Source organism: Pseudomonas sp. LB3P81 (assembly GCF_054897965.1).
In genome coordinates this window covers 1-108,944 of record NZ_JBUBVG010000001.1, presented here as the reverse complement: position 1 = coordinate 108,944, position 108,944 = coordinate 1, and the positions used below count along the sequence as shown (strand labels likewise).

General features: G+C 58.0%; 117 protein-coding genes, 2 tRNA genes and 7 pseudogenes (1 of these 126 running past the window's edge). 55 read left to right on the top strand and 71 right to left on the bottom strand.

Annotation, left to right across the window (positions count from 1 at the left end):
• Positions 1–323 carry the end of a DUF1036 domain-containing protein gene (locus tag ACYZTL_RS00630; protein WP_461950116.1) on the top strand. 988 nt of this gene lie to the left of the window's left edge, so the window shows 323 of its 1,311 coding nt (coding positions 989–1,311); its start codon lies off the left edge, out of view; its stop codon occupies positions 321–323.
• Positions 324–926: 603 nt separating this feature from the next.
• Here ACYZTL_RS00630 and ACYZTL_RS00625 read toward each other — a convergent pair.
• Positions 927–1,943 carry a DNA translocase FtsK gene (locus ACYZTL_RS00625; RefSeq protein ID WP_461950115.1) on the bottom strand — a complete coding sequence of 339 codons (1,017 nt, stop codon included), beginning with the start codon at positions 1,941–1,943 and terminating at the stop codon, positions 927–929.
• A gap of 498 nt (positions 1,944–2,441) precedes the next feature.
• Positions 2,442–3,878, bottom strand: a complete 1,437-nt coding sequence (locus tag ACYZTL_RS00620) for a hypothetical protein (RefSeq protein WP_461950114.1) — start codon at positions 3,876–3,878, stop codon at positions 2,442–2,444.
• A 469-nt stretch (positions 3,879–4,347) separates the two neighbouring features.
• Here ACYZTL_RS00620 and ACYZTL_RS00615 point away from each other — a divergent pair, with 469 nt between their 5' ends.
• Entirely contained in the window at positions 4,348–5,388 is a 1,041-nt protein-coding gene (locus ACYZTL_RS00615) for a DUF4238 domain-containing protein (RefSeq protein WP_461950113.1), read from the top strand.
• A gap of 289 nt (positions 5,389–5,677) precedes the next feature.
• On the opposite strand, the gene ACYZTL_RS00610 is transcribed toward ACYZTL_RS00615, so the two are convergent.
• The 10 genes from ACYZTL_RS00610 to ACYZTL_RS00565 all read right to left on the bottom strand — a co-directional run bounded on the left by ACYZTL_RS00610 (position 5,678) and on the right by ACYZTL_RS00565 (position 13,364).
• A complete protein-coding gene (locus ACYZTL_RS00610; RefSeq protein WP_461950112.1) occupies positions 5,678–6,610 on the bottom strand; it encodes an FRG domain-containing protein in 933 nt (310 codons plus the stop codon).
• A gap of 68 nt (positions 6,611–6,678) precedes the next feature.
• Positions 6,679–7,017 carry a DUF2971 domain-containing protein gene (locus ACYZTL_RS00605; protein WP_461950111.1) on the bottom strand — a complete coding sequence of 113 codons (339 nt, stop codon included), beginning with the start codon at positions 7,015–7,017 and terminating at the stop codon, positions 6,679–6,681.
• Between the two features lie 6 nt (positions 7,018–7,023).
• Positions 7,024–7,488 carry a hypothetical protein gene (locus ACYZTL_RS00600; RefSeq protein WP_461950110.1) on the bottom strand — a complete coding sequence of 155 codons (465 nt, stop codon included), beginning with the start codon at positions 7,486–7,488 and terminating at the stop codon, positions 7,024–7,026.
• Positions 7,489–7,520: 32 nt separating this feature from the next.
• Complete coding sequence (locus ACYZTL_RS00595) at positions 7,521–7,718, bottom strand: hypothetical protein (protein WP_461950109.1); 198 nt, start codon at positions 7,716–7,718, stop codon at positions 7,521–7,523.
• Positions 7,719–7,939: 221 nt separating this feature from the next.
• Positions 7,940–8,026: transfer RNA gene (locus ACYZTL_RS00590), tRNA-Leu, on the bottom strand.
• A gap of 194 nt (positions 8,027–8,220) precedes the next feature.
• Positions 8,221–8,294: transfer RNA gene (locus ACYZTL_RS00585), tRNA-Cys, on the bottom strand.
• A gap of 418 nt (positions 8,295–8,712) precedes the next feature.
• On the bottom strand, positions 8,713–10,059 hold the full coding sequence (locus tag ACYZTL_RS00580; protein WP_461950108.1) for a glutamine synthetase family protein: 1,347 nt from the start codon (positions 10,057–10,059) through the stop codon (positions 8,713–8,715).
• A gap of 23 nt (positions 10,060–10,082) precedes the next feature.
• Positions 10,083–10,637 (bottom strand): helix-turn-helix domain-containing protein, encoded by a 555-nt coding sequence (locus tag ACYZTL_RS00575; RefSeq protein WP_461950107.1) that lies wholly within the window; start codon positions 10,635–10,637, stop codon positions 10,083–10,085.
• Between the two features lie 26 nt (positions 10,638–10,663).
• Positions 10,664–11,953: an NAD(P)/FAD-dependent oxidoreductase gene (locus ACYZTL_RS00570; protein WP_461950106.1), complete on the bottom strand. Its 1,290-nt coding sequence runs from the start codon at positions 11,951–11,953 to the stop codon at positions 10,664–10,666.
• Positions 11,954–12,161: 208 nt separating this feature from the next.
• Positions 12,162–13,364 carry an NAD(P)/FAD-dependent oxidoreductase gene (locus ACYZTL_RS00565; protein WP_461950105.1) on the bottom strand — a complete coding sequence of 401 codons (1,203 nt, stop codon included), beginning with the start codon at positions 13,362–13,364 and terminating at the stop codon, positions 12,162–12,164.
• A 266-nt stretch (positions 13,365–13,630) separates the two neighbouring features.
• Here ACYZTL_RS00565 and ACYZTL_RS00560 point away from each other — a divergent pair, with 266 nt between their 5' ends.
• Positions 13,631–14,197 carry an RrF2 family transcriptional regulator gene (locus tag ACYZTL_RS00560; RefSeq protein WP_461950104.1) on the top strand — a complete coding sequence of 189 codons (567 nt, stop codon included), beginning with the start codon at positions 13,631–13,633 and terminating at the stop codon, positions 14,195–14,197.
• A 3-nt stretch (positions 14,198–14,200) separates the two neighbouring features.
• Here the strand turns inward: ACYZTL_RS00560 and ACYZTL_RS00555 are convergent, their stop codons facing one another.
• Both ACYZTL_RS00555 and ACYZTL_RS00550 read right to left on the bottom strand, forming a co-directional pair.
• Positions 14,201–14,536 (bottom strand): hypothetical protein, encoded by a 336-nt coding sequence (locus tag ACYZTL_RS00555; RefSeq protein WP_461950103.1) that lies wholly within the window; start codon positions 14,534–14,536, stop codon positions 14,201–14,203.
• Between the two features lie 70 nt (positions 14,537–14,606).
• Positions 14,607–14,825, bottom strand: coding sequence for a hypothetical protein (locus tag ACYZTL_RS00550; protein ID WP_461950102.1), 219 nt, complete (start codon positions 14,823–14,825; stop codon positions 14,607–14,609).
• A 162-nt stretch (positions 14,826–14,987) separates the two neighbouring features.
• Between ACYZTL_RS00550 and ACYZTL_RS00545 the strand changes: the two genes are divergently transcribed.
• Positions 14,988–15,227, top strand: a complete 240-nt coding sequence (locus tag ACYZTL_RS00545; protein ID WP_461950101.1) for a hypothetical protein — start codon at positions 14,988–14,990, stop codon at positions 15,225–15,227.
• 13 nt (positions 15,228–15,240) lie between these two features.
• Entirely contained in the window at positions 15,241–15,603 is a 363-nt protein-coding gene (gene osmE, locus ACYZTL_RS00540) for an osmotically-inducible lipoprotein OsmE (RefSeq protein WP_461950100.1), read from the top strand.
• 48 nt (positions 15,604–15,651) lie between these two features.
• Here the strand turns inward: osmE and ACYZTL_RS00535 are convergent, their stop codons facing one another.
• Complete coding sequence (locus ACYZTL_RS00535) at positions 15,652–15,855, bottom strand: DUF2188 domain-containing protein (protein WP_461950099.1); 204 nt, start codon at positions 15,853–15,855, stop codon at positions 15,652–15,654.
• A 208-nt stretch (positions 15,856–16,063) separates the two neighbouring features.
• Between ACYZTL_RS00535 and ACYZTL_RS00530 the strand changes: the two genes are divergently transcribed.
• Positions 16,064–16,426 carry an NUDIX hydrolase gene (locus ACYZTL_RS00530; protein ID WP_461950098.1) on the top strand — a complete coding sequence of 121 codons (363 nt, stop codon included), beginning with the start codon at positions 16,064–16,066 and terminating at the stop codon, positions 16,424–16,426.
• Positions 16,427–16,432: 6 nt separating this feature from the next.
• Here the strand turns inward: ACYZTL_RS00530 and ACYZTL_RS00525 are convergent, their stop codons facing one another.
• The 5 genes from ACYZTL_RS00525 to benA all read right to left on the bottom strand — a co-directional run bounded on the left by ACYZTL_RS00525 (position 16,433) and on the right by benA (position 20,952).
• Positions 16,433–17,131 carry an alpha/beta hydrolase gene (locus tag ACYZTL_RS00525; protein WP_461950097.1) on the bottom strand — a complete coding sequence of 233 codons (699 nt, stop codon included), beginning with the start codon at positions 17,129–17,131 and terminating at the stop codon, positions 16,433–16,435.
• 39 nt (positions 17,132–17,170) lie between these two features.
• Positions 17,171–17,944 (bottom strand): 1,6-dihydroxycyclohexa-2,4-diene-1-carboxylate dehydrogenase, encoded by a 774-nt coding sequence (locus ACYZTL_RS00520; protein WP_461950096.1) that lies wholly within the window; start codon positions 17,942–17,944, stop codon positions 17,171–17,173.
• A 134-nt stretch (positions 17,945–18,078) separates the two neighbouring features.
• Positions 18,079–19,092 carry a benzoate 1,2-dioxygenase electron transfer component BenC gene (gene benC / locus ACYZTL_RS00515; protein WP_461950095.1) on the bottom strand — a complete coding sequence of 338 codons (1,014 nt, stop codon included), beginning with the start codon at positions 19,090–19,092 and terminating at the stop codon, positions 18,079–18,081.
• Positions 19,093–19,102: 10 nt separating this feature from the next.
• Complete coding sequence (benB, locus tag ACYZTL_RS00510) at positions 19,103–19,591, bottom strand: benzoate 1,2-dioxygenase small subunit (protein ID WP_461950094.1); 489 nt, start codon at positions 19,589–19,591, stop codon at positions 19,103–19,105.
• The gene (gene benA, locus ACYZTL_RS00505; RefSeq protein ID WP_461950093.1) at positions 19,588–20,952 is read right to left on the bottom strand and encodes a benzoate 1,2-dioxygenase large subunit; all 1,365 of its coding nucleotides are present in this window, start codon (positions 20,950–20,952) and stop codon (positions 19,588–19,590) included. The genes benB and benA overlap by 4 nt, the downstream gene beginning before the upstream one ends.
• Before the next feature lie 194 nt (positions 20,953–21,146).
• Here benA and ACYZTL_RS00500 point away from each other — a divergent pair, with 194 nt between their 5' ends.
• The 4 genes from ACYZTL_RS00500 to ACYZTL_RS00485 all read left to right on the top strand — a co-directional run bounded on the left by ACYZTL_RS00500 (position 21,147) and on the right by ACYZTL_RS00485 (position 23,999).
• The gene (locus ACYZTL_RS00500) at positions 21,147–21,632 is read left to right on the top strand and encodes an Hcp family type VI secretion system effector (RefSeq protein ID WP_461950092.1); all 486 of its coding nucleotides are present in this window, start codon (positions 21,147–21,149) and stop codon (positions 21,630–21,632) included.
• Positions 21,629–23,101 carry a hypothetical protein gene (locus ACYZTL_RS00495; protein WP_461950091.1) on the top strand — a complete coding sequence of 491 codons (1,473 nt, stop codon included), beginning with the start codon at positions 21,629–21,631 and terminating at the stop codon, positions 23,099–23,101. Before ACYZTL_RS00500 ends, ACYZTL_RS00495 begins: the two co-directional genes overlap by 4 nt.
• Complete coding sequence (locus ACYZTL_RS00490) at positions 23,098–23,484, top strand: hypothetical protein (protein ID WP_461950090.1); 387 nt, start codon at positions 23,098–23,100, stop codon at positions 23,482–23,484. The genes ACYZTL_RS00495 and ACYZTL_RS00490 overlap by 4 nt, the downstream gene beginning before the upstream one ends.
• Positions 23,485–23,612: 128 nt before the next feature.
• Complete coding sequence (locus tag ACYZTL_RS00485; RefSeq protein WP_461950089.1) at positions 23,613–23,999, top strand: hypothetical protein; 387 nt, start codon at positions 23,613–23,615, stop codon at positions 23,997–23,999.
• A 34-nt stretch (positions 24,000–24,033) separates the two neighbouring features.
• Here ACYZTL_RS00485 and ACYZTL_RS00480 read toward each other — a convergent pair whose 3' ends face one another.
• The 4 genes from ACYZTL_RS00480 to ACYZTL_RS00465 form a co-directional block, all read right to left on the bottom strand.
• The gene (locus ACYZTL_RS00480) at positions 24,034–24,993 is read right to left on the bottom strand and encodes an AraC family transcriptional regulator (protein ID WP_461950088.1); all 960 of its coding nucleotides are present in this window, start codon (positions 24,991–24,993) and stop codon (positions 24,034–24,036) included.
• A gap of 134 nt (positions 24,994–25,127) precedes the next feature.
• Positions 25,128–26,057 (bottom strand): catechol 1,2-dioxygenase, encoded by a 930-nt coding sequence (catA, locus tag ACYZTL_RS00475; RefSeq protein WP_461950087.1) that lies wholly within the window; start codon positions 26,055–26,057, stop codon positions 25,128–25,130.
• A 51-nt stretch (positions 26,058–26,108) separates the two neighbouring features.
• Positions 26,109–26,399 (bottom strand): muconolactone Delta-isomerase, encoded by a 291-nt coding sequence (gene catC / locus ACYZTL_RS00470; RefSeq protein ID WP_461950086.1) that lies wholly within the window; start codon positions 26,397–26,399, stop codon positions 26,109–26,111.
• A 10-nt stretch (positions 26,400–26,409) separates the two neighbouring features.
• Entirely contained in the window at positions 26,410–27,558 is a 1,149-nt protein-coding gene (locus ACYZTL_RS00465; RefSeq protein ID WP_461950085.1) for a muconate cycloisomerase family protein, read from the bottom strand.
• 127 nt (positions 27,559–27,685) lie between these two features.
• Between ACYZTL_RS00465 and ACYZTL_RS00460 the strand changes: the two genes are divergently transcribed.
• Positions 27,686–28,570: a LysR family transcriptional regulator gene (locus ACYZTL_RS00460; protein WP_414879059.1), complete on the top strand. Its 885-nt coding sequence runs from the start codon at positions 27,686–27,688 to the stop codon at positions 28,568–28,570.
• A gap of 187 nt (positions 28,571–28,757) precedes the next feature.
• Here the strand turns inward: ACYZTL_RS00460 and ACYZTL_RS00455 are convergent, their stop codons facing one another.
• Both ACYZTL_RS00455 and ACYZTL_RS00450 read right to left on the bottom strand, forming a co-directional pair.
• Positions 28,758–29,657: a polysaccharide deacetylase family protein gene (locus ACYZTL_RS00455; RefSeq protein ID WP_461950084.1), complete on the bottom strand. Its 900-nt coding sequence runs from the start codon at positions 29,655–29,657 to the stop codon at positions 28,758–28,760.
• A gap of 100 nt (positions 29,658–29,757) precedes the next feature.
• Positions 29,758–30,317: pseudogene (locus ACYZTL_RS00450) on the bottom strand (type 2 periplasmic-binding domain-containing protein).
• A gap of 296 nt (positions 30,318–30,613) precedes the next feature.
• On the opposite strand from ACYZTL_RS00450, the gene ACYZTL_RS00445 reads away from it, so the two are divergent.
• From ACYZTL_RS00445 to ACYZTL_RS00420, 6 genes are all read left to right on the top strand, one after another.
• Complete coding sequence (locus ACYZTL_RS00445; RefSeq protein WP_461950083.1) at positions 30,614–31,600, top strand: aliphatic sulfonate ABC transporter substrate-binding protein; 987 nt, start codon at positions 30,614–30,616, stop codon at positions 31,598–31,600.
• 136 nt (positions 31,601–31,736) lie between these two features.
• A complete protein-coding gene (locus ACYZTL_RS00440) occupies positions 31,737–32,579 on the top strand; it encodes an ABC transporter permease (protein WP_461950082.1) in 843 nt (280 codons plus the stop codon).
• Between the two features lie 3 nt (positions 32,580–32,582).
• Positions 32,583–33,296: an ABC transporter ATP-binding protein gene (locus tag ACYZTL_RS00435; protein ID WP_461950081.1), complete on the top strand. Its 714-nt coding sequence runs from the start codon at positions 32,583–32,585 to the stop codon at positions 33,294–33,296.
• Positions 33,297–33,336: 40 nt separating this feature from the next.
• Entirely contained in the window at positions 33,337–34,017 is a 681-nt protein-coding gene (locus ACYZTL_RS00430; protein WP_461950080.1) for an SOS response-associated peptidase, read from the top strand.
• Positions 34,018–34,291: 274 nt separating this feature from the next.
• Positions 34,292–34,564, top strand: a complete 273-nt coding sequence (locus ACYZTL_RS00425; protein ID WP_461950079.1) for a hypothetical protein — start codon at positions 34,292–34,294, stop codon at positions 34,562–34,564.
• Between the two features lie 192 nt (positions 34,565–34,756).
• Positions 34,757–34,984 carry a DUF6555 family protein gene (locus ACYZTL_RS00420; protein WP_461950078.1) on the top strand — a complete coding sequence of 76 codons (228 nt, stop codon included), beginning with the start codon at positions 34,757–34,759 and terminating at the stop codon, positions 34,982–34,984.
• 93 nt (positions 34,985–35,077) lie between these two features.
• Here the strand turns inward: ACYZTL_RS00420 and ACYZTL_RS00415 are convergent, their stop codons facing one another.
• From ACYZTL_RS00415 to ACYZTL_RS00405, 3 genes are all read right to left on the bottom strand, one after another.
• Entirely contained in the window at positions 35,078–35,239 is a 162-nt protein-coding gene (locus tag ACYZTL_RS00415) for a hypothetical protein (RefSeq protein WP_461950077.1), read from the bottom strand.
• Positions 35,240–35,304: 65 nt separating this feature from the next.
• Positions 35,305–35,616: an AzlD domain-containing protein gene (locus ACYZTL_RS00410; RefSeq protein WP_178129422.1), complete on the bottom strand. Its 312-nt coding sequence runs from the start codon at positions 35,614–35,616 to the stop codon at positions 35,305–35,307.
• Positions 35,616–36,314 (bottom strand): AzlC family ABC transporter permease, encoded by a 699-nt coding sequence (locus ACYZTL_RS00405; protein WP_084321536.1) that lies wholly within the window; start codon positions 36,312–36,314, stop codon positions 35,616–35,618. Before ACYZTL_RS00405 ends, ACYZTL_RS00410 begins: the two co-directional genes overlap by 1 nt.
• Positions 36,315–36,510: 196 nt before the next feature.
• On the opposite strand from ACYZTL_RS00405, the gene ACYZTL_RS00400 reads away from it, so the two are divergent.
• Both ACYZTL_RS00400 and ACYZTL_RS00395 read left to right on the top strand, forming a co-directional pair.
• Positions 36,511–36,885: a DUF2784 domain-containing protein gene (locus ACYZTL_RS00400; protein ID WP_461950076.1), complete on the top strand. Its 375-nt coding sequence runs from the start codon at positions 36,511–36,513 to the stop codon at positions 36,883–36,885.
• Positions 36,886–36,907: 22 nt separating this feature from the next.
• Positions 36,908–37,825, top strand: a complete 918-nt coding sequence (locus ACYZTL_RS00395) for a LysR family transcriptional regulator (protein ID WP_461950075.1) — start codon at positions 36,908–36,910, stop codon at positions 37,823–37,825.
• A gap of 10 nt (positions 37,826–37,835) precedes the next feature.
• Here the strand turns inward: ACYZTL_RS00395 and ACYZTL_RS00390 are convergent, their stop codons facing one another.
• On the bottom strand, positions 37,836–39,413 hold the full coding sequence (locus ACYZTL_RS00390) for a sensor domain-containing diguanylate cyclase (RefSeq protein ID WP_461950074.1): 1,578 nt from the start codon (positions 39,411–39,413) through the stop codon (positions 37,836–37,838).
• 78 nt (positions 39,414–39,491) lie between these two features.
• Positions 39,492–40,019: a DUF3087 domain-containing protein gene (locus tag ACYZTL_RS00385; protein WP_461950073.1), complete on the bottom strand. Its 528-nt coding sequence runs from the start codon at positions 40,017–40,019 to the stop codon at positions 39,492–39,494.
• Between the two features lie 212 nt (positions 40,020–40,231).
• Between ACYZTL_RS00385 and ppnN the strand changes: the two genes are divergently transcribed.
• Positions 40,232–41,605 (top strand): nucleotide 5'-monophosphate nucleosidase PpnN, encoded by a 1,374-nt coding sequence (ppnN, locus tag ACYZTL_RS00380; protein WP_461950072.1) that lies wholly within the window; start codon positions 40,232–40,234, stop codon positions 41,603–41,605.
• Positions 41,606–41,718: 113 nt separating this feature from the next.
• Here ppnN and ACYZTL_RS00375 read toward each other — a convergent pair.
• Positions 41,719–41,820, bottom strand: a pseudogene (locus ACYZTL_RS00375) (DUF2790 domain-containing protein); the annotation flags it as partial.
• Between the two features lie 119 nt (positions 41,821–41,939).
• Between ACYZTL_RS00375 and ACYZTL_RS00370 the strand changes: the two are divergent.
• The 3 genes from ACYZTL_RS00370 to ACYZTL_RS00360 all read left to right on the top strand — a co-directional run bounded on the left by ACYZTL_RS00370 (position 41,940) and on the right by ACYZTL_RS00360 (position 44,077).
• Positions 41,940–42,680 (top strand): response regulator, encoded by a 741-nt coding sequence (locus tag ACYZTL_RS00370; protein ID WP_461950071.1) that lies wholly within the window; start codon positions 41,940–41,942, stop codon positions 42,678–42,680.
• Positions 42,681–42,868: 188 nt separating this feature from the next.
• Positions 42,869–43,171 carry a phage infection protein gene (locus tag ACYZTL_RS00365; RefSeq protein WP_461950070.1) on the top strand — a complete coding sequence of 101 codons (303 nt, stop codon included), beginning with the start codon at positions 42,869–42,871 and terminating at the stop codon, positions 43,169–43,171.
• 171 nt (positions 43,172–43,342) lie between these two features.
• A complete protein-coding gene (locus tag ACYZTL_RS00360) occupies positions 43,343–44,077 on the top strand; it encodes a substrate-binding periplasmic protein (RefSeq protein ID WP_461950069.1) in 735 nt (244 codons plus the stop codon).
• Positions 44,078–44,458: 381 nt separating this feature from the next.
• Here ACYZTL_RS00360 and ACYZTL_RS00355 read toward each other — a convergent pair whose 3' ends face one another.
• From ACYZTL_RS00355 to ACYZTL_RS00325, 7 genes and pseudogenes are all read right to left on the bottom strand, one after another.
• A complete protein-coding gene (locus ACYZTL_RS00355; protein WP_461950068.1) occupies positions 44,459–45,895 on the bottom strand; it encodes an FAD/NAD(P)-binding protein in 1,437 nt (478 codons plus the stop codon).
• 14 nt (positions 45,896–45,909) lie between these two features.
• Positions 45,910–46,273, bottom strand: a pseudogene (locus ACYZTL_RS00350) (ATP-binding cassette domain-containing protein); the annotation flags it as partial.
• Positions 46,274–46,296: 23 nt separating this feature from the next.
• Positions 46,297–47,202, bottom strand: coding sequence for an AMP-binding protein (locus tag ACYZTL_RS00345; protein WP_461950067.1), 906 nt, complete (start codon positions 47,200–47,202; stop codon positions 46,297–46,299).
• 166 nt (positions 47,203–47,368) lie between these two features.
• A complete protein-coding gene (locus ACYZTL_RS00340; protein WP_461950066.1) occupies positions 47,369–48,772 on the bottom strand; it encodes an LLM class flavin-dependent oxidoreductase in 1,404 nt (467 codons plus the stop codon).
• Complete coding sequence (locus ACYZTL_RS00335) at positions 48,772–49,209, bottom strand: acyl-CoA dehydrogenase (protein WP_461950065.1); 438 nt, start codon at positions 49,207–49,209, stop codon at positions 48,772–48,774. The genes ACYZTL_RS00340 and ACYZTL_RS00335 overlap by 1 nt, the downstream gene beginning before the upstream one ends.
• Before the next feature lie 10 nt (positions 49,210–49,219).
• Complete coding sequence (locus tag ACYZTL_RS00330; RefSeq protein ID WP_461950064.1) at positions 49,220–50,422, bottom strand: SfnB family sulfur acquisition oxidoreductase; 1,203 nt, start codon at positions 50,420–50,422, stop codon at positions 49,220–49,222.
• A 156-nt stretch (positions 50,423–50,578) separates the two neighbouring features.
• Entirely contained in the window at positions 50,579–51,142 is a 564-nt protein-coding gene (locus ACYZTL_RS00325) for a helix-turn-helix domain-containing protein (RefSeq protein ID WP_461950063.1), read from the bottom strand.
• Between ACYZTL_RS00325 and ACYZTL_RS00320 the strand changes: the two genes are divergently transcribed.
• The 7 genes from ACYZTL_RS00320 to ACYZTL_RS00290 all read left to right on the top strand — a co-directional run bounded on the left by ACYZTL_RS00320 (position 51,137) and on the right by ACYZTL_RS00290 (position 58,470).
• On the top strand, positions 51,137–52,162 hold the full coding sequence (locus ACYZTL_RS00320) for a DMT family transporter (RefSeq protein WP_461950062.1): 1,026 nt from the start codon (positions 51,137–51,139) through the stop codon (positions 52,160–52,162). The two genes, ACYZTL_RS00325 and ACYZTL_RS00320, sit on opposite strands and share 6 nt — an antisense overlap.
• 244 nt (positions 52,163–52,406) lie before the next feature.
• A complete protein-coding gene (locus ACYZTL_RS00315) occupies positions 52,407–55,325 on the top strand; it encodes a monovalent cation/H+ antiporter subunit A (RefSeq protein ID WP_461950061.1) in 2,919 nt (972 codons plus the stop codon).
• Positions 55,325–55,669, top strand: coding sequence for a Na+/H+ antiporter subunit C (locus tag ACYZTL_RS00310; RefSeq protein ID WP_461950060.1), 345 nt, complete (start codon positions 55,325–55,327; stop codon positions 55,667–55,669). The genes ACYZTL_RS00315 and ACYZTL_RS00310 overlap by 1 nt, the downstream gene beginning before the upstream one ends.
• A complete protein-coding gene (locus ACYZTL_RS00305) occupies positions 55,666–57,351 on the top strand; it encodes a monovalent cation/H+ antiporter subunit D (protein ID WP_461950059.1) in 1,686 nt (561 codons plus the stop codon). Before ACYZTL_RS00310 ends, ACYZTL_RS00305 begins: the two co-directional genes overlap by 4 nt.
• Positions 57,348–57,836, top strand: coding sequence for a Na+/H+ antiporter subunit E (locus tag ACYZTL_RS00300; RefSeq protein ID WP_461950058.1), 489 nt, complete (start codon positions 57,348–57,350; stop codon positions 57,834–57,836). Before ACYZTL_RS00305 ends, ACYZTL_RS00300 begins: the two co-directional genes overlap by 4 nt.
• The gene (locus ACYZTL_RS00295; protein ID WP_461950057.1) at positions 57,833–58,111 is read left to right on the top strand and encodes a K+/H+ antiporter subunit F; all 279 of its coding nucleotides are present in this window, start codon (positions 57,833–57,835) and stop codon (positions 58,109–58,111) included. The genes ACYZTL_RS00300 and ACYZTL_RS00295 overlap by 4 nt, the downstream gene beginning before the upstream one ends.
• Positions 58,108–58,470: a Na+/H+ antiporter subunit G gene (locus ACYZTL_RS00290; RefSeq protein ID WP_461950056.1), complete on the top strand. Its 363-nt coding sequence runs from the start codon at positions 58,108–58,110 to the stop codon at positions 58,468–58,470. Before ACYZTL_RS00295 ends, ACYZTL_RS00290 begins: the two co-directional genes overlap by 4 nt.
• A gap of 67 nt (positions 58,471–58,537) precedes the next feature.
• Here ACYZTL_RS00290 and ACYZTL_RS00285 read toward each other — a convergent pair whose 3' ends face one another.
• The 3 genes from ACYZTL_RS00285 to ACYZTL_RS00275 form a co-directional block, all read right to left on the bottom strand.
• Positions 58,538–58,975, bottom strand: coding sequence for a DUF3995 domain-containing protein (locus tag ACYZTL_RS00285; protein ID WP_461950055.1), 438 nt, complete (start codon positions 58,973–58,975; stop codon positions 58,538–58,540).
• Positions 58,976–59,151: 176 nt separating this feature from the next.
• Entirely contained in the window at positions 59,152–60,162 is a 1,011-nt protein-coding gene (locus ACYZTL_RS00280; RefSeq protein WP_461950054.1) for an ABC transporter substrate-binding protein, read from the bottom strand.
• A 151-nt stretch (positions 60,163–60,313) separates the two neighbouring features.
• Positions 60,314–60,784, bottom strand: coding sequence for a hypothetical protein (locus ACYZTL_RS00275; protein WP_007907879.1), 471 nt, complete (start codon positions 60,782–60,784; stop codon positions 60,314–60,316).
• Between the two features lie 412 nt (positions 60,785–61,196).
• On the opposite strand from ACYZTL_RS00275, the gene ACYZTL_RS00270 reads away from it, so the two are divergent.
• The gene (locus tag ACYZTL_RS00270; RefSeq protein WP_461954385.1) at positions 61,197–61,433 is read left to right on the top strand and encodes a hypothetical protein; all 237 of its coding nucleotides are present in this window, start codon (positions 61,197–61,199) and stop codon (positions 61,431–61,433) included.
• Between the two features lie 159 nt (positions 61,434–61,592).
• Entirely contained in the window at positions 61,593–61,823 is a 231-nt protein-coding gene (locus ACYZTL_RS00265; RefSeq protein WP_461950053.1) for a hypothetical protein, read from the top strand.
• A 337-nt stretch (positions 61,824–62,160) separates the two neighbouring features.
• Here the strand turns inward: ACYZTL_RS00265 and ACYZTL_RS00260 are convergent, their stop codons facing one another.
• The gene (locus tag ACYZTL_RS00260; RefSeq protein WP_461954226.1) at positions 62,161–63,384 is read right to left on the bottom strand and encodes a methyl-accepting chemotaxis protein; all 1,224 of its coding nucleotides are present in this window, start codon (positions 63,382–63,384) and stop codon (positions 62,161–62,163) included.
• Positions 63,385–64,013: 629 nt separating this feature from the next.
• A complete protein-coding gene (locus ACYZTL_RS00255; RefSeq protein WP_007907888.1) occupies positions 64,014–64,418 on the bottom strand; it encodes a TraR/DksA family transcriptional regulator in 405 nt (134 codons plus the stop codon).
• A 404-nt stretch (positions 64,419–64,822) separates the two neighbouring features.
• Here ACYZTL_RS00255 and ACYZTL_RS00250 point away from each other — a divergent pair, with 404 nt between their 5' ends.
• Positions 64,823–65,434, top strand: coding sequence for a glutathione S-transferase (locus tag ACYZTL_RS00250; protein WP_461950052.1), 612 nt, complete (start codon positions 64,823–64,825; stop codon positions 65,432–65,434).
• A gap of 294 nt (positions 65,435–65,728) precedes the next feature.
• On the opposite strand, the gene ACYZTL_RS00245 is transcribed toward ACYZTL_RS00250, so the two are convergent.
• On the bottom strand, positions 65,729–66,661 hold the full coding sequence (locus ACYZTL_RS00245) for a hypothetical protein (RefSeq protein ID WP_461950051.1): 933 nt from the start codon (positions 66,659–66,661) through the stop codon (positions 65,729–65,731).
• A gap of 351 nt (positions 66,662–67,012) precedes the next feature.
• Here ACYZTL_RS00245 and ACYZTL_RS00240 point away from each other — a divergent pair, with 351 nt between their 5' ends.
• The 5 genes from ACYZTL_RS00240 (at position 67,013) to ACYZTL_RS00220 (ending at position 72,217) form a co-directional block, all read left to right on the top strand.
• The gene (locus ACYZTL_RS00240; protein WP_461950050.1) at positions 67,013–67,696 is read left to right on the top strand and encodes a response regulator transcription factor; all 684 of its coding nucleotides are present in this window, start codon (positions 67,013–67,015) and stop codon (positions 67,694–67,696) included.
• Positions 67,674–69,068, top strand: coding sequence for a sensor histidine kinase (locus tag ACYZTL_RS00235; RefSeq protein WP_461950049.1), 1,395 nt, complete (start codon positions 67,674–67,676; stop codon positions 69,066–69,068). The genes ACYZTL_RS00240 and ACYZTL_RS00235 overlap by 23 nt, the downstream gene beginning before the upstream one ends.
• A 321-nt stretch (positions 69,069–69,389) precedes the next feature.
• Complete coding sequence (locus ACYZTL_RS00230; protein WP_461950048.1) at positions 69,390–70,307, top strand: IS110 family transposase; 918 nt, start codon at positions 69,390–69,392, stop codon at positions 70,305–70,307.
• 404 nt (positions 70,308–70,711) lie between these two features.
• Positions 70,712–71,059, top strand: a complete 348-nt coding sequence (locus ACYZTL_RS00225) for a DUF6124 family protein (RefSeq protein ID WP_461950047.1) — start codon at positions 70,712–70,714, stop codon at positions 71,057–71,059.
• Between the two features lie 237 nt (positions 71,060–71,296).
• Positions 71,297–72,217, top strand: coding sequence for a LysR substrate-binding domain-containing protein (locus ACYZTL_RS00220; protein ID WP_461950046.1), 921 nt, complete (start codon positions 71,297–71,299; stop codon positions 72,215–72,217).
• On the opposite strand, the gene ACYZTL_RS00215 is transcribed toward ACYZTL_RS00220, so the two are convergent.
• Positions 72,138–72,731 carry a DinB family protein gene (locus tag ACYZTL_RS00215; protein WP_461950045.1) on the bottom strand — a complete coding sequence of 198 codons (594 nt, stop codon included), beginning with the start codon at positions 72,729–72,731 and terminating at the stop codon, positions 72,138–72,140. The genes ACYZTL_RS00220 and ACYZTL_RS00215 overlap by 80 nt on opposite strands.
• An 18-nt stretch (positions 72,732–72,749) precedes the next feature.
• On the opposite strand from ACYZTL_RS00215, the gene ACYZTL_RS00210 reads away from it, so the two are divergent.
• Both ACYZTL_RS00210 and ACYZTL_RS00205 read left to right on the top strand, forming a co-directional pair.
• Positions 72,750–72,923: a hypothetical protein gene (locus tag ACYZTL_RS00210; RefSeq protein ID WP_461950044.1), complete on the top strand. Its 174-nt coding sequence runs from the start codon at positions 72,750–72,752 to the stop codon at positions 72,921–72,923.
• 73 nt (positions 72,924–72,996) lie between these two features.
• Positions 72,997–73,314 (top strand): DUF2388 domain-containing protein, encoded by a 318-nt coding sequence (locus ACYZTL_RS00205; RefSeq protein WP_461950043.1) that lies wholly within the window; start codon positions 72,997–72,999, stop codon positions 73,312–73,314.
• 69 nt (positions 73,315–73,383) lie between these two features.
• Here the strand turns inward: ACYZTL_RS00205 and ACYZTL_RS00200 are convergent, their stop codons facing one another.
• Both ACYZTL_RS00200 and ACYZTL_RS00195 read right to left on the bottom strand, forming a co-directional pair.
• Positions 73,384–74,313: a pyridoxal-phosphate dependent enzyme gene (locus ACYZTL_RS00200; protein ID WP_461950042.1), complete on the bottom strand. Its 930-nt coding sequence runs from the start codon at positions 74,311–74,313 to the stop codon at positions 73,384–73,386.
• 102 nt (positions 74,314–74,415) lie between these two features.
• Entirely contained in the window at positions 74,416–75,207 is a 792-nt protein-coding gene (locus tag ACYZTL_RS00195) for an SDR family NAD(P)-dependent oxidoreductase (RefSeq protein ID WP_461950041.1), read from the bottom strand.
• 124 nt (positions 75,208–75,331) lie between these two features.
• Here ACYZTL_RS00195 and ACYZTL_RS00190 point away from each other — a divergent pair, with 124 nt between their 5' ends.
• Together ACYZTL_RS00190 and ACYZTL_RS00185 are read left to right on the top strand one after the other, a co-directional pair.
• The gene (locus tag ACYZTL_RS00190; RefSeq protein WP_461950040.1) at positions 75,332–76,270 is read left to right on the top strand and encodes a GlxA family transcriptional regulator; all 939 of its coding nucleotides are present in this window, start codon (positions 75,332–75,334) and stop codon (positions 76,268–76,270) included.
• Positions 76,271–76,400: 130 nt separating this feature from the next.
• A complete protein-coding gene (locus ACYZTL_RS00185) occupies positions 76,401–77,060 on the top strand; it encodes a methyltransferase family protein (protein ID WP_461950039.1) in 660 nt (219 codons plus the stop codon).
• A 134-nt stretch (positions 77,061–77,194) separates the two neighbouring features.
• On the opposite strand, the gene ACYZTL_RS00180 is transcribed toward ACYZTL_RS00185, so the two are convergent.
• The 5 genes from ACYZTL_RS00180 to ACYZTL_RS00160 form a co-directional block, all read right to left on the bottom strand.
• Entirely contained in the window at positions 77,195–77,863 is a 669-nt protein-coding gene (locus ACYZTL_RS00180; protein ID WP_461950038.1) for an HAD-IA family hydrolase, read from the bottom strand.
• A 136-nt stretch (positions 77,864–77,999) separates the two neighbouring features.
• Positions 78,000–78,407: a response regulator gene (locus tag ACYZTL_RS00175; protein ID WP_461950037.1), complete on the bottom strand. Its 408-nt coding sequence runs from the start codon at positions 78,405–78,407 to the stop codon at positions 78,000–78,002.
• A gap of 292 nt (positions 78,408–78,699) precedes the next feature.
• Positions 78,700–78,990, bottom strand: coding sequence for a pentapeptide MXKDX repeat protein (locus tag ACYZTL_RS00170; protein ID WP_461950036.1), 291 nt, complete (start codon positions 78,988–78,990; stop codon positions 78,700–78,702).
• Between the two features lie 52 nt (positions 78,991–79,042).
• Positions 79,043–79,822, bottom strand: a complete 780-nt coding sequence (locus tag ACYZTL_RS00165) for a molybdopterin-dependent oxidoreductase (protein ID WP_461950035.1) — start codon at positions 79,820–79,822, stop codon at positions 79,043–79,045.
• On the bottom strand, positions 79,819–80,427 hold the full coding sequence (locus ACYZTL_RS00160) for a cytochrome b/b6 domain-containing protein (protein ID WP_461950034.1): 609 nt from the start codon (positions 80,425–80,427) through the stop codon (positions 79,819–79,821). The genes ACYZTL_RS00165 and ACYZTL_RS00160 overlap by 4 nt, the downstream gene beginning before the upstream one ends.
• Positions 80,428–80,702: 275 nt before the next feature.
• On the opposite strand from ACYZTL_RS00160, the gene ACYZTL_RS00155 reads away from it, so the two are divergent.
• The gene (locus ACYZTL_RS00155) at positions 80,703–81,644 is read left to right on the top strand and encodes a class I SAM-dependent methyltransferase (protein ID WP_461950033.1); all 942 of its coding nucleotides are present in this window, start codon (positions 80,703–80,705) and stop codon (positions 81,642–81,644) included.
• 107 nt (positions 81,645–81,751) lie between these two features.
• On the opposite strand, the gene ACYZTL_RS00150 is transcribed toward ACYZTL_RS00155, so the two are convergent.
• From ACYZTL_RS00150 to ACYZTL_RS00140, 3 genes and pseudogenes are all read right to left on the bottom strand, one after another.
• Positions 81,752–82,342 carry a flavodoxin family protein gene (locus ACYZTL_RS00150; protein ID WP_461954225.1) on the bottom strand — a complete coding sequence of 197 codons (591 nt, stop codon included), beginning with the start codon at positions 82,340–82,342 and terminating at the stop codon, positions 81,752–81,754.
• Positions 82,343–82,491: 149 nt separating this feature from the next.
• Positions 82,492–82,596: pseudogene (locus tag ACYZTL_RS00145) on the bottom strand (helix-turn-helix transcriptional regulator); the annotation flags it as partial.
• A gap of 585 nt (positions 82,597–83,181) precedes the next feature.
• The gene (locus tag ACYZTL_RS00140; protein ID WP_461950032.1) at positions 83,182–83,799 is read right to left on the bottom strand and encodes a TetR/AcrR family transcriptional regulator; all 618 of its coding nucleotides are present in this window, start codon (positions 83,797–83,799) and stop codon (positions 83,182–83,184) included.
• Positions 83,800–83,964: 165 nt separating this feature from the next.
• On the opposite strand from ACYZTL_RS00140, the gene ACYZTL_RS00135 reads away from it, so the two are divergent.
• Positions 83,965–84,405 carry a hotdog fold domain-containing protein gene (locus ACYZTL_RS00135; RefSeq protein WP_461950031.1) on the top strand — a complete coding sequence of 147 codons (441 nt, stop codon included), beginning with the start codon at positions 83,965–83,967 and terminating at the stop codon, positions 84,403–84,405.
• Positions 84,406–84,453: 48 nt separating this feature from the next.
• Here the strand turns inward: ACYZTL_RS00135 and ACYZTL_RS00130 are convergent, their stop codons facing one another.
• The 5 genes from ACYZTL_RS00130 to ACYZTL_RS00110 all read right to left on the bottom strand — a co-directional run bounded on the left by ACYZTL_RS00130 (position 84,454) and on the right by ACYZTL_RS00110 (position 87,711).
• The gene (locus ACYZTL_RS00130) at positions 84,454–85,146 is read right to left on the bottom strand and encodes a GNAT family N-acetyltransferase (RefSeq protein ID WP_461950030.1); all 693 of its coding nucleotides are present in this window, start codon (positions 85,144–85,146) and stop codon (positions 84,454–84,456) included.
• 296 nt (positions 85,147–85,442) lie between these two features.
• On the bottom strand, positions 85,443–86,012 hold the full coding sequence (locus ACYZTL_RS00125; RefSeq protein WP_461950029.1) for a YceI family protein: 570 nt from the start codon (positions 86,010–86,012) through the stop codon (positions 85,443–85,445).
• 114 nt (positions 86,013–86,126) lie between these two features.
• Complete coding sequence (locus tag ACYZTL_RS00120; RefSeq protein ID WP_461950028.1) at positions 86,127–86,588, bottom strand: MarR family winged helix-turn-helix transcriptional regulator; 462 nt, start codon at positions 86,586–86,588, stop codon at positions 86,127–86,129.
• Between the two features lie 148 nt (positions 86,589–86,736).
• Positions 86,737–87,189, bottom strand: a complete 453-nt coding sequence (locus tag ACYZTL_RS00115; protein WP_461950027.1) for an Ohr family peroxiredoxin — start codon at positions 87,187–87,189, stop codon at positions 86,737–86,739.
• 69 nt (positions 87,190–87,258) lie between these two features.
• Positions 87,259–87,711: an Ohr family peroxiredoxin gene (locus tag ACYZTL_RS00110; RefSeq protein ID WP_461950026.1), complete on the bottom strand. Its 453-nt coding sequence runs from the start codon at positions 87,709–87,711 to the stop codon at positions 87,259–87,261.
• 390 nt (positions 87,712–88,101) lie between these two features.
• Between ACYZTL_RS00110 and ACYZTL_RS00105 the strand changes: the two genes are divergently transcribed.
• Genes ACYZTL_RS00105 through phnE form a run of 4 tightly spaced genes read left to right on the top strand, consistent with a single transcriptional unit; the run spans position 88,102 to position 91,332 of the window.
• Positions 88,102–88,953 carry a putative selenate ABC transporter substrate-binding protein gene (locus tag ACYZTL_RS00105; protein ID WP_461950025.1) on the top strand — a complete coding sequence of 284 codons (852 nt, stop codon included), beginning with the start codon at positions 88,102–88,104 and terminating at the stop codon, positions 88,951–88,953.
• Positions 88,950–89,747 (top strand): phosphonate ABC transporter ATP-binding protein, encoded by a 798-nt coding sequence (locus tag ACYZTL_RS00100; protein WP_461950024.1) that lies wholly within the window; start codon positions 88,950–88,952, stop codon positions 89,745–89,747. Before ACYZTL_RS00105 ends, ACYZTL_RS00100 begins: the two co-directional genes overlap by 4 nt.
• A complete protein-coding gene (locus ACYZTL_RS00095) occupies positions 89,741–90,568 on the top strand; it encodes a PhnE/PtxC family ABC transporter permease (RefSeq protein ID WP_461950023.1) in 828 nt (275 codons plus the stop codon). Before ACYZTL_RS00100 ends, ACYZTL_RS00095 begins: the two co-directional genes overlap by 7 nt.
• Entirely contained in the window at positions 90,565–91,332 is a 768-nt protein-coding gene (gene phnE / locus ACYZTL_RS00090; RefSeq protein ID WP_461950022.1) for a phosphonate ABC transporter, permease protein PhnE, read from the top strand. The genes ACYZTL_RS00095 and phnE overlap by 4 nt, the downstream gene beginning before the upstream one ends.
• A gap of 29 nt (positions 91,333–91,361) precedes the next feature.
• On the opposite strand, the gene ACYZTL_RS00085 is transcribed toward phnE, so the two are convergent.
• From ACYZTL_RS00085 to ACYZTL_RS00075, 3 genes are all read right to left on the bottom strand, one after another.
• Positions 91,362–92,057: a phosphoribosyltransferase gene (locus tag ACYZTL_RS00085; protein WP_461950021.1), complete on the bottom strand. Its 696-nt coding sequence runs from the start codon at positions 92,055–92,057 to the stop codon at positions 91,362–91,364.
• 576 nt (positions 92,058–92,633) lie between these two features.
• Entirely contained in the window at positions 92,634–93,281 is a 648-nt protein-coding gene (locus ACYZTL_RS00080; protein WP_461950020.1) for a hypothetical protein, read from the bottom strand.
• A gap of 547 nt (positions 93,282–93,828) precedes the next feature.
• The gene (locus tag ACYZTL_RS00075) at positions 93,829–95,187 is read right to left on the bottom strand and encodes an MATE family efflux transporter (protein ID WP_461950019.1); all 1,359 of its coding nucleotides are present in this window, start codon (positions 95,185–95,187) and stop codon (positions 93,829–93,831) included.
• A gap of 298 nt (positions 95,188–95,485) precedes the next feature.
• Here ACYZTL_RS00075 and ACYZTL_RS00070 point away from each other — a divergent pair, with 298 nt between their 5' ends.
• A complete protein-coding gene (locus ACYZTL_RS00070; protein WP_461950018.1) occupies positions 95,486–95,758 on the top strand; it encodes a hypothetical protein in 273 nt (90 codons plus the stop codon).
• Positions 95,759–96,107: 349 nt separating this feature from the next.
• Here ACYZTL_RS00070 and ACYZTL_RS00065 read toward each other — a convergent pair whose 3' ends face one another.
• A complete protein-coding gene (locus ACYZTL_RS00065) occupies positions 96,108–97,727 on the bottom strand; it encodes a methyl-accepting chemotaxis protein (protein WP_461950017.1) in 1,620 nt (539 codons plus the stop codon).
• 532 nt (positions 97,728–98,259) lie between these two features.
• Here ACYZTL_RS00065 and ACYZTL_RS00060 point away from each other — a divergent pair.
• The 3 genes from ACYZTL_RS00060 to ACYZTL_RS00050 all read left to right on the top strand — a co-directional run bounded on the left by ACYZTL_RS00060 (position 98,260) and on the right by ACYZTL_RS00050 (position 100,514).
• Entirely contained in the window at positions 98,260–98,523 is a 264-nt protein-coding gene (locus ACYZTL_RS00060) for a hypothetical protein (RefSeq protein ID WP_461954224.1), read from the top strand.
• 153 nt (positions 98,524–98,676) lie between these two features.
• A complete protein-coding gene (locus tag ACYZTL_RS00055; RefSeq protein WP_461954223.1) occupies positions 98,677–99,420 on the top strand; it encodes a nuclease-related domain-containing protein in 744 nt (247 codons plus the stop codon).
• A 254-nt stretch (positions 99,421–99,674) separates the two neighbouring features.
• Positions 99,675–100,514 (top strand): alpha/beta fold hydrolase, encoded by an 840-nt coding sequence (locus ACYZTL_RS00050; protein WP_461950016.1) that lies wholly within the window; start codon positions 99,675–99,677, stop codon positions 100,512–100,514.
• Positions 100,515–101,048: 534 nt separating this feature from the next.
• On the opposite strand, the gene ACYZTL_RS00045 is transcribed toward ACYZTL_RS00050, so the two are convergent.
• Positions 101,049–102,080, bottom strand: a complete 1,032-nt coding sequence (locus tag ACYZTL_RS00045; RefSeq protein ID WP_461950015.1) for an IS110 family RNA-guided transposase — start codon at positions 102,078–102,080, stop codon at positions 101,049–101,051.
• A gap of 504 nt (positions 102,081–102,584) precedes the next feature.
• Entirely contained in the window at positions 102,585–103,043 is a 459-nt protein-coding gene (locus tag ACYZTL_RS00040) for a hemerythrin domain-containing protein (protein ID WP_461950014.1), read from the bottom strand.
• Between the two features lie 322 nt (positions 103,044–103,365).
• On the opposite strand from ACYZTL_RS00040, the pseudogene ACYZTL_RS00035 reads away from it, so the two are divergent.
• Both ACYZTL_RS00035 and ACYZTL_RS00030 read left to right on the top strand, forming a co-directional pair.
• Positions 103,366–103,539: pseudogene (locus ACYZTL_RS00035) on the top strand (methyl-accepting chemotaxis protein); the annotation flags it as partial.
• A gap of 248 nt (positions 103,540–103,787) precedes the next feature.
• Positions 103,788–104,116, top strand: a pseudogene (locus tag ACYZTL_RS00030) (DHCW motif cupin fold protein).
• Between the two features lie 598 nt (positions 104,117–104,714).
• Here ACYZTL_RS00030 and ACYZTL_RS00025 read toward each other — a convergent pair.
• Positions 104,715–104,945: a hypothetical protein gene (locus ACYZTL_RS00025; protein ID WP_032828974.1), complete on the bottom strand. Its 231-nt coding sequence runs from the start codon at positions 104,943–104,945 to the stop codon at positions 104,715–104,717.
• Between the two features lie 175 nt (positions 104,946–105,120).
• Here ACYZTL_RS00025 and ACYZTL_RS00020 point away from each other — a divergent pair, with 175 nt between their 5' ends.
• On the top strand, positions 105,121–106,782 hold the full coding sequence (locus ACYZTL_RS00020) for a SulP family inorganic anion transporter (protein ID WP_461950013.1): 1,662 nt from the start codon (positions 105,121–105,123) through the stop codon (positions 106,780–106,782).
• 21 nt (positions 106,783–106,803) lie between these two features.
• Here ACYZTL_RS00020 and ACYZTL_RS00015 read toward each other — a convergent pair whose 3' ends face one another.
• The 3 genes and pseudogenes from ACYZTL_RS00015 to ACYZTL_RS00005 all read right to left on the bottom strand — a co-directional run bounded on the left by ACYZTL_RS00015 (position 106,804) and on the right by ACYZTL_RS00005 (position 108,488).
• Positions 106,804–106,992 carry a ribbon-helix-helix protein, CopG family gene (locus ACYZTL_RS00015; RefSeq protein ID WP_095077032.1) on the bottom strand — a complete coding sequence of 63 codons (189 nt, stop codon included), beginning with the start codon at positions 106,990–106,992 and terminating at the stop codon, positions 106,804–106,806.
• 420 nt (positions 106,993–107,412) lie between these two features.
• A pseudogene (locus tag ACYZTL_RS00010) lies at positions 107,413–107,710 on the bottom strand (hypothetical protein); the annotation flags it as partial.
• A gap of 109 nt (positions 107,711–107,819) precedes the next feature.
• Positions 107,820–108,488: a polysaccharide lyase family 7 protein gene (locus tag ACYZTL_RS00005; RefSeq protein ID WP_461950012.1), complete on the bottom strand. Its 669-nt coding sequence runs from the start codon at positions 108,486–108,488 to the stop codon at positions 107,820–107,822.
• Positions 108,489–108,944 lie beyond the last annotated feature (456 nt).

Here is a 108,944-nt window from a genome sequence, read left to right as displayed (position 1 = left end):
CGATGCAAACCGGCGGTCAACCCTATGCATTCGCTGGCTGCGTGGGCACTCAATTGACACTAAACGAACTGGATAAGTGCATGACCCAAGGGATTGGAGGTGATGGCTGTTTTGGAGACAACAACACCGTAGTCAAACTGGTAAGCAATGCCTTCAAAGACATCAGCGAAGGTCCTGGACCTAGCAATGATCTACTTGGGAAAGACGGCTGGGTAGGTCGCAAAGCGCATGATATAGACCACGACATCCATCACGGCCCAGGTAATACTAACGACATTGTCGGCTGTGACGGTTTTGTCGTTGGAATGTTTGGGGGCTGCTAGTCGCTTATTCGCGCCAATACTGGGGCAACAAACCCCGGGGGCAGCAGTTAGTCTGTTAGCCAAAGGGATTGGAGCCTTGGTCGAAGTTACCTCAGTCGGAATCAAAATTTAGGAGGATGGTACATGACTCCATCCTGCGCTTGTAGCTACTTAGCCCTCTGAGATCTGCTTTTTCAACCCGTAACTGGAAAATAAACCTCAATGGCTTTTAAAAAAAATTTCGCGGATACAACAGGAGCGTCGTTTATGACTAGGTCTTATGCCCGGCTCGTCCACCAGCACAATCCCGGCAATTGCGGCAGGGTCGGCTGAGTGCCCGCAGTTGACCGACTTCTGCCTGTCGCCACCGTCAGCTTTGGGTCCAGGCTGTGTGAAAACGTAGCAGTGCCTTTAGGGCTTCCAGAAACAGGGCGAAAATCACGCCTGTACGCAAAATCTAGCTCTGCCCAATCAGCCAAACATTTACGGATTTCACATAGAAACGCTCTGTTCAATTCGTCGATGACGTTTTCACACAGCCTGGGTCGACTACTGCCGCTGGCATCAGACGACAGTCGACCCAAAACAGCCGTGCGCGAGGTCTAGCAAAAGAGTGGCGATGCATTATTTACAAGGCAACAAGGCACATGTGCATATACCGTGTTCCGCTGGCGGATCAAAAGCAATCCCGGCCTTGTGAAGACGCACGTATATACAGTCAACACCTATGCGCCAACCCTCTGGCATCAACTCTTTGAGCCCCAAGCCGCCGTTTATCCTGCTGGCATCCAGAAATTTACTTTCATCCAGCGTGATATGTACGATAGCCAGGCTATTCCTCAGTACGCGTGCCACGCCTTCAATCGGCCAACCTGCTTTGAACAGCCCAACACCCGTGTGCAATAAAAATTTTCGTGGCACTACATGCTCCCCCCTGCCCGGGCCGCTCTTTCCATACCCTTTAGGAACGAAGTCATCCGAAATGAAATACATAAATATATTTGTATTCGGCGGAGCCTCTTCAGTTAATACCCGTCGAATGTATCTAGCGAGGCGAAGATAAGATCGTTCCATTTTTTCTTCGGTATCCGTGACCTTTTGATATCTCCATTCTTGCGCAGCACACAACGTCGCAAGCTCGGCCTTGATATCCCCGTACGCCAAAGCAGGGGGAAAGTTTTCTAGCAGCCACCCAGCAAGCGCGCCAGCGGCACAAAACAGCGACGCATGGGGTGCACCATCAAGTACCTTGAATACAACGTTGCGCTGTTTTACTGCCTCTCCTCCGACGGGCGAGAGAAGTTTAATGGCGCGAGTATCGCCATATCCGTCTTCCTCGTGAGTCTCCCAAAGAAAAAGTGCCAACTCAAAAACCTTGCGAGCATATTTGTCACGCCCTGACATCGGCGGCGCAGACTCGGTTTTCCTTATATACGTCGGGGTAAGGGTGCGAAAACCATGGACATGCAGGGTGCTGACCACTCCGTTTATCTCGAGTGCGTTCATCAATGAACGGGCAACACTGTAGCCAAGCTTGAGTCTGCGCTGTAACAACGAGATGGAAGCCCATTGCTCGGCGATGAGGACGTCCTCGGCCGCAGCCATGAGTTCACGTGAGTGATCAGTTGGGGACGCATTCATCTGTGACGCTCCTGGCGTTTAATTTCTTTTGGAGACAAACCTACCGTCTCTGCATGAGCTGCATTAACAGCCTCCGCGCCCTCCTAGCATTTCGATTTTTGAAAATAAATTTGTCCGGTTGCTTGCATTGATTTTAGCGAATGGCTTCTGGCGGAAAACAAAGAATTTGCCTGGCATGCCTCGATAGACGAGGTAACGGTCAGCCGCATTGACCCGCTCGCCACCTGAGTGAGGCGATTTACTCTCTTCCATCCCAAGCCTATGAATGGCTCGAAAACAATTGATGACCGGCTGCATTGGGTCGTTTTCTGCCTCTCGCGACCGGCAGAGAACCGGCCAGAAGGAGCCCGTGAGATGCCTAAGTAATCGAGGGCGACTCACACCCACGTTCCAGGGCCAACGCCGAGTCCGCCCGATGCCGCAGCTTTCTCGGCAAAAGCTGCGCAATCGTTGGCTCTCTCAACGCGACTGAAGCCAATTACCCTTTGAAAGAAATAATCAGCCTATAGGTGGCGCTATATATCCGACTTTGATTGATTCAAGCTTGTCATAGATGATTTCCCTTGAGTGCTCATCGTACCGAGCCTGATAAAAACTAAAATCACATCGCTGAAATAAGCCACATAAGCATTCTATTTTCTTTATTATTTTCAGCTTGCTTTCTGTTGGAGTATTTATTCCGAAGATAATGCCTTCTAGCGAGTCGAAGTTGTAGCGTAGTTTCCTATTGGTATCGCTTTCTAAATCATTAATTGATGAGCTCAGTATTAGGCGAGATTCCTTTTCTCTGTCCCACGCTCTAAGCTTCACAGTTGCAGCATGATAAAAATTTTTCCAATAATCCTTTCGCCAGTTTTCTTGATCGTTGAACATCCCTTCGCAGCACGCGCTGTGCTCGTTATTCTCTCCCGTGAACCATGTTTTCGAAAGAACTGGCATAGGCAGATGCCCCAAAGACCTGAAAAAATCAAGGTCAACGAAGGACTTTTCGTATGATACTTCATGGAAGGCGAAGTTGACTGTTCCCCAAGTAATACCGTTTAAGTCCTGTCCGTTAGGTGCGGTCAAATCCATCGAGATACGACTATTGGTTTTTTTTGTTCTAAATTTTAAGCAAACGTCCTTATGGTACCCACCGTAGCTACCCCAGATAGACGAGTCTGAGCATGCGGACATGAAACATGCAGTGAACCAACTGGGGTACATCAACTTTTCAATATCTCTACAAAAAGTCTCTGGGTATTCAAATAGCAGGAAGAACCAGTATTCACGGCCTTTTCCTTCTGTCCGAAACCTAGTCAATAGCTGTCGCTCGCTGTTGGCCTGGTAAGTCTTCAGAAAACTTAATTCTTGTTCTTTTGTTAGTTTTTCGTTGGTGGTAATGGATAATGAGCTATTCTTAATGTAGCTGAGCACCTCATTTCGATTGGCTGGAAAATAACTTAAAGGTTCAGATAAGATTCCGTGCTCATGAAAAGACTCAAGCACGATATCTATAAAATAAAAATGTAACGTCTGGATATAAGCAAGCAACTCCCAGCGCCTAACTTTTCGATCTAGCGATATCGCTGATATGTACTCGCTTATAATTGGTTCCGAAATTAGTTTTTCGAAAATATCATCGTTTAACTTGTTCATTGCTTCGGTGGCAGAAACACATGTAGCAAAGACACCTGCTTTTTTGATGGGGATTTCTTCCTTTTCAGCGCATACAAAATCAAGGCTGCTGTCAATCAAGCATCTGAGATAATGCTTTATTAAATTTCTCCAGACTATCTTATCTCCTTTGAAAAATATGTCCTTATATCCCTCAAGCGGATCATTAAGCTGTTCTGGAGATGCGAAAAAGATGTACTGGTCGTCTAGTTCGCCCGGGGTACCATTCTCCCCCAATAGCCTCTTTACCGGTCTAAACCTATACATGAAGTCTGTCATCAAAGTCCTTTAGATAAGTATCCCACAGTACGTAGGGTAGGCCTTGGCTTTCTTCGCAGGAACTATAGCTGATGGAGATTGGTGTTTGGCATTTCATTGGTGGATCCATGGATTGTATTTACACCAAACGACACCACCAGGATTGTGCGTACGCGCACCCATTGATCTATTCAATCCCGTTCAAGACAAAACCGGTCACAGCCATCCCCGTCAGTATTGCGTCCAATAGCTGTGGTAATGGGCCGGATCAAGTGGCATCCCCAAATCCACAAGAGCAACATTGGCGCACCGCCCAAGCTCGACAGTGTTTTCTGAGTTCACCATCACATCGCCCCGTATAGCCGGATACCCCCTCGCAGCCGGGCTCATGAAGGCAATCACCAGCTTGCACAACTTGTTCAAAAGCCATTGCACGTTCCATTTTTGGCTTATCCTACTGTTCTCACTAAGCAGAACGGCTGTTCCCCCCATGGACAAGTTCGAAAAGCTCACATCCAAACAGCACCTTGAGGGGCCGAAACAGCAGCATTACGTGCCAAAATTTTATTTGAAGGGGTTTACCTCAAACCAGGTGCTTTGCGTTTTCGATCGGGTCAAGGGGGAGATCAGGCACCGACAGTCTCCGCAGGCTGTAGCAACCGTTCGACACCTTTATACCTTTGAGGACAAACAAGATCGCAAGCGGTTTGATCTGGAGGTGCTTTTTGGTCTCGTAGAAGATGCTGCTGCTCCAATCTTGAATTCGCTCGCACAGGGAGCCCGCATAAGTCAGGAGGAGCGAGAGTCTTTTGCGCTCTTTCTTGGTCTCGCTGCTGTACGGACGCCTGCCGCCATTGCTGAGGCGAAAGCTGCATACGCTGGAATGGTAAAGCTTCAGGCAGGGCAGATTTTCATCGATGAGAATAGGGTCTTAGAGCTTCTCAAAAAAATGAATGGTTCTAATGTGGATGAAACGTTGCTGCGGGATCAAGCCAGGGACGTCGCAGAGATGACTCGAAGCGATTCGTTTGACGTCGAAGTGGATCAGCAGTTTGCCCTTCACCGTTCATTGAACGTCTGGCATATCGTGGCTGAAGAACTGTTCAAGCGAGACTGGAGGATCCTACATGTTCCGAGTGGCGAACACAGTTTCTTGACGTCGGACTCCCCGATTGTTGTGCAGTCTAGGTCCTCGTCACTCCGACAGGAGCCGATTGGTTACGGTTCGCCACATGCACAGATTCTGTTCCCCCTTACCTCGAAGTGTGCGCTTGTCACGTGTGGGTCATTGGGGCGCACAGGCCGAAGCACTATAACGGTTGAAAATCTGCATCGGTTCAATCGAACGATCGCCCAGGATTGTCATAGATACGTTATGGGAAGTGACGCGGATCTAGTGCAAAGAATAACCGCGGAATTAGGGCTAGCCAAAACAAAATGGGAGCCTAAATCGAGCGTCGAGGTTGGATATCGGATGGAAGCGGACGGAAAATTATCTGTCGTAGGCTTGCTTAAGCGTAAGGGGTGTTAGGTAGCCATCTTATGCGGTGAATGACGGCGCCATTGCTTAGCATCGAAAGTGTCCGGGGTTGCTTCTGGCGTGGGCTGGAAATGCGTCGGTAGGACACCACCACGTAAGCCGCTCCTGCCTCATCCATCGCTGGTCAGTGCGAATGCAAATGGGTGGTCAGTTGGAATGCAATTGGCTGGTCAACGGGAATGCAAATAGGTGGTCAAGTCGGTGCAATTACCCATTTGAGCGCAGTCCACTCTATTTGTAACCGGATGGGGTGTTCTTTTGACTTGTTCAGTGGGTAAATCTACGGCCCCTCGGGTGGTCCGTTGAATTCACTAAAAGCCCAATCTTCAACATTTCTTCGCGCGCCTTCCATACCAGGAAACAATACGGGAGCGCTTACCCCATAATTTGCGCAAATCCTCAACAGCCGTGGGCACTCTGAAAACGGCATTGTGGTTTTCACAAACGCAGGTTGGCCAAGACCACTTAGAGCTTCCGCAAGCTCCGTTTCCTCTTCAAGACCAGCCTGTACTGCCTCATAGTGGGATATTCCGCGATGAATCGTGAATACACCCGACTGAGCGGCTAAATTTGCTGTGGTGCCACCGGGAAGCGACACCAATGCTACTTTGGTCCATTCTTTCCTCTTCAGAGTGTTGAGCGACCAAACGGCGATTTCATCGGGCGGTTCTTTAAGCTTTAGGGCAGATGATGCCGCGAAATATGCGGCGACGAACGACCTTCTAGTCCAGTCTAAGAGACGTGTAGGAACCCCATAATGCTGAGCTACAGCGAGAGGTTCGTCGAATGCTGGATCGGGCCAACCCGTTTCCATTTTTTGGGAAACAATTTGTGAGAGCCTCAGTTGAAGCTCCCGATCGTATCCAGGGACTCTTAAGCCGGATATATCGCAAGCTTTAAGAAACCTTTCAAGTACCAATGCTTCGAAATGTGCCTGTTCTTTCGCTGTAGGGCTGCGAGTTCCAAAAAGGCTGCGAGTGGTTAATTGTCCAGTGGATCTGAACGCTGATGGCTCTAGTCGCCACTCGGCGTTTGCTTGGCCACGGTGAATGTACTGATCATTGAGCAGCTCATCCTCACCTGGTGTAAGTGCGGCAATGAATTGTCGTGCGTCAGCGCATGGGATGTCCAAAATTCGATTTGTTGTCATGATGTCGGGGCCTTTATATAGAAAACTACTTCTGCTTGACAATGTGCAGTAACTGGCACTCAAGGTATCTCGTGGACTGAGTCAAAGAGACTCAGTCCACGAGATACCCTCGGCATGCAAGTGCCCGCTATTCAACAGTCATTCAGCTCTAGGGAGGTCGTTCCTGGCAGAAAAACTGCTTCTCGAAATTTGACCTCGTGGCCGAATTTTTTCACAACTATTTCGCGATATCTTTCACGGGTTTCAGGCGGACATTTGGCTCCAAAAACCACCTCAGCTATAGGCGCTGGCAGATCATACTCTCCTGATTTTGGACTGATGTATCGCCACTCTTTCTCGTATGCCCAAGCTGATGTCTTAGTACAGATTGCCCGTTGAATCTGTTCATCTTGAAATGAAATGGTCGATTCCGGTGGTCCGTCATCGTAAAAAACTACAGTTGAGGAAAAACCTCTTTCGAAGGCCGGCACGTCGTCTCAGCTGCAGTAGTCCGCGTTGATGAAGTCGCGCAGCCAATGGTGCTCGAATATCTCGCAGTAGTCGCGCTTGCCGTCGCTGGACCAGTTCGTGTGCTTGTCGAGGATCTCCATCAGCCGGTTCGCGTACTCGTAGCGATCCTTGTAGGTCGAGGCGGCCAGCAGGTCGGCGGCCCAGTAGACGATCCAGTTGAAGTCCGTGTCGGTGGTCGGGTGCCAGGTGCCGCTCTGGCCCGCGCCGGACACCTTGATGCCGTGATAGAACTCCCACAGCGCCTGGCCCACCAAGCGGCCGGCGGCATACGGGTTGCCAGTGTTGTTGACGCACAGGAAGCCGCCGACCGTCATTCGGTTCGCGTCGCTGGTGTGCACGCGCCCAGCGTTCGAGTTCGAGAAGTACAGCAGGTCGGTGCTCGACGGGCTGTAGCCGACCCCGTAGTAGCGATGCCAGAAAGCCTGCGGCACCGCCGTGCTGAGCGCCCCCTCGTGGATGAACTTCAGCTGGTTCGCGCAGTCACAGTCGAGGTCGGAGCCGACGTCGTAGTAGCGCCACAGAAAAAAGTGGTTAGCTCGTGGTGCAGGTTGCTCGGGTTGTCGAAGCAGCCGCCGCCGGCACTCAGGCCGGCCAGCATTACCAGGGCGAGCATCAGCGCCAGGGCGCGATTGCCGGCGGGTATCCATTCGATCAGGCGCATAGCACCGCCTTGGCCTTGGACCAAAGCTCGCGGGGCTCGGCACGGCCATTGCCGCCGCCGTTGATCACGGTGCTGATGCCGTCGAACAGCCCCAGGTCGGCCAAAGTGGCCCCCCTGGTGCTTATTTCTCCGCGTGCCCGTCTAACAGACACCGTATAGACACGAAGACCCGCACCCAACAAAAAGGGCTTACCACGAAATCGGTAAGCCCTTGATATGTATGGTGCCCGAAGCCGGAATCGAACCGGCACGCCCTTACGAGCGGGGGATTTTAAGTCCCATGCGTCTACCAGTTTCGCCATTCGGGCGGTAGCGCGGTAAGCAATCTGAAGGCTGACAAATGTGGATCTGTCAGCTCTGACGCCTGTGCAACAGAGGACGAAATATATACATCCCGTCCCGGTGAAGCAAGTTCGCAAATGCCCATTTCAAGACTAAATCTTGCAGGGCAACGCAAATAAAAAAGCTCCGTAAATCATAGATCTACGGAGCTTGTTTAAAGTGGAGGCCGAGGTCGGAATCGAACCGGCGTAGGTGGATTTGCAATCCACTGCATAACCATTTTGCTACTCGGCCTCAAACATCTGATGTCATGTAGCACAACATCAAACGCGTACAAACTTGGAGTAGATACTAGATCTAACTCCTTGAAAACGTTGAGCTTTTTCAGCGGTCAGCGCTTTCGATGGCGTGAATTATGTACTGATTTCCCGAGGCTGGCAACCCCTTGATTTCAAAAAAAATTATGTCCGATGGTTTGAACGTTTACAGGAGGTTGCTCGCCGCTACTCAACGGCCAGGCAAAAAAAATCCCGGGCAGCTGATGGACGCCCGGGATTTAAAAATGCATAAACCGTGGTGGTGAACGCGGGGCGAATATTACGGAATATTTCACCGTGTAACAAGATATTTTGACTCACTATCCGGTTACTAAACTTTCTAACCCCTTAAATATCCACACTTTTTTTAAGGTTGCGTTGCGATAAGCGGCCACCTACAAGTACCAGCGATATTCACGGGCACTGATGTCCTGCAGAAATGCCAAATGGTCCTGACGCTTGTTTTCGCAATATACATTCACGAACTCTGCGCCCAATCCCTCACGTAGTTGCGCATGGCTTTGCATTGAACGTACGGCCTCCAACATCTCCAGCGGGAAATCGATGCCACTGCCACGATCTTCGTTGAGCGGTGCGATCGGCTCACGCCCCGCTTCCAGTCCTTGCTCCAGCCCCACCAGAATCGCCGCCAATACCAAGTAAGGGTTGGCGTCGGCGCCGGCGAGGCGATGTTCGATCCGTAGATTTTTAGCGTCTGACTCAGGCACCCGCAGGCAGGCATCCCGATCTTCGAAGCCCCAGCTGGCGCGTGTCGCGACATTCACGGTGCCGCTCAAGCGACGCATCGCGTTGTGGTTCGGGGCAAAGATCGGCATGCAGTGCGGCAACAGTTCAAGGCAACCGGCCACCGCATGGCGCAACGGTTGTTGTCCGTTGGCCGCCAGCAGGTTGTTGCCCGCCTCGTCATACAGGCTCACATGAACATGCATGCCGCTGCCGGGGTGTTGCAAGTAAGGTTTGGACATGAAACTGGCGCGGTAATTGTGCTTCATGGCCACGCCACGGGTGCTGCGGCAAAACAAGGCGGCCCAGTCGGCGGCCCGCAGCCCGTCATCGAGGTGACCGAAGTTGATCTCGAACTGACCCGGGCCCAGTTCGGCGGTGATCACCGTGGTGTCGATGCCTTGCGCCCGCGCGGTCTCGACCATTTCATCGAGCACCGGCGCAAACCGCGACAGCCGCTCGATGTGCATGTTCGGCTGATCGTCCGCGTCGTCGGTCAGCGGGTCGCGCGCGAACTGCGGCAAGCCGTCGCGCAACTGGCGGTCGAACAGATAGAACTCCAGCTCGAAGGCCACCACCGGGAAAATCCCTTTGCGGCCGAGCCGCTCCAGCACCTGCGCCAGCACTTCGCGTGGTTCGAAGACGATCGGTTTTTCAGTGCCGCTGGAGGTGATCAGCATCTGCCCCAAGGGCTGCTTTTCCCAGTCGACGATTTTCAGTGTGCCTGGCACCAGACGGCGCGGCGCATCCGGGTCGCCGTCGTTGAAACAGTAGTCGCCAATGTTGAACAGCCCGCCCTGCGTACCCAGCAACACACAATTCTGCGGCAGCTTGAGCGCGCTGCCGGCGGCGACTTTTTCGAGCATCTCGATCGGATAGCGCTTGCCGTAGAAATGCCCGGGGATGTCCAGGGAAATCAGGTCCACATAACGCACATCCGGGAAGCGCTGACGAAACGCGCGAACTTCAGCGACCAGATCAGAGCAGACAGCATCCATCATGTTGTTCCTTGTTGTTTTTATCAGGTGTAAACCCAGAGCACCCGGGTGAGCTGATCGGAGAGATTGCCGTAGCGGCAATGGGTATGGCTGGCGAGCTGAAAGCTGTCCCCGGCACCCAGGGTGACCGGTTGATCGTCATCCAGCCAAAGTGTCAGTTGCCCTTCGAGCACGTAACCGCCCTGCTCCGAGCTGTCGTTCATGTGCCGGTCACCGCTGCTGGCGCCGGGCTCAAGCTGGCTTTCGAGCATCGAGAACGACGCGCGCATTTTTGGCGAGACCAGGATGTCGGTGATGCCGTCGGCGTAATACAGCGTGCGGCGCTCGTCCGGCCGGGTCACCCACGGCAAGGCCATGGGTTTGGGCAGGCTGTAGAAATAGGTGGTCGGTACGCCGAAGGTTTCGCTGATGGCGGTCAGGTCCGCCACTGTCGGCCGTGACAGTCCACGCTCGACTTGCGAGAGAAAACCGACGGAGCGACCGATTTTGTCCGCCAGTTCCTTGAGCGTGTATTTTTTGTGTTTGCGCAGGTCCTGAATCAGGATCGCCAGCGCCGAGATTTCTTCTTGCCTGTCCATCTGAAAGCTTCCAGAAAATGTGCGATTCAAAGGCTGTCGCGCAAGCGATACCAGGCCTTGCCGATGGCTTCCAGCGGCGCCGCCATGTATTTGCCACCGGGGAAACTGCCGTTGACCAGGCCCTGATACAAGGCCAGTTCATCCGGCTGACCCAGTATCGCGTCGGACACGGCGCGGGCACCGGCCAGGGTCGGCAGCACGCCGTGGCCGGAGTAACCCTGAAGCCAGTAGAGATCACCGCGGCGACCGATATCAGGCGTGCGCTTGAGCGTGAGATCGATATGCCCGCCCCAGGCGAATTCCAGCTCTACATCCTTGAGTTGTGGAAACACCCGTTGCAGAAAGGGTCGGGTCGCGGCGGCGATGTCCTTCGGCATGCCACCCAGGTACGTGCAACCGCCACCAAACAGCAACCGGTTATCCGGCGTACGACGGAAATAATCGAGCACGAATTGATTGTCGGTGACGCAGACATTGCTCGGCAGCAGCGCCGTGGCGAGCTCTTCCGAGAGCGGCGCTGTGGCTACCTGATAAGTGCCAACCGGCAAGACACAGCTCGATAGCTTCGGATCCAGTCGATCCAGATAAGCGTTGCACGCCAGCACCAGCACATCGGCCCGAATACGACCGCGCTCAGTGGCCACCACGTACCGGCCACCCTCTTCGCGATAGCTCAGCGCCTTGCTTTGTTCGTGAATACGACCACCGGCGCGCTCAATGGCGGCGGCCAGACCGAGCGCCAGTTTCAGCGGATTCAGGTGCGCGCCTTCCGGATCAAACAGCCCGGCCTGATAGCGTTCACTGGCGATCCATTGCGGCAACTGCTCACGCGGGATGAATTGCAAACCGTCGTGGCCCCACTTGTGGCTGGCCTCGTCTTGCCATTCGGTCAGCAGACTTACTCGACGCTGTAGCACTGACGTCCAGAGATGGCCGGCCCGGTAGTCACAATCGAAATCATGGCGTTCGGGCAATGCCCGCAGTTCCTGTGCAGCCCAGCGCATGCCGTCCCACAACCGCCGTGCGCGCTCGTAACCCAGCGCAGCCTCCAGCGGTGGCATGTCGCACGACCAACCGAGAATGGCCTGACCACCATTGCGCCCCGACGCCGCCCAGGCAACCCGACTGGCTTCCAGCAAGGTCACGCGCTTACCGGCCAGGGCCAGCCGCAACGCCGTGTGCAAGCCACTGAAACCGGCGCCGATGATCACTACTTCGCTGTCGCGCTCACCCTCCAACGCCGCACGCTCCACCAGACGATCTGCGCAAGTGTGGGCGTAGTAACTGGCGACGTGCCGGGTGGATTGCTGGAACATGCAGGCCTCATGAATTTTTTTTATTTATATTTCATGAAAAAATACACATGTTATTTCATAGACGCAAGAACCTGTAGAAGCGAGCTTGCTCGCGATGGTGTGTCAGTCAACCCTATGTGGCTGACACTCCATCGCGAGCAATCGAGCGTCGACCGGCTGCTCCTACAGGGGATTTAGGTGATTTCCAGTTCGCGGAAGGCTCAGCGACTCAGGCGACAGGAATCATCGGATCAGCCGCAGCCAACGCAGCGGCGCGGTCAGCAGCCGGCGGGTAGATCCACACCGTGTTGATCTGCGTCTTCAGGTTCTTGCCTTCCTGTTTGACCAGTTTGACCTGGCGGTCCCAACCCTCGGTGTACACCGCACCCCAGCTGCCCAGATCCAGGCAGGTCACATATTTAGGCTGGCTGTACGGTGTCGGATCAACGCCGAGAATGTGCGCTGCAACGTTATTGCCGGCGTGACGCCCCAAGGAAATAGCGTGCTGGCAGGTCATCAACGCGTAGTTGCCGATGTCGTCGGAAGCGGCATAAGCAACGTCGCCAGTGGCGTAGATATCGTCCTGACCGATGACTTTCAGGTGGCTGTCCACGTGCAGGCGACCAAGGTGATCGCGTTCCGCCGGGATCTGCTCGGTCAGCGAACTGGCGCGCACACCGGTGGTCCAGACCACGGTATTGGCATCGATGCGCTGGCCGTCGCTCAAGGTGACACCGTTGGCATCGACGGAAAGCACCGACGCCTTCAAGTGCCATCTCACGCCGGTTTCAACGCTGGCCTCTTCGATCGACCTGGCGATTTCAGCGCCCATCGACCCGCCAATTTTCTCGCCGCGATCGACGATGATCACCTCGACGTCAGCCCGATCACCCAGGATGGCACGCAGACGTGCGGTCATCTCGGTCGCCGTTTCAATCCCGGTGAAGCCGCCGCCCGCCACGACGACGGTGTTGCGGGCTTTACTTTCCGGCAGGTTGACCAGGGATTTCAGGTGATTTTCCAGGCGCACGGCCTCTTCAATCTGGTCAACGTCGAACGCATGTTCAGCCACGCCTGCGGTGGCCGGAGTGGCGAGACGGCTGCCGGTGGCCAGAACGAGTTTGTCGTAGCTGCACAGGTGTTTGGCACCCGACGCATCAATGTAGCCAACGCGTTTTTGCACAACGTCGATGGTTTCTGCAGCGCCTTTGATGAACTTCACGCCGACGGCATCAAACAGCTCACCAATCGGTGCAGCCAGCTGGTGCGCATTCGGTTCATAGAAGCGCGGACGCACGCGCAGCTCGGCCTGCGGAGCCAAAACAGTCACTTCAACGTCGTTGTGACCATGAATGTCGAACAGACGCGTAGCGCTCAAAGCTGTCCACATACCACCGAAACCTGCGCCGATTACCAGGATGTGCTGTTTCATTTTTAACTCCGAGAGAAGGCCGATCAATGAATTCGTCGAAGGTCATGCGCTTGTCAGTGCCGACCGAACAACTGCGACTGTATTGATCCTAGTTAACCGAAGCAATCGGCTTTTCTGATGGTTTCTATCGAAAACTTTGATCCACTGCATAGCGCTACCCCATCTATGCGACAAGGCAGTGCAGGAGGAGATGAGCGACGCCGGCGTTCGTTGCCTGGCTAACGCTCTGCTGATAATATTTACGACAACATTAGTCGGAGATCCAAATGTCTCTTTATAGCGCGGGCGTCGAGTACGGCATTCACTGCCTGCTTTTTCTGGTAGGCAATTGCGGCGACACCCGTGAGGCGAGCGTGCGCGAACTGGCGGAGCTGCAAGGCGTGCCGCAGGACTATCTGGCGAAAATTTTCACCAAACTGGCCAAGGCAAAACTGGTGGTGGCCACTGAAGGCGTACGTGGCGGTTTCAAGCTGGCGCGGCCCTCCGACGAAATCAGCGTGCTCGATATCGTCAATGCCATCGACGGCCAGAAGCTGATTTTCGACTGTCGCGATATTCGCGGGCGCTGTGCTCTGTTCGAAGGCGAAGCACCTGCCTGGGCGATGTCAGGTCACTGCTCGGTGCATGCCGTCATGATGACTGCGCAGAAACGCATGGAGGACGCCCTCGCCCAGCAGACCATTCTTGATCTCGCCAGGAGAGTGGGACGAAAGGCGCCGGCTGAGTTCGGTGCGCAGGTGGACAACTGGATCAACGATCGTCGGGAAAAGAAAAGCAGCGCAAGCGTGGACAGTGACGATCAGGTCATCCCGGTGACCGAGGTCACCGGCTGATTCTCACAGACAGTCGCGTACAGCCTGGCGCAGTGCACCGGACTTGGCCCAAGGCGGGCCCTGATAAAGCGAGACCCGGCTGCCATCCCTGGATTTCACGATATCGACTATTTCGTCAGCCGTGATGATGCTGGGTGCCGTGATCCGGTAGCCATTGGAAATCCCCGTTTGTGCCGAGGCGGGAATTTCCTTCTGCCACGCCGGTAGCACACAGGCCGCATATTCTTTCGGCGCCTTTTCGCTGTATTTGCTGACATTCGGCTCACCCGGCACCAAAGAAGCGGGCAGTGAACACCCTGCCAGTAACGTCACCACGACCCCTGCCATCCACGTCCGCATGACGCATCCTTATACTGAAAAAAGGAAATGTAGCGCGTCGTTCAGCAGACATCCATTGATCGAACAGCACTCATTGTGCGGCGTTTTCATCTTTGGGGTCCGGATAGGATCTTGCGTTCAAATAGGTCATCCACCGTTCATACGCTTCGTGCTGCCACCGGCTCACCCGCTCCCATTCCGGGCCGCTCAGTTGATGCGCAGAGATCAGCTGCATCATTTCTGTGGTCGCCGCGTCCAGATCGACGATCAGCTCATGTGCGTGAAATCGAAAGTCATCGGTCGTCGTCATTTGAAGTTGCCTCGCCCTAGCAATAGTTGACCACTTTCAGTACGACACCAGATCTGTCCGTTCCCGTTCAACTTCCCGACCAAAGGCTGCACCGACGAACAAAACGCCCTGATCCATGAATCGGGGCTAAAATTTTGTAGCAGAGATGTTCAGGAGGTCGTCATGTGGCTTAACGAATCTGAAAACGAACTTCGGCGCGACCTGCAAAGCGTTGCGTCGGATCTGAGATGGTCGGCGGTAGAGCTTCTGCGTCTGGCAGATCAGCTACGCCAGGCTGGCAATGATGTGGACGCACAGGCCGTCATGAGGCTGTGCGATTTGTTCCAGGGTGATGAACAACGGCTGGCGGGTTATGCCGAAGAAGTGAAGGCCAAGGCTATCAGTCGAAACAAGGCTCACTGACGGGAGCGTTGTCATGAAAAAGGCTCTATGCGCGCTGGCTCTCGCGTTGGCGGCGTCGGGCGGCTGTAGCACTGAATCACGCGTCTATCGTGACCAGCCGCTGGTAGCCAAGGTCGAAACCGGCATGAGCAAGGAGCAGGTCCAGCAGATTGGCGGACAGCCTCAATCAATCAGCGACCGCACGGTCGTGCCCGGCACATGCTTTGACTACAAACTGGTGCAAGCCGGCCACCAGCAGTCGTACAACGTCAGTTTCGATGGCAAGGGCAAGGTCGATCACAAAAGCTTCATGACCTGCGCGGAATGGAGCAATGCGCAGCAAAAGGCCAGGGAGCCCTCTAGCACTGGCGGGACGGGCGGCGGCGGCGGTTATTAATCCGTCAGCAAGATAGAAAAGCCCCGGTAATCCGGGGCTTGATGCTGACTATTTATCGGCTTTGCGGCTATCGGCCGGCCTTTTCGCCCGCGCCTTGTAACCGGGAAGAGACGCCGCAAAGGCCAGTGCCTCTTCCCTGCTGGCAAAGGCTCCCAACCGGTCGCCTTGAGTGCATACCCGCCAGGGGCCGTTGTTCACGCTGAGTACGTCATAACCGTTCATGTGCATCTTGTTCAGCATCGGAACGCTCATAAGCAACCTCCATTTCGGTACTGATATTCAGAACTGACCTGCCTACCTTACACCCACGCTTCACAGAGATGCCGACCAGACGTCGCGACAGAGTTTCGGCATCCGGTTGCACTTTCAGCCCCTGCGACACCTCCAACCATCCAGAGGCCCGCGATACCGGGCCGACCTGAATATTGCTGTTTTATGACAACAAGCAACCAGGTAACACATGAAAGTGCGAGCAACCGTCATTTGTGAGCAGGACCGGTACATTCTCCTGGTGCGCAAGCCAAGGTGTCGCTGGACGCTGCCCGGCGGAAAGGTCGAGCGCGGTGAAACCGTCGCCGCCGCCGCAATGCGCGAACTTTGGGAAGAGACCGGCTTGGGGGCCAATGACTTGCTGTACCTGATGGAGCTGGACTCGGGCGGCACCCGGCACCACGTTTACGAGGCATCGGTGCTGAACTCGAATGAGGCGCGACCGCAAAATGAAATCTTCGATTGCATGTGGTTTCCCCTGGACGCGGTGCACAATCTGAACACAAGCGACGCCACGCTAAGAATCGTCAAAGCGTTTCAGCGTCGCCTGTAAAGGTGCCTAGGCCTTGGACAATGCCGTGGCAGCCCTGTCGATAAACGCTGCCACCTCGGTCGGCATCGAGGCAAGGGACGCATGACTGGCGTTCAACGTCAGGATCTCTCTGGCGTTCAACCGCGCCGCCATCCATTGCTGATTCTGTGGCGCGATCATCCGGTCATCGGACGAGACCTGATACCACGACGGTTTGTTCTTCCACGCCACGGTGTTGATCGTGTCGCCAAACGTGCCAGCCAGTGGTGCTTTTTGGGTGATACCCATGACCAGTCCTTCGGTCGCGGGCAGGTCCTGACAAAAACTTTCGTGGTAGAGATCCGCCTTGACCCACAAGTAGCCGTCGCTGTCGGGGGCCAGGTTCGCCGCCGCGGCAGGTAGATGCCGCTGTGTGATGCCACCTGGACTTTCGCCGGCATCCGGCGCAAACGCGGCGATGTACACCAACCCCACGACATTCGGTTGATCGCCGGCCTCGGTGATCACCGCGCCGCCATAGGAATGACCCACCAGCAATACCGGCCCCGCCACTTGCGCGACCATTTTGCGCGTGCGCTCGGCATCATCGGCCAATGACGTCAGCGGCATCTCCACCGCCCGAATGTTTGTATAGCCCTTGCTCAGCAGTTTGACGATAACCTTGTTCCAGTGGGCGGCACCGCCCCAAAAGCCATGAACCAGTACGATCGTGGGTTTGTCGCTCATCACGATGACTCCGTTTGATGTGGTTGTTAGCGAGCCGTGTCAGCCCTGGTCACCACCACCCACCGGCATGATCATGCCGGTGATGTAGGACGCTTCGTCGCTGGCCAGAAACAGAATAGCGGCTGCCTGTTCATCCAGTGTGCCGTAGCGTTTCATCAGACTGCTGTCGAGCGTCTGGTCGACAATCTGCTGATACCACACCTTTTCCTCAGCGCTTTGTTCGGCGCTGTTGCGCGGGATCACCCGCGGCGGCGCTTCGGTGCCACCGGGTGCCGTTGCATTGACCCGAACGCCACGTCCGGCGGTTTCGAACGCCAGGCAAGCGGTCAGCGCATTCACCCCGCCCTTCGCCGCACCGTACGGCACGCGGTTGATGCTGCGGGTGGCGATGGACGACACGTTGACGATGGCGCCACTGCCCTGCTCCAGCATGAACGGCAGCGCGGCGTGGCAGCACCACAGTGTAGGAAACAGCGAGCGACGAACTTCGGCCTCGATCTGCTGCGCTTCGTAGTGTTCGAAAGGTTTGGCCCAGATCGTCCCGCCGACATTATTGATGAGGATGTCGAGACGCCCGAAACGCTCGACGGCGGTTTGCATCACGCGACTGCATTCGCCGTATTGCTCGAGATCGGCGGTCAGCGCGAGCACCTGGCTGTTCTGGCCCAATTGCTGTTGCACTTCGAACACCCGCTCGGAGCGATCGACCAGAATCAACCGCGCCCCTTCCGCCGCCATGCGTTCGGCGACGCGTCGGCCGATGCCTTGGGCAGCGCCGGTGATCAGCGCGACTTTTTCGTGAAATCTGTTCATAGCCACCTCGTGTTCACGCCAACGAACCCTGTAGGAGCTGCCGCAGGCTGCGATCTTTTGATCTTGATTGAAAAAAACAAAAGCAAAAGATCGCAGCCTGCGGCAGCTCCTACAGGGTTCATCGTAAAAAAGGGTTATGCCGCGCTGGCGGCAAACTTCTCGTAGTAGAAATTCACCGGTGCAATGCCTTGTTCGCGAATGTACCGGCTGACCGCCTCGACCATCGGCGGCGGGCCGCACAGGTAGACATCGACATCGCCATCGTTCAAGTGCTGTGGCTCGATGTGCTGGGTCACGTAGCCCTTGAGCGGGTGCTGACTGTCGGGACTGGCCACGCAGGCGCTGAAGCTGAAATTCGGGATGCGCGCGGCGAAGGCTTCGAGTCGATCGAGTTCCACCAGATCGAAATCGTTGGTCACGCCGTAGATCAGATGCAGTGGATGCTCACTGCCCTGCTCGGCGATTTTTTCCAGCATCGCGGTGAACGGCGCCAACCCCGTGCCGCCGGCCAGCAGCAACAGCGGGCGACGAATGTCGCGCAGATAAAAACTGCCCAACGGCCCGGCCAGTCTCATGCTGTCGCCGGCCTTGGCCATGCCGGTGAGGAAGCTGCTCATCAAGCCGCCAGGCACGTTGCGGATCAGGAAACTGACCTCGCCGTCACGCTGCAACGAGCTGAACGAATAGGCGCGGGTCTGCTCGCTGCCGGGAATCCCGAGGTTCACGTATTGCCCCGGCAGGAACGCCAGTTTGCTCAGTGATTCACCCTTGATCGACAGCGCGATGGTGCTGTCGGACAACTGGCGTACGGCGCTGATGGTCGCCTCAAAACTGGCCTGTTGCGTACGGCAAACCTCTGAAGAAGTCGGCACACGCACCACACAATCGCTCTGAGCGCGCATCTGGCAGGTCAGGACAAACCCCTGCTCGGCTTCATCGGCAGTCAGGGCGTCTTCGATGTATTCCTCACCCAGGTCGTAACGGCCGGCCTCGGCGAAACACTTGCAAGTGCCGCAGGCGCCGTCGCGGCAATCCAGCGGAATGTTGATGCCCTGGCGGTACGCGGCGTCGGCCACGGTTTCGCCAACGTTGGCGTCGATGAACCGGGTGACGCCGTCTTCGAAATTGAATGCGATGGAATGAGTCATGACGGCCGCCTCACAGGTGGTAAACATCGATGACCTGGCGAACGTAATCGTTCTTCAGGATCACTTTCTTGGCCTTGATCAGCGGGTTTTCACCGCGCACATCAAGGGTGTAGAAACTGCTGCCGAAATAGCTGTCGACGGTCTTGTAGCGAAAGCTCAGGGTGTGCCAGTTGAAGCGCACCTTGCAGAGGCCGTCGACCTGATCCAGCAGCTCAATGTTGCTGATGTTGTGGGAGGTGCGGGTGTCCGGCACGGTGGCGCTGGAACGCTCGGTCTTGATGCGGAAGATGCGGTCTTCCAGACCGGTGCGGTTGCCGTACCAGATCAGCGAGATTTCCCGCTGCGGGTCCTCGGTCAATTCGTCGTTGTCGTCCCAGGACGGCATCCAGAACGTCGCGTCCGGGGCGTACAACTCCAGCCATTCGTCCCATTGCCGGTCATCGAGGTAACGCGCTTCGCGGTAGAGAAAGTCGCGCACAACGTCATAGGTGATGGTCATTGCACGGCCTCCACAGCAATCAAACCGGACTGTTCGGCAGCCAGCGCCTTGAGCATCGTTTGCTGCCAATACTTGTGCTGCAGCACGAACAGGCCTTCGTCTTCAGTGCGCACACCGCTGAGCAGTGGATGCAGGTCGATTTCTTTCGCCGCTTCGTCAGCGCCTTCGATCCAGTGCTCGGCGCCACGGGACATGTCGTTCCACGCGGTCACGCTGCCCTGATAGCTGGTCTGGCACGAGCGAAACTCCTCCAGATCGTCCGGCGTGGCCATGCCGCTGACGTTGAAAAAGTCTTCGTACTGACGAATGCGGCTCGAACGGGCGTGGTCGCTTTCGCCTTTGGGGGCGATGCAGTAAATGGTGATTTCCGTGCGGTTGACCGAGATCGGCCGGGCGATGCGGATCTGCGAGCTGAATTGATCCATCAGGTACACGTTCGGGTACAGGCACAGGTTGCGCGAGTTCTCGATCATCCAGTCGGCGCGGGCCTTGCCGAAGTCCTTGGCCAGCTCATCGCGACGCTCGTATAGCGGACGGTCTTCCGGGTTGGCCCAACGAGTCCAGAGCAGCATGTGGCCCTTGTCGAAGGAATAGAAACCGCCGCCCTGCTTGGCCCAACTGCCGGCGCTCATGGTCGGATTGCTGTCGCCGGCCTCGCGCTGTTTGCGCTGGTTCTGGGTGGCGGCATAGTTCCAGTGCACCGAGCTGACGTGATAACCGTCGGCGCCGTTTTCGGCGGTGAGTTTCCAGTTGCCTTCGTAGATGTAACTGGACGAACCGCGCAGCACTTCCAGGCCATCGGCGGACTGGTCGACGATCATGTCGATGATCTTCGCCGACTCGCCCAAGTGCTCAACCAGTGGCACGACGTCGGCCTTGAGGCTGCCGAACAGGAAGCCGCGATAGGATTCGAAACGCGCGACTTTGGTCAGGTCGTGGGAGCCTTCGCAATTGAAGCTCGCCGGGTAACCCGCCGCTGCCGGGTCTTTGACCTTCAGCAGCTTGCCGGAGTTGTTGAACGTCCAGCCGTGGAATGGGCAGGTGTAGGAGCTCTTGTTGCCGGACTTGTGTCGGCAGAGCATCGCGCCACGGTGACTGCAGGCGTTGATGAAAGCGTTGAGCTCACCGTCCTTGTTGCGCGCGATGAAGATCGACTGGCGCCCCATGGTGGTGGTGTAGAAATCGTTTTTCTCGGGGATCTGGCTTTCGTGCGCCAGGTACAGCCAGTTGCCTTCGAAGATGTGTTCCATCTCGAGATCGAACAGCCGCGGGTCGGTGAACATCTCGCGCTTGCAGCGGTAGATGCCCTGTTCTTTGTCATCTTCCAACAGGGAGTGAAGGTATTCGGGTCGCAGGGACATGGCCGCCGCCTCCATTGTTTTTATTCAGGCAGGGCCAATGCTAGGACGGGGCAATAGGGCGGACTATCCGCTGGGTGCAGACCTTTGTCCGTTTAGTGCAGAACTCGCTTCTGTGCGTCATTTTCGGAATCGGACTACATAACTGCTTACAAGTTTTGCATAGACTGCGCGCCTGACTACAAGGAGTGGTTTCTATGGCTAATCACGGTTACATGACCATAAACGGTAAAGCCCAAGGATTGATTTCAGCGGGCTGTTCAACTCAGGACTCTATAGGCAACAAGTACCAGGCGGCGCATACGGATGAAATCATGGTGCTGTCTTATAGCCACAACATCACCACTATCGGGAACATCAACAGGTCGACACACAGCCCGATCATCATCACGAAAGCCGTCGACAAATCATCACCGCTACTCGCTCAAGCGCTTTCAAACAGAGAAGAAATAAACTGCACGATCAGTTTCTACCGCGTGTCGGCCTTTGGCATGCAGGAAAAGTTTTATACCGTTTCGATCAGTGGCGGGGTCATTGCCGACCTGACGCTTGAAATGCCTCATGCCATTTTGCAAAACGACGTTGAGCCCCAAGAGCACGTGGCTATTCGTTACCGCGACATTGCCTGGACCCACCACCTCGCAAAAACCGCCGGTTACAGTTCGTGGGGTGAAGAGGGATGAATCCGGATCGTCATGAGCTCTGGGACGTTAACAGCGCTGCGAGCAAACTGGTGGGACAAGCCCGCACCCTTGGCACTCGTCATCTTGCACACGGTATGGCGCGGGAACAGTTCAATCGGGAAGTCGCCTATTATGCGAAGCGCATTGCCGATGACGTTGCACAAGGTCAAAAAACGCCGGTGCAAGGCGTACACGCCCTTCTGCAAGAACAACGCGACCTGCTCATCCAATCGCAGGCCTTGACGCGAAAAGCTCAGGGCGCGATCACTGAACGGGTTAAAAGAATCCCGACCTCAACGCTAACACAGCCTTCATTAAAACCTGACCCGGAACGCTTACTGCGCTTTGTCCACGCGCAAAACCTCAAGTCGACTACTGCGAATTCGCCCGACGCATTGAAGGCAGCCTCGTCGCCGCATCCAGTTCCGGACTTGAAGTTTTTTCCTCAAGAGCGATGGCCAGCGGAAGTCCCACAAGAAGAACCCGGTTTCTACGTCGTTCCCAGAAGTACGACGGCTGACAAACTGGAAGCCCAGCTTTTCACTTCAGCCTCCCCCGCCGTCATCGCCAAATTCAAGGCTCTGAATCCGAATCTGGATCAGGTAAAAGCCGGGACGATGATTGTTCTAAGTGATCCGAACAATCACCTCTGTACTTACGAAGACGCGTTGTTGATGCAAGCGGCAGGTAATGTAAATAGAGCCTTGGAGCCTCTCAGTTCGGAAGAAGCCGATTTCATGGCTCGTCACTATGACGAAATTGCGTTCCTGATTTCCAAGGGGTCACTCGGCGCAAGCGCCGGGCTGGCCATGTTTTCGAAGAACCTGGATGACGTGGATATCATTCTGCGTGACATCGAAAGTTTGCATACACGGACCTTTCAAGCCAATGGTCACCTGAAGTCCCCCGAGTTTTACGCCGAACGCAAACAACTGCTGACTCAGTTGGATGCCCAGCTCACCAAATTTACAAAAAAGAGCATCGGCTTTCCGGATCACCCCAATCTGAAAAGCGTATTGGGGATATCGACTAAAAGCCTTGTTCATCGCTGGAGAAAAGCAGGGGCTATTGGGCAGATTCCTGGTTATGCCACGCACATCGATGCTGTTTCCAAAGCGGCGAAGTACGTCAAATATGGTGGTTGGGTTGGTACAGCAGTGGGTGGTGGAGCGTCAGTAATCAAGGTTCAGGGTGTTTGTGCAGAAGGGAATGTGGAGGCCTGTGAGAAGGTGAAATTTACAGAAACTGGAAGTTTTGCGGGCGGGGTCGCGGGCGGCGCTCTTGCTGGTTTGTATTTGAGTGGCCCTACCGCTGGTGTTATTTGTGCAGCTCTCGGGGTACCTACTGGCGGTGCAGGAACATTTGCATGCGGCCTTGTACTAATCGGAGTTAGCTCCTTGGCCGCCGGGGAAATTGGAGGAAAGACCGGCGAATTCATAGGAGATCAGATTTACGAGGTCATCAAATGAGCCTGAGTTCTGGTGACACAATATTTCTTGTCATTGGTTTGATCGACTTTGTTGGCGCATTTATATCAATCGGCATATCACTTCACCTAGCCTACACAAAAATGGATGTGATGCTAAACCACCTGCAAAATTGCCCTGCGGTTATGATTCGAGCACCGTTAAGAAACGCTGGGGCTTGGGGAAATATGTTGTTACTGGGGGCCATAATGGGGGTAATGACTACACCTCAGATTTATTTACGCGATGGCGGTGCCAACGCAGAGGACCTGAAGAACTTTCCTGCGAGCCTCAAACGAAAACTAATTATTTTGCAGTGGACCGGCTGGGGACTTTTACTCGTAATGCTTGGGCTTTTCGCGGTTATCAAACTCGAACTTGTCTAAACAACACCTAGCTCCTTAGCGTACTTTCAATGCGGATCGACGGGTAAACCAGTTGCGGGCCGACCCGTTGAATCTAGCTTTAAATTAATTTACGCATTAAACATCGAAGACATTTACGAGATTATTAAGTGAGCCTTAATACAGCTGAAAAAATATACTTGGTTATAGGCTTAATCAACTTCGGAGGAGGATTTATATTTGTCGGAACATCACTTTTTCTCGCCTACACCAAAATGGATTTTATGTTGAACCATCTGAAGAACTGCCGTGCAGTTACTAGTAGTGCATTCTTGAGAAACGGTGGCCCTTGGGGGAATTTATCTTTGATGGGAGAAATAATGTGCGTATTCGCTACGCCTCGGCTCGCTCTACGTTACGGAGGCGCCAGTACAGATGATATGAAGAACTTCCCTGCGGGCCTGAGAAGAATTTTGATCACCTTGTATTGGCTCGGCTGGACATTTTTTATCGTGATGTGCGCCCTCGTCGGAGTCGCTGAACTCGGACTGATATGAAATTTCCTGTCTCGGAAATACCTTTTCAGACGAATTAATCCCGCCGCTTCAACGTATCCGAAGGCAACTCCCCAAACTGCTTGCGATAATTCTCCGAAAACCGCCCCAAATGCAGAAACCCATAATCCATCGCCACTTCCGTGACGTTACGCACGTTGCAGGTCGGATCGCTCAGGCAGGCATGGATACGTTCAAGGCGTTTCTGCCGAATGTAGTTTTTCGGCGTGGTGCCGGCGTTGCGTTCAAACAAGCCATACAACGAACGCAGGCTCATCCGCGCCTGACGCGCCAGTTCTTCGCTGTCGATGTCCTGCTTGATGTGACGTGCGATGTAGTCGGCAATCACTTCGAACGTAGCGGTCTGTGATCCAAGGCTGATGCGGCTGACATTGGTCTGCATCAGGCTGAGCATCTTGCTGACGATGATCTGTGCGTAGTGTTCCTGCACCTTGGGAATCTGCTCGGTGGCCTCGGCTTCCTGGCAAATCATCGCCAGCAGACCGACAAAACCTTCCAGCTCATTGAGCTGATAACGGTTCTCCAGGAACCGCACGCCCTGCACCGGATACCGCCAGCGTTGCTCGTTGCAGACCGATTCCAGCAACGACGTCGGGATTTTGAGGATGAATTTTTCGCAATCGTCAGAGTACGTCAGGTCCACCGGATCGGCGGGGTTGATCAGCAGCAACTCACCGGGCGCGAAGTAATGCTCCTGACCGTGGCCGCGCCACAGGCAATTGCCGCGCAGCAACACTTGCAGGTGATAGATGCTTTCCAGCGCGCCGGAGGTGACGCGGACACTGCCGCCGTAGCTGATGCGGCACAGGTCGAGGCTGGCGAACTTGCGGTGATTGAGGCTGGCCAGCGGTCGTCCGACGTGTGGCATCAGGATGCAGTGATTGCCGACATGCTGATTGACGTAGCCCGACACCGCGTATGGGTCGGCATGGTCGAATACGGAGCTGCGCTGACTTAACAGTTGCGCTTGCATCATCGGGTCACTCACGTTGTTCTTATGGGGTGCGTCGGGTGATTCTAAGGCAGTGCTTGCAACGGTGTGTCAGTGGACTGACATGTGGAATGTGCCGGCCTCTTCGCGAGCAGGCACGCTCCCACAGGGTTGCGCGATCAGTCCTCGAGTGCGCGAACCCGCTCGTGACGCTGCTGCTCTTCAGGCTGGGCGGACGACTGCAAGGTGAAATCGAATTCGATTTCGGCAAATCGACCGCTGACGCCGTACGCCGCTGCGCGTTGTTGATCCTCGCTGAAAGTAATTTTCGCGATCAACTCGTCACGGGTGGCGTAGGCGAAATCGTCGTGCAGGTATTGATCGCCATCTAGGTTGATCTGGGTGGTCAGGTGACGATGATCCGGTGCCGAGATGAAGAAGTGCACGTGCGCCGGGCGCTGGCCGTGACGCCCCAATTGATCGAGCAGTTGCTGGGTCGGACCGTCCGGTGGGCAACCGTAGCCTGACGGCACGATGCTGCGGAAACGGTAACGGCCTTCAGCGTCGGTGACGATGCGGCGACGCAGGTTGAACTCCGATTGCGTGGTATCGAAGTAGGAATAAGTGCCACCGGTGTTGGCATGCCATACATCCACCACGGCGCCGGCCAACGGTTCGCCGGCGGTATTGAACACGCGGCCCTGCATGAACAGCGTCACACCCGGATCGACGCCGTCATCCAGACGCGCTTCGCCTTGGGACAACGGTGCACCGGCCACGTACAGCGGCCCTTCGATGGTCCGCGGCGTGCCGCCAGCCTTGCCGGCCTGCTCGTCTTCGGCGTCCATCAGCAGGTCCAGGTAATGTTCCAGACCGAGCCCGGCCACCACCAGGCCCGCTTCCTGGCGTGCACCCAGCACGTTGAGGTAGTTGACGGCTTTCCAGAATTCTTCCGGGGTCACGGCGAAGTCTTCGATGATGTTCACCGAGTCGCACAGGATGCGGTAGACCAGGGCTTTGGTCCGTGGATCGCCGGCGTCATTGTGCAGGCCGCTGGCCTCTTCAAGAAATTTCTGGGCGCTGGCAGTGTGGGAAATCTTGACGTTCATGGTGGTTCCTCATCTTGTAATTATTAGCTTGGCGAACTGAACAGGCTGGGTTCAGCGGTCATCCTCGCGGATGGAAGAAGGATGCCGGCACATCGCGGTGACCTCGATCGCCATGTACGGGTACAGCGGCAATTGCATCAGCAGGTCGTGCAGCTCTTGAACGCTGTCGACATCGAACATGCTGTAATTGGCATACAGCCCGGCGATGCGCCACAGGTGACGCCACTTGCCTTGTTCTTGCAGGCGCTGAGCGAGGGCCTTTTCGTCAGCCTTCAATTTGGCGGCTGCTTCAGGATTCATGTCGACCGGCAGGTTCACGGTCATTTTTACGTGGAACAACATAATGCTCTCCTCAGGCTAGATGAATGGCAGTAGAGGTGTTGTCGCGACGGAAGAACGCCAGTCGCTCTTCATCGAGGGTCAGGCCCAGGCCCGGAGTTTTCGGCACGTGCAACTCGAAATCGCGATAGACCAGCGGCTCGCTGAGGATGTCTTCGGTCAACAGCAGCGGGCCGAACAGTTCGGTGTCCCACGCCAGTTTGTTCAGCGTGACAAACGCATGGGCCGACGCCAGGGTGCCGATGCCGCCTTCGAGCATGGTGCCGCCGTACAGCCCAATGCCGGCCGCTTCGGCAATCGCGGCGGTTCGCAGCACGGCACGCGGGCCGCCGTTCTTGGCGATCTTCAGGGCGAACACCGAAGCCGCGCCTTCACGGGCCAGATTGAACGCGTCTTCCACACACTCGATGGATTCATCGGCCATGATCGGCGCCGGGCTCATCGCGTTGAGGCGCGCCATGCCGGCGCGGTTGTGGCGAGAGATAGGCTGTTCGATCAGGTCGATGCCGTGGGTGCCGAGGATCCGGCAGGCGCGCAACGCGACCGCTTCGTCCCAGGCCTGATTGACATCGACTCGCACGCTGGCGCGATCGCCCAGGGCTTTCTTGATCGCGATGACGTGGGCCAGGTCGCGGTTGACTTCGCCGGCACCGATTTTCAGTTTGAAGATGCGATGGCGACGCAGGTCGAGCATTTTTTCCGCTTCGGCGATGTCCTTGTCGGTGTCGCCACTGGCCAGGGTCCAGGCCACCGGCAGTGCATCGCGAACCCGTCCGCCCAGCAGTTCGCTGACCGGCAGGCCGAGGCGTTTGCCCTGGGCGTCGAGCAATGCGGTTTCGATACCTGACTTGGCGAAGGTGTTGCCACGGATGCTGCGTTCCAGGCGCAACATCGCCGCGTTCACGTTGGCGCTGTCCTGACCGAGCAACAGCGGCGCGAAGTGTCGGTCGATGTTGGTCTTGATGCTGTCCGGGCTTTCGTTGCCGTAAGCCAGGCCACCGATGGTGGTGGATTCGCCAATGCCTTCAATGCCATCGGCGCAACGCACGCGAATGATCACCAGGGTCTGGTTCTGCATGGTGTGCATCGCCAGCTTGTGCGGGCGGATGGTCGGCAGATCGACGATGATCGTCTCGATCGATTCAATGGCAGTTGCAAGCATGTCGATACCCGTCAGGTTCTTAAAGTTCTGGAACCGATTCTGGTACGGCTTTTTTCGGGAAGCCAATATAGAATTGGTCTGGCTTGATACCTTAAAGGTATGCAACCGATGTAATAGCGGAGGCCCCATGGAACTGCGTCACCTGCGGTATTTTCAGGTGTTGGCTCAAACCCTCAACTTCACCCGCGCCGCTGAATTGCTGCATATCGCACAGCCGCCGCTGAGCCGGCAGATTCAGCAACTGGAAGACGAACTCGGGGTGTTGTTGCTGGAACGCGGGAGGCCGCTGAAGCTGACCGACGCCGGGCGGTTTTTCCATGAGCACTCCACCGCCCTGCTCGAGCAACTGGGCAAGGTCTGCGACAACACGCGACGGATCGGTCTGGGGGAAAAGACCTGGCTGGGGATTGGTTTTGCGCCGTCGACGCTCTATGGCGTGCTGCCGGAATTGATCCGTCGTTTGCGCAGCGGCGAACCGCTGGAGCTTGAACTCGGGCTCTCGGAAATGACCACGCTGCAACAAGTGCAGGCGCTCAAGGCCGGACGCATCGATATCGGTTTCGGGCGGATCCGCATCGACGACCCGGCCATTATCCAGACGGTGCTGACCGAAGACCGGCTGGTTGCCGCCCTCCCCGCCGGCCACCCGTTACTGGCCGGGCCGATCAGCCTCCGCGACCTGGCGAAGGAGCCCTTCGTGCTGTACCCCGGCAACCCGCGCCCCAGTTATGCCGACCATGTGATCGCGTTATTTGAATCCTATGGCGTGAGCATCCACGTGGCGCAATGGACCAACGAACTGCAAACCGCCATCGGCCTGGTGGGTGCAGGAATCGGCGTCACCCTGGTGCCGGCCTCGGTGCAATTGCTGCACCGCGACGACATCGGCTTCACACCGCTGCTGGAAGACAACGCGACCTCGCCGATCATCCTCAGCCGGCGCGTGGGCGATGTGTCGCCGGGGTTGAATCATTGTTTGCGGATGATTGATGAATTGCTGCCGCGGGATTAAAGCGATTGGGCGAGCAATGGGCAAACTGTGGCGAGGGAGTTCGCTCCCGCTGGGCTGCGAAGCGGCCCCAAAATGACTGCAATTGCAGTGATTCAGAGGTACCGCTGACAGTTGATAGGCTGCTGCGCATCCCAGCGGGAGCAAGCTCCCTCGCCACAGGTTCTGTGTGATCCCGCGCCGGCGAACATCAGTGCGCATCACCCTCCCAAATCCAGTTCCAGATCCCCGGCAATTTCACCGGTTGTGAACTGTCACGAACAGTGCGCGCCATGGCCGCCCGTTGCAGCGCCGCCTGATCGTCATAAAACGGCTTCTGCGCCGTTTTCAAGCCGGTCGCCTGTGCGCTATCAAGCAGGATTTGCAGGTACTCGCGGGCATGCCGGGCGGTGTAGCGATTGAGGTCGTGGAAGGTCACCACCACCGGGATCACCCCGTCCACGGTTGGCAGCTCACCCAGCGCGATGCGCTCGCGCACTTCCGACAGCTGCCGCAGCATGTTGGCCCGCCGCCGGGGACTGGCGTTGAAGCCCCAGATCTTGCCGTCGTTGGCGCTCAGGTCGGTCAGCAACACGTGCAAGCCATGCCGTTGATAGGCCGCGAAGACTCGTTTGTCATAGTTCCAGAATGGCGGACGCACCAGGGTCGGCGGCGCTCCGGTGATCGCGGCAATGTCGGCACTGCCTTTGGTCAGTGACTGCTCCAGTTCTTCCGGGCTCAGGGACCGGTGATTGGTGTGCCAGTGAGTGGCCGTGTGGAAACCCAGTATCTGCCCGTCGGCATGTTCGCGGCGCATGACCTCGCGGCCGATGTCGCTGTCGCCCGCCCGTGGCGCCCCGGTCTGCACGAAGAACACCGCCTTGAGGTTCGGTTGCACCGGGTTCGTGGCCAGGCTGTCGAGAATCGTCATCGTCGGATTCCAGAAACTCGACGCGCTGGGACCATCATCGAAAGTCAGCAGAAAACGGATCGGCGGTTGCGTGCGCAGACGCTGTTCGGTCTGTGGCGTCATTTCGATGGGAGCAGCGATGCAACCCACCAGCCCGACGGCAATGGCGAGTGCGCAGAGAACCTTGAACAGCTGTTTCATGTTGTGCCCTGGGCCAGACCGTTGAGCCCGCACAAGTGTGCGGGCGCGGGTTGGATCAGGGTACACAGTGTTTGGTTCCGGTGCTGCCGTGCCTCGTCGGTTACTGGGCCAATGCCTGCTGGAACGAGCTGTCGATGATCGGCGCGGTCGCCAGTGCCGAGGGCAGCGCCTTGACCTTGAACAGGAAGTCCGCCGTGCCCTGCAAATCCTTGGCCGCTTGCGCGTCTACCGGGCCGACGGTCATGTGCGCCTGACGCAACCAGTGGCGCGAAACGTTCTGGTCGAGATTGGCCTTCTTCGCCCACAGATCGGCGTACTCGTCGGTGTGGTTGTCGACCCAGGCCCGAGCCTTTTTCAGGCGCACCAGAAAGTCGGCGATGGCCTCGCGTTTGCTGGAAACAGGAAACCCGAATCACCGAGAAAGCCCAGGTCCAGCGCGCCGGTGTTCAACGCTTCGGCCAGCGGCGCGGCCGCCTGGAAGTGCTTCCAGTCGACGGTATACGACGCCCCTTCCAGCACACCGGACGCCTCCACCGAGGCGCGAACGTTGTAGTAGTTCTGATCACCGACGTGCAGGACGACGGGTTCGGCGGCGTAGGCCATTGGCGCGGCAAACAACGCGCTGGTCAGCAGACTGCGCACAAATCGGGACAGGTTCATCGAGGGCTCCTTGAGAGTGAACGCCATAGACCATAGCGCTCTTGCAAAGGGCTTTTTAAATTCTATTTATGCATAAGCTCATGACCGTCAGCCCACACTGTTTGCTCGGCAACAGTGACCCGACAGACTGTTTTCCTTGCAACACCTCTCGACGTCCCGTCCCGCGCCAAAGCCTTGAAAAAGCGGGATGTGCGCAACATGGCACAGAGCCTGCAATATTCCTTTTATGCAGGACGCATTCATAAAAAAATGAATTTTAGAAATAAGAAACTCAACGCCTTGCCGGAGCTGACCCCATGAAGTCCACCTTCCGTTTTCCCCAAGTCAGGAATCTGCTCAGCGCCTGCGCCCTGGCCTTGAGCCTGCAACCCACCGCGCAGGCCGCTGAAACGCCGCCGGCCGAGGTGCATCTGGATTACGCCTATTACTCGCCGGTCAGCCTGGTGCTTAAACACTTCGGCTTCCTCGAAAAAGCCCTGCCGCAGACTAAGGTCAGCTGGGTATTGAGTCAGGGCAGCAACCGTTCGCTGGAATACCTCAACAGCGGCGGCGTCGACTTCGCATCCTCCGCCAGCCTCGCCGCGGTGCTCAGCCGTGCCAATGGCAGCCCGATCAAATCGGTTTACGTCTACAGCCGCGCCGAATGGACCGCGCTAGTGGTACGCAAGGACTCGCCCTACAAGACTGTCGCCGACCTGAAAGGCAAGAAAATCGCGGCCACCAAAGGCACCGACCCGTACCTGTTCACGCTGCGCAGCCTGCAACAGGCCGGCCTGAGCAAGGACGATGTGGAACTGGTGCATTTGCAGCATCCGGACGGTCGCACCGCGCTGGAAAAAGGTGACGTAGACGCCTGGGCCGGCCTCGATCCGCACATGGCCGCGAGCCAGGTGCAAGCCGGTTCGCGCCTGCTGTATCGCAACACCCACTTCAACAGCTATGGCGTGGTCAGCGTCACCGACACCTATGCGAAAGAGCACCCGCAGACCATCGAAACCGTCCTGAAGGCGTACGAAAAGGCCCGCGACTGGGCGGTGAAAAATCCTGAGGAACTGGCGAAATTGCTCGCCACCGAGTCAGGTCTGCCGCTGGAAGTGGCCCAGCTGCAACTGTCGCGTACCGATCTGAGCAGTCCGCAATTGACCGCCAGGGACGTGATCGCGTCCAAGGCCGCCGCGCCGATTCTGGTGTCTGAAGAGCTGGTTCGTCGTGGGGTTAATGTCGATCAAGTCATCGATCAACTGATCGACACCGGCTTCAAGGAAACCGTGGCTCGTCAGTAAAAGCAAAAGATCGCAGCCTGCGGCAACTCCTACATGGGATATGCGTTTCCCTGTAGGAGCTGCCGCAGGCTGCGATCTTTTTGATTTTGTGCTGCAAACCGCGCCTGTCGCAGATTCGTCGTGACTGGAGAATTCCATGACCAGCAAAAGCAAACCCCTGCCCCTCGAATTGCCAACGCCGCATCGCGCCACGTTTTCCTTGAACAACGCCTGGCGTTTGCGCCTCAAGGGGCTCGCGCTGCCGGTGCTGATCATCCTGGTGCTGGAATTTATCGTACGCATCGGCTGGCTACCGTCCTACCAAATGCCCGCGCCCAGCGAAATCGCCCTGACGCTCAGAGACCTCGCCGAAGGAGCGCTGTGGAAACACATCAGCGCCAGCCTGTTGCGGGTGCTGCTGGGTTTCGCCATCGGTGCCAGCCTCGCGCTGGCATTTGCTGCCTGGATCGGTTTGAGCCGTGAAGCCGAAGCCTGGCTGGAGCCGACGTTCGCCGGCCTGCGTTCGATTCCGAGCCTGGCCTGGGTGCCGCTGTTGCTGCTGTGGCTGGGCATCGACGAAACCTCGAAAATCGTCCTGATCGCCATCGGCGCGTTCTTTCCGGTGTACCTCAACGGCGTCGCGGCCATTCGCGACATCGACCGCAAACTGGTGGAAGTCGGGCAGATGTATGGCTTCAGCCGGATACGTCTGGTCCGCCGGATTCTGCTGCCGGCCGCCCTGCCCGGCCTGTTCACCGGACTGCGCAGCGGCATGAGCCTGGCCTGGATGTTTCTGGTGGCCGCCGAGCTGATCGCCGCGACCAAAGGTTTGGGCTATCTGCTCAGTGACGGTCGTGAAACTTCACGCCCGGACATCGTGCTCGCGGCAATCATCGTGCTGGCGCTGCTGGGCAAACTCAGTGACGGCATTCTCGCGGGCCTGGAGAGACGCTTCCTGGCCTGGCGCGACACGTTCAACGGCCAACGTGCGGAGGATTGAGCCATGACCGACTACCTGCTGGACATTCGGGTCGAGCGTAAAACCTTCGCCACCACCACCGTGCTGCAAAATATTCACCTGCAATTGCAGCCCCGAGAAACCATCAGCCTGTTGGGCCCCAGCGGTTGCGGCAAAAGCACATTGCTGCGGATCGTCGCCGGACTGGAAAAGGACTTTCAGGGTGAACTCAACAGCAGCGGCGGTGAAGTCGCGTTCGTGTTCCAGGAACCGCGACTGATGCCGTGGCTGACGGTCGAGCAGAACATCGGCTTCAGCGCTGACAGCCGTTACGACAAGGCCTGGGTGACGCAACTGATCGAAGAAGTCGGCCTGACCGGGTTCGCACACGCCTTGCCCAAGGCACTTTCCGGCGGCATGGCGCAACGGGTCGCCATTGCCCGCGGCCTCTACTCGCGCCCCGATGTGCTGCTGCTCGACGAACCCTTCAGCGCGGTGGACGCCTTCACCCGGATGAAATTGCAAGACTTGCTGCTGCAACTGGCCGAGCGTCACGCCATCGCCCTGCTGCTGGTCACCCATGACGTCGATGAAGCGCTGTACCTCAGCGACCGGGTGTTGGTCATGGACAATCGCCCCAGCCGCATTCGCCAGGAACTGGCCGTGCAATTGGCGCATCCCCGTGACCGGCGCGATCCGCTGCTGGCGCAATTGAAAGCGTTGTCGTTGACCGAGTTGCAGCGAGCTCACGTGATTTGAGGCAAGACTATGCTGAAACCTCCAGCCGGAGGATTCGGTCATGTGCGGACGACTGTCGCAATACCGGGGCATCCACGACTTTGTCGCGGCACTGAGCATTCCCGACGCGCTGGTCAACCACGTCGGTGATGAGCCGTTGGCCCGCTACAACGCTGCGCCGACGAATCAACTGGCGTTGTTTCACCCGGAAAACGTTGGGCTTGTGGCCGACAAGGTACGTTGGGGCTGGCGGCCGCACTGGGCGAAGGATCGCGCGGCGCCGATCAATGCGCGCGTCGAAAAAGTCGCCCACGGCCCGTTCTTCCGCGCCATCTGGCCGCACCGCGCGATTGTGCCGATTGATAACTGGTTCGAATGGGTCGACGCAGGGGATTCGACCAGACAGCCCTGGCTCATCCGCCGACAGGACCGGGCGCCGATTTTCTGTGCCGCGATTGGCCGGTTTCCCACAGGTAGCGGGGAACCGCGAGACGACGACGGCTTCGTGATCATCACCGCAGACAGCGCCGGCGGCATGCTTGACGTTCATGACCGACGTCCGGTGGTGTTATCACCGGAACTGGCGCGCGAATGGCTCGATCCAGCCACCCCGCGAGAACGTGCCGAGCAGATGGCCTTGTTGCAAGGTGAAGGCAGCGAGGTTTTCGAGCGGTACAAGGTCGACAAAGCCGTCGGTAACGTCAGAAACCAGGGTGCATCGCTGATTGATGAGATCGCATGAAACTTGTCAATACCGGCAATAACTCAAGCGCAAATAACAGCTGTAAACACTGACAAGCAACTCAGACGTAACACGGAGTGTTTCAGCCAAGAAACACTTGTGGACATGTGGCATGCTTGATACCCCAACCACTTGTCTGACAATCCGACAGTCATACATACATTTAGAATGAGTACAGATAGCATGCGCGCCGCATTTCCAATGGCATAGGCCAGCAGACCAAAGAGTCAACAACGAAGGAAATCCCTAATACAACAAGCCTGCAGAGAACTAAATGCGCGACGATTTTCCAATTAATCAAATCGTGAGTCTGGAGTGCGTTTATCTATCGATGACAGAACACTATCGACTGGACTGTTTTATCGAGCAATACACAAAAACTCGAAACCTGCGATCAATTCCGGGGATTGACGGAGTCTTGCGTTCAACCCTCAAACACTATCCGGGCGAACCACCGGTGATGGTCAACGAGCTGAACGCCTGGATCGACAAGACCTTGGGCTATCGGGCCGCTCACCCCGATGTGTTGCAGCTGGACGACGCTTGAAACCACGCACGGAGACCCGTTTGGCAAAAGAACTGAACGAACCCGTCGTCGAACCACTCTGAACCGCTGAGGCTCGCTGAGCCTCATCCGTTTTCAGCCGTCTTATTTCTGCACGATGGTCGCCCCGCAGATCTCTCTGAATTTCCTGTTCGACGACTAAGCCAACGACTTGGCTGGCTTCACGAGAAATACATGAGCGAACTCGTTCCTTATGCCGTGCATTACATGTTTGACGGCGTGCGAAAGCACTTTTTCAAGCTGGCCGTGCATTTTTCTGATGTCGACGCCATTCATTCGGCGTCCGCGCATGCTTACCCGGAGTCCGGCCGAAAGATCGCCGCACACGCCACCCTCGAAACGGCACGCATCAAAGCGCAGCAATTGGGCATTACCCAGATTCGCTGGAACGTTTCGATTTGAATCTAAAATCAAAAAATCGCAGCCTCCGGCAGCTCCTACACCGAATCCAGTAGGAGCTGCCGGAGGCTGCGATCTCTTGATTTTGATCTTCGGTCAAGGCTTCAACGGGCGCTCCTGATCACGCTCTGAAAGCTCTTTGCCATCGTCGGGGTGCTTCCAGTCTGGCCTCGAACGTCTCTGCCGCTCGATCTCTTCTTCCGTCGGTTCATCCATGTCTTCATCATCCGGATCCGGACGCTTTTGTTCAGTTGCCATGCTCACCTCTCCTCCTAAGGGATCAGTCATCAACTTTAAGCGTAGATCAGTTTCGGGCACCCGGTTCAAAGCCACCAGCGCAGCAAAAAGAAAAACCCCATGCTCAACAGCATGCTAAGCAAAGTGTTCCGGGTGTACAGCACCAGCCCCACCGCCACCAGCGAACTGATCAGATACGGGTTGTCCCACTGCAGGTTCAGCTGTTTGTCCGGCATGAACACAATCGGCCCGCAAATCGCGGTCAGCATGCCCGGCACCGCAAAACCGAGAAATTGCCGGGCATTGCTGCTCAGGCGCACCGGCAGGCGCGGTTCGAGAAACACGTAGCGGTTGAGGAACACCAGAACCCCCATACCGACAATCACGGCCCAGACCATCATGTGCGTCCACCGTAGAATTTATTGCAGACAAAGCCCGCCGTCATGCCCGCCAGCCCCGACAAGACCAGCGCCGAACCCCATTGCCAATAGCTGAACAACACCGAGCAGAACAGCGACACCGCCACGCAGACCACGGTCGGTACGTTACGCACCACCGGAGTGATCAGGGCAATGAAGGTCGCTGCAATGGAGAAATCCAGTCCCAGATGTTCCAGCCCCGGAATGCTGCTGCCGAGCACAATGCCGGCGAGGGTGAAGAGGTTCCAGGCGATATAAAACGTCAGACCGACGCCGAGGGCATACCAGCGATTGAACTGCTGTTTGTCATGTTGGCTGGTCAGGGCGAACAGTTCGTCCGTGAGCAAAAAGCCCAACCCTGCACGCCAGCGCCCCGGCAATGGCGAAATCACCGAACGCATGCTCATCCCATAGAGCAAATGCTGGGAGGTCAGCAGCAACGTGGTCAGCAGAATCGAAAAGATCCCGGCGCCGCCCTTGAGCATGCCGATGGCCACCAGTTGTGCCGCACCGGCAAACACGATGCTCGACAGCCCCTGGCCTTGCAGCGGCGTGAGGTTGGCTTCGATGGCCATGGAACCGGCCAGCAATCCCCACGGCGCGGTCGCCAGGGACAACGGCATGATTGCCGCGGCACCGCGAAGAAAGGCGCTGCGCGGCAGGAGTGAATTGGACATAACGCTCTACAAACAGGGAAAGACGTCAAACTGTGCCAGCAGTTGCCGCCGATGGCTTGAACAATCTTGCGCACTGCTGCGAACTTCTACAACACCAGGCACAACGGCAGGATGCGCGCCGAGCTCGCTGATTTTCGTGATTAACGCCCGCGCCCGAGTACCATGGAGCGATCGCATAACGTGTCAGGGAGTCGACATGCTTTACCGAATCGCCGCCGACGGGCTGGTGCTGTTTCACCTGTTGTTCATTCTGTTCGTGCTGTTCGGCGGACTGCTGGTGCTTAAATGGCGCTGCCTGATCTGGTTGCACCTGCCGGCCGCCGCGTGGGGCGTGTGTGTGGAATTTTTCCATTTGTTCTGCCCGCTGACGGACTGGGAAAACCTCATGCGCCATGCGGCCGGGCAAACCGGCTATGGCGGCGGTTTTATTGAACATTACGTGTGGCCGGTCATTTACCCTGCGGGCCTGACACCCGCTATTCAACTGGGACTCGGCAGCGTGGTGCTGGCGTTCAACGTGCTGGTCTATCTTCGGTTAATCAGGCTGCGCAAGTTACGCCGGGCAGCCTGAAACATCCTCAGAGGAACTGCACATGTTGTCGATTGAAGACCTGGCCTTGCTGCAAGCCATTCGGGAAACCGGCAGCCTGTCACGAGCGGCGGCGCATCTGGGCAAGGCGCCGTCGACCGTGTCCTATGCGGCGCGGCAACTGGAAGAGCGTTTCGACGCGCTGCTGTTCGATCGACGCCGCTACCGCCTGCAGCTCACCCCCGCCGGGGAACTGCTGGTGAATGAAGCGGCGCGGCTGATGCAGGACGTCTCGCGCCTGACCCAACGGGTGCAGCAAGTGGCCAACGGTTGGGAGAGCCGGCTGTGGATCGTCACCGACGAACTGCTGGAGTTCGAAGCCTTGATCCCGGTGATTCACGAATTCGACGCGCTGCAATCCGGCGTACCGCTGCGCATCACCCAGGAAGTGTTGAAGGGTGTGTGGGAAGCCCTGCGCGAGGGCCGCGCGGACCTGATCATCGGCGCCACCAACGAACCGCCGGCGATCCCTTCCTTGCGCTGGATGCAGTTGGGGGAAATGGAATGGGTGTTTGCCGTCTCGCCCAGGCATCCGCTGGCCAAGGTTAAAGAACCGATTTCCCGAGCAACGGTGACGCAGCACCGGGCGATTGTCGTGGCGGATTCGTCCAGAGCCACCGAAGGCAGCACCTATGGCGTCTCCGGTGGGCAACCGGTGCTCGCCGTGCCGACCATGCGCGCAAAAATCCTCGCCCAGTGCGACGGTCTGGGCGTGGGTTGGCTGCCCAGGCATCGGGTTGGCTCGTTGCTGAAGAACGGCACGCTGGTCGAGAAACAGATGGCCGATCCGCGCGAGCCGAACATTCTGTACGCTGGCTGGCGCGGCGATCATGACGGCCGCGCCCTGGGCTGGTGGCTGGAAAAACTCAAGCAATCGTACCTGGCGACCAGACTGGTTCAGGGCAGCGACCGGTTCGTCTGAACCGGCGCGCTCAGTTGGCAATGACGCTCATGTTCCTGCCGCTGGCCTTGGCGGCATAGAGCGCCTTGTCCGCTACGCCAATCAGGTCGTCGGCCTGGACTTGTGAGGCCGGATCGTAAGCGGCGACGCCCAGGCTGACCGTCACCACGCCTTCCACGCCTACACTGTGGTGAATACCGGCGTGCAGCACCGCGCGACGGATTTTTTCCGCCACCAGAAACGCCCCGACATAGTCGGTCCCGGGCAGCACCACCGCAAACTCTTCGCCGCCGTAGCGAGCCGCCAGATCCCCGGGGCGCTGGATATTTTCGGTGATGATCGCACTGACTTTGCGCAAACACTCATCACCGGCCAAGTGACCGAAGTGGTCGTTGAACAGCTTGAAGTGATCGACATCAATCATCAGCAATGCGAGGCCGGTCAGGCTGCGTCTGGCACGGCCGATTTCCGAGTGGATGAACAAATCGAACTGACGCCGGTTGGACAGCCCCGTCAGCGCGTCCTCCAGGGCCAGCAATTCCAGGCTGCGATTGACCTCGATCAGTTTTTCCTGGGCATCCAGCAACTGCTCCTGGATGCGGTTCTGCTGCTTCATCAGATTGATGAGGCGATAACCCAGCACGCCGAGAAACCCCAGGAGCAACGCGACGATGCCCGCACTGAGCAAGGTTTCCTGACGCCAGCTGGCCAGGACTTCATCCTTGTCGAGCGCGGCGAAAACGATCAGCGGATACCCCTCGACCCGGCGAAACCCTACCACCCGCACAACGCCATCCACAACGGACTGGACCATTGCCGTCCCTGAGTTGCCCTTGGGCAACAACTGCTTGAACAACGGGCCGTTGGCGAGGCTGGTACCGATTTCCGCTTCGTTGAATGGCCGGCGCACGACAATGGTGGCGTTGTCGGCGATCAGGTTGATCACGCCGTTGCGGCCCATGTCGATGCTGTCGTACAGGGACAGAAAATGGTTGAGATAGATCGTCGCCAGCGCCACACCGGCAAAACTTCCATCGGCGTGATTGATTCTGCGCGACACCGTCATGATCCATTCGCCGCTAGATCGGCTTCTGATCGACGGACCGATGTGCGGCCCACGGTCGGGATGATCGCGATGGAAGATGAAATATTCACGGTCGGCGTTGTTCGCATCGGGTATGACTGCGCCGTTGGAATTGGCCATCCAGCGCCCCGTTTCGTCATAGACGAACATGCCGTGCAACTGTCTCAGTTCACTGCGCTGGGCGCTGAGCAAGCGCTCCAGATGAGGCAACCGGGCCGGGCTCAGGCCTTCGTTTTCAAGACGCTCCACCAGCGTAAACAGCAGCGTGTCAGCTTGCTTGATCGTCGCCTGCGCTTGCGAGGCCAGGGTCTGCGCAAGGTTGGACATCGCCACTTCCTTGTCATGCAGATGGTACTGGCGCGAATTCCAGGCTTCCCAGATCACGATGGCGATCAGGGACAGGCTCACGGCGACGAGCAGAACCACCGCGGAGCGGACCTTGAGCCTTGTCCCGGCCTGTTCGGCAACCAAGAGCACGCCGTGGCGGGATTGTTCGATTCGGTCTTTGACGGACGGATTTCCCATGTTGCTTCCTGAATCTCGATGAATGGCGACTGATCCAGTTCGCCTATTTATTATCACTGTGCCTCGACAACGCACCGGTTACTGCGGCGTCTGTTTCACCGCCTCAAGCCACGCTGGGTTCAATCGAGTCTGCTCAGTCTCGATGCCCAGCGCTTCCATCCGGGCCTTGTGCAGGTCCATCTCGCGAATCAACTGGCTGTGATCACTGGAGTTGCCGTCCAGCTCGTGCATCTGCTTCAACCCCAGATGATAGAAGCGCAGCAGCTTCATGGCGTCCGGGTTACCCCTCTCCACCGCCGCCGTCACCTGATGCATGACGTTGGTGACGCTCATCAGGCTGCGCTTGAGCTGCCAGCCGTACACGGCGGGCGCCATCCATTCCTGATTCCAGAACGTGCCGCGCATCAGCGCCGCCATCAGCAGCACCGCGACAAACACGCCGCCCACATTGAAGCGCAGATTGTCGCCCCCCGGCTCACCGAACATCGTCACCGCCGCAGTCGACAGCACCATCGCCAGGGCCAGGAAAACCAGGGCGATGATGATCGTGCTGCGGCGCGTCTGGCGTCGATAAATCTCGGGATTCTGCGGCTGGATTTCAAACATCGCGACGGGTTTCCTCGGGGGCATGGGCAAAAAGACTGCGAGGCATTATCGCCTCTGCGGTGGATTTAGCTATGCTGGGGCTCCTTTTCATCTTTTCTTCGTCAAAGGAGAACATGGCGATACCGCGCAGTTCGTGCCATCTTCCTTTATGGATACATACTATTCGGATGTCATGCGTCCTCGGCGGGTGACATCGTTTTAAGGATCATTGAATGTCCCAACGACAAGTAATCAACGCTTCGGTCAGCCCGAAAGGCAGCCTGGAAACGCTCTCTCAACGTGAAGTACAGCAACTGAGCGAAGCCGGATCCGGCAGCACCTACGACATCTTCCGCCAGTGCGCCCTGGCCATCCTCAACACCGGCGCCCACGTCGATAACGCCAAGACCATCCTCGAAGCCTACAAGGACTTCGAGATCCGCATCCACCAGCAGGACCGCGGCGTACGCCTGGAACTGCTGAACGCCCCGGCCGACGCGTTCGTCGACGGTGAAATGATCGCCAGCACCCGGGAAATGCTGTTCAGCGCCCTGCGCGACATCGTCTACACCGAAAACGAACTCGACAGCCAGCGCATCGACCTGAGCACTTCCCAGGGCATCAGCGACTACGTGTTCCACCTGCTGCGCAACGCCCGCACCCTGCGCCCCGGCGTCGAGCCGAAGATCGTGGTGTGCTGGGGTGGCCACTCGATCAACACCGAAGAATACAAATACACCAAGAAAGTCGGCCACGAACTGGGCTTGCGCAGCCTCGACATCTGCACCGGTTGCGGCCCCGGCGTGATGAAAGGCCCGATGAAAGGCGCGACCATCGCACACGCCAAGCAGCGCATCCACGGCGGTCGTTACCTCGGTTTGACCGAACCCGGCATCATCGCCGCCGAAGCGCCGAACCCGATCGTCAACGAGCTGGTGATCCTGCCGGACATCGAAAAACGTCTGGAAGCGTTCGTGCGCGTGGGCCACGGTATTATCATCTTCCCGGGCGGCGCGGGCACGGCCGAAGAGTTCCTGTACCTGCTCGGCATCCTGATGCACCCGGACAACAAGGGCCTGCCCTTCCCCGTCATTCTCACCGGGCCGAAGCACGCCGCGCCGTATCTGGAGCAACTGGACGCGTTCGTCGGCGCCACCCTGGGTGAAGCGGCGAAGCAGCACTACGAGATCATTATCGACGACCCGGCAGAAGTCGCCCGGCAGATGACTCAGGGCCTGAAAGCGGTGAAACAGTTCCGCCGCGAGCGCAACGACGCGTTCCATTTCAACTGGCTGCTGAAGATCGACGAAGGCTTCCAGCGCCCGTTCGACCCGACCCACGAAAACATGGCCAACCTGAAACTGAGCCGCAACCTGCCGGCTCACGAACTGGCCGCCAACCTGCGCCGCGCGTTCTCCGGCATCGTCGCCGGCAACGTCAAGGACAAGGGCATCCGCCTGATCGAAAAGCACGGGCCGTATCAGATCCGTGGCGATGCGGCGGTGATGCAGCCGCTGGATCAACTGCTCAAGGCCTTCGTGGCCCAGCACCGGATGAAACTGCCGGGTGGCGCGGCGTATGTGCCGTGTTATCAAGTGGTTGCGTAAGGAGAGCACTCCCACCTTTGAACAGTGTCGAACGCAGACTTTGCGCTCGACACCATCCCCCTGTGGGAGCGGGGGACATCCTCACAATCTGGTTGGCTGGCAGGTCGCCACGATCAACCGCCCTGGTTGCCACATTCTGCAACCTTGCTGGAATCCAGCACTTTCTGCGTGCCGCTGGAGTCCAGGTACGTCATCCGCGCATTGACGATCCCGCAATGGCCGCCACTGTTTTCTACCGTTGAGCCCTTGTATCAACTAGCTCACCCGTTACAGTGGAATACAAAGGCCGGCGTGCAGCCGCGGCGCAACGTGCGAGCAACGAGAGGGTTGAGCGATGGAACATGTGAACCACATCCTGATCGTCGACGACGACCGCGAGATCCGCGAGCTGGTCGGCAATTACCTGAAGAAAAACGGCCTGCGCACCACGGTGGTTGCCGATGGCCGGCAGATGCGCAGTTTTCTCGAGGCCAACACCGTGGACCTGATCGTGCTGGACATCATGATGCCCGGCGATGACGGCCTGTTGCTGTGCCGGGAATTGCGCTCTGGCAAGCACAAAGCCACGCCCATCCTGATGCTCACCGCACGCAACGACGAAACCGACCGCATCCTCGGCCTGGAAATGGGCGCCGACGACTACCTGACCAAACCCTTCGCCGCCCGCGAACTGCTGGCGCGGATCAACGCCGTGCTGCGCCGCACCCGGATGCTGCCGCCCAACCTGCTGATCACCGAAAGCGGTCGATTGCTGGGTTTCGGGCGCTGGCGCCTGGACACCACCGCCCGGCACCTGCTGGACGAAGACGGCACCATGGTCGCCCTCAGCGGCGCCGAATATCGACTGTTGCGCGTGTTCCTCGATCATCCGCAACGGGTGCTCAGCCGCGACCAGTTACTGAACCTGACCCAAGGTCGCGACGCCGACCTGTTCGACCGTTCCATCGATTTGCTGGTGAGCCGCCTGCGTCAGCGCCTCATGGATGATTCGCGGGAATCGACCTACATCAAAACCGTGCGCAGCGAAGGCTACGTGTTCTCTTATCCGGTGGAATTGCTCGGCGCCGAGTCGTGAAGTTTTGCCCCAGAGGGGATTTTTCATAGGGCTTTTGTATCCGTCTGTATAGGGATGCCTGGCGGATACGAAGACATCGATTTCGAGGCGTTCAAGCACACATCACCGATACAGCCGAGCGTTTAACTGTGTTCACCGGATAGCAGCAGCTACCGACCCACTCAAACTAAACGCACGGAGAATCACCCATGTTCAAGTTCTCGAAAGCCTCGTCCCTGGTACTCGGTCTGGCACTGGCAGGCGGCCTCGGCCTGTCGAACCTGGCCTCGGCCAACACCGTGAGCACGGCGTCCCACAGCCAGATTCAGCAACTGTTGGTGGAAGGTGGTTCGGATCGGCTGCAACAGAATCGTGTGGCTGAAGGTGGCGCTGATCGTCTGCAGGAACTGCGTGAACGCGTTGCGCTGATCAGCCCGGGCAACGAAGTACGCGGCGGTGTCATCGTTGCAGAAAACCGCGCCGAGTTCGGTTCGAAATATCAGCGGTATTGATCGCGATCTACACCGCAACAAAGACCCACTGTGGGAGCGGGCTTACTCGCTCCCACAGTGGCGAGTGATACCCATAAATCCTGAGTTCTGACGCAAAAGCCCGAAAATTGCGCGGGACAGTTGCAGCAGGCGCGTACTAAGATTTGCGCTTCATTTCATCAAGGACGATTCATGAAGCGCTTGGCCGGTTGTCTGCTGTCTTTCCTGACGTTCACTGCGGTCGCGGCAGACCTGAACATGCTCACCGACAACCACCCGCCCCTGCATTTTCAGCAGGGCAACACACTGGTGGGTTTTGGCGTGGATGTGGTGCAGGCGCTGGCCGACACCACCGGCGATCAGGTGCACCTTCAACAGGTCCCGCTACTGCGCGCCTTGCGCTTGGCCAGCACCGAGCCCGCCACCGGGGTGTTCACCGTGTTGCGCACTGCCGAGCGTGACAGCCAGTATCAGTGGGTCGGCCCGTTGATGGAGGTGGAAACCGCTCTGTTCTCCACCGACAGCAGCCGGCAACCGGTGCACAGTTTGCTGGAGGCCGGCCGTCAGGGCCGAATTGCCGTTCCGCGAAAATGGCTGGTCTACAGCTACTTGCAGAAACAGGACCTGAACAATCTGTACGGCGTGGAAACACCCGAACAAATGATGCGACTGGCGCGACTCGGCCGTACCGAATTTGTGGTGGCCGACACGCTGTCCGTCGCCACCCTGGCCCGTGAGGAAGGCTTGCCACCCGAGCAGTTGCACTATCAGATGCCATTGATGAAGCAAGCCACCTACATCGCCTTTTCACCGTTGACCGATGCGCGCCAGGTCGCGCGCTGGCAGCAGGCGCTGGACGAGATGAGCCGGGACGGACGCCTGGAACAACTCAAGCAGCGCTGGCTGGTGGACCGCCCGCCGCACTGACCGCGGATCAACGTGCTCGATAACGACAATGCGTCAGGGTGTTTTTTATCGTGAAGCGCCAGCACTACAGTGGGCCCATCTTCTTCCCACTCTTCTGGAGCAGCATCATGAAAAGCATTATCGGCCTTGGTTTCGCCCTGTCGGTTCTTGCTACGAGCTAACGCTCGGCCTGATGAGTGGTGAAAAGCGAAAAGGTACACCGATCCCTGTAGGAGCGAGCTTGCTCGCGAAAAACGTCTGGACACCGCGTTCATTCAGGCAGCACGCGTTATCGTTGGCGTCCATCGCAGGCAAGCCAGCTCCCACAGGGGAATGCGTACGATCAAAGTGACTGGTCGGCTGACAGGCCACCGCTACCGCAGAAACGGATATCCCCCAATCTCACAGCACAGATCCCGCCAAACGCAAAGCCAAAGCCTTGGCCTGACTAGCCACATCAGTCACCGCCGTACTCTCCCACCACATCCCCCGCAACGGCGGCCCCATGGCAAACAGTCGAGGAGCGACGTCTCCATCAACACCCAGCACCGCGCCATCAACCGCCGCCGTAATCCCCAACGCCAACGGCCCCGGCCGCACCAGCCCGCGAGCCAGCAACTGCTGCGGCAACGGTCGCGCTACCCGCCGCCAGTCGTACTCGATCCCGCTGGAATTGATCAACGCCGCCCCCCTGACGACAACCGTTTCACCTTCACCACGACGGCGGATACGAATGCCCACCTCACCACTCAAAGAAGGCTCAAGCCCCTTGAACGAAGCCGCCTGAATCCGCAACCGCGCTTCCCCATGCAGCCTTGCCACCAACTGCGCACTCAACGGCGGCGACCGGTGATGGTGACTCTCCCACCAAGGCCGCACATGCCGCACAAACTGCCGACGCTGCACGTCCGTCGCCTGACTCCACAAACGGCCAACATGCGCTCGCACAGTGTCCAACGGGGCCTGCCAGTCGATGCCCTGCGCAATGGCATCCCGACAATGCCGGCGCAATTCACGCACCAACTGTCGCGGCGTATGAATACTGTGATCCTCAGCAAGAAAATCCGCCCAGGCCGGCGGTTGCCGGCGCACATGCGGCAACAGCCCGTGACGGGAAAACACCTCGATCGGCCCGCGATGCCCGGCCTGTTCCAGGGACACTACGGCATCGACCATGGTCAGGCCGGAACCGATAATCAGCACCGTCGAGTGCGGGTCGAGCTGACGCATGGCCGCCACATCCCACGGATCGAGCGCCGCGGCGTTCAAACCGCTGGACTCGGTCTGCGGCGTCCGCGCAGCGGGAAACATTCCCGTCGCCAACACCGCATAAGCGCCCTGCAAGCGCTGCCCGTCACTCAAGCTCAGCCGTACCGAATCGTTCAGGGTTTCCAGGTCAACCACCTCGGCCCGCACATGCTCGACGGTCGAACCATTCAAGGCGCCCACCGCCTGCGCCTCGGCCAGACGCTGCTGCACGTACAAACCGAATATCCCCCGTGGCGGAAACAGTTCGCTGACCGGCACATGCTGCTCATCGGACTCTGGCCAGCCGCCGGCCGCGATGTACGCGGTCAGCCACTGGGTCAGGTCATCGGCATTGTCCGGGTCGACGCTCATTCGCGCCGCGTTACCGTTGAGCGTATGGCCCAACTCGACCGCGCTGTAGGCCTCACCACGACCAAGTTCCGCCCGAGGTTCAATCACCAGCAACGAGCGCTTGCCGGGCAGTCGCAACAATTGTGCCGCCAACATCGCGCCGCTGAGGCCGCCACCGACGATCAGGATGTCTGCGTGCCGGATGACGTCGGTCGTCTGTCCGCTTCGGGTTTCAGTCATGGCGTTCTCAATGATCAGTGTTTACCTGGATAGAAGTCATGCAGATCGCCCCGCGCCAGCAACGCCTCGCAGCTGCCGGACAACACCACCCGGCCGGTGTCGAGCACATAGGCCTGTGAAGCGTACTTGAGCGCCACATTAATGTTTTGCTCGGCAACCAGGAAGTTCACCTGCTCCTCGCGATTGAGCTGGCGACGATCTCGAAAATCTCCTGAACGATAATAGGCGCCAAACCCATGGAGGGTTCATCCAGCAAGACCAAAGTCGGACGCGTCATCAGCGCCCGGCGTGGGTCTTGCGCTTGGTTTTCAGGCGTGGAAACCAGGTGTAAATCCGCTCCAGATCCAGGGTCATGTCCTGACGGGAAATGCCGCTGACTTGCAGGATGGCGTCGGTCGAGCTCATGCGATGTCCCGTTTGAATTCAGATAACCAGTTCGGCGCAGGTTGCGCGTCAGGGGTACGCGTGGCTTGCCAGATGAAATGCAGGTTGTGAAAACCGAGCTGTCGGCGAACGCGATTTTTGATCAGCCGTTGCAGGCCTTTTTCCGGATGAGCGATGGCCCAGTCGCACAGACGCCGGCGCCAGGTGCCCTGCGGAGCGAGGCAACTGTCGATTTCCGCCGCCAGCAGTTGCAGGCGTTCGGCCGAGAGCAGCAGCCCGGAAGGCGCCACTTCGCGACGGTCGCGGCTGGCGCTGCCGGGGCTTTCCGGGAAGGCCAGGGAGTGGCCGCTGGTCAGCCACTGCTCAAGCAAAACCGTCAGGCCGGCCTGCCATTGCGTGCCCTCTTCGCTCCAGAGTTGCGCGCCCTTGCTCCAGCGGTTGAGCCGTTGCGGGGTTTCCGCCGGGCCAAGCAGGTCGCTGAAGTTCAGCAGCGATTGACCCTGATTCAGCCACAGTTGCTGCGTCTGCCGCCCCTGAACGAAGGCGTGCGTGGGACCGCTGCGCCACAGGATTTTGTGCAGGGTTTCGGGGTCGAGGTTGTCCGGCAGCGTCAGCAGTTGCCCACCGATGTGTTGGGCGGCCAGGGCCAGCAGCAATAGATTCGGCTCGAACGCGCCGCTGAGGGCCAGGCGCGAATCCTCGGTGAACCCTTGCTGGCGCAAACCGTCGGACAGGCGCTCGACATCGCGCAAAACGTCGATCCAGCGCCAGACAAACCACTGGCCGTGGCGCTTGTGGCGCAACGCCGGTTGCAACGGACTGACCTGCGCCCAGTGGCGCAATTGCTCCAGTGCCTTGGGCAGCTCGACCCGCCACTCGGCGGTGTCCGCGAGGGACGGACGCTTGAGTTCGTGCACGCTCATGGGTTGACCTCCTGTTCATGGGCAAAGGCGTGCGCTGGTCCGCCGGGCCACATCTGTAAAACACCACCGAGCCCCTGTGGGAGCGGGCTTGCTCGCGAAGAGGCCATCACATTCAACATCAACGCCGACTGATAGACCGCTTTCGCGAGCAAGCCCGCGAAGGGGCCTACGCAGACACCACTTCCCTTTCCTGCTGCCGCAGCGCCGCCAAATCCCGATATCCCGCGCCCGGATGGATCTCCGGCAACCGCGCCCCTTCCCCAAACAACTTCTCGCGCAAAGTCCCCGGTGCGTACTCAGTCTTGTACACCCCACGCTTCTGCAACTCCGGCACCAGCAATTCCACGGCGTCGATAAAGGTCTCGTGAGTCAGTGCGTAGGCCAGGTTGAAGCCGTCCACATCAGTCTCCTCAACCCACTCCTGCAACAGATCGGCAACCGTCTCGGGGCTGCCGACAAACAGCGGGCCAAACCCGCCAATCCCGACCCAATCGGCCAGCTCATTAGGCGTCCAGACCTTGTTCGGATCAGCCGTGGAGAATGCCTCCACCGCCGATTGAATGGCGTTGGTGTGCACATGTTTGAGCGGCTCATCCGGTTTGAACTGGCTGAAATCGATCCCGGTCCAGCCGGAAATCAGCGCCATCGCGCCTTCATAGCTGACCCAGGTTTTGTATTCCTCGAACTTGGCTTTGGCCTTGGCATCGGTCTCGCCGAGAATCACGGTTTGCAGGTTGAAGATCAGGATCTTCGACGGATCGCGCCCGGCCTCGGCCGCACGACGACGGATGTCGGCGACGGTTTTTTTCAGCAGCACTTTCGACGGTGCCGCCACGAACACACACTCGGCATGTTCAGCGGCGAACTGCTTGCCACGACTCGACGCGCCAGCCTGATACAGCACGGGCGTGCGTTGCGGCGAAGGTTCGCAGAGGTGAATGCCTGGCACCTGAAAATGTTTGCCGACGTGCCGGATTTCATGGATTTTGCTCGGGTCACTGAAAATCCGGCGCTCGCGATCACGCAGGATCGCACCCTCTTCCCAGCTGCCTTCCCACAGCTTGTAACAAACCTCCAGATACTCTTCGGCGAAGTCATAGCGTGCGTCGTGCTCGGTCTGGTTTTTCTGGCCGAGGTTCTTGGCGCCGCTTTCCAGATACGAGGTGACGATGTTCCAGCCGGCGCGCCCCTTGGTCAGGTGGTCGAGGGTCGACAGGCGTCGGGCGAACGGATACGGATGCTCGAACGACAGCGATGCGGTCAGGCCAAAACCCAGATGCTCGGTGACCAGCGCCATCGGCGGGACCAGTTGCAGCGGATCGTTGACCGGCACCTGCGCCGCCTGACGGATCGCCGCATCACCATTGCCGTTGTAGACGTCGTAGATGCCCAGCACGTCAGCGATGAACAAACCATCGAACTTGCCGCGCTCAAGAATTTTCGCCAGATCGGTCCAGTACTCAAGGTCCTTGTACTGCCACGAACGATCCCGTGGATGGGCCCACAACCCCGGCGACTGATGGCCGACGCAGTTCATGTCAAACGCGTTGAGACGAATTTCACGGGCCATCAAACAGCACTCCGAACGCTTGGGGGATGAATGCCGTTGAGGCGGAAGTTGCCGATGAGATGGAGTTTCCAGCGCAGCGGATCGTGCAGTGAACCGGGCAATGCGGTGCGTTTCCCGGTGAGTTCGAATTCGCTGTTGCCGGCGGTGTTGAGCGCCTCTGCACTGGCAAGGTGAGACTCGGCGATGGCGACGCTGATTTCGGTGTTGTCTTCGTGGCTATTCAAGAAATTTTCGGCACGTTCAAGCAGCGCGGCGGCGACTTCGATGCGGATCTGCACGTCACCGAAGCGGCTGATGACGTAGGGGTCATCCCTGGTTTGGGTCTGCTGACGAACGAACCGCAGGGTCGCATCGAGCAAACTGCGGGCGTTGTGCAAGTCATGCTGACTTTTGGCCAGGGGTTGCGTGGCAGCAATGGGTTGGATCAAGGCGTTCATGGTGGGCTCCTCAGTTCCAGGCGTGGCGCGCGGGTTTCACGCCATTGAGCAGGTAGTTGCCGATCAGGTGGTATTTCCAGCGTGCCGGGTCGTGCAGCGTATGGGTCCGGGCGTTGCGCCAGTGGCGGTCGAGGTTGTACTTGCCAAGCACCGAGCGGGTGCCGGCCAGTTCGAAGAGTTTGCTGCTGGCGAGCAAGGCAATTTCGGCGGACAGGACTTTGGCTTGGGCGACCACCACCGAGGCGTGGGCCACCGTGTCTTCATTGGCGTCGAGCAACGCCGCGTCGATGGCCTGGCCGGCCTTCTTGAGGATCGCTTCGGTGCCGTGGACGCGCCATTCGAGGTCGCCGATTGCGGCGACGCTGAAGGGGTCCTGCCAACCGTGATCCTGACCGCTGTCGATCCAGGGTCGGGATTCACGGGCGTAGCGCTTGGTTTCTTCCAGCGCGCCGACGGCGATGCCGGTGTCCACCGCGGCTTGAATGATTTGTGAAATCGGGCCGTCGGCGGTGGGTTCGTCAAAGGCTTTGTGTGCCGGGATCACCGCGCTGAGCGGCACCTTCACCGCGTTCAACGTGACACCGCCACTGGCGGTGGTGCGCTGGCCGAAGCCGTCCCAGCTGTCGATCACGGTCAGACCGGGATTGTCGCGCTCGATGAAAGCGATGAACGCCTGGTTCTGCTCGTTGACCGCCACCGCTGGCACGATGTGCGCGAACAGTGCACCGGTGCAGTAAAACTTCTCGCCGTCGATTTGCGCGGTGTCTTTGTCGAAACGAATTCGGGTTTCGAAAGCCCCGGCGTTTTTGCTTTTGGATTCGGAAAAAGCGTTGCCGAGGCGGTAACCCTGCAGGACTTTGCCGAAGTAGTAGCGCTTCTGCTCTTCAGTGGCGGTTTGCAACAGGATGTCGAGCACGCCGAGGTGGTTTTGCGGGATCTGGCCGAGGGACGAGTCGGCGGCAGAAATGATCTTGATGACTTGCGCGACAGTCACGTAGGAAACGCCGGCGCCGCCGTATTCCTTGGGAACGGTGATGCCCCAGAGGCCACTGGCAGAAAACTCGTCGAGCTCGGCGACCGGCAAACGTCGCTCGCGATCGCGCACGCTTGCCTCGATGGCAAAGCGTGCGGTGAGTTTGTGAGCGACGGCGATTGCCTCGGCGTCCGAGCGGATCACGTGGGCAGTGCGAGGGGTTTTGGCAGAGGCTGTCATGGGCCGACTCCGGGATTCTGATGAATGCACCAGAGCTTTTGCAGGAGTCGTGCCTGAAACTAATTTCGTTTAGTTTCAATAGGTTGATGAGTTATCCGAGAAATCCTCGCAGTATCAAAACAGCAAAGTGTCTATCCAGTGTTGATCGGCAAACAGTTAGATCACTACGTTTCTCACGAACCTTGCGGCCACCGGCCCATCGTTGCGATAGGCATGGGGTTGGTGGCTGGCAAACATATAGAACTCGCCGGCGGCTATTTTATGGGGCCTATCACCGAGCATCAGCGTCAGGCAGCCTTCGAACACGTAGATCTGTTCGCTCCAGCCTTCGGCATCCGGTTGCGACGGGTAAATTTCACCCGGTTGCAGGCACCATTCCCACTGTTCCACTTCGCGGGTGGCAGTGGCTTTGGACAGTAAAACGGCTTTGCTGCCGGGAATCGTGCCGGCCCAGGCCACTTCGTTGATGCGGCTCGGGTCGCGGGCGTCCGGGGCCTGGATCAGGTCGCTGAACGCCACGTCCAGCGCTTTGGCCACGCGTTCGAGGGTGGTCAGGCTGACGTTCTTCTCGCCGGCCTCGATGGCCACCAGCATCCGGCGGCTGACCCCGGACTTTTCCGCCAGCGCGGTCTGGCTCATGTCTGCGGCGTGGCGCAAACGCCGAACGTTCAAACTGACGTGCTGAAGGACCGAAGCCCGTTGTGTTGAATCTTTGTGCACTATATTGCTCACTTTGTGGGGTTGGGCAGTATACTGCGCAACATTCGGCGCATTGTGCGTCGCCCTCAGGTAGCGCGCAAGGTCATGACGTCGTTGAACTTCTCCCCGGCTTCTTCCCGCTTTTCACGGTTCAGCAAGGCCGAGTGCGTGCTGGTGCTCATCACCATGGTCTGGGGCGGCACCTTCCTGCTGGTGCAGCACGCCATGACCGTCAGTGGCCCGATGTTCTTCGTCGGCCTGCGCTTTGCGGCGGCGGCGTGCATCGTCGCCCTGTTCTCCTGGCATCACCTGCGGGAACTGACTCTGTTCGAACTCAAGGCCGGCGCCTTTATCGGCGTGGCGATCATGCTCGGCTACGGCTTGCAGACCGTCGGCTTGCAGAGCATTCCCAGCAGTCAGTCGGCGTTTATCACTGCACTTTACGTGCCTTTCGTGCCGTTGCTGCAATGGCTGGTGTTGGGGCGGCGTCCGGGGTTGATGCCGAGCATCGGCATCATGCTGGCGTTTACCGGGTTGATGCTGCTGTCGGGGCGTGCGGGGGCTTCGTTCAATTTCAGCCCCGGTGAAATCGCCACGCTGATCAGCGCCATCGCGATTGCCGCGGAGATCATTTTGATTAGCACCTACGCCGGGCAGGTCGATGTGCGGCGGGTCACAGTGGTGCAATTGGCGACCACCTCGGTGCTGGCGTTTTTGATGGTGGTGCCGACGCAAGAGGTGATTCCCGACTTCTCATGGTTCCTGCTGTGCAGCGCGCTTGGCCTCGGCGCGGCGAGTGCGGCGATTCAAGTGGCGATGAACTGGGCGCAAAAAAGCGTTTCGCCGACGCGGGCGACGTTGATTTATGCCGGTGAGCCAGTCTGGGCAGGGATCGTAGGACGGGTCGCCGGAGAGCGCTTGCCGGCGATTGCGTTGGTGGGCGCGGGGTTGATTGTGGCGGCGGTGATTGTGAGTGAGTTGAAAACCAAGGGTAAGGCTGCGGCGGCTGAGGAAGAGTTGGAGCGGGAAACCCAAGGTTAAGCTCTGAAATGTTCGGCGCTGAGTAGATCGCTTTCGCGAGCAAGCCCGCTCCCACGGGGTTAGCGCAATCCCTGTGGGAGCGGGCTTGCTCGCGAAGGGGCCAGACCTGCTGAACACAGCCCGCTGAAACAATGTGAATCAGGCTTTTTCCGTCTACCGTGTAGGATTCTGCGACAGCTTGCCGTTTGGTGATCCGGGGACTGGCACGTATGATGCTTCACAAACTTCCGCAGATTAGAAGCCTATGTCCTTGATAGTTCTACTGCTTCTGCCTTTTTTCGGCAGCTGTCTGGCAGCCCTGCTGCCGCACAACGCGCGTAACACCGAATCCTTGTTGGCTGGTCTGGTTGCCCTTATTGGCACCATCCAGGTCGCTCTCCTGTACCCGCAGATCGCCCATGGCGGCGTCATTCGCGAAGAATTTTTCTGGTTGCCCAGCCTGGGTCTGAACTTCGTTCTGCGCATGGACGGGTTTGCCTGGCTGTTCTCCTTGCTGGTGTTGGGCATCGGTACGCTGGTGTCGCTGTACGCCCGTTATTACATGTCACCGGATGATCCGGTGCCGCGGTTTTTTGCGTTTTTTCTGGCGTTCATGGGCGCGATGCTCGGGTTGGTGATTTCCGGCAATCTGATCCAGATCGTGTTTTTCTGGGAGCTGACCAGCCTCTTTTCATTCCTGTTGATCGGCTACTGGCACCACCGCGCCGATGCGCGACGCGGTGCCTACATGGCGCTGATGGTTACCGGCGCGGGCGGTTTGTGTTTACTGGCGGGGGTCATGCTGCTTGGCCATGTGGTCGGCAGCTATGAACTGGACAAGGTCCTGGCCGCCGGCGATCTGATTCGCGCACATGCCCTTTACCCTATTCTGCTGCCCCTGATTCTGATCGGCGCCCTGAGCAAAAGTGCGCAATTCCCTTTCCACTTCTGGCTGCCTCACGCGATGGCGGCGCCGACACCGGTCTCGGCTTATCTGCATTCGGCGACCATGGTCAAGGCCGGGGTGTTTCTGCTGGCGCGCCTTTGGCCATCGTTGTCCGGCAGTGAAGAATGGTTCTACATCGTCAGCGGCGCCGGCGCCTGCACCCTGTTGCTCGGCGCGTATTGCGCGATGTTCCAGAACGACCTCAAGGGTCTGCTCGCCTACTCGACCATCAGCCACCTCGGCCTGATCACGTTACTGCTGGGACTGAACAGTCCGCTGGCCGCCGTGGCCGCGGTGTTCCACATTCTCAACCATGCCACCTTCAAGGCTTCGCTGTTCATGGCCGCCGGGATCATCGACCACGAAAGCGGCACCCGCGACATTCGCAGGCTCAATGGCCTGTTCAAGCTGATTCCGTTTACCGCGACGCTGGCGATGGTTGCCAGTGCCTCGATGGCTGGCGTGCCGTTGCTCAACGGCTTCCTGTCGAAAGAGATGTTCTTCGCCGAAACCGTGTTCATCAACGCGACCGCCTGGATCGAGATGACCCTGCCGATCGTTGCGACCATCGCCGGCACCTTCAGCGTTGCCTATTCGCTGCGTTTCACCGTCGATGTGTTCTTCGGCCCGACCGCCACCGACCTGCCGCACACCCCGCACGAACCGCCACGCTGGATGCGCGCGCCGGTGGAGTTGCTGGTGTTCACCTGCCTGATCGTGGGGATTTTTCCGGCGCAAGTGGTCGGCTCGCTACTGGCCGCTGCTGCCCTGCCCGTCGTCGGCGGCACGCTGCCGGAATACAGCCTGGCGATCTGGCACGGCTGGAACGCGCCGATGATCATGAGCCTGATCGCCATGTCCGGCGGCATCGTGCTCTACCTGCTGCTGCGCAACCAGTTCAAGCGCGGACGTTTCAAATATCCGCCGGTCATTGGCCTGTTCGACGGCAAGCGCCTGTTCGAGCGCAGCCTGGTGATCATGATGCGCCTGGCCCGTCGCCTCGAACGGCGGATCAGCACCAGACGCCTGCAAACCCAACTGTTCCTGATGGTCCTCGCCGCCGTGCTGGCCGGTTTGATCCCGATGCTCCACAGCAGCCTGACCTGGGGTGACCGGCCGAAAATTCCGGGCTCAATCGTGTTCGTGACCCTCTGGCTGCTGGCGATTGCCTGTGCCCTCGGCGCGGCGTGGCAGGCCAAGTATCACCGGCTCGCGGCACTGACCATGGTCAGCGTCTGCGGACTGATGACCTGCGTCACCTTCGTCTGGTTCTCCGCGCCGGACTTGGCGCTGACGCAACTGGTGGTCGAAGTGGTGACCACGGTGCTGATCCTGCTGGGCCTGCGCTGGTTGCCGCGACGGATCGAAGAAGTCTCGCCACTGCCGAGCAGTCTGCGCAAGGCACGCATTCGTCGCCTGCGCGACTTGCTGCTGTCGATCGCCGTCGGCGGCGGCATGGCGGTGCTGTCGTACGCGATGCTGACGCGCCAGACGCCGAACGCCATTTCATCGTTCTACCTCAGCCGCGCCCTGCCTGAAGGCGGAGGCAGTAACGTGGTCAACGTGATGCTGGTGGATTTCCGCGGCTTCGATACCCTCGGCGAAATCACCGTGCTGGTGGCCGTGGCGCTGACCGTATTCGCTCTGCTGCGACGCTTCCGTCCACCGAAAGAAAGCCTGCAGTTACCCGCCCAACAGCGCTTGCTCGCGCCGGACGTGGTCACCGATCTGGTCAACCCGCGTCACGCCAGCGACACCGCGCTCGGCTTCATGATGGTGCCGGCGGTGCTGGTGCGCTTGCTGCTGCCGATTGCGTTCGTGGTCTCGATCTACCTGTTCATGCGCGGCCACAACCAGCCGGGCGGCGGGTTTGTCGCGGGGCTGGTGATGTCGGTGGCGTTCATCCTGCAATACATGGTCGCCGGCACGCAGTGGGTCGAGGCGCAAATGAGCCTGCGACCGCTGCGCTGGATGGGAACCGGTCTGCTGTTCGCCACGGTCACCGGGCTCGGGGCGATGGCGGTCGGTTATCCGTTCCTGACCACCCACACCTGGCATTTCGCACTGCCGCTGCTCGGCGACATTCACATCGCCAGCGCGCTGTTCTTCGACATTGGCGTGTACGCGGTGGTGGTCGGTTCGACGCTGCTGATCCTCACCGCCCTCGCCCACCAATCGGTCCGGGGTCACAAGACCGCTGCCCAGACCAAACCCGTCGCCATGAAGGAGGCCGTCTGATGGAAGAAGTCATCGCAATCGCCATCGGCGCGCTGGCCGCGTCCGGCGTCTGGCTGGTGCTGCGGCCACGGACGTTCCAGGTGGTCATGGGCCTGTGCCTGCTGTCGTATGGCGTCAACCTGTTCATCTTCAGCATGGGCAGTCTGTTCATCGGCAAGGAGCCGATCATCAAGGACGGTGTGCCCCAGGACCTTTTGCACTACACCGACCCGCTGCCACAAGCGTTGGTGCTGACCGCCATCGTGATCAGCTTCGCCATGACCGCGCTGTTTCTCGTCGTGCTGCTGGCTTCGCGCGGCTTGACCGGCACCGACCATGTGGATGGGCGGGAGCCTAAAGAATGAATGCGATGACGCACCTGATCGCCGCACCGATTCTGCTGCCGCTGCTGACCGCCGCCATCATGCTGATGCTGGGCGAGAAACACCGCCCGTTGAAGGCCAGGATCAACCTGCTCTCCAGCCTGTTGGGGCTGGGCATCGCCGTGCTGTTGCTGCAATGGACGCAAACCACCGATGTGCCCGGCTCCATCGGCGTGTACCTGCCGGGCAACTGGCAAGTGCCGTTCGGTATCGTGCTGGTGGTCGATCGCCTGTCGGCGCTGATGCTGGTGCTGACCGGGATCATCGGCGTCAGCGCCCTGCTGTTCGCCATGGCCCGCTGGGACGGCGCCGGTTCGAGTTTCCACGCGCTGTTCCAGATTCAGATGATGGGCCTGTATGGCGCCTTCCTGACGGCAGACCTGTTCAACCTGTTCGTGTTTTTTGAGGTACTGCTGGCGGCGTCTTACGGCCTGATGCTCCACGGTTCGGGCCGGGCTCGGGTGTCGTCGGGGTTGCATTACATCTCCATCAATCTGCTGGCTTCGTCGCTGTTCCTGATTGGCGCGGCGCTGATCTACGGGGTCACCGGCACCCTGAACATGGCCGACCTGGCACTGAAAATCCCACTGGTGACAGAAGCCGATCGCGGTTTGTTGCATGCCGGCGCGGCGATTCTGGCCGTGGCGTTCCTGGCCAAGGCCGGGATGTGGCCGCTGAACTTCTGGCTGGTGCCGGCCTACTCTTCGGCCAGCGCACCGGTGGCGGCGATGTTCGCGATCATGACCAAGGTCGGCGTCTACACCTTGCTGCGCCTGTGGACCTTGCTGTTCTCCGGTCAGGCTGGCGCTTCGGCGTATTTTGGCGGCGACTGGCTGATCTACGGCGGCATGGCGACCATCGTCTGCGCGGCCGTGGCGATTCTCGCCGCGCAACGGTTGGAGCGCATGGCGAGCCTGAGCATTCTGGTGTCGGCGGGGATTCTGTTGTCGGCCATCGGTTTCGCTCAACCGAACCTGATCGGCGCGGCGCTGTTCTATCTGGTCAGCTCGACCCTGGCGTTGAGCGCGTTGTTCCTGCTGGCCGAGTTGATCGAGCGTTCGCGCTCAGCCAATGAAATGCCGCTGTTCGATGACGGCGACCTCATCGCCCGTCCACTGGAGTCCCTGCAACCGCCCAAAGGCATCAACCTTGATGACGAACAGAAAGCCGTGGTCGGCCAGGTGATTCCCTGGACCATGGCCTTTCTCGGTTTGAGCTTCATCGCTTGCGCGTTGCTGATCATCGGTATGCCACCGCTGTCCGGGTTCATCGGCAAACTGGGTTTGCTCAGCGCCCTGCTCAACCCGCTGGGCCTGGGCAATGGCGCGGATGAACCGGTGTCGAACGCCGCGTGGGGCTTGCTGGCGTTGCTGATTCTCTCCGGGCTGGCGTCGCTGGTTGCCTTTTCACGGCTGGGCATCCAGCGCTTCTGGACGCCCGAAGAACGGCCTTCGCCATTACTGCGCCGGCTCGAATGTGTGCCGATCATTGCGCTGTTGGGCTTGAGCATTGTGCTGACCTTCAAGGCCGAACCGCTGCTGCGCTATACCCAGGCCGCCGCGCAGGCCTTGATTAACCCGCAGCAGTACGTGATGGCGGTGCTCGGCACCCGTGCGGTTCCGAGTCCGGAAGCCAAAGCCGCAGTCGCGGAGGTGCAGCCATGAAGCGTCTGTTTCCTGCACCGTGGCTGTCGCTGGCGTTGTGGTTGTTGTGGCTGGTGCTGAACCTGTCGATGAGCCCCGGCAATCTGCTGCTGGGCGCCGTACTGGGGTTTTGTGCGCCGTTGATGATGCGCAAGTTGCGGCCACTGCCGATCCGGATTCGTCGTCCAGGCGTGATCCTGCGTTTGTTCTTCATCGTCGGTCGCGACGTGCTGGTCTCCAACCTCGCCGTGGCCTGGGGCGTGCTCAACGTCGGTCGCCATGCGCCGCGGTCACAGTTCATCAAGGTGCCGCTGGACCTGCGTGACGCCAACGGCCTGGCGGCACTGGCGATGATCTGCACCGTGGTCCCCGGTACGGTCTGGTCGGAACTGGCGCTGGACCGCAGCATTCTGTTGCTGCACGTCTTCGATCTGGATGACGAAGTGCTGTTCATCCAGCACTTCAAGGCGACCTACGAGCGCCCCTTGATGGAGATCTTCGAATGAGCCCGTTACTGTCGAATGCGGTTCTGCTGAGCCTGTTCTTTTTTTCGCTGGCGATGGTGCTGACCCTGATCCGCCTGTTCAAAGGGCCGTCGGCGCAAGACCGGGTTCTGGCGCTGGATTACCTGTACATCGTCGCCATGCTGATGATGCTGACGCTGGGGATTCGCTATTCCAGTGATACGTACTTCGAAGCAGCGCTGTTGATCGCGCTATTCGGCTTCGTCGGCTCGTTTGCCCTGGCGAAATTCCTGCTGCGTGGCGAGGTGATCGAATGAGCGCTGAACTGTCTCTGTGGGTGGAAATCCCGGTGGCGATTCTGCTGGTACTCAGCAGTGTGTTCGCGTTGATCGGCGCGATCGGGCTGGTGCGGATGAAGGATTACTTTCAGCGCATGCACCCGCCTGCGCTGGCCTCGACATTGGGGGCGTGGTGCGTGGCGCTGGGTTCGATCATCTACTTTTCGGCGCTCAAGTCCGGGCCGGTGTTGCATGCCTGGCTGATCCCGATTTTGCTGGCGATTACGGTGCCGGTGACGACTTTGCTGCTGGCGCGGGCGGCGTTGTTCCGCAAGCGCATGGCGGGGGATGATGTGCCGGCGGAAGTGAGTAGTCGGCGGACGGAAAGCGGGAGCTAAGTTCGTAAATTTGTGTTGATTATTAGGGCCTCTTCGACTTGCTCGCGAAGGCGTCAGTAGGGGTAACTCAAATCCAGGCAACTGCCAATAGGCCCGCCCCCAACACCACACACAACGGCGAATAAACCCACGTATCCAGCCGGGCAAATTCCGACCCCTTGACCTGCTTGAAGAACCCCACCAGGTTCGAATCGCCGATCGCCCGGGCGAACATCAGCATGGCGATGGCGCTGATCACCCATTGCAGCGATTGATGGGACACCGCCGGCATCCACCAGCCGACCCGCAGACAGACCAGCGCGGCGATCAGCAGCAATCCGAAAGCCACCAATAACGTCAGCCACCCCGAGGGCTTGAACGCGGGCTGAGATCTTGCGCCACCTTCCACTGGCACCTGCGGCACGGCCGCCACGGCAGCCCACTGGCCACCCAGCGCCCAGTAGATATGAATCAGGCTAATCACCGCGAAGATCGTCACCAGCCATTGAGCCAATACAAATGTCATGGTCGAGACTCCTTGAAAGGGATTTGAACAGAATCATCCTGGTTGGCATTTTTAGAAGTGCGCGGATGATCAACGGTGACAAAGTGCCGCCCCAGCTCCCTGGAGCTGCCGCAGGCTGCGATCTTTTGATCTTGCCGTTACAAGCAAAGTCAAAAGATCGCAGGCTTCGCCAGCTCCTACAGTCCAGCCGACACCTTCTCCGCCACATCCTTCGGTACCCAGGCCTGCCACACATCCGGGTGCGCCTTCATGAACGCCTCCGCCGCCTGCCGTGGAGGAGTGTGTTTCTCGCTCATATCAGCCAGCGCCTTGTTCAGCGCGCCGATGGGAAAATCGACCTTGGTAAAGAATTCGGCGATCTGCGGATACTGTTTCTGGAACGGCGTGGACACGCCAATCGACAGCTTCGAGGGCAATGAGCGGGTCGGTTTTGGATTGGGGTTGTCGGCGTCGGTCAGGGTTTTCCAGGCCTCGGCGTCGAACGGCGGCTCTTCCAGCTGAACCAGTTTGAAGCGCCCGAGCAAGGGAGTCGGCGACCAGTAGTAGAAAAGAACCGGCTTGCCACGACGAATCGACGAACTGATTTCCGCATCCAGCGCTGCCCCGGAGCCGCTGCGGAAATTCACATAGCTGTCGTCCAGGCCGTACGCCTTGAGCTTCTGCTTGTTGACCACCTCCGAGGTCCAGCCGATCGGGCTGTTGAGGAAGCGCCCCTTGCCCGGGGTTTCCGGGTCGCTGAACACACCCTTGTATTTCGGCAGATCGCTGACGCTGCGCAGGTCCGGCGCCAGTGGCTTGATACCTTTCGCCGGGTCGCCCTTGATCACGTACTCGGGCACCCACCAGCCTTCGGTGGCGCCCTTCACCGTATCGCCGAGGCTGACGACCTTGCCTTCGGCCTCGGCCTTGACCCAGACCGGACTGCGACCGGCCCACTCTTCGCCAATGACCTGAATGTCATTGTTGGCCAGGGCGGTCTCCAGAGTGATGGTCGTCCCCGGCAAGGTATCGGTCGGCAGCCCATAGCCCTTCTCGACGATGATCCGCAGGATATCGGTGATCAGGCTGCCGCTTTCCCAGTTCAGGTCGGCGAAGTGGATCGGCGCCTGGGCGGCGAATACCGGAACGGGCGACCCCAGACCGAAAACGACCAGAACAGCGGTCAGCAACCGTCGAAATCCGTTCATGCTTTTGCACCTCGTGCTGTTCACAGCAATAGCAGGATGGCCTGATAAAGACCGCAAGCCTCAAAATACTCAGTCCACTGACTGTAGTAGAGGTTCCTGCTTTCGAGGGGTGAGGATTAATTTTCGGAAAAGTCCTGCAAGCCCGAAGCCATTACTCGCTGGCTTTGAAAGTCACCAGTTCACCCTTGCGCCACTTGGCTGCCTTGGCCGTCACGGCTTTCAGGGTTTTGGTCAGGCCTTCCTGCAACTGCTGGTGAGCGGCAAACACCATCACGACGCTGTGACCTTCCTTGAACACGATCCCGTGTCCGTCGGCAGTGGTCACGAACGCGTAATCGCCGAGGCCGTACACCGTCAGTTTGATTTCGCGGAACTTGATGTCCAGTTTGCCGCCTTCACGGCTGGGCAACACCGATGCACTGAAATGGTCGCCAACCTTGAGTTTCAGGCCCGGCTTGTCGTCCACAACCAGTGCTGATTCGGTGTCGAGCTCGGCAATGTAGATGCCTTCAGCGTTCTGTTCGGTGATGTAAACAAAACGTGACTGGAATTGTTTGACCAGCTTTGCGCGCAAATCACCCAGCACGAACAAAGCATGCATATCGAGATTACTTACTGCCAAGGAAACATCCCCACATCTGAAAATGATGCTGCACGCAGACAAACAGCGCACAGCAGAAAAAAGCGGCAATGCCGAAGATTGTAACCAAAGGGCCCGGGTCGAATCCGGAAACGAGCAGAGTGCTCATCCATCGCGAGGCGTGAGAAGACTACTGGAATGTCACTCGCGTCGTCTTGCCTGGCGTTCGTCAGAAGTTGAAGGAAAACGCCATTCTGACCGCCAGAAAAACAGGATTACCAACCTTAGGGAAAAAACGCTGCAAAAAAAGCACTTTTCCGACATATCGCCCGCAAAAAATTGCTTTAGATGAACATCAATCGCCAACCCGTGACGGTGATTCTAGAGCAGCGATGCTCATCGAGACTACCCAAAACGACGTACACACGTCGGTAAACCATGAAAAGGACTTCATATGTGCACCCTGACACACTTCGTTCCTCACACAAGCCATCCCTCGACGCTGCCCCCGGCGATGTTCCCGCACATTGTGTTTCACCCTGCAGAGCCTGCCCCGCCGCGCTTCCGGGTGGTATTGGCCGGCAATGCTTTCTTCCATATCAAGGAAATCTCCACGGGCCACGTAAGAGGTTTCCGCAGTAACCATAACGAAGCCTGCGCGCTTGCCCGCGCGCTCGAGTTACAGCGCTGAACGTTGCGCCTCATTCCACTCCTATAGACGTTTCGTCATGCCGACGAGTTAACTCAGCCGGCGGCAGGCAACTACTGCCATACTGCCGAACCAATGAAACGCGTTCCCAAGCCGGACGGCGTTCAACACAACAGACTATTTCCAAGAGAAGGCTGCTACGTGACGGAATTTGATATCGGTGAGTTTTTTATCCGGGGCGAAGCCAGAGAAGTCGAAGGCGAATTCCAGGCAGTCATTATCATGCGCGCCAAACCGCCGCTGACCACGGTGACGTATCACCAGGTCGAGAAGGATCGCTGGTTCAAAACCTCGGACGTCGCCGCCATTGCCGCTCAGGAAGCCGCCAAGGCCCTGAAGCTTGCGGTCGATGATGGGGCATTGAAAGCCTGAAATGGCGCTGGACAAGTCCGGGAGCCGGCGCTGGACAGCGCGATTTTCATGACCGTCAGCGCGCTGTATCAGGCCAGAACGTGCCTCGCCGGCAGGGTCGGCACCTCGGCCCGAGAGGTGTCTGCGGCGTGCCAACCTTGCACAGGTTGCACGCCTTCATATCGACAATTGATCAGATCAGCTTGCGCTTGACCGCTTCATCCAGCGTGCTTTGGGTCAGGTGCCCTTGGTTACTTGGGGCTCTTCCAAGTGACTCGCCGTAAGGGCGAAACCAATAGCGGCCGTTACCGCAGAAACGGATATGTACCCAACCCCATTACCAACAATGCCAAACGGTTCAGCGCGGACTTTCCGGCTTATACCCCAACCGCAAACCACCCCAATGCCGCCCCTTGAGCATAATCGGCACCGAAAGATCATGCATCAGCTCCCCGGTATCCCGAGTATAGGTTTGCAACAAAACAGCCTGTTGATGGCTGCCACAACGAATCCCGGTACGGTCAGCAAACTTGCGTTTGGTACGGTTCTGCAGCGTATCGACCTGCACATCCCCTGTCAGCGGCTGGCTGAAAACCTTGTTATGGGTCGGCACATAGCCTTGCTGCGTACAGGCAATAGCGAACACCAAACCTTCATGACGCGGCAGCAACGGCTCCTGAATCGCCGGCAAAACCTGATCGGTGTAACGGTCGAAACGCGTCTGGAACTTGGCCGGGCTGGTATTGGGGATGGCCTGGTAACTGCGATCGAACAAGTCATCGAGGCTGACACGGCCCTGGTCGATATCGGCTTCGAACCGCGCCGCAATCTGACTCGCGCCTTCACGGGCGAGGTCATAAATCCGCTGGTGATAGTCATCCAGCCCGACCTCGGCGAGGCGCTCACTGATGGTTTCGGCCTGCCCTTCCATCTGCACGGCGGCCTGAGCCAGGCGGCGGGTCTGTTGATCGCTGATCGCCAGGTCGCCGCGCATTTGTTCAATGGCGTGAAACAGACTGTCGAGTTGCTCGCGGTTGGTCTCGGCGCCCTTGGCGATTTCGCCGACCTGACGTTCGACGCCGGCCGCCAGGCGCGCAATGTTTTCCAGGTGCTGACCGGTGTGCTCGACCTGTTCGACGCCGATGTCGAGGTCGCTGGACAACTGGCGGATCTGCTCGACTACCTGCGCGGTGCGTTGCTGGATATCGGCAACCATCTCGCCGACTTCGCCGGTCGCCGTTGCCGTCCGCGCGGCCAGACCGCGAACTTCATCGGCGACCACTGCAAACCCGCGTCCATGCTCCCCGGCCCGCGCTGCTTCGATCGCCGCGTTCAACGCCAGCAAGTTGGTCTGGCTGGCGATGGACTGGATCACCAGCGTGACTCGCTGGATATCGTCGCTGCGCAGGCTCAGGGCTTCGATCAGCTCACGACTGTTGCTGGCGCGCTGACTGAGTTGATGCATGCGGCTGATGGACTCGATCAGCTCCGTGCGCCCTGCCGCGCTGCTCTGGTGAGCTTCGCTGGCGGCACTGAGGGCGGCTCGACTGAGCGTCGAGGTGGCGTGTTCGGTGGCGATCATCACTTCGGCGTTGCTGACAATCTGCGCTGCGGCACCGAGTTGTGATTGCAGTTTGTCCGCCAGCTGCTTGACCGAATAGGCCACGCCAGCGGCTGACAGAGCGTTGTGACTGGTGGTGCAGGAAAGATCGCGAGTCAGCTCGGCGATGGCGCCGCAGCTGTCGGCAGGCACTGCTTCAAGCTTGGCTCGTGAACGCAGGCGAGGTAGCCAGATTATCAGCACGGCCAATGGCAGGCCGAGGTAAAGCGACCAGCCGCCCAGCGTCATGCCGCACAACAAGAGCATCAGGGCGATGCTTTGCAGGGTTGGCGCCAGCCAAAGGTTGTTCGGCAAAAGCACGGGTGCAGGCACTGCCCCGACCAGAGATCCGTCTCGCGTCATACTCTTCACCCCACGTACTTCTAATTGTTGTATCCGCATTTAACGCCACTACAAGGCCATTATCCATGGTCCATTAGTAGTGGGTGTGCAGCAGATCAATAGAAGCGCGCTGGACTTTTCCGTAGACGTCGAAAAGCAAAGATCGCAGCCTCCGGCAGCTCCTACGCGGGTTCACATAAACCGGTAGGAGCTGCCGAAGGCTGCGATCTTTTCAAGGCAACCCACATTGAATGGGTAGCCACGCAGAATCAGGCCTGACGCTGGTGCTTGTCGATTTGTTCGTGACGCTCTTGAGCTTCGATGCAGTACTTGGTGGTCGGGCTGATCAGCAGGCGTTTCAGGCCAATGGCCTCACCGCTGTCGTCGCACCAGCCGAAGCTGTCTTCTTTGATGCGCTCCAGGGCCTGTTCCAACTGAGGCAACATACGCTGGTCGCGATCGATCGCGTTCACCAGCCAGGTGCGCTCTTCTTCGACAGAAGCCGCGTCAGCCGGATCGGCCGGGGTGTCCAGGCTCTCGATGGCGATGCGGTTCTGTTCGATACGCTCATGGGTTTCGACTTTCATGTTCTGCAACAGCTCAGAGAAAAAAGCATGTTGCTCGGCATTCATGTAGTCATCCGCCGGCATGGCCAGCAACTTGTCCTTTGTCATTGATATCTCTATAAAAAAACGTGCATTAAGGCGAATTAGGGAGCATTCCGACGGACCTGGTCTGGTCATCGGAAAGGCGCCGTTTATTCCAAGCGCCACCTGGCACTCAATTTACGAGGGGCGGCAGTCTAAGGCCGACTTGAGGCCTCAGCAACTGAAAAGACAGCGAATTCGTCCGACAAAGCCCTGAAACTGCTCTACGGCAGCCTTTAAGGGGATTATCGGAGTGCGTTTATAGCAAGAAATTCAATCGAGCGGCTGTATATAGAAGACAAACGGCTGCGACAGGGTAGGTTATCGACCGCATTTGGACGTTGATTTGCCGCAATCGCAACACGTTTGCGGCACGTGGAACCTCGGCTAAGGTTATCCATCCCGAAACGGTCATCTGAAGGAGCGGTGCAATGAAACTGATCGGCATGCTGGATTCGCCTTATGTACGACGGGTCGCGATTTCCGCCAAACGCCTGGGCATCGACCTCGATCACCAATCGGTTTCGGTATTTCGGCACTTCGAGCAGTTCCAGCAGATCAACCCGGTGGTCAAGGCGCCGACGCTGGTGCTGGATGACGGCGAGGTGTTGATCGACTCGACGCTGATCATCGAATACCTCGAAGCACTGGCGGCACCGGGTAAGAACCTGATGCCCGACGAACTCGATCAACGCCTGCGTTCGTTACGGTTGATCGGCCTGGCACTGGCAGCGTGCGAGAAGTCGGTGCAGCTTTATTACGAACGCAACCTGCGGCCGGCGGAGATTCAGTTTGAGCCGTGGGTGGAACGGGTCGAGGGACAACTGGCGGCAGCGTATTCGGCGCTGGAGCGGGAGTTGGGACAGCAACCGCTGAAGACTGACGGTTCAATCGATCAGGATGGGATTACGCTGGCGGTGGCCTGGAGCTTCACCAATCTCGTGGTGCCGGATCAGGTTGAGGCTGGGGCGTTTCCTCGGATCAGGGCGTTTACCGACTATGCCGAGGGGCTTGAGGCGTTTGTGAGTACGCCTATCGAGTAGGTGGATTTTTTTGCGTCTGATCTGGCCCCTTCGTCGGAACGCCGCCCGGAGCAAGCCCGCTCCCACAGTAGATCTCCTGTGCACACAGAATCTAATGTGGGAGCGGGCTTGCTCGCGAAGGGGGCCTCACATTCAACATCAATCTGACAGCCAGTCCACCCAAACAAAAACGCCGCTTCTACCAGAGGCAGAAGCGGCAGAGGATCAATGCATAAACAAGGCGATCAGGATAATGATCGGGATAGGCACACCGAGAAAGAGCAACAGTAATGAGCGCATGAGAATTCTCCTGGGTTAACGAACAGGTACGGTGGTCACATAAGCATCAGTTTCCAGATACACCACGTCATCCCGACGACGACCGCCGAATGTAGCGGCGAAGCTGGCGAAAAACGCACCGATCAACAGCGCGATAAACATCCACAGCGACGTCCATGCAGCGACTTTGGCGGCGGTGTCAGCGGCTTGTTGGACGGCCAGTTTCGCGTCCGCAACGGCTTTTTGGGTGCGGGCATAGACTTCATCGACACGACGTTCAGCGTCCGCTTGCGTGAGGTTGGTCCGTTGGGCCACCCGTTGCGCCAGATAGGTGCGGTCTTCGGCAGCCAGTTGACCGTCGTTGCTCAGCGAGCGCACGAAGATGCGGGTCACAGTGCCGCGAGCAGCGTCATCACTGACGGCGGCCGGGTTATCGTTGCGCAACAGACTGTCGACAAAATAGCCGTACTGGTCGCTGTTGGTATTACCGGCTGAGGTGCCAGCCGCTTGAGTCGCGGCACTTGCAGCGCCACCGACCACATTCGCACCGGCCTGCACACCACCGCTGACAATGCTGCTGACCGAACCGACGACCAGCGTCGCAGTCACCAGCGTCGCTACGCACCAGACCAGAAAACCGTGCGCCGTATCGCGGAAGTAGACTTCATCGCCATGCATGTTCGCCCACTTAACCCGCAGGCGACCGGCGATGTAACCACCCAGCCCGGAGGCGACGATTTGGGTCACGGCCAGCCAGATAATGGTTGAAATGCCCAGGCCCTTGGCGCTCACGCCTTCATGGGCCCAGGGGGAAACTGCTGAAAAACCCAGTCCGAAACCGAGCAGCACCAGGATCAGCGACAACGCCGCCGCAGCAGCGGCCCCGGCGAAAATCGCACCCCAGGAAACGCCCGACAGCGCGCTTGACTCTTCTGCGGCAGGATAGAAACCATCAGAGGATCTATTCATTGTTATGTCGCTCCAGGCAGGAAAGATGTTGTTACAACTCGTCATGAGATGAATTGCAGTCAACGTGCCAGTAGCCGCCCTTCAATAAATCGTTTTATTTCAATCGAATAGAAAAATTGAACTTAAATTCTCCATGCAAATTGCAAGAAATCGGCAATATCAGCGGGTTTTATGCATTCCGCAAAAGATCAAAAGATCGCAGCCTTCGGCAGCTCCTACAGGGAATCGCGATTTATGTAGGAGCTGCCGAAGGCTGCGATCTTTGTCGTATATGAAGTTTTATTTAAAAAGGCTGCGATCATTTATTGGCAAAATGCCGCACATCGCTGTGAACTTTAATCAGGCCAACCTATGACCCGCATCTTGACCATCGAAGACGACGCCGTGACCGCCCGGGAAATCGTCGCCGAATTGAGCAGCCACGGCCTCGACGTGGATTGGGTCGACAATGGCCGCGAGGGTCTTGAGCGCGCAGTCAGCGGCAATTACGACCTGATTACGCTCGACCGCATGCTGCCCGGGCTCGATGGTCTGGCAATTGTCACGACGCTGCGGACCATGGGCGTGGCGACGCCGATCCTGATGATCAGCGCCCTCTCCGATGTCGATGAGCGCGTGCGCGGTTTGCGTGCCGGTGGTGACGATTACCTGACCAAACCTTTTGCCACCGATGAAATGGCAGCGCGGGTCGAAGTGCTGCTGCGCCGCCAGAACACCGTGACCGCCCAGACCACCACGCTGCGGGTCGCGGACCTGGAACTGAACCTGATCAGCCACGAAGCCAGCCGCGACGGACAGTTGCTGACGCTGTTGCCCACCGAGTACAAGTTGCTGGAATTCCTGATGCGCAACACCGGGCAGATTCTGTCGCGCATGATGATTTTCGAAGAGGTCTGGGGTTATCACTTCGACCCCGGCACCAACCTGATCGACGTGCACATCGGCCGACTGCGCAAGAAAATCGACCCGCCCGGCAATGTCCCACTGATTCGGACCGTGCGAGGCTCGGGTTATGTCATTGCCGAACCCCTCTAAAGGCTGGCGTTCTTCCAGCAGCCGTTTGCTGGCGCTCTACAGTTCGCTGTTCGTGCTCTGGAGCGGGATTCTCATGGGGGTCATGTATTACGAGGTGTCCGCTTACCTGGACAACCTGGCCAAACACTCGCTGATGCAACGTCAGCATTTGTTCTCGCGCTTTTCCGGCGAACAACTGGTGGACGCCCTCGCCGTCAGCATGACCTTCGACATTCGCGGCATCGACGCCTACGGCCTGTTCGATGCCGAGCATCGCTACCTCAGCGGTGCCCTGCGCCACATTCCTGAAGGTTTGCCGCTGGACGGCAAGATTCACATGCTCAGCGACTGCGCCGACTCCGACGACCCGACCCTGCCCAGCGACAGTTGCGACGCAGTGGCGACCCAGACGCGTGACGGTCTCTGGCTGATTCTGGTGCGCGACAACGGCTCGCTGTTCGCCGTGACCCGAATCATTCTGCACGCGTTGTTCTGGGGCGTGACCCTGACCATTTTGCCGGGCATCGTCGGATGGCACCTGTTACGCCGTCGACCGTTGCGGCGCATTCGCGGGATTCAGGCCAGTGCCGAGGCGATTGTGGCCGGTGACCTGACCCGACGTTTGCCGCTGTCCAATCGCCGCGACGAACTGGACATGCTCGCCGCCATCGTCAACGCCATGCTCGAACGCATCGAGCGTTTGATGAACGAGGTCAAGGGCGTGTGCGATAACATTGCCCATGATTTGCGCACGCCGCTTACCCGCTTGCGGGCGCAGTTGTATCGCATGCAGCAACAGGCGGGCGAAGGGTCGACAGAAGCGACGCAACTCGATTCAGTGCTCGCCGAAGCGGATACCCTGATGGCGCGCTTTCGCGGTTTGTTGCGAATTTCCGAGCTGGAAGACCGGCAACGGCGTTCCGGTTTTGTGCAACTCGACCCGGTGCCGTTGTTGCAGGAACTGCACGACTTTTACCTGCCGCTGGCGGAGGAAGACGAGCTGACTTTTCGACTGCAATTGCCTGAAGCCTTGCCGCCGCTCAATGGCGATCGCGCGTTGTTGTTCGAGGCGGTGGCCAACCTGCTCAGCAACTCGATCAAATTCACACCGCCCGGTGGCGAGGTGGTTTTGCGGGGAATCAATGAGGGTGGGCATACACGGATCGAAGTGCTCGACTCCGGCCCCGGTATTCCTGTGGCCGAACGCGACGCAGTGTTCCAGCGTTTCTATCGTGCCGAGGGCGGCAATCAGCAAAGCGGGTTCGGGTTGGGTTTGTCGATTGTGGCGGCGATTGTCAGCCTGCATGGGTTTACGCTTGAGGTGGGTGAGAGCGAATGGGGTGGAGCGCGGTTGGTGCTCGATTGCCGGCAGAGTTTGATTGCCCAGAGCTGACCCTATTTCCATAACACCGAAGAACCAATGTGGGAGCGGGCTTGCTCGCGAAGGCGTCGTATCAGCCAACTAAACAGCGACTGACACACCGCTTTCGCGAGCAAGCCCGCTTGTGTCTATGCCTAGGGATAAACTCTGGGGTGAGAGAGGTGAATGGCAAGCTGTAAGTCCGCGGTGCTCAAAGCACGTGTGGGAGCAGAGCTGCCATCCACCTTTCCACTCTGGCCCATAAGCCCGAACAGTTGGACGAGCAGCCACTCGAAGTCACAAGCGTGGGCAAAGCCAGAGCACTCTCACATCTGAGTGTAAGAGGGTTTTGCCATGATTTCCTGGGTTGGGATCGACATCTCAAAATCAAACCTTGTCGTCTGGGTTAAACCGCAGAACGAAGGTTTCGACGTTTCAAATACTTCAGAAGGGTTTCTTGAGCTGATTCAACGATTGAGTCAGTTTGACGTCGGCATGATTTTGCTAGAGGCCACCGGGGGCTATGAACGCAATGCCATGGCAGCCCTGCAAGGCGCAAACTTCAAAGTTCTCAGAGTCAATCCTCGCCGAGCCAGATACTTTGCGGTGGCAATAGGCAAGAACGCGAAGACCGACGCTATCGATGCAGCTGTTCTAGCGGACTTCGCTGAAGTGCTGAGTGCGTCACGCAGCAAGGTTATTTCGCCTGAACGCGAAGCGCTGCGCGAACTGGTTCAGCAGCGTGAGCACTTCGTCCAGCAACGAGACGACAACAAGCGCCGACTTCAGCAGGCTCAGCTACCCGCCGTTATCGCGTTGATCAAAGACCATATTCGCTACCTGCAAACGCAGATCAAGCAGCTCGATAAAATCATCAATCAGAGCATGCGCGATCTGGATGCAGAAAAAGCCGAACGGCTCATTTCCGTTAAGGGTATCGGTACGGTCGCCACTGCCAGTTTGCTGGTTTATCTACCCGAGCTAGGCGAACTTGATCGCCGGGAGATTGCGGCCTTGGCGGGAATCGCGCCCTTGAACGACGACAGCGGCAATCACAGCGGGAAACGTCAAATATATGGAGGACGAGCCCGTGTTAGACGTGCACTTTACATGTCTTGCTGGGTCGTAATCCGCCATCAGGCCGACTTCAAGGCTCGCCATGACGGTCTTCGAGAGCGAGGCAAGAGCGCGAAAGTCGCGCTCATCGCCTGCATGCGGGTGCTGTTGATCAGGCTGAATGCCATGCTACGCGACGGCACCGAGTGGCGGTGACGAATGGCATGGTGAAGACAGTTGCTCCCACATTGGATCGTGGTTAAACGCTGCTGGATCCGTCATGTTTAAAAGCGCTGCGCGTTACTTCATGAAAGCTACAGCGCCTTGCGTCGTTGCCTACGCGTACGCCAGAATCCGCCGGCTTGTGCGCCTTGGGCCCGGGTTCTATCGTTTGCCGGTCGCTGAAAAACAGTGATCGGGTTTGGTAGCCCGGAGTACTGCGCACAACGCCGCATCATGCTGACGCCCTTTCAGGTCGTGGCTTTTATGGTGGTCGTGCGCAGGGCCTTTTCGAAGGCGCCGGTTCCAGTACTCCGGTCTACCAACCTGTGCATGGCCACCACCCCTCGTTTGGTAGCGAGAGTGATGGCTCCAATCTAGAAAGTACTGGAGTTCCAACTATGCCAAAAGTAACGCCCAACCCGCCAGACACCGATCCGACATCCTCCTCCGCTAACTTCGACCCGGAAAAACCCGAAGAAACCTCGGACCGCATCCCGTCCTACGCCGACATCCGAGCCACCCCGCGCAGACTCACCACGATGTACGTCATCGATCCGCACATCAACACCGAAGACCTGTTGGGTAATGCGTGCGAATCGCTGGCCTCCGCCCATGTCATGACCATGGATCTGGCAGATCGCACCGAGGGGTCCAGCCGCAACACCCTGCTGGGCATTGCGCAGGTCATCATGCTGGGTGAACTGACGGTGAACCGGGCGCTGGACCGACTCGACCCGATCGAGTAGCCAATATCTCTTGTGGCGAGGGAGCTTGCTCCCGCTGGGTCGCGCAGCGGCCCCAAATAGGCGATGGTGGTCAATTCTGACAAACCGCGCGTACAGATTTTACGACTGCTGCGCAGCCGAACGGGAGCAAGCTCCCTCGCCACAGTAAGTCCTACCACCACAGGGGGTTGCTGCTCCCACCCCATGGGTTTGCTGCTTTACTGAAAAGACCCCGCCCCCCCTGCGAGTATCCCCGCCATGAACCGCAACGACCTGCGCCGCGTGGACATGAACCTGTTGGTGGTTTTCGAAACCCTGATGTTCGAAAAAAACCTGACCCGGGCCGGGGAAAAGCTGTTCCTCGGCCAGCCCGCCGTCAGCGCTTCATTGGCCAAGTTGCGCGATCTGTTCGACGACCCGCTGCTGGTGCGCAACGGTCGTGTGCTGGAGCCGACCCAGCGCGCACTACAGATTCTTAAAGAGTTGCAGCCGGCGATGGACACCATTTCCGGCGCGGTCAGCCGGGCCAAGGATTTCGACCCGGCTACCAGCCGCGACGTGTTTCGCATCGGTCTGTCCGACGACGCCGAATTCGGCCTGTTTCCGCCGCTGCTCAAGCAAATCCGCGAAGAGGCGCAGAACGTCGTGGTGGTGGTGCGGCGGGTGAATTTCCTGTTGATGTCATCCATGCTCGCGTCCGGGGAGATTTCCGTCGGGATCAGCTACACCACGGAACTGCCGGCCAACGCCAAACGCAAGAAACTGCGCGATCTAAGCGTGAAGATCCTGCGCGGCGACAATCGTCCCGGCGCCCTGACGCTGGATGATTACTGCGAACGGCCTCATGCGCTGGTGTCGTTTTCCGGCGACCTGACCGGTGCCATCGACAACGATCTGGCACGCATCGGTCGCTCACGCCGCGTAGTGCTGGCGGTGCCGCAGTTCGCCGGGTTGCGCGCCCTGCTGGCCGGCACCGACATGCTCGCCACGGTGCCGGATTACGCAGCGGCTGCGCTGATCGAAGGCAGCAGCCAGTTGCGGGCCGACGACCCGCCGTTTGACATCGTGCTGTCCGAGCTGTCGATGGTGTGGAACGGGGTCAACGATAACGATCCGGCAGAACGTTGGTTGCGCTCGCGAATAGCCCAACACATGTCGGCGCCACTGCCGGGGCATTGACCGAATTGAAGCCCGGATCCGTCTCGCGCAGGAAAATCGGCAGGTCCGTCATCGGCGGCATGGCCGGAATGTCGAAGTACATCTGGATCACCCAGCCACGGTGATAACTGGCGTGATTGACCACGTGCAGCAGCATCGCGCCGGCGCTCATGGTGCCGCTTTCGCCCGAGACAAACGTGAACTCGACGGGTTTGGCCAGCGATGCCTCGGTCTGCCATTCGCTCCAGTCGCAGTACCAGTGATCGATGTCCTTTTGCGCCAGGCACAGATCGGCGAGGTCGGGGTGCAACAGATCGTGTGAGGTCTTGAAACCGTGCCCCCGACCCTCGAGGTGAGCCTTCCAGATGCAGTCCACCACGTAGATGTGGTTCAAGGTGCCGATCATGTTCTTGAACACCGAGACCCGCGCTTTGTTGACCTCGCCGGGAGGCAAATCGGCCAGGCTGTCAAAGAGCCGCTGATCGGCCCAGAGTTTGTAATCGGCCAGCATGCGGGCCGTGCGTACGTTGATCATCAGAGGTCTCCCATTGCAATGGGCACTCTGCAAAGCATAGTCCTCATGGCGTGGGGCCGCGCGGACACTGATCGTCGGTCGGTCAGCGGCCAGGCTCAGTACAGGCAGTTGCTGCAAGCGCAAACCGAAGACAGTGCTGCCATCGACGACCTGCTGGTTGGAGTGATTGTTCGTACCGCAAGGAACTCCTGACGGCCGCCGCGTATCCTAAATTATGTGGTACTTCCTTTACGCTTCACGCTTCACGCTTTCGGAGGAAACCGTCATGCGCCGTCTGATCATCATCTCTTCCCTTGTGTTGTGCTTACCCTTCGGTTCGGCTCTCGCGAAAGTGGATGCGGGCGATGTGGCCACCTCGGCCGGGGTTTCTGCTTCGCTGTACTCGACGTTCAAGGACGACAAACTCATGATCCCTGCCCGGGATGACGCCTCCAGCTTCGTGGCCAGTGGCGGTGCGATTCGTGGCGTGTATCTGGAGTCGGTCATGAAGCAGATCCGCCAGGACAATCCCGGACTGAACGCCAGCGACGAAGACCTGGCCAGAGCCATTCTGATCCAGGACGGTGCCGCTGCCGGGCAATGAAAGCTGAAACAGTCGCGGTGGGGCTTGTGACACCTGGCCAGGTGTTTGCGGCCCTGCTTCGCTTTGCGGCTAATTTGCGCTTGCAGCGGATGAACGCGCCCATCCGGCAACGAGTTGTGCGTTGATGCTGACGCCGCCGCAGACCACGATCACCACGTCATGGGCATCGGCAATTGCCGGGTGGTCCAGATAGCCGATGGCCAACGAAACACCGCACGCCGGTTCAACCAGCTGACGCAAATCGTTGGCGTAACGCACCACGCCCATGATCGCTTCGTCATCGCCGAGCACCACGCATTGGTGAGGAAAATCGAGGATATGTTGCACCGGCCAGTCCGCCACTTGAGCCGCGCCGAGCGAGGTGGCAACGGTGTCGATACGCGAAAGCCTGACGGGATGCCCGGCCTTGATCGCAGCCGAAAAAGACGCCGCACCCGCGGTTTCGCAGGTGACGATGCGACAATCCATACGGCCATGCCGAATCAATCCCGTGAGAAGGCCTGCCAGCAAACCACCGCCCCCCACCGACGTCACCAGCGTATCGACTTGAGGACAGTCCTCGAGAATCTCATCGATCATCGTGCTGTGCCCTTCCCACAACACCGGATGATCGAAGGCCGGCACGTATTCGGTGTCCGCCCCTTGTGAAAGCTCCTTCGCCCGCTGATTGGCGTCGTCCCAGACCTTGCCGTGAACGATCACTTCGGCACCGGTTTTGCGAATCCTCGCGCGAGTGCTTTCCGGGGTGGTGTGCGGCACCACGATGCAGGCTTGCAACCCCAGGCTGGCCGCCGCGACAGCGGTGGCGAAACCGGCGTTGCCACCCGAAGGACAGACCACCTTGCGCTTGCCCTCAGCCTTTGCCTGGCTGCACAACAGCCCCATGCCACGCAGTTTGAACGAGCCGCTGGGTTGCAGGTTTTCCAACTTGAGCCAGATCCGCCGAGTGGGGGTCGACAAGCCCGGGTGCAGGATCAGGGGGGTTCTGATGTGAAGCATGTTGGGCTCCTCGGGCGCGCACCGGCTCGTCGATTTCTTCAACAAGCCGGTGTTGAACGGTCCTTATCCAAGCTTAGATCACCCTGGCCCGAGCCTGCCGTTTCAGCGATAACGCGGTGCCGCCGCGGAGTTGCCGAACAAGCCCGACAGGGTTTTGCGCTGGGCTTCGTAACGATCCCACTGCGAGCCGTCGTGCAGGCCCGGAATGGTCACCACTTCGCCATTCGCAAGCCCTGCCAGCGCGGCATCGACCATGTCCTCGGCAGTCATGACGATTTCCTGCGGCAGGTTTTCCACCGGGTTGCCGGCCTCGCTCCAGAAATCGGTGGCGGTGGCACCAGGCAGTACGGCCTGAATGCGAAGGCCTTTGTCGGCCAGTTCATGTTGCATGGATTGGCTCAACCCCAGAACGAACGCCTTGGTTGCGCCGTACACGCCGTTGAGAATTTCCGGCGCGATCGCCACGATCGAGGAGATGTTGATCACGGTGCCGTTGCCACGGGCGACAAACCCCGGCGCCACGGCGTAGGCCAGACGCATCAGTGCGGTGACGTTGAGGGTGATCATGTCTTCCATGTCATCCACCGGGCTGCCCAGCAACGGCATGACAGCGCCGACCCCGGCGTTGTTGACCAGCAAGGTGATGCTGGCGTCCGTGCGCAAAATCCCTTCAACCCGGCGCAGATCGGCCGTGTCTTTCAGATCGGCAGCGACGACTTCTACGGCGCGCCCGGTTTCGTTGCTCAGGTGATTGGCCAGGGCGTTCAATTTGGCCTGGTTGCGGGCGACCAGAATCAGGTCGTAACCCTGACGCGCGAGACGATCGGCGTAGACCGCGCCAATGCCGGAAGAAGCGCCCGTAATCAGCGCGGTGCCTTTGGATGAGAGAGCCATGTTCAGTGTCCTTCACAGTGAGGCGAGAGGTTCGCCGGGTGTGAACAGTTATAAATGCGCTCACGCCTGTCTCAAATGACGTTTATAGTACGTTTTTAGGACACGTCCTTTTGAGGGCTTATCGATGACTTCCGTGGCATTTGTGGTGTTTGAGGGTTTCCAGTCCATGGCGCTGGCGGCCATGCCGGTGTTTGAGTACGCCAACTTCAGCGCCGGCGAAGCGCTTTACGAAGTCAGCGTGCTGTCCGAGGACGGCCGCACCTTGCGCGCTTCCGGTGGTTTGAGCGTCGGCACCCAGGCGTTCGATGAGCGGGTGTTCGATACGGTGATCGTGGTCGGCGGCGACGCCATCCTCATGCAGGCACCCGAGGGTGTATTGGATTACCTGCGCGCCAGCATTAAAACCGCGCGGCGTACGGCGTCGATTTGCTCCGGGGCGTTCGTCCTGGCTCAGGCCGGTTTGCTCGACGGGCGGCGGGCGACCACGCACTGGGCTTATGCGCGGGAACTGCAAGCGCGGTTTCCGTCGATCAAGGTGGAAGAGGACCGCATCTATGTGGTCGACGGTTCGATCTGGACTTCGGCCGGGATGACGGCCGGAATCGACCTGGCGCTGGCGATGGTCGAAAAGGATCACGGCGCCGAACTCGCCCGTTCCGTGGCGCAGAAACTGGTGATGTACCAGCGGCGTGCGGGCGGTCAGTCCCAGCATTCGGCGCTGCTGGATCTGGAGCCGAAATCCGACCGCATCCAGACCGTACTCGGCTACGCCCGGGAACACCTCGCCGATGCGTTGTCGGTGGAACAACTGGCGGACGTGGCGCGCCTCAGCCCGCGCCAGTTCAGCCGGGCGTTTCGCGCTGAAACTGGCCAGTCGCCGGCCAAGGCCATCGAGAACCTGCGCCTGGAAGTCGCCCGGCAAATGCTGGAACGCGGGCGACTGAACCTCGATCAGATCGCCACCGAAACCGGCTTCAGTGATCGCCGGCGTATGCGTGAAGCGTTTCTTCGGGCGTTCGGGCAGCCGCCGCAAGTGATTCGGCGCAATGCCCGTTCTGCCTGACGCGTTGATCGGCGTAGGAGCTGCCGCAGGCTGCGATCCTTTGATCTGGTTTTTAATACCGAAGATCAAAAGATCGCAGCCTGCGGCAGCTCCTACAATGAGAGGTGTCAGGTCCACACGTGAGGTACGGATGAAAATCTCGGCCAGGCTGGCATTTTTCGCCATCGTGAGCACCCTCGCCTACCTCGGGCTCGCGGTGTGGGGGTTGGGCGGATTTGCCACGTTTTTCTCGCATGCGGCGCTGGTGGTCGTTGCCCTGGCAACCCTGGCGATGGTGATCGCGTCGCTGTTCACCGAGGTCAATCTCAGCTCGGGCGAACGGGAAGACCGGGCCAATCGCTGGGTGCTGCCGGCCTTCGGGGTGATCGGGATATTGAGCGGTTTTTTACCGGCTTACACCGACCGAATCGATTTTTGGACCTTCGATGGCGACGGCGTGCGCTGGCTCGGGGCGTTGCTGTTCATCGTCGGCGGCATGTTGCGAATGTGGCCGGTGTTTGTGCTGGGCAAGCGTTTCAGCGGGCTGGTGGCGATTCAACCGGGGCACCGACTGGTCACCGACGGGATTTACCGAACGTTGCGCAACCCCAGTTACTTGGGGATGTTGGTCATTGCCCTGGGCTGGGCGCTGGCATTTCGTTCCGGCGTTGGCCTGTTGCTGGCAGCGCTGACGGTGATCCCGCTGATCGCCCGCATTCACTCCGAAGAAGCGCTGCTGCGCGCGCAGTTCGGCGGGGAATATGAGGCGTATTGCAGGCGTAGCTGGCGGTTGATACCAGGATTGTACTGAAGAAACCCATCCCAAATGTGGGAGCGGGCTTGCTCCGGGCGGCGTTCCGACGAAGGCGGAGTGTCAGGCAACATTATTGGTGCCTGACACTCCGCCTTCGCGAGCAAGCCCGCTCCCACAGGGGGTTGTGCCAATTACGAAAAACTCAGTCGGATCCGGCCATCGCCCTCTAAACCACAGGCGACCGATTCATAACTGACCATCGTCGCGTGCGACGTTTCGATCGGATGTTCGTGGGTCGAGGTGATGATCAACAAGTCTGCCCCCGCCGCCTCCGCCGCGAGAATACCCACCGTGGCATCTTCGAAGATCAGGCAATCGGTCACGTCGACACCTAACCGCCTGGCCGCCAATCGATAACCCGCAGGATCGGGTTTGCCGGCGCTGACATCTTCCGCCGTCACCATCACCGCAGGTTCGGGAATCCCCGCCGCCGCCATCCGTCGCAACGCCAGTGCCCTGGGTGCAGACGTCACGATGGCCCACTGATTGGCCGGCAATGACGTCAGAAAATCCGCCGCACTGGCCACTTCGACAATCCCTTCGACGTCATCGATTTCCGCTTGGGTAATCCATGCCGCTTCAGCCTCGGCATCGACACCCGGCAAGGCCTGGCGGTTAACCGTGTCGATGGCCCGGGCACCGTGAATGGTCGGCAGGAAAGACTCGACATCCACCCCGTGGCGCAAGGCCCAGGTGGTCCAGATGCGCTCGGCGGCGGCGATGGAATTGAGGACGGTGCCGTCCATATCAAACAAAAAGGCGCGATAAGGCTTGTTGAAAACGCAATTTTTAGCTGACAAGAATGAGCTTCCTCTCGCAAGAGCCGGGCAGATTTGTCAGCAATGTACACGACCCTTGTAGGAGCTGCCGCAGGCTGCGATCTTTTGATTTTGCCTTTTAAAAACAGGATCAAAAGATCGCAGCCTGCGGCAGCTCCTACAGGGTACGGTGCGACTTCAATGCACCTTCAACGCAATCAAGAAATTGCCCAAGCGCCCAGGGTTTCTTGATGAAGGATACCTCATGCCTTACCCCGGAAGTTTGCGGCGTTTCGAAGCCGGACATGATCATGATCGGCTTGTCCGGCCAGCGGTCGCCGAACAGATTGGCCAGGTCCGCGCCATTGAGCTTGCCGGGCATGGTGATGTCTGTCAGCAGCAGCACCACGTTACCTGCGTGCTGTTCGAGGTAAACCGCTGCAGCATCCGCGCTGGTCTGCGGTTCAACTACAAAACCCTCCTCCTGAAGAATTTCGCAGAGAAACTCCAGAATCAGCGGGTCATCTTCAACCACAAGAATCAACCCGCCAGGAAGGTGCTCACCCGCCGTCGATACTGGACACATGACTTTGCTACTCCCTGATCGTCTAATGATTTCGCGGGTTCAAATCCGCTGCTTACAGGTATGAGCAGCGGGCTCGGCGGAAATTCATTTTTGATACAGGGTGTAACCATTAAAAGTCATGGGGGCATGATCAAAGGTCATACCACTGTAAAACCTGTGGGAGCGGGCTTGCTCCGGGCGGCGTTCCGACGAAGGCGGAGTGTCAGCCGACATCATAGTTGCCTGATACACCGCCTTCGTCGGAACGCCGCCCGGAGCAAGCCCGCTCCCACAGGGATTGTGTAGTTTTTGCTTAATACGACATGTTGTCCTTCTTCATGGCGTCTTTGGACATGGCGCCCTTCTTCATCTCATCCTTCTTCATCGAATCCTTGGACATGGCATCTTTCTTCATCGCATCTTTGGACATCGTGTCTTTTTTCATCGCATCTTTGGACATCGTGTCTTTTTTCATGGCGTCTTTGGACATCGAATCCTTGCTCATGCTGTCATTGCTCATGCCGTTGGTAGCTTCGGCGGCAAATACGCTGGCAGCGCCCATGGCGAGGCACATGGACAGAACGACGGTGGTTAACTTTTTCATGATGAAACTCCTTGAAGCACAGGTTGTGGACGAGTGAACTTGTCGGGCGCCGTCAGCTGCCACCGAACCAGTTATAGCCCTGGTCTTCCCAGTAGCCGCCGCTGTAGGTGTTGCTGACGAAAATCGCCTGGATGTGTTTGGGATTTTTGTAGCCAAGCTTGGTGGGCATGCGCAGCTTCATCGGGAAGCCGTATTCGCGTGGCAGCACCGCGCCGTCATAGGTCAGCGCCAGCAAGGTCTGCGAGTGCAGCGCGGTGGCCATGTCGATACTGGTGTAGTAATCGTCGGCGCATTTGAAACCGACATATTTGGCATCGGTGTCGGCACCGACTCGTTTTAGAAAGTCACTGAACCGCACCCCACCCCAGCGCCCGATCGCGCTCCAGCCTTCGACGCAAATATGCCGGGTGATCTGCTCGTTCTGCGCCATGCCACGCAGCTCTTCAAGACGCCAGCTGCGTTTGTCGGCCACCAGCCCGGTGACCTCCAGTCGATAGCTTTCTTCCTCTACGGTGGGTGCCTCGTCGATGCCGTAGAAGGCATTGAAGGGAAACGGCCGGGTGATCATCGACGCCGGATAAATCGGTGCCAGCGCGTTGGGATTGAACAGCCAGCCCTGCACCCGATCGTTGAACCGCGACATGGACGACAACGCGGTCTCGATGCTTTCGTTATCGGTGATGTTGCAGCCGGACAACATGGCCACGCCGCCGAGGGTCAGGCTGCGCATCAGGAACGAGCGGCGTGAGCAGTCCTCGATCTGCGGTGCAATGATTTTCCGTGCGTCTTTCAGGATGGAGGACTCGTCCAGACCTTCGATGCGCTTTTTCATACGGACTCCTTGCGACCGACAATCATGGCCAACAGCGTTTTGGGCACGAGTGCGACCATCACCAGATGCACCACAACAAAGGCCATCAACAGCGCCATCGCAATGAAATGCACATGCCGCGCGGTTTCGTAGCCGCCGAGTAATTCACGCAACAGCGGAAACTGGACGGACTTCCACAACACCAGCCCGGAGATCACCAGCAGCGTGATGTCGACCATCACGAACAGGTACGCCACCCGTTGCACCTGGTTGTAATGACTCAAGTCGGCATGCCCCAGCCTCCCGCGAAATGCGTCCCACAGGTCATGTACGACCCCTTTGGGTGACACCGGAAAAAAGCGCCGTGCCAGACGACCGCTGGCGAGGTTGATGACCAGATAGATGAGGCCGTTGATGGCGAGGAACCACATCGCTGCAAAGTGCCATTGCAATGCACCGCCGAGCCAGCCGCCCAGCGTGATGACTTTGGGAAAACTGAAGTCGTAAAGCGGGGACGCGTTGTAGATGCGCCAACCGCTGGAGACCATGACCAGCACCGCGAGGGCGTTCAGCCAATGGGTCACCCGTAGCCAGCGCGGATGGGATGAAGCAGGTAACGGCGACATGATCGGCTCCCGGCGGTTGTTGTTATTCGTTGGAGCCGAGTATGGAAGCCGACAGATCGCCAAATCCTCACGTAAAGTTAAATTAACCGTGATAACTAACCCCCTAATGACCTGTGGGAGCGGGCTTGCTCGCGAAAGCGGAGTGTCAGTCGACATCATCGTTGCTTGATACACCGCTTTCGCGAGCAAGCCCGCTCCCACATTGATTGCGTCATCCGCCCATTCGCTGCAATTGTGGTTAAAATGCCGCCCCCTCAAATCGCCGATCCGACCCGATGAACTCAGAAGCGCTGACCACCCTCCACGATCATCTGCTGACCGCCCTGGCAACGGCCCCCGCAGAAACCCGCCGACTGTTCCACGGTCGCGGACGCTGCTGGCCCGGGCTGGAGCAACTGACCGTCGACTGGCTACAAGGCGTGGTGCTGGTGTCGCTGTTCAAGGAACCCGAAGCGGCGCAACTCGATGAGCTGAAACAGCGGCTGATGGACATCACCCGGTCACCCGAGTGGACGCAATCCGGTGCGCATACCCTGGCGCTGCAGCATCGTTATCTGCTGAAAAGCACCACCGAATGGCTGGTCGGGGAAGTGATCGAGGACATGACCATTACCGAGGGCGGCCTGCGCTATCGCGTGGACCTGGGTCGCAAGCAGAACACCGGGCTGTTCCTCGACATGCGCTACGGCCGCGATTGGGTGCGCGCCAACGCCGAGGGCAAGCGGGTGTTGAACCTGTTCGCCTACACCTGCGGTTTTTCGGTGGCGGCCATCGAGGGTGGCGCGGCACACGTGGTCAACCTCGACATGTCCAGCCCGGCCCTGAACCGTGGCCGCGACAATCACCGGCTCAACGGCCACGACATGAGCAAGGTGAGTTTTCTCGGCCACGACCTGTTCAAGTCCTGGGGCAAGGTGATCGGCAAGGGGCCTTATGACCTGGTGATCATTGACCCGCCGTCATTTCAGAAAGGCAGCTTTTTGCTGACCAAGGATTACCAGCGCGTGCTGCGACGGTTGCCGGAATTGCTCAGCCCGCAGGGCACGGTTCTGGCCTGCATGAACGACCCGGCGTTCGGTGCCGATTTCCTCATCGAGGGCGTGATGCGTGAAGCGCCAAGCCTGCGGTTTGAGCAACGGCTGGAAAATCCGCCGGAGTTTCCGGATGCGGATGTCGAGTGCGGGTTGAAGGCGTTGGTATTCAAGCTGAATAGCTGAAAGGCAAAAGATCGCAGGCTACGCCAGCTCCTACATTGACCGTGTGTAAACCCGATCCTGTAGGAGCTGCCGCAGGCTGCGATCTTGTGATCTTTAAAGAACCCCAATCACCCCAGAACGCGACGCCCCGCCGCCATCTGCCGCGCGACATTCGCCACCCGGCCCCCCAGATGTTCCGCCGTCAGCAGGTCAGCCTTCGGAGGGCCGAACTCGGCACTGACGTCAGCATCGGACTGCGCCGCCGCACCCAGCCAGAAGCTGTGACGGTTGAGCATGTCTTCCGTGGTTTTGCTGCTGTTGTGGCCCGGTGGCAGACCCAGGTTCACCCAGTGCATGCCGTGCTGTGCCGCGAAGATCGACAGTTGCTGCAAGGTCGCCAGCTTGTCACCGGAGCGGGACGCCGCGTTGGTGAAGCCCGCCGCAATCTTGTTGGCCCAGACGCCGCCCTTGGCAAAAACGTGGCGCGACGTCGAATCCATAAAACCTTTGAATTGGGCCGAAGCGCTGCCCATGTAGGTCGGCGAGCCGAAGATGATCGCGTCGACCCCTTCCAGGCGTTCCCAGTACTGGTCGATTTCATCGACGCTGATCAGTAACACTTCGGTGCCGGCAACACTGCCCGCACCTTGTGCAACCGCTTCAGCCTGTTTGGCGGTGTGTCCATAGCCACTGTGGTAAACGACGGCAACACGGGTGATATCGGTCATGGCGTAATCCTCGGTAGTGATCAGTAACTCCGCCGGTAATGTGTTGCGGATTGAGAGTGATCATCTGCCGATCTCGTTCGATTGACGCACGAAACTGTTGGGCCACTCGTTCGAAAAAATTGAACAAGTTACCGAGCCACTCAACGCGGCTGCAACACCAACGCAAACAACTCCCCATGCCCGTTCACATTGAGCTTGTGATAGACATTGCGCCGATGCACCTTCACCGTTTCCGGCGAGGCGCCGTCAGGAGATGGCGACCCAGACGGCACCGCCAGGGTGATCGCCTCGTTATACGTGGACTGTGTGCTGCTGAGGGATGGTTGAAAGAAGCGCGCGTGGCAGGGCTGGCAGGGATGCGACTAGCGGTACTTGAGTGCCAAACCTCATGTTCCTACGATGATTCTACGCAGCCGTTTGTTTGATCAACTCAAGCGGTTGCGTAGGTGGTGAGTGATCTGAACCCCTACCAAGCTCACCGCTTGTTTCACGTGTATCTTGAGCCTCAAGGGCTCTGCTACCTCCCCATCAAAGAGCCTTGAGGCTCTTTTTTTGTGCACGAATGACAGACAAAAAAAGGCCGGCATCTGACCGTAATGCTGTTCACTTAAGAAAGTCTTGAATCAGAGAAACCTGTGGCGAGGGAGCTTGCTCCCGCTTGACCGGGCTGGCGCTCCAGTGCGTAGCACTCACAAAAATCGGCAATGCTTGTCAGATTTTTGGGGCTGCTACGCAGCCCAGCGGGAGCAAGCTCCCTCGCCACAAAGGTATGCACGACCTAAGAGCACTAAAGTGAACAGCATCAGGCATCTGACCGGGCTTTTTGCTGATCAATCGGCGGAAATCGATCGCCACGCCGCGTGCGCAAGCTTGTCCCTGTAGGCCTTCGGACTGCCCTTCACCCGGCCCGATAACCATGTCCTGCAATAGTTGTCTGCCTGGCCAATGATCAGCGACAGCAGCAATTCGGCTGGAGAACCTTTCAACTCATCGCCTCTGGCCGAAGCCGACAGCCATTCCAGCAGTTGCTTGTTGCGCGCCTTGTTGCGGGTAGCCAGTTCGTCCTTGAAAGGCCCTTTGGTGACGGCAAATCGTGCGTGGTACTGGAAGCGCGCCCATTCGGGTTGGCTGTCGACCCAATCCACATAACTGTGCACCAGCGCGTACACGCCTTCTTGCGTCGTTTTCGCGTCGCTCAAATAACTGTCGCGCAGCCTGGCCTGATCGTCCAAAGCGGTGAAAAACAGCGCGGCCACCAAACCTTCCTTGTTGCCGAAGTGGTGATAAATCGCGCCCACGCTGGTGTCGCATTCGGCGCGGATCATTTCGATGGTCGTGGCCTCGATCCCCTGCTCGTTGAACAGTGTGAGGGCCTTTCGAAAAATGTCGCGCTTGAGTTCAGCGCGTCTTCCGGGGTAGCAGCGTTCGAGTAAATCTGACGTTTCCATGCTTGACACAGTCCCAAAAAAATCGATGGTGAAGGCAGGTGACTGCCATCGGACACGTGGCAGTAGGTTGACAGATTTCCCATCGACAGAATACTGTTCCGCTACAGAACATTATTCTGTAACGGAACACCATTCTGTTTATTCACTCGTCAGTGAGGTTTCAAAATGAGTCAGTTTCTGAGCATGTTCAACAGCGCGGGCCCGCAAGCATTCAGCAAAATGGCCTGTCAGGTTGCGCCCTACTTCAGCACCATCAACCCGCTGGTCACGGAATTGCGCAAAGGCTTCGCGACGGTGCAAGTGCCGTTCGCCAGGGAAATCACCAACCACCTGGGCACTGTGCACGCGATTGCGATGTGCAATGCGGCTGAACTGGCGGCGGGGATGATGACCGATGTGTCGATTCCCGAAGGCGCCCGCTGGATTCCAAAAGGCATGACGGTCGAGTATCTGGCGAAGGCAAAAACCGACGTGACGGCGGTGGCCGATGGGGGCAGCGTCGACTGGACCACGGAAGGCGACAAGATCGTGCCGGTGGACATTCACGACGTCGAAGGCAAGAAGGTGTTCACGGCGCGGATCACCATGAATGTGAAGCTTTCCTGAACGCTGCCCGATTTGCCGGAGTTGATTGAGTTGTCTGGGTGGGTGCGGTTAGCGTGCCCCCTCGCCCAACCGTTCACGCACAAATTCATTGGCCTTGTACGTCAGTTGATCCAGATGCCGGTCACGCTGTTTCTCCGCATCGAGCATCGCCCGTTTGCCGTGCTTTTGCAGCAGATAGCTATGAATCTGCCGCACCTCCAGCGAGCTGTAGATCGACGCCACGTCCAGCAGCCCCATCAAACCGTCGGAGCGATGATCGCGGGTGTTCATCAGCACCTGAGTGCCGCGCACGCCTACCACCTGGAACCCCATCGATTCAAACCATGGCACCTTGGCAACCGCGCAGGTCAGCTCGGCATGCGGGTAGCGACCGACCATTTCCCGCAGCATCTTGCGAGCCACGCCCTGACGCCGATGACCGGCCTGCACCGCCATGTACGCCACGCCACACGCTTCGGGATCGTCCTTGACCGGCAGGTACAGCAAAAAACCGGTAACCGTTTCCGGATCGTCCACGTCCGTCGCGACGATCAACTCCACCGCAATCCCTTTCGCCCCGCTCAGCGCCTCCAGATAGAGGTGAACTTCATAGCCGATCGCGTACTGGTACACGTTGTACAACAGGTTGCTCGGCGGGATGGCGACCATGCTGATGTCGGTCAGGTTGTCGACGACCATCTGCAGGATCTGGCTGGAGAGGTGCTCGGGGCATGGGGTTTTGAAGTGGGTGATCTGGGGCATTGAGGCTCTGACTCTGGGGGCGGGCGTGAAGAGTGTGTTCGCGGGCGTGCCTTAATGCTGATCAGTTAAGCGAAAGCTGACTCTCGTAGGAGCAGCTCGCGATGGGCGCCAACGATAACGCGTATTCTCTGGATACACGCGTCGTCCTGAAGTCCATCGCGAGCAAGCTCGCTCCTACAAATTCTATTAACTGACAGGCATTAGGGCGTGCCTATGATAACGCGCTGGCGTGACCGAAGAGGGTGTCCGTTGGCAGCCATTTCAACCGACGCCACGCGCGCCTGACCACTTGAACACTATTGCTGCGGCGCAACCATGCGGAAGCGGATGTTGATATCGTCCGAAACCACCGTGTCCGCCCACTCGCCCTCGCCTACTTTGAAATCGCTGCGTTTGAGCGTCAGCTGGCCGTCGAAAATGCCGATGGCGTTCTCGGCCTTCAGCAGCACGGGCACTACCACCACGCGCGTGATGCCCCTGAGCGTGAGTTTGCCGGTGATCGAGTAGCGGTTGTTACCCAGTGATTTCACACCGGTCGACTCAAACGTCGCCACCGGCGAGTTCGCCGTGTCGAACCAGGCTGGTTTTTTCAGTTCTTCGTTGGCGTCACTGCTGCCGGCATCGATGCTGTCGAGCTGGATCGTGAGCGCGGCGTGGGCCGCTGAAGGGTTCGTCGTGTCGAAATCCAGCGTGCCTTCGAATTGACTGAACGTGCCATAGACCCGCGAACTGAACTGGTTGTACGTGAAGGAAAGCGTGCTGGCGGTCGCATTGACCTGGGTGTATTCGATGGCATCGGCACAAGACAAGGCGCCGAAGGTGAGCGCGAGGCCCCATGCGATGGAACGCGAAAATCGAGGATTCATGGGACTCTCCGGGCGGGATTCCCGTTTGCATCAAAGGCTGCACGCGCCGGCCCGCCACAGGTGGACTAAAGCAAAAAACCGCCGTTTATGCCACTGGCCGCGCAGCCCACTTGATCAGTCCGCAGATCTCACCGATTTGATGAGGTTGTTGCGCAGTTTCACCACCGACTTCTGCAGTTGCGTGAACTCGTCCGGCGTCAGCCCCGTGGCGCCGGCGAGCCCCGATTCCGGGTGGTTTTCGCGCAGCTCACGACCTTGCTTCGTCAGCTTGATCCGCACTTGCCGCTCGTCCTCGGGGTCGCGCTGGCGTTGCAGGTAACCCATCGCCTCCAGTTTCTTCAGGATCGGCGTGAGCGTGTTGGATTCGAGAAACAGCTTTTCGCCCAGGCTGCCGACGGTTTGATCGTCTGCTTCCCAGAGCACCACCAGGGTGATGTATTGCGTGTAAGTCAGGCCGAGTTGTTCGAGTAACGGTTTGTAGGCCTTGCCGAAGGCCAGGTTGGTGGAATAGACCGCGAAACACAGGAAGTCGGCGAGCTTCAGGTCGCCGGGGTCTACCTCGTCGATGGTTTTCATGGGCATCCTCATTTGGCCAGAAACTGATGGTTCGCAAGCGCCAGACTATACGTCGTACGCGACAGTGTCGGAAGTGACACGGTTGCGGATCGTGAAGGCCGGCGGCCGGTTCAGCGTACGAGGCAAGTCGAACCGGCCGTGCAGTGCATCATTCGGTGATGGCGTTCAGTACCACGTCGATGTTGCCGCGTGTGGCTTTCGAGTACGGGCAGATCTGGTCGGCGTCGTGCGCCAGCTTCGTTGCGATCTCTTGCGACAGACCCGGCACGCGCAGGGTCAATCGGGCCTGGATGAAGTACGCCTGACCGGTCTGACCCAGATCGACTTCAATATCCACGCTCGTATCGGACGGCAGTGTCACCTTAAGGTTGCTGGCCACCAACCCGACGGCAGCGGAGTAGCAGGCTGACCAGGCACCGGCGAACAATTGCTCGGCGGTCGGGTGCGGCACGATGTTCTTGAACTCATGCTGCGGTTTTGGATTGCCGGGCAAGGACAGCACGATATCAAGGTTGCCGTTATGGCCGCGCGATGTGGTGCCGGCTGCGCTGAGGGTGGTGTGGGTTTTGCCGGTGGCCAGGACTTTTTCGATCTTGCTCATGATGGTTCTCTCACAGGTTGGTTTGTTTTCGCATGCGCTTTTATCGCACGCGATGTATTTGACAAAAAATTAAGCAGTGAGGACGTTCAGTGCCACATCAATATTGCCGCGTGTTGCTTTCGAGTATGGGCAGATCTGATCAGCGGTGTGTGCCAGTGTCGTCGCGATGTCATGCGTCAGGCCTGGCACGCGCAGGGTGAGTCGAGCTTGAAGGAAGTAAGCGTCACCGGTCTGACCCAGATCGACTTCGATGTCGACGGAAAAGTCTGCGGGCAGCACCACGTTCAAGTCATTGGCCACCAGACCGACCGCTGCGGTATAGCAAGCCGACCATGCACCGGCGAACAGTTGCTCGGCAGCCGGGTGCGGCTGGGTCGCGGCAAACACGTGGGCAGGTTTGGCGTTGCCCGGCGTCGACAGGGTGATGTCGAGGCTGCCGTTATGGCCGCGCGACGTGGTGCCGGCAGCGCTGGCGGTGGTGTGGGTTTTGCCGGTGGCCAGGACTTTTTCGATCTTGCTCATGAGGGTGAATCCTCTACGGTGCGATAGGTTTGACGTCGTATCGCGTTCGATTGTGTCGTATGCGATGGATTAATATTCGCGCAGAGATGGATTGGTGTCAATAGGTCGTAGTGCACCTCGCCGACGACCGGTAGTTACCTCATCTGCTGCCCACCGCCGACATCCGCGGCGCAGTCAGTTACGAAAATTTGTAGGAGCGAGCTTGCTCGCGATGGACGCCAACGATAACGCGTATTCTCTGAATACACGCGTCGTCCTGAAGTCCCTCGCGAGCAAGCTCGCTCCTACAAGCATTAGTCAGCCTCGCTGCGTTTCGTCTAACCTCACAAAGCGCCCTGCCGTCACCCACGGCGCCTCGATAGTGTTCCGTTAATGCACCGGAGAATTTCCATGCTCAAGCGTACCCTGGCACTGACTGCCGGTTTGGCCCTGTGTTTTTGCACCCTGCTGTCGCAGGCCGCCGACACCCTGAAAGTCAGCGCGATTCCCGATGAAGCGCCCACCGAACTGCTGCGTAAATTCAAACCGCTGGGCGCCTATCTGGAACAGCAATTGGGCATGAAGGTCGAGTTCGTGCCCGTCAGCGATTACCCGGCAGTGGTCGAAGCGCTGGCCACCGACCGGATCGACCTGGCGTGGCTGGGCGGCTTCACGTTCGTGCAGGCACGCCTGAAAACCGGTAATGCCATTCCGCTGGTACAGCGTGAACAGGATGCCCGGTTCACCAGCAAATTCATCACCGCCGACCCGGCCGTCAAATCCCTCGCCGACCTCAAGGGCAAGACCTTTGCCTTCGGCTCGGTGTCCTCGACGTCGGGCAGTCTCATGCCGCGTTACTTCATGCTGAAGGACGGCATCAAGCCGGAAACCTACTTCAGCCGCGTCGGCTACTCCGGCGCTCATGACGCCACGGTCGCGTGGGTCCAGGCCGGCAAAGTAGACGCCGGGGTGCTGAACGCCAGCGTGTGGGAAAAACTGGTCGCAGCCGGCAAGGTCGACACCAACAAGGTCAAAGTGTTTGCGACCACCCCGGTCTACTACGACTACAACTGGACGGTGCGCGGAACCCTCGACCCGGCGCTGGCGGCCAAGATAAAAGCCGCGTTCCTCGCGCTCGATCCGGCGAACCCGAAGGACAAGGAGATTCTGGATTTGCAGGCCGCCAGCCGATTCATCGAAACCAATCCTGAAAACTACAAGGGCATCGAGGAAGCCGCGCGCGCTGCCGAACTGCTCAAATGACGTTGCATCTGACCCATGTCAGCCTTACCCACGCCAACGGCGTTCAGGCACTGCGTGGCGTGGATCTGCACATCGAGGCCCGCGAACAGGTCGCCATTATCGGCCCGTCCGGCGCGGGCAAGTCGAGCTTGCTCAACCTGCTCGCCACCGCCCTGCGACCGAACGACGGCGAGCTGCAAGTGCTCGGCGAACGCGCCTGGCAACTGTCGGCTGGTCAGCGTCAGCGCCTTCGCGCGCGCATCGGTTTGATCCATCAGGCGCCGCCCTTGCCACCGCGCCAGCGTGTGGTCACGGCGGTTCTGGCCGGCAAGCTGGGTCAATGGGGGTTGGGCAAAAGCCTGCTGAATTTGCTGTATCCGCTGGATATTCCGGGGGCACGCGCAGCCTTGGCCAGGCTGGACCTGAGCGACAAACTGTTCGCGCAATGCCAGCAGTTGTCCGGGGGACAGTTGCAGCGCGTGGGCATTGCCCGGGTGTTGTATCAAGCGCCCGAAGTGTTGCTGGCCGATGAACCGGTATCGGCCATGGACCCGGTGCTGGCCGAGCACACGCTGTCGGTGCTTTGCCGCCATGCCCGGGAGCACAACGTCACGCTGGTCGCCAGTCTGCACGCGGTGGAGCTGGCCCTGGCGCACTTTTCGCGGATCATCGGCCTGCGTGACGGGCAGATTCTGTTCGACCTGCCGGCCAGCGCCGTCGACCGCGAGCGGCTCGACACGCTCTACGCCAACGAACAGTTAGAACGTTCGCCGCTGCCTCCCGCGCACTTGAGTGTGCAGATTCCCCGATGCTGACGTCCGGCACCCGCGATCCCGCCGCCCTGCCGCGCCTGCTGCTCAGCCTGCTGGCCTTCGCGCTGCTGTGGCCGGGCATTCGCTACAGCGAACTGGACCTCACTGTGCTGATCGCGAGTGACAGCCAGAGCGAAATGGGCCGGTTCGTGTCCGCCTTCTGGCCACCGGCCCATGACGAGGCGTTCATTGAGCTGTTGCTGCAAGCCACCCTGCAAACCCTGGCCATCGCCACGGCGGGCATGGCTTTGGCGCTGTTGTTGGCGATTCCCGCCAGCCTGTTGGCCAGTCGTGCGCTGTCGTTGTCTGCGGCTTCTCGTGCGGGTCGCCCGAACCATTGGGGCCAACTGCTGCGCTGGCCGGTGCGCGGTCTGCTGATTTTCCTGCGCAGCGTGCCGGAAATCGTCTGGGCCCTGCTGTTCGTGCGTGCCGTCGGCCTCGGTCCGACCGCTGGGGTGCTGGCGATTGCCATTTCCTACAGCGGCATGCTGGGCAAGGTCTACGCGGAAATTTTCGAATCGGTTGATCAACGCCCGGCCCATGCGTTGCTGCAGTCCGGCAGTGGTCGGCTCGCGGCGTTTTGCTACGGGATCCTGCCCAATGTCGCGGCGGAATTGCTGTCGTACACGGTGTATCGCTGGGAATGCGCGATCCGCGCCTCGGTGGTGATGGGCTTCGTCGGCGCCGGCGGGCTGGGTCAGCAAGTGGATCTGTCGTTGCGCATGTTCGCCGGCGGTGAAGTGGCCAGTCTGTTGCTGACGTTCCTCGTCCTGGTGCTGCTCGCCGATCAACTCAGCCGTCTGCTGCGCTGGAGGCTGGCATGAATCGCCTGTTCAATCTCGCGCTGCTGCTCGGCATCGGCGCCGCCGTCATCGCCTCGTTCATCTACCTCGGCATCGACCTCGGCGAACTCGGCAGCACCGGCAACCTGAACCAGATGGGCGCTTATGCGCAGCGCTTTTTCAGCCCGGACCTGAGCCCGAATCATCTGCAAGCCATCGCCCATGGCGCACTGGAAACCATCGCCATGTCTGCCCTTGGCACCCTGCTCGCAGCGGTATTCGGTTTGCTGTTGGCATTGCCTGCGGCCGGACGTTTCGGCTGGCCGTTGCAGAGCGCGTCGCGGCTGGTGCTCAACGCTTTGCGCGCAGTGCCGGAACTGGTGTGGGCCGCGCTGATGGTGCTCGCCGCCGGTCTCGGCCCCAACGCCGGCACGCTGGCGCTGGCGCTGCACACCACCGGCGTGCTCGGCCGGCTGTTCGCCGAAGCGCTGGAAAACACCCCGCCCGAACCGGCCGACGCCATCCGTTTGCAGGGCGCCAACGCCGTGTGGGCCTTCTGTTACGGCACCCTGCCCAACCTGTTGCCGCAGCTGTTGGCCTACATCCTGTATCGCTGGGAAAACAACATCCGCATGGCCAGTGTGCTCGGCTTCGTCGGCGCCGGTGGCCTCGGGCAAATGCTCTATGTCAGCCTCAGCCTGTTTCAGGAAGCTCAGGCCAGCACGGTGATTCTGGCGATGCTGATATTGGTCTTCGCCGTCGATACCTTGAGCAGCTGGAGTCGGCAACGCTGGGTCAAGGCCTGAGAGCCCAAAGTGAAGCGTGTTGAACGTTGTCACTCTTGACCGGAGCGCTGCCCGGCGAGGCTGTCCTCTTTCTGCCAGGCCCGTTGCAACAACCTGATGACCTCGGCATCCGCAGTCTGGGAAAAATCCATGTACCAACGCCCGATCGACATGAACCATTCGGCGGTGATCGGGCACACCAACTCATCCACCTCGCTGCGCAGCGCCTCCGCCGTCTCAACCGGCGCCACCGGCACCGCGACGACAATCCGCGCCGGTGTATGCACCCGCACCGCGTGAATCGCCGCCATCATCGAGGCGCCTGTCGCCAGCCCGTCGTCGATCAGGATCACCACCTGATCCTTGAGCTGCACCGGCGCGCGCGTTCCCCGGTAAGCCTGCTCGCGCCGCAACAACTCCCGGGTTTCCCGCTCGACCACCGCGTCGAACGCCGCCTTATCAATCGGGTGCGCCCGCAACGCATGCTCATTGAGAATCTGAATACCGCCGCTGGCAATCGCGCCCATCGCCAGCTCCTGATGGGTCGGAACACCCAGTTTGCGCACCAGCATCAGGTCAAGGCGAACATCCAGCGCCGACGCCACTTCATAAGCCACCGGCACACCGCCACGGGGCAAGGCGAGGACAATAACCTCGGGGCGATGCGCGTACTTGAGCAACGGCGCCACCAGCCGCCGACCGGCAGCGGCGCGGTCTTGCAGAATGGTTGGCGATGAAGGATTCATGTTGAAAACCTCCCCAGGCGATCACGCCTGTCGGTTTGCATCACAGCCACCCAAGATTGTCAGTCCGAAGGTGGCCGACAGCAAGTCTGCCGGCCTACACCAACCACTCGATTTTCTGATGCTGCCAAACCATTTCCACTCCGGCAGTGACATCAGCTACAACCCAAGGTTTGGGCCAGTAACGTCTAAGTTCACGCCGCCCTCGGACAATCCCGATCCTTGGAGCCAATGCTGTTCACTTAAGAAAATCTTCAGGCAGGCAAATTTGTGGCGAGGGGATTTATCCCCGTTGGGTCGCGAAGCGGCCCCAGCGTCCGGCAAAACAGTCTGAATTGTCCGGATTTGCGGCTGCTTCGCAGCCGAACGGGGCGGTGCGACGTTTCGCTAAATCCCCTCGCCACAAATTTGCGTGCCCGCACTTAAGTGAACAGCATTACGATCCTTGGAGCCGGCTTGCTGGCGAAAGCAACCTGAAGACTGCCGCAACTTTTCACGCAAAAAAAAAGAGCCACCCTGTTACGGATGGCCCTCTTTTTAAAACCAGCGATTTCCGGAAAGTTCAGCCAATGCCAAAACCTAACAAGCACTCGCAACAGTCCGCTGAGGCACCACAGCGTTGTGCTGTTGTCTCACTCGCTGAGTCAATGCCAGCATCGTCAGGAAACCCAGTGCAATCAACAGCGGATACGCCATCAACAATTCAGAGAGTGAATACTTCCAGGCCAATGGGCGTCCAACCCCCAGCAGGGCGGCATACATCCAGGACACGGCCGACAGCGAACCGCAAAACAGCGCCAGCATCCGTGCGCTAAACCCGAGCTTGAGCAGCGAGCCGGCCTTTTGCATTGCCGGCAAAACCAAGCGATGCAACAAGATGCCGTTGTAAGTCAGCAACATGACAATGATCACTTTGGCTTGAAGCTTTGGATTCTTGAAGTATTCGACCCCTTTTTCCAGGTAATCAATACCCACAATGGCAATACCGGTGACCCACAAAGCAACCAACGCAACGACTACAGACGTCTGAAGACTTTCCAGATGAGCATTATCGTGCTCCGAGAATACTTTGCCCTTCAATAAATTTTTAACCATGGCAATATCACTGGTCAACACCAAACCAATGGCAACACAACAAGCGACCAAGTGCGCATAAACAACACCCAACCGCACAAACTCCATGCATTGTTTGTTTTCGATCAAACTCATAATTGTATTTATTGTCACGGGTAATATCTCCAACTGTTTCTACAGTACAGACCATTCGTTTGACGGGGCATTAATCAAGTTAAAAGCCCTGTGCGGTCCGACTGATACAAGACAAGCCAAATCAGAGACCTGGCACGGCTGAACCGATTGATTTGCGTGGCAAATAAACAAGCGGCTATGTGTTGGCGCCTGAAATTCAGGTAAAAAAAATCCTCATTTGCATTCAAAGCATATGAGTTTCAGTGTCCACTTCTTGTTTTCGGCTGCAGCAGTCATGGTGACGCGCTGAAGTATCAGAGGGCATCGAAGCTCAAATGTTCATTTTTTGAGCAGACTACCGACCAACGGTTAATTCGGAAGATGCAACTCACCTCGATGAGGAATCTCCAACTTCTCCAAAAGCCGCGTAATAACTGGCCTGGTGAATTACATGAGGCTTAAGATCCTTCTATTGGATCCATTAGTTGTTGTGTCACTAACGAAAAGTGCAATAGCGCCCAGCTCGCACTCAGCACTAATACAGTCATACTTATTATGTTTCATGATTGAAACACAGGGATCCAATTTACACCAACCGCTCGATTTTCTGATGCTGCCAAACCATCTTGTAATACGCCGTCTGCAACACCAGCATCCCCAGGTACGCCACCGGAAACGCCATCCACACACCCTGCAACCCGAACTGCCCGTCCAGCACATACGCCATCGGCAACTGCACCCCAAGCACGCACACAATCGAAATCGCCATCGGCACCAAAACCGTGCCGCTGGCGCGCATGATCCCGCCGATGATCGCCTGAAAACCAAATACCAACAGGCTCCACAGCATGATGTGCAACAGATACTCGGCCTTCGCCCGAGTCGAATCGTCCGTAAGAAACAACCCCAGCAACCAGTGCGACAACACGTAACCCAGCACCACCAACCCACCGGTCAAGCACACATTGATCAACAACCCCGTGCGCAGAATCGGCCCGATGCGCTCGATGCGCCCTGCCCCAATCGCTTGAGCCCCAAGAATCGACGCCGTAATCGCAATCGACAACGCCGGAAACTGCACGTAATTGACGATCTGCGTCACCGCCCCATACGCCGCCGTCGCCTGCGAACCGTGCTGATTCACCAACGCCAGAATCACCAGCTCCGACACCGACAACACCACCATCTGCAACCCGGTCGGCAATCCGATGCGCAACACTTTGCCTAGAATCACCCGATCAAGCCGCATCGCCGCAAACATCTCCCGATCCGGCGCCAACGGATGCCCCCGCCGAATCAACCGCCACGCCAACCACCCCATCGCCGCCAGGTTCCCCACCAACCCCGCATACGCCGCACTCTGAATCCCCAACATCGGCAACCCGAACCACCCCCGAATCAACGCCGGCGTCAGCGCCAACCCGATACACGTCGACACCACCAACGCCACCAGCGGCGACACCGTATCGCTCACCCCGCGCAGCAGCTGGGTGAACAGCACGTAGACCAGAAGTGACGGCATGATCCACATCATCACTTGGGCGTAGGAGACGGCGTCGTCCAGCACGTCGGCCGGCGTGCCCAAACCCTGCAGGGCCGGTCGTGCGAACACACTGCCCAACACGGCGGCGACCAGCCCGATGATTGCGCCCAACAGCAACGTGGTCGCGGCGATGGTTTTCACCAGATGCGGTTCACGTGCGCCCCAGGCTTGGCCAATGAGCACGCCCGCACCCGCGCCGAGGCCGATGACCAGGGCAATGAAGAAGAAGACGATGGGGAACATGCCGGAGACGGCGGCCAGGGCTTGAGTGCCGAGCATTTGGCCGATGTAGATGCTGTTGACGGTGCCCGACATGGATTGGAGGAAGTTGGAGAGGACCATGGGGGCTAGGAAAAGGAGGTAGGTTTTCCAGAGGGGGTGTTGGGTGGTCCGGGTTTGCATTGGGTGGGCGTCCAGCTCGAATGCGGGGTTGGGATTCTAGAGGATAGCGTTAGCGGCGATGAACAACGTTGGATGAATGTTTCGGCGCTGTTTCGATCCATTCAGCAACGTTGATTATTGGTCCTAGGACGGCATAAAAATTCCTACACAAACCTCGGAATGCGTCACCTTCCCCGCTGTTCTGATGAGGCTTATAGTCGGTCCCGTCGCCCAGAAAGGCGATTCGGGTTTGGCGACCTGATCGATCGAGATTCAAAAGCGCTTTACTTTAACTTTTGCCTTGATCGGAGTTTTACCTATGGAAAGATACATGCCCCTCACTGGAATTGACCTGATTCCGGCTTCCCTGCTGATCGACACCCAAGCTCCACTAGACGTTTTGCAAGCTGCGGCTGATTACCGGATTCGGGCGGTTACCCAGGTGTTGGAAAATATCGCCTTTCGCGCCGAGCTTGGCTGCGACACGGTAGTCCTGAAGGATTTTTCGCAACTGTTAGCCATCCCGTTGCGCGATGGCTGCGATTTGATGGATGTGATTGGTAGGCGCTTGCGGGCGCAGACGGAAAAATAAATGAAAACGGGCGCCGAAGGCGCCCGTCTTTTTTGGCCGACGATAAAGAATCTGACATTTTTATTCTGCGGCATACATTTTGTCCGCTTTCGCCAATAGCGGACCTAGCCCACCTTTCTGACTGACTGATTGACAAGCTGAGAACCGCGCGTCCCCGAAGGCGTTTTCCGAACCTCGACTCACTTACGCTGCAACACCGACTCACCTGCCTGTGGCGGCAGTCGCAGGTTGTCCAGCAATGCAATTCCTGCAATCACTGCCACACAAAGGAATGTCAGTTGGAAGTCGACGGTCCCGGCGTGCCTTGTAGTGCCATGGAGGTTCATCGCGAGGCGTAGCAGCAACGTGTTTAGATTTTGAAACGCCCCACAGTTTGGTGCAGCGCGCCTGCCATCTGTGCCAGCTCCAGACCGGCGGTGTCGGTATGCCGGGCACCCAGCAAGACTTGCTCGGACAGGTTACGAATGCCCATCAGATTGCGATCCACCTCACGCGCCACCAATGCCTGCTCCTCCGTGGCACTGGCGATCATCATGTTGCGCTCGTTGATCTGTGAGATCGACCGGGTGATCTCTTCCAGTGCTTCGCCGGAGCGTTGCGCGACTTCCAGAGTCGTCTGCACCAGCTGACCACTGCTTTGCATAGCGGTCACCGCGTGCCCGGTATCCAGCCGAATGTTGCCAACCATCTGCTCGATTTCCCGGGTCGACACCTGAGTTCGATGGGCCAGCGCCCGCACCTCATCGGCGACCACCGCAAAACCACGTCCGGCATCACCGGCACGGGCCGCTTCAATCGCCGCGTTCAGGGCCAGCAAATTGGTTTGCTCGGCGATGCTGCGAATGACATCCAGCACAGTACTGATATCCTGCACACGCTCGGCCAGTTGCTGGATACGCTGCGAGGTGTCCGTCATGCCGTCCGCCAGCGTCCCTATCGAAACCACCGTTTCCTGAACTTGCTCACGACCGCGTTGCGCGGTTTGCTCGGACACCCGGGACGCTTCGCTGGTGCTGACCGCATTGCGTGCGACTTCGTCGACGGCCGCCGTCATTTGATTGACCGCCGCCGCAGCCTGTTCGATCTCCAGCCCTTGCAATTGCAAACTGCTGCTGGTCTGGCTGCTGACCGCGCTCAGTTCTTCGGACGAACTGGCCACCTGATCGACCGATGCTGCGATGTGCTTGAGCATCGCGTTCAAGCTTTGCTGCATCTGGTGCATGTTCATCATCACGCTGCCGTCGGCACTTGCATTCAGCGGCACTTGAATCGTCAGATCGCCCTGCGCGATTTGGCTCAAGACCCGTGCCGCATCATCCGGCTCTCCACCCAAATGTCGGGTAACGCTACGCGTTACGATGAACGCGGCGGCAATGACGAGCGCCAGGCAGAACAAAAAAAAGCCGAACATGTTGCGCCGGGCATCGTTGTACAGTTCCTGTGCCGACAGTTCGCGGTCGGCAAATATCCTTCCTTGCAGAGCCATCAACTCATCCAGGCTTCTATAGACCTCGTGTTCTGCCGGGATAACCTTTTGTTTCAGCTGTGCCATGGCTTCATCGAAATCCCCCTGCCGGATCAATACCTGCACTTGGGTGAACGCAGCAACGTAGGCCTCGCGATGCCTTTTCAGGGTGGCGTAAGCGACTTTGCCTTCTGGCAGATTGAACAATGGCTCAAGCGTTTCGAGCGCCTGGGTGATTCGTTTTTTGGTGGTGTCAATGGATTGCTGCACTTGCTGATTATTTTTTTCGATCAGCAAATCTCGGGTATTCCTGGCGTTGTCCCGTACACCGGTGGCAATGACCATGATCGGCTCGATCTTCGGCCAGTCCTGTTTGACGATAATCACCGACTGTTCCTTGAGCGTTGCCAGATCGTGCAATGCGTAAAACGCCATGCCCATCAGTGCCAACGGCGCAATTAAAAAGCCGATGACGATGCGTTGTGCTGTGCTTAACTTGACCATACTCAATATTCCTCGATTAATACCTGCCCAACGTGCAGCACAGCAGCCGGCCGGTGGTTGCCACTAACGCGTTCATAAAGCAAAAAAACGCCTGAAACCTTCTCGGTTTCAGGCGTCTTTGCCTGTTCATTCGCGGTGCGCGACCTGCCTACTTCGCCTGATACCCCTGTTGCCCCCCGACCGGTTCGGCCAATCGATCATCATTGACCGAGGAAGCTGTCCACACAAATGCGTTTCAGGTGGGCCTGATGCCAGCGATGCAGGCTTTGTGCCATCAAATCGCGAAGTGCGTCTTAATTTATTGAGGATTGTCGCGGCGACTGCGGCTTAAGCGAGTGCAGGTCGGGGTTAGCCCGTTTCCTCCGAAGAAGCGATGACCAACACAACCAGTCAAGACGCTGAAGGCGAACGTTCATTACGATGCCTCCAACTGGTGCAAATTGTTAAGCATGGGCTTTATAAAAGTGCGTCTATCGCGCGCCCCAGTCCTGAGCCCCCGCGTACTCACGCCATTCACCGGGCGCGTTCAAAACTGGCTGGATTTGCCCCTACAAAACCGGACACCAACTCCCTGCTCATCGACACCCAAGCTCCACTCGACGTCCTGCAAGCCATGGCCGACTACCGCATCCGCACGGGCACGCAGGTGCTGGAAAACATCGCCTTCCGCGCCGAACTCGGTTGCGACACGGTGGTGCTGTCGGACTTTTCCAAACTGCTGGCCATTCCATTACGCGATGGGTGTGACTTGATGGATGTGATCGGCCGACGCTTGCGGGCGCAGGCGGCGGAGTAAATGAAAACGGGCGCCTTGTCAGGCGCCCGTTTTGTTTGTGCTCCGAAATGCTTTACTGGAACGTAGCATCAGACAACACGACGAAACCCACCTTTCACTGCAAAGGACTGCCATGTGAACACTTCCGTTATCCCGCCCCCCTTACTCAACGCCCTGATTTGGCTACCACCACTGGTGCTGGTGTTGGCGCTGCTGCAAACACGCCTGTTCAAAGGCTGGTTCGGTGAACAGCTAGTACGGTTCCTCGCGCACTTTCAATTGGACCGTCAGGTTTATCGCCGCCTGCATGACGTGACGCTGATCACCCCGGACGGCACCACGCAGATCGACCATGTGTTTGTTTCGCCCTTCGGCATCTTTGTGCTGGAGACCAAGAACATGAGCGGCTGGATCTTCGGCGGTGAAAAGCAGGCTCAGTGGACGCAACAGATCTACAAGAAGCGCTTTAAGTTCCAGAACCCGACTCACCAGAACTACAAGCACTTGAAGGCACTGCAGGCCGTGCTGGGTATCGGCCCAGAATATGTGCATTCGGTCATCGTCTTTGTCGGCGCAAGCACCTTCAAGACCAGGATGCCGGTTAATGTCACCCGAGGCATTGGCTGGGTCCAATACATCAAGTCTTTTCAGCACACGGTGTTCAGTGATGCACAGGTGACGGCCATGTTTCATGCCCTGCAAGCAGGTCGCCTGACGCCGACGCTCGCTACCCGGCGTGAGCATGTGCAACGTCTGAAACAGCGCAACGATCCATCAGCCTCACGCCAATGCCCGCGCTGTGGCAGTGCACTGGTCGTGCGTACATTCAAAAGCGGTCCCAGGATCGGTCAACAGTTTTGGGGATGTAGCACATTCCCCAAGTGCCGAACGATGCAGCCCATTACGCCAAGCAGCTAAGCTTGATCAGGAGGCCGTATCGCGATTTATGAAAATCAGGAGGCGAACAATGAGCAAACAACCTCAACCTCGTAGCCGCTCCAACTCTCAGCCCAGATCCCGCCCGGTAGTGCCTAATCTGCCGAGCAAAACCGGCGCGCGGAGCCAATCGACGATATCTCGATGATTCGCAGAGCCATGCCAACAAATGTCACCCTTTTTTGCAACGCAAACGCCAGACGCTGTCTTAACAGCGGGTAGGCAAAGGGGAAACCATGACAACGCGCAAATTAACCATTAAAGACTTGCAGTTGAACGTTTCAATCCGCGGCCAAGGCTCACCGCTGCTCCTGCTCAACGGCCTGGGTGGTTTGATCCGTACCTTCGATCCCCTGCGCGATGAACTGGTGGACTACAGGACCATTACGTTGGACGTGCCCGGGGTCGGCAAATCGCAAATGCCCCGCTGGCCGATGCGTCTGCCAAGCCATGCCGACCTGATCGCCGAGATGCTCCAGCAATTGGGAATCGAGCAGGTCGATGTGTTCGGCGTGAGTTGGGGCGGTGCGTTGGCGCAAGAATTCGCCCTGCGTTACCCGAGCATGGTGCGCCGGCTGATCCTCGCGGCGACCTCGGCCGGCCCGGCGATGCTGGTGAAGCCCGCCGACATCCTGGATTTTTTTGGCAGGAGCAAAAGCGCCAAACTGCCCAAGCAAGAAGGCTCGCGTAATTCGATACAGACGCTGCTGCGCTTCGGTGTGGTGAACGGCATGCTCACGGTCAACCCGCGAACCTATTACCACCAACTCACCGCCTTGGTCGGTTGGACCAGCCTGCTGCGGCTGTTCCGTCTGCGCCAGCGCACGCTGATCCTCACCGGCGAACGCGACACCCTGGTGCGGCTGTACAACGCGCAAATCCTGCGCCGCACCATTCGCCATGCCGAACTGCACGTCCTGCAGGGCGAGGGGCATTTTTTCGTGGTGACCAGCGCCAGGCGAACCGCCGAAGCGATACGCGAATTCCTCTGCCAGCAGCACGGCGATGAAGAGCCCGCGCCGATGATCGCCAACGGCATGTTCAAGCCACGCCTGCTGCAATCCGAGCGGAATTGATCGCTGATGCCTGCTAATGGGCTTGCCCAAGGTCGTGCAAGCCCGCTAGCAGGCCGTTGAAAAACGTAGGCGAGGCAGGCAAGACAAAGCAAAAACGGCCGAAAAAGCGGAGTTTACTAGCTGTAAATGAGCATTTTGAGGCCGTCTTTAACGCAGTATTGCCAACGCAGATAGTTTTTCAACGGCCTGATAGCTTCGCGTCCCCAACGTAAGGACACTCCCAAAGGGAAAAGGGGACAGATTTATTATCCCCTCCCAAACGACTGTATATGGACTCCTCCTCATTGCAAGCCCCTTTGCTTTGGCTCCCGCGCCGACTGCACACGTATATTCGGCCTCTAAATACAGCATCGTTTCGATGCAGGGCCATGATGGGCTATTCGCGCGTCAGCTCCCGATTGCTTTTTCGTGCTTTTCGCACTTAGACATTAGAGGGTTTTGCCGACGCCGGTTCGACCGGTTTGCCATCGTTCAGGTTGCTTTGCAATCGTGGTTAAGAGTTGTTTCTCTCGTGGAACACGTCGGGTAAATAGATCAGGCCGCTGCCTGATCCGGTTGGTAATCAGTGCCGTGACGCAGCATCGCCCAAGCCATGCGTGCAGTTTTGTTGGCCAGCGCAATAGCGGCCACATTGGGATGTGATCGCTCGGCTAAACGAACGGCCCACTGGCTGAGTCGATCCTCTTTGGATTTGGCTGTGCGTAGCGCCGAGCGCGCGCCATGCACCATCAATGTTCGCAGATACGCATCACCGCGCTTGCTGATACCGAGCAATCGATCCTTACCACCAGAACTGTGTTGCCTCGGTGTCAGTCCCAGCGAGGCGGCAAACTGTCGGCCATTGGCAAACTGACGGGTATCACCGAGAGCGACGACGAGCGCTGTGGCGATCATTGGGCCGACGCCGCGCAGCTGTTGAAGACGGACGGCGGAGGGCTCGCTTGTCGCGATCGCAGTGATCTCGCCGTCGAGTTTGCATACGCGTTCATCCAGCGCACGAAGGTCGCCCCACAAACCATCCAGCAGACAACGAAAGCGAGCCGTCAAACCGTTATCTGCATCTTCTAGCCAGCACGGTATCGCACGACGCAGCATCAGTAATTCCTTCGGTGCAACGAGGCCGTACTCGGCAACCAGCCCACGGATTTGATTGGCTTTGGCCGTCCGCTGTTCGATTAAGCCGGCCCGGATGCGATGCGTCGCCTGGATATCCTGTTGTTCGATCGTCTTGATGGCGACGAATCGCATGGTGGGACGGCTCATCGCCTCACAGATCGCCTCGGCATCGTTCACGTCGTTCTTGTTGCTTTTGACATAAGGTTTAACGAACTGGGGTGCGATCAGCTTGACTCGAAATCCGCGAGCTTCGAGTTGCCGCGCCCAATGATGGGCGCCACCGCAACTCTCCATGCCGATCTCACAACCAGGTTCGATCTTCTCCAGCACCGTTTGAAGCCATTGATCACGAGACAGACGCTGCCGCCAGACCGGCTTCTCATGGCGATCCACACCGTGGATCTGAAATACGTTCTTGGCCAGGTCGACCCCAATGCGCATAAGCTTCATGTGTGGACTCCTTCTCACTGTTGACTGTGGTTCGCACCTTCAGTCTGGCACTCAAGATGCCGAAGTGAGGAGGAGTCCATCCCATTGCTTTTGGCCGTTTTCTGCCTGTCGCGACTAACTGAAGTCGACTCAAGTTGCCGGTGGACCGCTGCACCTGTTGAGTCGTGTGCGCCCTCAGATCAGCCAACGAAACCAGGGGCGGCTGAACTGCCTAAAAGCATGGCCATTAGAAATTTGCATCATCACCCGCAGCCCCCCCACTAACCCCGTGGCCAGATTCGTCGTAGGCGGCTAGAGATCTATGATCGAAATAGTGCGATTAGCAGCAACGCTTATTCCACGCCTGGCGAATGTGCGGGTGTAAGGCTCACAATTCATCTCATTTGTAATTCTATAAGTAATCCTACAAGCCAGTGGTGTGTGATCTGGCATCCACGTAATAAATTTGTGAGAAAGAGTATTAAATAGCAGCCTAATCTTGAAGTAAGGCGGTTAAAGTTCCGATTAATGCCACTGACGCTTTATTTCCTGCCACTGGATTTCTGATAACCACTTATCTGCCACCGGAAAGAAAATATTCTCCTCAGCATCCATATGGTCGTAGTATTTCTTGATGAAGTCATCGATAGTGTCAGCGATTACTCTCGCCTCCTGAGTTGAGTCCTCCAACATCTTGAGCTGTCCAGCAATGCGCTCAAATGCTTGATGATCTCGCTCGATATCCTTGACCCGTTGGTGGATCGGTGCTTCAGTCGCTAGCAAGGCCCGCCGAATAAGCTCTTCATTTTCATGGTGGTGTCGCTCTGCATCACCATGCAAGGCTTCCAGTAGCTTAAACAACAGCTTGCCGTCATCGGCACCAGCGGATTCATGCCTCACCCTCCCCAGCAATCCTTTAATCTGAGTAATTTTGATAGCCACCTCATGATGATATATGTGCAGTTCTTTCAACAAAGCGTTCATCTCAAATCCTCAACTACACCAAACTATCACAGAGAAAATATTATTAACCACCCACTCCGAGGATAGCCACACATATCAATTTCCATAACTTCTAATCCCTCCACCCCCAAGCACTCACCAGCGCGTATTTAACCTTTTTATTATAGTCTGGCGCAAAACTCTCGCCCCAAAAAATTTGTCACCCTTGGATAAATTTGAAATAACAAGTGAATGTTCATATACGCTATTGTATTTGCTTAAGGCGACGCTAAAAAAATAACCAACCGCCCCCTTGGCACACCGAGCACCGTCAACCAGCCACCCGCGGGCGCCCTGCGATTGGGTTGCCGAGCAGACCAACCTGCTGGCGCTCAACGCCGCCATCGAAGCGGCTCGGGCGGGGTAGCAGGGGCGAGGCTTTGCCGTGGTCGCCGACGAAGTTCGCCCTCTGGCGCAGCGTACACGGACTTCGACCCAGCAGATCCACGGGATCATTACTTCGTTGCATACCGGTGCGATCGCGCTGTTTTGAATCGCCCCGGGTTTCGTAGGCACCTCCAAACCATACAATCAGGCCCAGCTACAACAAGTGGAGCGCCTGTAATTTCTTAGGCAAAGCCGACAGGCAACTATGGGCCGAGAGCTTCCTATGGCTTTCACGCTTGAGTGGGCGCCTGTATTTCATAAATGCGGGGCATCTGTGTCTATCGAAAGGATCACTGGATGGGTACGGTCCACAGACATCCTTTCATTGATGAGGCAACCATGGACCTAACCGCTGTTCCCTTTGGTACGACCGATTGGTCGACTGTCGAACCTGTCGAGTATGTTGGACAGACGGGTACCGCCTATTGGCGATCCTGCCAGTTTGGTTCGACGGGTGTGCGGATGGTTGAATACAGTCCTGGCTATCTGGCCGATCACTGGTGCTGGAGAGGTCATATCCTGTTGTGCCTGGAAGGCGAGTTGCACACGGAGTTGGAGGATGGTCGTCAGTTCACACTCACCGCGGGGATGAGCTATCAGGTGGGCAGCAACGCTGAGGGGCATCGATCTTTCAGCAGTACGGTGCCAGGTTGTTCGTTGTGGATTAACGCTGGAATTAACCGCTATAGACCCAGGCTGTGTGAAAACGCATGCGCCATTTTGAAGTCTGCGTTGCTACGTAAAATCTGCCAGCGTTTGGTTAATCAGCAGGCCGTAAATTTGAGTAGGAACGCGATTTTCGTTGCAGTCCTGACTGTCAAACCTACTTCAAAACGTTTTCACACAGCCTGGACCCAAAGCTGCCTGTCATATCAGGCATCAACCGGCCAAAAACAGTCACTCCCTTGTAGTAACACGCCTATCTGTTACAGATATCAAGACTGGCGATTGGGCTGCTCGGCCTTTTTACCGAAGGTCCCAAGTTCAACCGGATCCTTTGTAGAACAAGCAGATAGACATGCTGGGTGAGGTTCGACCTCGCCTGTACCTATAAACTATGAATTTTCGCTGGCTGACCACGTCGAGGGTAAACATGCGGAGCCTCGATTCTCTCCTTGAGCTTGGCAGCATAGTCCTGAGCACTTTTTTCATGCCGAAACTGCACTCGTCGGATGCCAAAACATACAGACCAAAGAGCTTCGCTTTGACTGGATAGATACTCGACCTTCACTGACATGATCATGTCTCCAGGGTGTGATCCAAGGGTTAAAAATGGATTTCAGCGGTCTTGAGTCCCAAGTCTCGAAGTTCGGCGATCAAGTCATCCAGATGCCCGAAAGACTCGACCTCCTCGTTGTCATCAACCAAGAAGTAACTTCTCCCGGCGTCCTTCTTGAAGAACACAATCCACTCCTTGGGGTTGGTCGGGTTTGCGATCACATGGGTGTCAAAGGTCACGCCTTCGGCATGTTTGCTTTTCACAGCTTTACGATTCATGTCAGTCACCACGCTACACGCGCTCTCGAAATTTTCTATTTGCAGTGCGCGCCCGTTCAGCCCCATGCGAGTCTTCACTATAAACATCTCCAGCCGCACGACGCAGTGGATCAAAGGCTTTTCAATTATCACTGCATGTTAATATTATGCACATACACCCATTAAGGAGCTAGCCATGATTGCGATAGGTGAGGCATGGAAAGCGGGACTGTTGGGTCGAGAGCACTGGCTCAGCAATATGGTGTCTGGTGTGATAGTCGGGGTCGTGGCGCTCCCCCTGGCAATGGCTTTTGCCATTGCATCTGGCGTCAAGCCTGAGCAAGGCATCTACACCGCAATCATCGGCGGCCTGCTGGTTTCACTCTTTGGGGGAAGCCGCTTGCAGATTGCCGGGCCGACAGGTGCGTTCATAGTGATTCTGGCGGGAGTCACGGCCAAGCATGGCGTTGACGGTCTGCAAATCGCTACGATGATGGCGGGTGCCATGTTGTTATTGCTGGGTATTGCCCGGCTCGGTGCAATCATTAAGTTTATCCCCGATCCGGTGATCGTCGGATTCACCGCTGGTATCGGCGTGATCATCTGGGTCGGACAGTGGAAAGACTTTTTCGGTTTACCGACGATCAGTGGAGAGCACTTCCATGAAAAGCTCTGGCATTTGCTACAGGCGCTCCCGGATCTTCATATGGCCACCACCCTGCTGGCTGCACTCAGTCTTTTCTTGGTAATCACCGCCTCCAAAATTCCCGGTCTCAAACGGGTGCCTGGCCCGCTAGTCGCAATGGCGGTAGCTACGGCGATACAGTCAACCTTTCATTTCGAGGGGGTAGCCACGATTGGCAGCGCATTTGGTGGCATACCTCAAGGTCTTCCAGCGTTTAGCCTGCCTGAAATCACGCTGTCTCGCGTCATCGATTTGATTGGTCCGGCTTTCACTATCGCCATGCTTGGAGCAATCGAATCGCTGCTGTCCGCAATGGTTGCCGATGGCATGGCGGGCACTAAGCATGATTCCAATCAGGAACTGATCGGTCAGGGGGTGGCTAATCTGGTCACGCCGTTGTTTGGGGGCTTCGCAGCCACCGGAGCCATTGCCCGTACTGCAACCAATATCCGTAACGGCGGCACAAGCCCGCTGGCCGGCATTACGCACGCGGTCACCTTGGTGCTTATTATTCTGTTTCTGGCACCACTAGCCTCAAACATCCCACTGTGCGCCCTGGCCGCCATTCTTTTCGTGGTCGCGTACAACATGAGCGAGTTGAAACACTTCAAGCGCATGGTCCAGCGAGCCCCACGAGCAGACGTGTCTATCCTGCTCATCACCTTCAGCCTCACAGTGTTCAGTGACTTGGTGATCGCCGTGAATATCGGTGTCATTCTCGCAATGCTGCACTTCATGCGCCGCATGGCCTCATCTGTGGCGGTGCAGCAGATAGTCGAGCACGAACTTGAAGAAGAGTTGAGGGCCAATGGCCATGCTCACTTACCGCCAGGGATACTGATTTATACGATTGAAGGGCCACTGTTCTTTGGTGCGGCTGAGACCTTCGAGCGTGTGTTAGCACAGACCCATACCGACCCACGTCTGTTGATTATCCGTCTGAAGCGCGTACCGTTTATGGATATCACGGGCTTGCAAGTGTTGGAGGAGGTCATTCAGCAGCTGCATAGCCGGAATATCGTGGTGAAACTCTGCGAAGCGAACACGAAGGTGCTCAACAAGCTCGATAGGGTGGGTATCCTGCAAGAAATTGGCCCGGAGCATTACCACGCCGACTTCAACACCGCGTTGGCTAAAGCTGTCAGTCACGTAGAGGGTACGTCGACCCTCTAGAGACTAACTGCCAGTGTTGGGTTATGACTTGGTACTGGCGGCATGCTTGCTCTTGGTCGAATAGCTGGCGCCGTGAGTGTCCAGGTAGTCACGAATCAGTTGGCGGACAACCTGCGAAGACGTCAGGTCTTGTGCTGCACAGAGTTCCTCAAAAGCTTTTTTCTTGACGGGATCAATGAGCACAGTGAGGCGCGCAGTCTTGCTTTCCATGGGGTATTCAATCGCTCAAGTCGCTGGATGTTAATCAAATTGTAATTGCCTTGTTCTGTGCTGTCACTGTACAGGCGGCTTGCTGCTCGGTACCTAGACTTTACTCACAAGAAAAGATTTGGTTCTCACGGTGGGTGATGAGCCGGATCTGCTCCGACTCAACATGGATAATCCCCACCCGCGAGGAAGGGAGCAGATTCATTCTAAGCTGGCCGCCTGCCTGCAACGGGTCGACTGTGATCAGTCACGAGCGACCGGAAATGGCCGATAGCTGCCCATCGCGAAATGGCGCAATCGATCGACGCCCCTAAGGTTAGTTAACTCAAACCAGCACCTGGCGCAAGAAAGTGCGTTCATGTATTCCATAAATGCAGCACATCTGTCTCTATCGAAAGGATCACTGGATGGGTGCGGCGCTGAGGTATAAATCAGCTCGGAAGTGTTATCGCCGAAATCGCGATATCGCATTGACGCGGCCCATCATTCGAACCAGCCTGCCGGCTCGACGAGTACGGCGGCCGCGACCTGAGAAGGGCGATAATTGACGAAGCGGGTGCGCATGCCGAAGTGGCGCTTCCATCCACGGCCCTGGTTGAACGTGATCGCGCCGATGTAAGGATGCGTGCCGCCACCTTTGACACCCGCCTGCGATAGCAGCGTACCCCACTGTGCGCACGCAATGGTTGTGAAAGGCTTCGAGGGCATCTGCCTCCCGCAGCGGTTGAGTTTATTGGCAGCTAAGCACTTGGTAGCCGATCGGCGAGGAAATCCACCAAAGTCTTCACCCTTCGGATCGGCGTGCCAACAGTTGTGACCTAAAGAAGCGACTAAATTTCGTGTTGGATCTCCAGCACCCTGAACGTCACTTTTCCGCCCTCGGTGGGATAGCCGGTGTTGTCCTGCACATACGCACCCGCTTTGAAATACAGGGGTTGGGTCTTCCAGCTCGGATCGATGGTGGTTCTCCAGTTGTATCCTGCTGCGCTGATGCCCAGCGCGCCCTTCGGGCTGAGGTGGATCAGGTAGGAAAAGTTGCGGTTGAGCGGCACACCCGTCGCAATGGTTATGACCTGGCCCTCTTCATCGTCGGGACGCATGCGCACCTTGGCGACAATGTTTCCAGTCGAACCCGACGTTTTGTACTGGTATTCCAGCTTCACCATGGGGCTGTTGCTGTCCTTGTTGTGGATCTGGCCAATCACGATCTTGCCGGTGCTGGGTACCTGATTGACGGCCAGACTCGCCCGCAGGGTGTTATCCGCCGCTGAATACTGCCAGTTGCGCAGCGTTCCATCGCTATAGGTTTCCCGCAACTCGCTACGCGGGTAAAGAGCGTTGGCCGTCCTGGAACCGGTCACAGGTGCCCAGAAGGAAAGGATATCGGCTTCAGAACTGAAATACTGGTCCTTGAACCCTTGCACCAGTCGAGGCGTTTCTATGGTGGCCGGTGGGCTGCCTTCAGGGATGCTTAAATTCCAGGTGGAGAGGTCGATCATGTCAAGGATCCTATATGCGGGGAATGTTGCGGCCACAGTTGCGCTCGAACCCGCGCTATTGACCTGTGTCAATTGGGCTTGCTGATTGTGAAATCCGTATGGCGGTAGATTGACGTCAAGTGTTCGTCGAGGGAGTTATTGCAGGCTTTGTGCCCGCGAGGATGACCGTTAGTCGGTTATTTTGGTAGTTGACGGAACTATTGCGTGTTGGGCTTTTACTGATCTGCAGAGCCGGATGTAGAGGGGAAACAACCGGACAGGTGCACGCTTTCGTCGGATGGATGGCCACAGTTTTTCGCGCCATTACCATCAGTGGCGGGAGTGAGCAGTCTTCGAGGAAATTTATCGCGTATGGAGTGAGTGGCCGTTTATGGCCGAGGCTGTGTAAAAACGTTTTCGAGCAGATTTGACAGTCAGGACAGGAGCAAAAATCGCGCTTCTACGCAAATTTTTGGT

Bases quoted from the DNA above. Each gene is read 5' to 3' on its own strand.
- ACYZTL_RS00335 (WP_461950065.1), bottom strand. From the start codon at position 49,209: ATGAACGCCTTGATCCAACCCATTGCTGCCACGCAACCCCTGGCCAAA.
- ACYZTL_RS00215 (WP_461950045.1), bottom strand. From the start codon at position 72,731: ATGATCAACGTACGCACGGCCCGCATGCTGGCCGATTACAAACTCTGG.
- ACYZTL_RS00190 (WP_461950040.1), top strand. From the start codon at position 75,332: ATGACTTCCGTGGCATTTGTGGTGTTTGAGGGTTTCCAGTCCATGGCG.
- ACYZTL_RS00105 (WP_461950025.1), top strand. From the start codon at position 88,102: ATGCTCAAGCGTACCCTGGCACTGACTGCCGGTTTGGCCCTGTGTTTT.
- ACYZTL_RS00205 (WP_461950043.1), top strand. From the start codon at position 72,997: ATGCGCCGTCTGATCATCATCTCTTCCCTTGTGTTGTGCTTACCCTTC.
- ACYZTL_RS00235 (WP_461950049.1), top strand. From the start codon at position 67,674: ATGTCATTGCCGAACCCCTCTAAAGGCTGGCGTTCTTCCAGCAGCCGT.
- ACYZTL_RS00295 (WP_461950057.1), top strand. From the start codon at position 57,833: ATGAGCCCGTTACTGTCGAATGCGGTTCTGCTGAGCCTGTTCTTTTTT.
- ACYZTL_RS00220 (WP_461950046.1), top strand. From the start codon at position 71,297: ATGAACCGCAACGACCTGCGCCGCGTGGACATGAACCTGTTGGTGGTT.
- ACYZTL_RS00370 (WP_461950071.1), top strand. From the start codon at position 41,940: ATGGAACATGTGAACCACATCCTGATCGTCGACGACGACCGCGAGATC.
- ACYZTL_RS00580 (WP_461950108.1), bottom strand. From the start codon at position 10,059: ATGGATGCTGTCTGCTCTGATCTGGTCGCTGAAGTTCGCGCGTTTCGT.
- ACYZTL_RS00405 (WP_084321536.1), bottom strand. From the start codon at position 36,314: ATGTCCAATTCACTCCTGCCGCGCAGCGCCTTTCTTCGCGGTGCCGCG.
- benA (WP_461950093.1), bottom strand. From the start codon at position 20,952: ATGTCCCTGCGACCCGAATACCTTCACTCCCTGTTGGAAGATGACAAA.
- catA (WP_461950087.1), bottom strand. From the start codon at position 26,057: ATGAACGTCAAGATTTCCCACACTGCCAGCGCCCAGAAATTTCTTGAA.
- ACYZTL_RS00575 (WP_461950107.1), bottom strand. From the start codon at position 10,637: ATGGACAGGCAAGAAGAAATCTCGGCGCTGGCGATCCTGATTCAGGAC.
- ACYZTL_RS00570 (WP_461950106.1), bottom strand. From the start codon at position 11,953: ATGTTCCAGCAATCCACCCGGCACGTCGCCAGTTACTACGCCCACACT.
- ppnN (WP_461950072.1), top strand. From the start codon at position 40,232: ATGTCCCAACGACAAGTAATCAACGCTTCGGTCAGCCCGAAAGGCAGC.
- ACYZTL_RS00110 (WP_461950026.1), bottom strand. From the start codon at position 87,711: ATGAGCAAGATCGAAAAAGTCCTGGCCACCGGCAAAACCCACACCACC.
- ACYZTL_RS00270 (WP_461954385.1), top strand. From the start codon at position 61,197: ATGTGCACCCTGACACACTTCGTTCCTCACACAAGCCATCCCTCGACG.
- ACYZTL_RS00290 (WP_461950056.1), top strand. From the start codon at position 58,108: ATGAGCGCTGAACTGTCTCTGTGGGTGGAAATCCCGGTGGCGATTCTG.
- ACYZTL_RS00075 (WP_461950019.1), bottom strand. From the start codon at position 95,187: ATGCAAACCCGGACCACCCAACACCCCCTCTGGAAAACCTACCTCCTT.
- ACYZTL_RS00175 (WP_461950037.1), bottom strand. From the start codon at position 78,407: ATGTGTCCAGTATCGACGGCGGGTGAGCACCTTCCTGGCGGGTTGATT.
- ACYZTL_RS00545 (WP_461950101.1), top strand. From the start codon at position 14,988: ATGTGGCTTAACGAATCTGAAAACGAACTTCGGCGCGACCTGCAAAGC.
- ACYZTL_RS00620 (WP_461950114.1), bottom strand. From the start codon at position 3,878: ATGACAGACTTCATGTATAGGTTTAGACCGGTAAAGAGGCTATTGGGG.
- ACYZTL_RS00170 (WP_461950036.1), bottom strand. From the start codon at position 78,990: ATGAAAAAGTTAACCACCGTCGTTCTGTCCATGTGCCTCGCCATGGGC.
- ACYZTL_RS00300 (WP_461950058.1), top strand. From the start codon at position 57,348: ATGAAGCGTCTGTTTCCTGCACCGTGGCTGTCGCTGGCGTTGTGGTTG.
- ACYZTL_RS00365 (WP_461950070.1), top strand. From the start codon at position 42,869: ATGTTCAAGTTCTCGAAAGCCTCGTCCCTGGTACTCGGTCTGGCACTG.
- ACYZTL_RS00230 (WP_461950048.1), top strand. From the start codon at position 69,390: ATGATTTCCTGGGTTGGGATCGACATCTCAAAATCAAACCTTGTCGTC.
- ACYZTL_RS00330 (WP_461950064.1), bottom strand. From the start codon at position 50,422: ATGACAGCCTCTGCCAAAACCCCTCGCACTGCCCACGTGATCCGCTCG.
- ACYZTL_RS00360 (WP_461950069.1), top strand. From the start codon at position 43,343: ATGAAGCGCTTGGCCGGTTGTCTGCTGTCTTTCCTGACGTTCACTGCG.
- ACYZTL_RS00125 (WP_461950029.1), bottom strand. From the start codon at position 86,012: ATGAATCCTCGATTTTCGCGTTCCATCGCATGGGGCCTCGCGCTCACC.
- ACYZTL_RS00250 (WP_461950052.1), top strand. From the start codon at position 64,823: ATGAAACTGATCGGCATGCTGGATTCGCCTTATGTACGACGGGTCGCG.
- ACYZTL_RS00465 (WP_461950085.1), bottom strand. From the start codon at position 27,558: ATGCTTGCAACTGCCATTGAATCGATCGAGACGATCATCGTCGATCTG.
- ACYZTL_RS00310 (WP_461950060.1), top strand. From the start codon at position 55,325: ATGGAAGAAGTCATCGCAATCGCCATCGGCGCGCTGGCCGCGTCCGGC.
- benC (WP_461950095.1), bottom strand. From the start codon at position 19,092: ATGACTCATTCCATCGCATTCAATTTCGAAGACGGCGTCACCCGGTTC.
- ACYZTL_RS00040 (WP_461950014.1), bottom strand. From the start codon at position 103,043: ATGAACGCTTTGTTGAAAGAACTGCACATATATCATCATGAGGTGGCT.
- ACYZTL_RS00615 (WP_461950113.1), top strand. From the start codon at position 4,348: ATGGACAAGTTCGAAAAGCTCACATCCAAACAGCACCTTGAGGGGCCG.
- phnE (WP_461950022.1), top strand. From the start codon at position 90,565: ATGAATCGCCTGTTCAATCTCGCGCTGCTGCTCGGCATCGGCGCCGCC.
- ACYZTL_RS00495 (WP_461950091.1), top strand. From the start codon at position 21,629: ATGAATCCGGATCGTCATGAGCTCTGGGACGTTAACAGCGCTGCGAGC.
- ACYZTL_RS00520 (WP_461950096.1), bottom strand. From the start codon at position 17,944: ATGAACAGATTTCACGAAAAAGTCGCGCTGATCACCGGCGCTGCCCAA.
- ACYZTL_RS00160 (WP_461950034.1), bottom strand. From the start codon at position 80,427: ATGTCGCCGTTACCTGCTTCATCCCATCCGCGCTGGCTACGGGTGACC.
- osmE (WP_461950100.1), top strand. From the start codon at position 15,241: ATGAAAAAGGCTCTATGCGCGCTGGCTCTCGCGTTGGCGGCGTCGGGC.
- ACYZTL_RS00525 (WP_461950097.1), bottom strand. From the start codon at position 17,131: ATGAGCGACAAACCCACGATCGTACTGGTTCATGGCTTTTGGGGCGGT.
- ACYZTL_RS00390 (WP_461950074.1), bottom strand. From the start codon at position 39,413: ATGGGAAATCCGTCCGTCAAAGACCGAATCGAACAATCCCGCCACGGC.
- ACYZTL_RS00430 (WP_461950080.1), top strand. From the start codon at position 33,337: ATGTGCGGACGACTGTCGCAATACCGGGGCATCCACGACTTTGTCGCG.
- ACYZTL_RS00240 (WP_461950050.1), top strand. From the start codon at position 67,013: ATGACCCGCATCTTGACCATCGAAGACGACGCCGTGACCGCCCGGGAA.
- ACYZTL_RS00015 (WP_095077032.1), bottom strand. From the start codon at position 106,992: ATGGAAAGCAAGACTGCGCGCCTCACTGTGCTCATTGATCCCGTCAAG.
- ACYZTL_RS00085 (WP_461950021.1), bottom strand. From the start codon at position 92,057: ATGAATCCTTCATCGCCAACCATTCTGCAAGACCGCGCCGCTGCCGGT.
- ACYZTL_RS00100 (WP_461950024.1), top strand. From the start codon at position 88,950: ATGACGTTGCATCTGACCCATGTCAGCCTTACCCACGCCAACGGCGTT.
- ACYZTL_RS00280 (WP_461950054.1), bottom strand. From the start codon at position 60,162: ATGAACGGATTTCGACGGTTGCTGACCGCTGTTCTGGTCGTTTTCGGT.
- ACYZTL_RS00285 (WP_461950055.1), bottom strand. From the start codon at position 58,975: ATGACATTTGTATTGGCTCAATGGCTGGTGACGATCTTCGCGGTGATT.
- ACYZTL_RS00460 (WP_414879059.1), top strand. From the start codon at position 27,686: ATGGAACTGCGTCACCTGCGGTATTTTCAGGTGTTGGCTCAAACCCTC.
- ACYZTL_RS00500 (WP_461950092.1), top strand. From the start codon at position 21,147: ATGGCTAATCACGGTTACATGACCATAAACGGTAAAGCCCAAGGATTG.
- ACYZTL_RS00625 (WP_461950115.1), bottom strand. From the start codon at position 1,943: ATGAATGCGTCCCCAACTGATCACTCACGTGAACTCATGGCTGCGGCC.
- ACYZTL_RS00050 (WP_461950016.1), top strand. From the start codon at position 99,675: ATGACAACGCGCAAATTAACCATTAAAGACTTGCAGTTGAACGTTTCA.
- ACYZTL_RS00245 (WP_461950051.1), bottom strand. From the start codon at position 66,661: ATGAATAGATCCTCTGATGGTTTCTATCCTGCCGCAGAAGAGTCAAGC.
- ACYZTL_RS00305 (WP_461950059.1), top strand. From the start codon at position 55,666: ATGAATGCGATGACGCACCTGATCGCCGCACCGATTCTGCTGCCGCTG.
- ACYZTL_RS00005 (WP_461950012.1), bottom strand. From the start codon at position 108,488: ATGATCGACCTCTCCACCTGGAATTTAAGCATCCCTGAAGGCAGCCCA.
- ACYZTL_RS00550 (WP_461950102.1), bottom strand. From the start codon at position 14,825: ATGACGACGACCGATGACTTTCGATTTCACGCACATGAGCTGATCGTC.
- ACYZTL_RS00595 (WP_461950109.1), bottom strand. From the start codon at position 7,718: ATGCGCCTGATCGAATGGATACCCGCCGGCAATCGCGCCCTGGCGCTG.
- ACYZTL_RS00025 (WP_032828974.1), bottom strand. From the start codon at position 104,945: ATGAATCGTAAAGCTGTGAAAAGCAAACATGCCGAAGGCGTGACCTTT.
- ACYZTL_RS00130 (WP_461950030.1), bottom strand. From the start codon at position 85,146: ATGCCCCAGATCACCCACTTCAAAACCCCATGCCCCGAGCACCTCTCC.
- ACYZTL_RS00165 (WP_461950035.1), bottom strand. From the start codon at position 79,822: ATGAAAAAGCGCATCGAAGGTCTGGACGAGTCCTCCATCCTGAAAGAC.
- ACYZTL_RS00425 (WP_461950079.1), top strand. From the start codon at position 34,292: ATGCGCGACGATTTTCCAATTAATCAAATCGTGAGTCTGGAGTGCGTT.
- ACYZTL_RS00095 (WP_461950023.1), top strand. From the start codon at position 89,741: ATGCTGACGTCCGGCACCCGCGATCCCGCCGCCCTGCCGCGCCTGCTG.
- ACYZTL_RS00455 (WP_461950084.1), bottom strand. From the start codon at position 29,657: ATGAAACAGCTGTTCAAGGTTCTCTGCGCACTCGCCATTGCCGTCGGG.
- ACYZTL_RS00490 (WP_461950090.1), top strand. From the start codon at position 23,098: ATGAGCCTGAGTTCTGGTGACACAATATTTCTTGTCATTGGTTTGATC.
- ACYZTL_RS00340 (WP_461950066.1), bottom strand. From the start codon at position 48,772: ATGGCCCGTGAAATTCGTCTCAACGCGTTTGACATGAACTGCGTCGGC.
- benB (WP_461950094.1), bottom strand. From the start codon at position 19,591: ATGACCATCACCTATGACGTTGTGCGCGACTTTCTCTACCGCGAAGCG.
- ACYZTL_RS00535 (WP_461950099.1), bottom strand. From the start codon at position 15,855: ATGAGCGTTCCGATGCTGAACAAGATGCACATGAACGGTTATGACGTA.
- ACYZTL_RS00315 (WP_461950061.1), top strand. From the start codon at position 52,407: ATGTCCTTGATAGTTCTACTGCTTCTGCCTTTTTTCGGCAGCTGTCTG.
- ACYZTL_RS00395 (WP_461950075.1), top strand. From the start codon at position 36,908: ATGTTGTCGATTGAAGACCTGGCCTTGCTGCAAGCCATTCGGGAAACC.
- ACYZTL_RS00155 (WP_461950033.1), top strand. From the start codon at position 80,703: ATGAACTCAGAAGCGCTGACCACCCTCCACGATCATCTGCTGACCGCC.
- ACYZTL_RS00385 (WP_461950073.1), bottom strand. From the start codon at position 40,019: ATGTTTGAAATCCAGCCGCAGAATCCCGAGATTTATCGACGCCAGACG.
- ACYZTL_RS00045 (WP_461950015.1), bottom strand. From the start codon at position 102,080: ATGAAGCTTATGCGCATTGGGGTCGACCTGGCCAAGAACGTATTTCAG.
- ACYZTL_RS00445 (WP_461950083.1), top strand. From the start codon at position 30,614: ATGAAGTCCACCTTCCGTTTTCCCCAAGTCAGGAATCTGCTCAGCGCC.
- ACYZTL_RS00135 (WP_461950031.1), top strand. From the start codon at position 83,965: ATGAGTCAGTTTCTGAGCATGTTCAACAGCGCGGGCCCGCAAGCATTC.
- ACYZTL_RS00435 (WP_461950081.1), top strand. From the start codon at position 32,583: ATGACCGACTACCTGCTGGACATTCGGGTCGAGCGTAAAACCTTCGCC.
- ACYZTL_RS00440 (WP_461950082.1), top strand. From the start codon at position 31,737: ATGACCAGCAAAAGCAAACCCCTGCCCCTCGAATTGCCAACGCCGCAT.
- ACYZTL_RS00120 (WP_461950028.1), bottom strand. From the start codon at position 86,588: ATGAAAACCATCGACGAGGTAGACCCCGGCGACCTGAAGCTCGCCGAC.
- ACYZTL_RS00355 (WP_461950068.1), bottom strand. From the start codon at position 45,895: ATGACTGAAACCCGAAGCGGACAGACGACCGACGTCATCCGGCACGCA.
- ACYZTL_RS00420 (WP_461950078.1), top strand. From the start codon at position 34,757: ATGAGCGAACTCGTTCCTTATGCCGTGCATTACATGTTTGACGGCGTG.
- ACYZTL_RS00020 (WP_461950013.1), top strand. From the start codon at position 105,121: ATGATTGCGATAGGTGAGGCATGGAAAGCGGGACTGTTGGGTCGAGAG.
- ACYZTL_RS00400 (WP_461950076.1), top strand. From the start codon at position 36,511: ATGCTTTACCGAATCGCCGCCGACGGGCTGGTGCTGTTTCACCTGTTG.
- ACYZTL_RS00140 (WP_461950032.1), bottom strand. From the start codon at position 83,799: ATGGAAACGTCAGATTTACTCGAACGCTGCTACCCCGGAAGACGCGCT.
- ACYZTL_RS00115 (WP_461950027.1), bottom strand. From the start codon at position 87,189: ATGAGCAAGATCGAAAAAGTCCTGGCCACCGGCAAAACCCACACCACC.
- ACYZTL_RS00565 (WP_461950105.1), bottom strand. From the start codon at position 13,364: ATGAAACAGCACATCCTGGTAATCGGCGCAGGTTTCGGTGGTATGTGG.
- ACYZTL_RS00070 (WP_461950018.1), top strand. From the start codon at position 95,486: ATGGAAAGATACATGCCCCTCACTGGAATTGACCTGATTCCGGCTTCC.
- ACYZTL_RS00480 (WP_461950088.1), bottom strand. From the start codon at position 24,993: ATGATGCAAGCGCAACTGTTAAGTCAGCGCAGCTCCGTATTCGACCAT.
- ACYZTL_RS00225 (WP_461950047.1), top strand. From the start codon at position 70,712: ATGCCAAAAGTAACGCCCAACCCGCCAGACACCGATCCGACATCCTCC.
- ACYZTL_RS00415 (WP_461950077.1), bottom strand. From the start codon at position 35,239: ATGGCAACTGAACAAAAGCGTCCGGATCCGGATGATGAAGACATGGAT.
- ACYZTL_RS00210 (WP_461950044.1), top strand. From the start codon at position 72,750: ATGGGCACTCTGCAAAGCATAGTCCTCATGGCGTGGGGCCGCGCGGAC.
- ACYZTL_RS00530 (WP_461950098.1), top strand. From the start codon at position 16,064: ATGAAAGTGCGAGCAACCGTCATTTGTGAGCAGGACCGGTACATTCTC.
- catC (WP_461950086.1), bottom strand. From the start codon at position 26,399: ATGTTGTTCCACGTAAAAATGACCGTGAACCTGCCGGTCGACATGAAT.
- ACYZTL_RS00555 (WP_461950103.1), bottom strand. From the start codon at position 14,536: ATGCGGACGTGGATGGCAGGGGTCGTGGTGACGTTACTGGCAGGGTGT.
- ACYZTL_RS00345 (WP_461950067.1), bottom strand. From the start codon at position 47,202: ATGAGCGTGCACGAACTCAAGCGTCCGTCCCTCGCGGACACCGCCGAG.
- ACYZTL_RS00200 (WP_461950042.1), bottom strand. From the start codon at position 74,313: ATGCTTCACATCAGAACCCCCCTGATCCTGCACCCGGGCTTGTCGACC.
- ACYZTL_RS00195 (WP_461950041.1), bottom strand. From the start codon at position 75,207: ATGGCTCTCTCATCCAAAGGCACCGCGCTGATTACGGGCGCTTCTTCC.
- ACYZTL_RS00260 (WP_461954226.1), bottom strand. From the start codon at position 63,384: ATGATCGCCACCGAACACGCCACCTCGACGCTCAGTCGAGCCGCCCTC.
- ACYZTL_RS00185 (WP_461950039.1), top strand. From the start codon at position 76,401: ATGAAAATCTCGGCCAGGCTGGCATTTTTCGCCATCGTGAGCACCCTC.
- ACYZTL_RS00410 (WP_178129422.1), bottom strand. From the start codon at position 35,616: ATGGTCTGGGCCGTGATTGTCGGTATGGGGGTTCTGGTGTTCCTCAAC.
- ACYZTL_RS00065 (WP_461950017.1), bottom strand. From the start codon at position 97,727: ATGGTCAAGTTAAGCACAGCACAACGCATCGTCATCGGCTTTTTAATT.
- ACYZTL_RS00560 (WP_461950104.1), top strand. From the start codon at position 13,631: ATGTCTCTTTATAGCGCGGGCGTCGAGTACGGCATTCACTGCCTGCTT.
- ACYZTL_RS00255 (WP_007907888.1), bottom strand. From the start codon at position 64,418: ATGACAAAGGACAAGTTGCTGGCCATGCCGGCGGATGACTACATGAAT.